Source organism: Kitasatospora sp. NPDC001660, assembly GCF_053596725.1.
Window position 1 is genome coordinate 115,344 of the sequence record NZ_JBSFGU010000006.1, and the last position, 112,779, is coordinate 228,122.

A 112,779-nucleotide genomic window follows, 5' to 3' on the forward strand; every position below is an offset into this window, starting at 1 on the left:
GCGTGGAGGGGCTGGTAGTCGATGAAGAACTCGCCGCGGTCGAGGGCGGCGGGCATCCGCACCGAGACCGCGTAGCGGCTGACCGCGCGGGCGTTCTCCTTGGGGTCGAACAGCGTCCAGCGGCCGCGGCCGGCCTCCTTGGCCCGGTACAGCGTCAGGTCGGCGGCCCGGACGGCGGCGCCCGGGGTCGTCGTCGACACGCGCCGCTCCAGCACGCCGACGCTGGCGCCGACGGCGAGCTTGTGGTCGCCGATGAGCACGGGCCCGGCGAGCGCCTTGAGGACGGTCTTCGCGGCGGCGACCGCCTCCTGCTCGCCCCGGCACTTCTCCAGCAGCACGACGAACTCGTCGCCGCCGAGCCGGGCGACCAGATGGCCGAGCGGGGAGAGCGCGGCCTTCAGGCGGGCGCCGACGGCGGAGAGCAACTGGTCGCCGGTGTCGTGGCCGAGGCTGTCGTTGACGACCTTGAAGCCGTCGAGGTCGACGTAGCACAGGCCGAACCGGGCGCCCGGCTCCGGCTCCTCGAACAGCTTCTCCAGCCGCTCGAAGAAGGCCGCCCGGTTGGGCAGCCCGGTGAGCGGGTCGTGGGTGGCCTGGTGGCGCAGCCGCTCCTGGAGCCGGTAGCGGTCGGTGACGTCCTCCAGCATCGCCACCTGGTACTGCGGGACGCCGTCGTCGTCGCGGATCAGCGAGACGGTGAGGTGGGTCCAGATGATCTCGCCGTCCTGCCGGTAGTACGGCTTGTCGAACTGGAAGTACTCCCGCTTGCCGCTGATCAGCTCCTCGTACGCCTCCCACACGCCCGGGGTGTCCTCGGGGTGGACGAGGTCACCGACGCGGCGGCCGATCATGTCCTCCGGCCGGGCGCCGAACAGGTCCTGGAGGGCCTTGTTGACGGCCAGGATGTTGCCGTCGGTGTCGCCGATGCCGATGCCGATCGCGGCGCTCTCGAACAGGGCGCGGAAGCGGGCCTCGGAGGCGCGCAGCGCCCGTTCGGCCTCCTTGCGGGCGAGGTCCGCGGCGGCCCGGATCGACTCCTGCTCACGCAGGGTGCGCTCGCGCAGGGCGGCGGCCCAGCCGGCCGCGAAGGCGCCGGTGAGGGCGGGACCGCGGTCGTCGCCGACCGGCTGGGCCTGCAGGAGCTCGACCGCCCGGGCGAGGACGACCGGGTCGGTGAAGTGCGCCTCCACCAGCTCGGCGCCGGCCCGCTCGGCGAGGTGCGGCTGGAACGGCTCGTTCAGCTGGGCGCGGTGGAGCAGCGCGGCGGTGCGGGCCACGAGGCGACCGAGCAGGCCGGGGTGGACGGCGGTGCCGTGGTCACCGGAGAGCAGGCGGGCCCAGTCCTCGTGGAACCGCTCCGCGCTGCCGGACACCGGGGCGGTGCTCATGCGACCGCCGCCCGGTGCGCGGCCAGGCCCGTCGGTCCCGGACGGCTCGGACGGCTCGGACGGCTCGGACGGCTCGCGGCGATCCGACCCGGGGCGATCCGGCCGCTCCGTGCGTTCAAGGGCGGAACCCCACGCCGGCCACCCCGCTCATCCGCTCGGGGTGCTCACCGACCGACTCCGGCTGGTCCGGCCGCCACTGCGGCAGGTAGACGACGCCGGGCTCGACGAGCTCGAAGCCCGCGAGCATCGCGGTGACCTGCTCGCGGGTCCGCATGGTCAGGGGCGTCGGCGTCATCCGGTACAGCTTCTGGTGGTCCTCGGCCTGGTCGGGGCGGCCCTCCGAGGAGGCGTGGGAGAGGGCCAGCGCGCTGCCGGCGGGGAGCGCGTCGCGGACCGTCGCGATCAGCTTCCACGGGTCCTCGTCGTCGCTGACGAAGTGGGCGACGGCCACCAGCAGGACGCCGACCGGCTCGCGGGCCGCGAGCAGCCCGGCCACCTCGGGGCGGGCGAGCAGGTCGTCGACGTCGCGCAGGTCGGCCTGGACGACCTCGCTCAGCGGGTCGTCCTGGAGCATCAGGCGGCTGTGCGCGGCGGCGACCGGGTCGCGGTCCACATACACGACCTGCGCCCCGGGGTGGATCGTGCGGGCGATCTCGTGCACGGCGCCGAAGGTCGGGATGCCGGACCCGATGTCCAGGAAGCGGGTGATGCCCCGCTCGGCGAGGAAGGTCACGGCGCGGCGCAGGAAGGCCCGGTTGGAACGCATGATCTGGGGCAGCTCCGGCCACAGGGCGATCGCCTTGCGGGCCATCTCCCGGTCCGCCTCGAAATTGTGCGATCCCCCGAGGTAGTAGTCGTAGACCCGCGCGGCGTTCGGTTTGTCCAGGTCCGTGCCCTCCGGTACCCAGCTCGCTCGCCGCATGCCTGTGACTCCTTCACTCCGATCGCGGGAGGCAGTGCCCGCAGGCCACTGCTGTGACAGATGAGACTACAAGCACACAAGATCCTGCCCCGCACCCCGAACGGGTGCAAGCGGAGTGTCGACTTCCAGGCCGTGCGCGCCGCGTGCGCGGCCGGTCGGGGGCGGGCGCGTGCCGCCCGGCCTCGCCCAACCGCACCACCGTCACCAACTCCGCTACGGCTCACGGGCGTTCAGCACTCGATGCCGATCGGGCCGAGCTAGGGTGGGGGCGTGGACCCCAACCACTACCGATTCCGAGGCGTGTGGCGGCTCGCCGCGCCGGCCCCGGAGGTGTACGCGGCGCTGGAAGACGTGCGGAGCTACCCGCTGTGGTGGCCGGAGGTTCGCGAAGTGCACCAGACCGACGAGGAGTCGGGCGAGGTCGTCGTGCGCGCACTGCTCCCGTACCGGCTGGTGATCAAGCTGGAGTCCCGACACCGCGACCCGGCGGCAGGCGTGCTGGAGGCGGCCATGCGGGGCGATCTGGTCGGGTGGTCCCGCTTCACCGTCACGCCGGACGGAAGTGGCAGCCGTGTCCTCTTCGAGGAGGACACGCGCCCCGGCAAGCTCCTCCTGCGACGGCTCGCCCTCCCCCTGCACCCCGTCTTCCGGGCGAACCACGCGGTGATGATGCGGCGAGGACGGCGGGGGCTGGCGGGGTACTTGGAGCACACAGGCAGCCAATGACAGATGACAGATTTCAGCGAACAGATTTCAAAATCTGTTCGCTGAAATCTGTCATCTGTTAGTCGTCACCCGCCGCCGGGTACGTCTCCGAGCGTGACACCTACCGCCTCCACCTCCGCCTCCTCGTCCACCCCCTCCTCCACCTCCGCCTCCTCGTCCACCCCCTCCTCCGCCTCCGACTTCGCACGGCCCTTCGACCGGACCGATACCGGGAGCAGCAAGTGGGCGAGAGCCGCCGGGCCGGGGATCATCGCCATGGGGCTCGCGGACATGGACCTCCCGGGGCCGCCGGCCGTCGCCGAGGCGCTGGCCAGGCGGGCGCGGCACCGGGCGTACGGGTACACGATGTGCGACCCGGCCGGGCGGGAGCTGGTGGCGCACTGGTACCGGTCGCGGCACGGTGCCGCGATCGACCCGGACTGGGTCCTGCTCCTGCCGTTCGGGCCGCGCACGGCGGTCCGGCTGCTGCTGGAGGCGGTGCGCCCGGAGGCGCCGGTCGTCTTCCCGGCGCCGGAGTGGGGCGGCTTCGCCCAGGTCTGCCGTGCGGCCGGCCTGCCGCACCGGGAGGTGCCACTCACCCTCCACCCCGACGACGGCTACCGCCTCCCCTCCGGCGCGCTCCCCCGCCCCACCGCCGTCGTGCTGCTCAGCAGCCCGCACAACCCGTCCGGCCGCGTGTGGCCCGCCGCCGCGATCCGCGCCCTCGCCGAGGAGGCGGCCGAGGCGGGCGCACTGCTGGTCTCCGACGAGGTGCACGGCGACCTCACCCACCCCGGCCACACGCACCCCGTCGCCGTCACCACCGTGGACGAGCGGCTCCGCCCCCGCACCGTCACCCTCAACTCCGTCGGCAAGACCTTCAACGCCTCCGGCCTGCCGAGCAGTTTCGCACTCGTCCCCGACCCCGCCCTGCGTGCCCGGTTCCTCGACACCATGGCCGGTTTCGGTTTCTGGGAGGGCGGCCTCGTCGAACAGGCCGTCCAGCGCGCCGCGCTGGGCGAGGGCGCTCCCTGGCTGGACGCCCTGCTCGCCCATCTCGCCGCCGCCCGCACCCGCCTGACCGCCCGCCTCGGCCCCGCCGTCCGCTCCGCGCCGCAGGCCTCCTACCTGCTCTGGCTCGACGCCGCCGCCCTCGGCCTCGCGCCCGCCACCGCCCGCCAGGCCCTCCTCGACCGCTGCGGTCTGGAGGCCTCCGACGGCACCGAGTTCGGCCCCCGAGGCTACGGCTCGCTGCGCCTGAACTACGCCCTGCCGCAACCCGCGCTGGAGACCGTCCTCACACGTCTCGCACACGTCTCGCACGCATGTGGAGTCACCTGTGAAGCCGTCTCCGGCAACGCGTGAAAGCGCCTCCAACGCCACGTGAAGAGCACGCGAAGGGCGTTCACGGACGGCCCCGTTCACCCGATTGCGCCACCCCTGACCTGCAAAGACGGACATTCACGCGAATTTTGCGGAGCGCCCCCGCATGCTCCGTAGCAGACTGGGCAGGGTAGACCGGGCCGCAATCGTGATCCCGAGGATGGTGAGTCCGGTGATACCCATATCCCCGACCACTCCGCCCGACCGGCAGAGCCCCCCGCCGCCGCCCCCGACGGGGGTCACCCCGCTGACGGAGTCGGTGGCGCGGAGCCACGTGTCGGGCGTCTGTTTCAAGATCGGTCCGCCCCGGCTGGTGGGTGTCGAGGTCGAGTGGTTCGTCCACGACGACCGATGTCCCGCCCGGCCCGTCCCCCCGGAACGGACCCACGCCGCCCTCGAATCGCTGCCGCTCGGCGGCGAGGACGGCACCTCGCTCCCCTCCGGTTCGCGCCTCACGCTCGAACCCGGCGGACAGGTCGAGCTCAGCTCCCCGCCCGCCACCGGCCTCCTGGCCTGCGTCGACGACACCCGGCGCGATCTCACCGCCCTGCGGGCCGCGTTCGCGGCGCAGGGCCTGCGCCTCACCGGCGCCGGCACCGACCCCTTGGCCCGCCCCCGCCGGATGGTCCTCGACCACCCCCGATACCTCGCGATGGAGCGGCACTTCGACTCCGCCGGCCCCTGGGGCCGCATCATGATGACGGGCACCGCATCCCTCCAGGTGTGCCTGGACGCCGGCGACGCGGACGGTCCGCACGCGGTGGACAGGCGCTGGCTGCTGGCCCACCGGCTCGGGCCGGTACTGGTCGCGGCCTTCGCCAACTCACCGCTGCTGGACGGGAAACCGACCGGCCACCGCTCCACCCGGCAGATCGTGTGGTCCCGGATGGACCCGACCCGCACGCTCGCCCCCGCCCCCGACCACGGCGACCCGCGCGAGGCGTGGGCGCAGTACGTGCTGGACGCCGAACTGCTGTGCGTGCGCCGCCCGGACGGCCTGCCGTGGACGGCTCCGCGCGGCCTCACCTTCCGCGACTGGTTACGCGGCGCCGGCGAACGCCCGCCCACGCTCGCCGACTTGGACTACCACCGCACCACGCTGTTCCCGCCGGTGCGCCCGCGCGGCCACCTGGAGCTGCGGATGATCGACGCCCAGCCCGGGGACGGCTGGGTGGTGCCCGCCGCCCTGGTCACCGCACTGCTGGACGACCCCGCGGCCGCCGACGCCGCCCTCGCCGCGCTGGACCCGCTGGAGCCGCCGCAGGGCGCGGACGGTCCGCGCCCGCCGCGCAGCGACGTCTGGTGCCGGGCCGCCACCCTGGCCGTCGCCGACCCCGAGCTGCGCCGCGCCGCCCTCGCCTGCTTCGCCGCCGCCGACGCCGCGCTGGGCCGCCTGCCCGGTGCCGGGCGGCTGCGCGCCGCCGTCGCCGAGTTCGCCGAGCGCTACCCCGCGCGCGGCCGCTGCCCGGCCGACGACCAGCTGGACGCCCTGCGCGCCGGCACCCGACGCACTCTCCCGGAGGAAGCCGCACCATGACCGACGTCCGACCCCCTGCCGAGACGCCGGCGAACGCCCGGAACCCCGCGAACGCCGAGTCGCTGCGCGACACCATCGCCGCCGAGCTGCTCGCCGCCCGCGCCCGGACCGCCGCGCTCACCGACTGCGTCGAGGACCGCGACCTCACCGTCCAGCACTCGCCGCTGATGTCACCGCTGGTCTGGGACCTGGCTCACATCGGCAACCAGGAGGAGCTCTGGCTGCTGCGCAACGTCGGCGGCCACGACCCGATGCACCCGGAGATCGACCCGCTCTACGACGCGTTCGAGCACCCGCGCGCCGAGCGCCCCAGCCTGCCGCTGCTGCCGCCCGGCGAGGCCCGCGCGTACGCGCACGAGGTACGCGGCCGGGTGCTCGACCTGCTCTCCGCGAGCCCCCTGGAGGGGGCGCCGCTGCTGGACGCCGGATTCGCGTTCGGCATGATCGCCCAGCACGAACAGCAGCACGACGAGACGATGCTGATCACTCATCAGCTCCGCAGGGGCGAACCGGCGCTCGCCGCCCCCGCGCCACCGCCCGCGCCCGCGGACGCCGCCGCGCTGCCCGCCGAAGTCCTGGTCCCCGCCGGGCCGTTCACGATGGGCACGGACATCGAGCCGTGGGCGCTGGACAACGAACGCCCGGCGCACGTCGTCGACCTCCCGGCGTTCCGGCTCGACACCACGCCCGTCACCAACGGCGCCTACCTGCGCTTCATCGCCGACGGCGGCTACGACACGCCGCACTGGTGGACCCCCGAGGGCTGGGCGCACCGGCAACAGGCCGGCCTGACCGCCCCGCTGTTCTGGCGGCACGAGGACGGCCAGTGGCTGCGCCGCCGCTTCGGCACACTGGAGCCCGTCCCGCTGGACGAGCCGGTGCTGCACGTCAGTTGGTACGAGGCGGACGCGTACGCGCGCTGGGCCGGTCGGCGGCTGCCGACCGAGGCGGAGTGGGAGAAGGCCGCCCGGCACGACCCGGCGACCGGCCGTTCGCGCCGCTATCCCTGGGGCGACGAATCCCCGGCACCCGACCACGCCAACCTCGGCCAGCGGCACCTGCGCCCGGCCCCTGCCGGCAGCTACCCGGCGGGCCAGTCCCCCTACGGCGCACGGCAGTTGATGGGCGACGTGTGGGAGTGGACGGCCAGCGACTTCCGCCCCTACCCCGGGTTCCGGGCCTGGCCGTACAAGGAGTACTCGGAGGTGTTCTTCGGGCCCGAGTACAAGGTGCTGCGCGGCGGTTCCTTCGCGGTCGCGCCGGTGGCCTGCCGAGGCACCTTCCGCAACTGGGACTACCCGATCCGGCGGCAGATCTTCTCCGGCTTCCGAACGGCCGCCGACGTCCCCGACGACCGCGGAGTCGCATGATGTGCCGTCACATCGCCTACCTGGGAGAGCCATTGGCGCCGCGCGACCTGCTGGTCGAGCCGCCGAACGCGCTGCACCGGCAGGCCTGGGCGCCCCGGACGCAGCGGCACGGCACGATGAACGTCGACGGCTTCGGCCTCGGCTGGTACGCGGACGGGGACGACACCCCCGCCCGCTACCGCCGGGCCGGGCCGCTCTGGGCGGACGCCGCCTTCGCCGACCTCGCCCGCGTGATCCGCACCCGGGCGCTGCTGGCGGCCGTCCGCTCCGCCACCGAGGGCTGCGCGGCGGGCGAGCACGCGGCCGCGCCGTTCTCCGCCGGGCGCTGGCTGTTCAGCCACAACGGCGCGGTGGCCGGCTGGCCGGACAAGCTGGACGCGCTCGCCGGGCTGCTCCCCCCGGCCGAACTCCTGAGCCTGGAGGCGCGCACCGACTCGGCCCTCGTGTGGGCGCTCGCCCTGCACCGGCTGCGCGCCGGGGCCGGGCTCGGCGAGGCGCTCGCGGGCACCGTCGCGGACGTCACCGAGCACACCACCGCGCGGCTCAATCTCCTGCTGACCGACGGCCGGTCGATCGCGGCGACCACGTGGGGCGACACACTGCACCACCGCACCCTGCCGGGGCGCGGCCTGGTGGTGGCCTCCGAGCCGTACGACGACGAGCCGGGCTGGACGGCCGTCCCCGAAGGCTCGCTGCTCCTGGCCGAACCGGGCGCCACACCCCGAGCGTTCGACATCACCGTCAATCCCCTCCCGGGCCGCGGCTGAACCCGGCGGCGGCTGAACCATCCCCTTCCCTTCATCTTCTGAACAGAGGGCTCACCCTGTCATGAACAGCTTCGATCTCACCCGACTCCTTCCCGCCGACCACTTCAGCACCGCATTGCGCCATGACGTGCAGCACGGCCTGACGTCCGAACCCAAGCGGCTGCCGCCGAAGTGGTTCTACGACGCGCGCGGCAGCGACCTGTTCGAGGAGATCACCCGGCTGCCCGAGTACTACCCGACCCGCGCCGAGCGGGCCATCCTCACCGCCCGGGCCGGCGAGATCGCCGCCGCCACGAAGGCCCGCACCCTGGTCGAGCTCGGGTCCGGCTCCTCCGAGAAGACCAGGCTCCTGCTGGACGCCCTGAGCGACCTCGGCACGCTGCGCACCTACGTCCCGGTGGACGTGAGCGAGAGCGCACTCACCTCGGCCGGCGAGGCGCTCGCGGGCGAGTACCCCGGGCTCGCGGTGCACGGCGTGCTGGCCGACTTCACCGCCCGCCTCGGCCTGCCCCCGGACGGCGCCCCGCGCCTGGTCGCCTTCCTCGGCGGCACCCTCGGCAACCTGCTGCCCGACGAGCGCGCGGGCTTCCTGCGGGGCCTTCGCGCGACCCTCGACCAGGGCGACCACCTGCTGCTCGGCACCGATCTGGTCAAGGACCCGGCGGTGCTGGTCGCCGCCTACGACGACGCCGCCGGGGTGACCGCCGAGTTCAACCGGAACGTGCTGAACGTGCTCAACCGCGAGCTGGCGGCCGACTTCGACCCGGCCGCGTTCGAGCACGTCGCGCTCTGGGACGCCGAGCACGAGTGGATCGAGATGCGGCTGCGCTCACTGCGCTCGCAGACCGTGAAGATCCCGGCCCTGGACCTGCCGGTGCACTTCGACCGCGGCGAGGAGCTGCGCACCGAGGTGTCGGCCAAGTTCCGCCGCGAGCGGGTGGCCGAGGAGCTGGCGGCGGCGGGGATGCGGCTGACCCACTGGTGGACGGACGAGGAGGGGCGCTTCGGGCTGTCACTGTCCGCCCCGGCGTGAGGCCCGGGACAGCACGAGGGCGGCGCAGGACGCCACCGGGACAACGTCAGGACGCGCCAGCAACAACGCCAATTTGCTTGTTCACCTTACGAATTCTCGGAGCAAAACCTGAGGCACCGGCGTACAAGAGTTAAACGAAAAAGGGTTACGATCTCGACTACCGAGCTCAGCGTTGAGTACCAGGAGTCAAGATCGTGAGCGTCACCCAGAAGCCCTCCGGGGCGGTCGAGGCCCCCGTGCCCGGCCGCCTCGGCTTCGTCGTCTTCATCACCGCCGCCGCGGCCCTCGGCGGGTTCCTGTTCGGCTACGACAGCTCCGTGATCAACGGCGCCGTCTCGGGCATCCAGGAGAAGTTCGGCGTCGGCGACGGCGTGACCGGTCTGATCGTCTCCTCGGCCCTGCTCGGGTCGGCGATCGGTGCCGCGGTCGCCGGCCGGTTCGCCGACCGCTACGGCCGGATCAAGGTCATGAAGGCGGGCGCGCTGATGTTCGCCGTCAGCGCCGTCGGTTCGATGCTCCCGTTCTCCGCCTGGGACCTCGCCTTCTGGCGCGTCCTCGGCGGCGCCGCCATCGGCATCGCGTCGGTGATCGCGCCGACCTACATCGCCGAGGTCGCGCCGACCAAGTACCGCGGCCGCCTGGCCTCCTTCCAGCAGGCCGCGATCGTGCTCGGCATCGCGATATCCCAGCTGGTCAACTGGGTGCTGGCGAACGCCGCCGGCGGCGACACCCGCGGCCACCTGCTCGGCCTGGAGGCCTGGCAGTGGATGCTCGGCATCTGCGTGATCCCGGCCGCCGTCTACTTCGTGCTCTCCTCGGTCATCCCCGAGTCCCCGCGCTACCTGATCCAGGCCGGCCGCCTCGACGACGCCCGCACCGTGCTCGCCGAGGTCGAGGGCGAGGGCATCGACACCGATGCCCGGATCGCCGAGGTCCAGGCCCTGATCGCCTCCGACCACCGCCCGCGCTTTCGCGACCTGCTCGGCGGCCGCTTCGGCCTACTGCCGATCGTCTGGGTCGGCATCGGCCTGTCGGTCTTCCAGCAGCTGGTCGGCATCAACGTGATCTTCTACTACTCGTCGATCCTGTGGCAGTCGGTCGGCATCGACCAGAGCAACTCGCTGCTGATCAGCTTCATCGGCTCGGTCATCAACATCCTCGGCACCGTGATCGCGATCCTGCTGGTGGACCGGATCGGCCGCAAGCCGCTCGCCCTGATCGGCTCGGCCGGCATGGCGATCGCCCTCGGCACCGCCGGCTGGGCGTTCTCCTCGGCCACCGGCAGCGGGAACAACGTCTCCCTGCCCGACCTCCAGGGCACCGTCGCACTGATCGCCGCCAACGCCTTCGTGCTGTTCTTCGCGATGTCCTGGGGCGTGGTCGTCTGGGTGATGCTCGGCGAGATGTTCCCGAACCGCGTCCGCGCCGCCGCGCTGTCCGTCGCCGCCTCCGCGCAGTGGATCGCCAACTGGGCGATCACCGTCTCGTTCCCGTCGATGTCGCGCTGGAACCTGTCGGCGACCTACCTGATCTACGCCGCCTTCGCGGCCCTCTCGGTCGTCTTCGTGGCCAGGTACATGAAGGAGACCAAGGGCGTTCGCCTGGAGGACATGGGCTGATCCGGCGTTTCCCGGAGCTCCGGCCCCCGCACCCTAGCGCGATCAGCGCGGGTGCGGGGGCCGAATCGTTCACTCCCTGCGGTGGGCCGACCACCTCCGGTACTCCTGTTCGACAGGAGGGATGTCTTGATCTTCAACCGGCTTCGCACCCGCAGACCCGCCGCCGCACCCGCCGGCGGCTGCCCGTACGCCCACACCCACCCCGGCCCCCACACCACCGGACTCCAGGCCGCCGGACTCCAGCCGGCACAGCCCCGCACCGCCGACCCCGGCAACGCGCTGCTCCCCGCGGACCCGCCGTTCACCGACCCCGCCCAGGCCGCCGAATTCGTCCGGCAGTTCCACCGCGAGCAGCCCGCGGCCGGTGGCGACCCGGCCGACCGGATACGCGCCGTGCTCGACGAGATCGACCGCACCGGCACCTACGAGCACACCTCCGCCGAGCTCGCGTACGGCGCCCGGCTCGCCTGGCGCAACGCCGCCCGCTGCATCGGCCGGCTGTACTGGCGCAGCCTCGTGGTGCGCGACCTGCGGCACCTGTCCTCGGCCGACGACATCGCTGCCGAGTGCTTCGAGCACCTGCGGCTGGCCGGCAACGGCGGCCGGATCCGCCCGGTGATCTCGGTGTTCGCCCCCGACCGGCCCGGCCGGCCCGCCGCGCGCATCCTCAACCAGCAACTCGTCCGCTACGCCGGCCATCCGGCCGCGGGCGGCGACGAGGCCACCGACGGTGACGGTGCCGCCGACGGCGGCGCGAACAGGATCGAGAACGGGATCGAGAACGGCGCCAACGGCATCGTCGGCGACCCGGCCGGCGTCCAACTCGCCGCCCGCGCACGGGACCTGGGCTGGAAGTGCGCCGAGGACCGGTTCGAGGTGCTGCCGCTGCTGATCCGGGAGCGGCCCGGCGAGCGGCCCGAGTGGTACCAGCTGCCGGACGACGCCACGCTCGAAGTCCCGCTCTCCCACCCCGAGTTCGCCTGGTTCGCCGAGCTCGGCCTGCGCTGGTACGCGGTACCGGCGATCAGTGACATGACGCTGGAGATCGGCGGCGTGCGCTACCCCGCGGCTCCGTTCAACGGCTGGTACATGGGCACCGAGATCGGCGCCCGCAACCTCGCCGACGCCGACCGCTACGACATGCTCGCCACCGTCGCCGGGCGGCTCGGCCTGGACACCTCCAGCGACCGCACGCTCTGGCGGGACCGCGCGCTGGTCGAGCTCAACATCGCCGTGCTGCACTCCTTCCAGGAGGCGGGGGTGACGATCGCCGACCACCACACCGAGTCGCAGCGCTTCCTCAGGCACGTCGCCCAGGAGAAGCGCCTCGGCCGGCCCACCCCGGCGGACTGGAGCTGGATCGTGCCCCCGGTCTCGGGCGGGCTCACCCCCGTCTACCACCGCTACTACGACCCGGTGGACCCGTCGCTGCGGCCGGCCTTCGTCGCGCGCGAGCCCTGGTGACGCCGGGCACCGCCGGCTACGCGCGCCCTATGCGCGCCCGGTGAGGCGCTCGAAGCGCAGCGCGAGCCCGTCGAGGAGCGCCTCCAGACCGGTCTCGAACGCGGCCTCGTCGACGGTGCCCCGGTGGCCGGCCAGCCGGTGCGCCTCGCCGAGGTGCGGGTAGTCGGCTGCGTCGTACAGCTCGGCGTCCGCCGGGAACCCTGCCGCGAAGGAGGCCAGCGCCGAGCCGGTGACGAAGTAGCGCATCAGCGCGCCGATCCGGGTGGCCTGGCCGCGCGGCCACCCGGCGTCCACCAGGTGCCCGAACACGGCGTCCGCGAGGCGCAGCGCGTGCGGCCGGCGGCCGGGGCCCTGGGCGAGCACCGGAACGATGTTGGGGTGGGCGGCCAGCGCGGCGCGGTAGGAGCGGGCCCAGTCGCGCAGCGCGTCCGGCCAGGGGGTCGGCGCTCCTGTCGGCGCTCCGGTCGGCACTCCACCGGTCGCCCTTTCCAACGGGCGGCCGAACATCGACAAGTCGACTTCCCCCATGACGGTGTCCACGACCGCGTCCAGCAGCTCGTCCTTGGTGGCGAAGTGGTTGTAGAGCGACGGTCCGCTGACCGACAGCTCGGTGGCGAGTCGGCGGGTGGAGAGGGCGTCGAGGCCCTCGGCGTCGATCAGCCGCAGAGCGGCGGCGACGATGCGCTCGCGACTGAGCAGCGGGGTGCGCGGGCGGGCCATCGAGCTGCTTCCTCCGGTCGGGTGGGGTGGGGACCGATTCTGGCAGGTGCCTCTTCCCAGCACGGGCCGGTCGGGGCTACAGTCCCCCGTAAAACTTGCAGCGCTAGTTTAATGGGCCATGGGCACGGAAGGCCGGCGGGCACAAGAGCCCCTTGCACCGGGCCCGGAACCGGGAGCCGCCGTGAATCTGGAGCTGTCCGAGGAGCAGACCGCCGTCCGGGAGCTCGCCGCCGAGTTCACCGACCGCGAGATCGCGCCGCACGCCGCCGCGTGGGACCGCGCCGAGTCCGTCGACCGCGCGATCATCGGCAGACTCGCCGAGCCGGGCTTCCTCGGCCTCACCATCCCCGAGGAGTACGGCGGCAGCGGCGGCGACCACCTCGCCTACTGCCTCGTCCTGGAGGAGCTCGGGCGAGGCGACTCGGCCGTGCGCGGCATCGTCTCGGTCTCGCTCGGCCTGGTCGCCAAGTCGATCAACAGCCACGGCACCGAGGCGCAGAAGCGCCACTGGCTCCCCCGGCTCACCTCCGGCGAGGCGCTCGGCTGCTTCGCGCTCACCGAGCCCGGCACCGGCTCGGACGCGGCCGGCCTCACCACCCGGGCCGTGCGGGACGGCGATCACTGGCTGATCAGCGGCGCCAAGACCTTCATCACCAACGGCACCTGGGCGGACGTCGCCCTCGTCTTCGCCCGCACCGGCGGCGACGACCCGCAGCAGCGCGGCCACAAGGGCATCACCGCCTTCCTCGTCCCCACCGACCTGCCCGGCTTCACCCGCACCGAGATCCACGGCAAGCTCGGCCTGCGCGGCCAGGCCACCGCCGAACTCGCCTTCGACGCCGTCCGGGTGCCCGACAGCGCCCGGCTCGGCGCCGTCGGCAAGGGCTTCGGCGTGGCGATGGGCGCCCTCGCCAAGGGCCGGATGTCGGTCGCCGCCGGGTGTGTCGGCATCGCCCGCGCCTGCCTGGACGCCGCCGTGCGCTACGCCGGGGAGCGCGAGCAGTTCGGCAAGCCGATCGCCTCCCACCAGCTCGTCCAGGAACTGCTGGCCGGCATCGCCGTCGACGTCGAGGCGGCCCGGCTGCTCACCTGGAAGGTCGCCGACCACATCGAGCGCGGCCTGCCGTTCGCCACCGAGTCCTCCGTCGCCAAGCTCTACGCGAGCGAGGCCGCCGTCCGGGCCGCCAACAACGCGCTCCAGGTGTTCGGCGGCTACGGATTCATCGACGAGTACCCGGTCGGCAAGTACCTGCGCGACGCGCGGGTCATGACCCTCTACGAGGGCACCAGCCAGATCCACCAGCTGCTCATCGGCCGCGCGCTCACCGGCGTCAACGCCTTCTGACCCACCCCTCTCCACCGGATCCCACCCACTGGACAAGGAGCCCGACGACGTGCGTCCCGTCTACTTCGCCGCCGCCCGCCGCACACCCATCGGTCGGCTGCGCGGAGCGCTCGCCACGGTCCGCCCGGACGACCTCTCGGCCACCGTGCTGCGCGCCCTGCTCGCCGACGTGCCCGCCCTCGACCCCGCCCGCATCGACGACGTCTACTGGGGCGCCGCCAACCAGGCCGGCGAGGACAACCGCAACGCCGCCCGGATGGCCGTCCTGCTGGCCGGCCTGCCGGACACCGTCCCCGGAGCCACCGTCAACCGGCTCTGCGCCTCCGGTCTGGAGGCCGTCACGCTCGCCGCGCGGGCGATCGGCTCCGGCGAGGCCGACATCGTGCTCGCCGGCGGCTGCGAGTCGATGACCCGCGCCCCCTTCGTCCTGCCCCGCCCCGACGAGGCGCTGCCGCACCGGATCGAGACCTACGACACCCGGCTCGGCTGGCGGCTCACCAACCCCCGGATGGCCGAACTGCACGGGGTGCTCGGCATGGGCGAGACCGCCGAGGAGGTCGCGGGCCGGTACGGCATCGGCCGCGAGCGCCAGGACGCCTTCGCGCTGCGCAGCCACCAGCGGGCCGCCGCCGCGCGCAAGGACGGGCACTTCGATGCCGAGCTGATCCCGGTCGAGCGGCCGGACGGGGTGACGGTGAGCCTGGACGAGGGCATCCGCGAGGACACCAGCCTGGAGAAGCTCGCCCGGCTCAAGCCCGCGTTCCGGCCGGACGGCACCGTCACCGCCGGGAACGCCTCGCCGATGAACGACGGCGCGGCCGGGCTGGTCCTGGTCGGCGAGGAGGCGCTGCGCGACCTGGGGCTCGAGCCGCTCGGCCGGTACGTCGCCGGGGCCTCCGCCGGGGTGCACCCGGACGTCATGGGCATCGGCCCGGTGCCGGCGACGCAGAAGGCGCTCGGGCGCAGCGGCTGGTCGATCGACGACATCGACACGGCGGAGCTGAACGAGGCGTTCGCGGCGCAGGCGCTGGCCTCCATGGACGGACTGGGGATCGACCCGGAGCTCGTCAACCCGAGCGGCGGCGCGATCGCCCTCGGCCACCCGCTGGGCGGCTCCGGCGCCCGCATCCTGACCACCTTGCTGCACCGGATGCGCCGCACCGGCGCCCGGCGCGGCCTCGCCACCATGTGCGTGGGCGTCGGCCAGGGCACCGCCGTGCTGGTCGAGAACGCCTGACGTCCCCTTGTCTACTCATCCCCTCTCCGGATCCACCCTCCAAGGAGTTGCAGTGAAGCGTTTCGCAGGAAAGGTCGCCGTCGTCACCGGCGCGGCGCAGGGCATCGGCGCGGCGACGGCCCGCCGGCTGGCCGAGGAGGGCGCGGCGGTCGCCGTCGTCGACCTCACGGCCGAGCGCGCGGCCGGGACGGTCGCCGAGATCACCGCCAAGGGCGGCACGGCACGGGCGTACGGCTGCGACGTGGCCGACTACGACGCCGTCGAGGCGGTGTTCGCCCAGGTCGCCGCCGACCTCGGCGGCGTGCACGTCCTGGTCAACAACGCCGGGATCACCCGGGACAACCTGTTCTTCAAGATGTCCAGGTCCGACTGGGACGCGGTGCTGACGGTCAACCTGACCAGCGCCTACAACTGCAGCCACGTGGCGCAGAAGTACATGGTCGCGCAGAAGTACGGCAAGATCGTCTCGCTCAGCTCGCGCTCGGCGCTCGGCAACCGGGGCCAGGCCAACTACGCCGCCGCCAAGGCCGGCATCCAGGGGCTGACCGCGACCCTGGCCATCGAGCTGGGCCCGTTCAACATCAACGTCAACGCCGTCGCCCCCGGCTACATCGCCACCGCGATGACCGCCGCCACCGCCGAGCGGGTCGGCAGCACGGCCGAGGACCACCAGGCGGAGGTCTCCGCCCGGACCCCGCTGCGGCGGGTCGGGCAGCCGGAGGAGATCGCCTCGGTGGTCGCGTTCCTGGCGAGCGAGGACGCCTCGTACGTCAGCGGGCAGACGCTGTACGTCAACGGCGGGGCGCGGTGACCTGACGAAGGCTTACCCCGCGCCGATAAACTTGGTAAAGTTGGCCAACACGGTGAAAACTGTGAAACCGGCGGGTCTTCCTGACGTGTAGTCAGCAAGCCGTCCCAGCTGCGGAGTTACTTTCCCCTGGGACGGCCTTTACCTTTTTGCGTGGCCCAACACGGCCATGCCGCCCACAAGACCACCACACCAAATGACTATGGCATGATCATGTGGCAATCGATGGGATGGCCGGACCGACCCGACCGGACCAAGGTCGGGCCCTGCGTCCCCCAAGGAGTCCCATGGGCAGCCCCGCTACCCTCCGCCGCGCCCTGGCTCTGCTCGCCGTAGGGGCGACCGCCCTCACGGCCGGCACCGTCTCCGTACCGGCGGTCGGCGCCGCTGCCGCCGAGCCCTCGCACAACCTGGCCGGCGTCCACGTCCAGCCCGCCTCCGCCGGGCACCACCTCGCCACGACGCGCCCCGCGCCGCTGAGCACCAGCCAGTGCGTCAGCCAGATCGGCATCCACTGCTACTCGCCGCTGCAGTACCGGAACGCCTACAACCTGAACCCGCTGTACCAGGAGGGCATCACCGGCAAGGGCCGCACGATCGTCATCGTCGACTCCTTCGGCTCGCCGACCATCCAGCACGACCTGGAGGTCTTCGACAAGCAGTGGGGCATCAAGGACACCAACGTCGAGGTGGTCAAGTGGGGTAACGTCCCCGTCTTCGACCCCAAGAACCCCGACCACACCGGCTGGGCCGGCGAGACCACCCTGGACGTCGAGTACGCCCACGCGATCGCCCCCGACGCGCACATCGTCCTGGTCGAGACCGGCGTCGCCGAGACCGAGGGTGTCACCGGCCTGCCCGAGATGATGGACGCCGAGAAGGACCTCATCAAGAAGGGCGTCGGCGACGTCATCTCGCAGAGCTTCGGCGCCACCGAGAACACCTTCCCGGGGTACGACAAGGGCGACTTCAAGTCTCTGACCGACCTGCGCTACGCCTTCAAGGCCGCCGCCCAGCGCAACGTCACCGTGCTCGCCGCCTCCGGCGACAACGGCGCCACCGACGCGCAGCTCAACGGCACCGACCTGTACACGTACAAGGTCAACTCGTGGCCGTCCTCCGACCCGCTGGTCACCTCGGTCGGCGGCACCCAGCTCACCCTGGACGACAACGGCAACCGCACCGCGGCCGACAAGGTGTGGCACGACAAGTCCGGCGCCGGCGGCGGTGGCGTCTCCGGCATCTTCGAGCGCCCGTGGTACCAGGCCGGCGTCGCCAACGTGACCGGCAACCACCGCGGCACCCCGGACATCAGCATGAGCGCGGCCGTCGACGGCGCCGCCTGGACGTACGAGTCGTACGACCCGACCGCGGTCGGCTGGCACCTCACCGGCGGCACCAGCGAGGCCACCCCGCTGTTCTCCGGCGTCGTCGCCCTCGCCGACCAGGCCGCCGGCTACCGCCTCGGCCAGATCAACTGGCGCATGTACGGCCTGAGCCTGCTCCCGAGCGACTGGAGCGGCATCACGGACGTCAAGGAGGGTGACAACGGCTGGAACGGCGTCACCGGCTACAACGCCACCGAGGGCTACGACCTCGCCAGCGGCCTCGGCACCATCGACGGCACGAAGTTCGTCCACGCCCTCGCGGGCCGGTGACGATCACCAGGGAGCTGAGGTAGCGACAGCTCATGCACCGGGCGGGGAGTCGGCGGCGGCCGACTCCCCGCCCGGTGGCGTTCGGAGTGCCGTGACAGGTGACGGCGAACGGCGAACGGCGAACAGATAACAGCGAACAGGTGACAGATTTCGAAATCTGTCACCTGTTCGCTGTTATCTGTCACCCGTCGGCTGTCGCCCGTTCCCTGCCGTCCGTCAGTTGCCGCCCGCCGCCAGCTGGGCGAGGTAGCGTTCGGCGGCGCGGAGCTTGCGGCCCTCGGGGCCCGGGAGGTAGGCGCGGAGTTCGATGATCTCCGGGGCGATGCGGATGGCCTCCGTGCGGTCCGGGATCGCGCGCCAGCAGGCCTCGGCGTTGGTGGCCGCCTGCTGGGTGTCCGGGTGGTCCGCACCCTGCGAGCGGAGCAGGGTCAGGGCCACCTCGCGGTAGATGTCCGCGGCCTCGGCCGGCTTGCCCGCGAGGCGGCACACGTGGGCCCGGACCTGCCGGACCTGGAGGACCGGCTCGGAGACCGCGCCGTGCTCGGCGATCGCCTCCAGTTCGAGGGCGAACGCGAGGTCCGCGGCGGAGGCGTGGTCGCCCGCGTCCGCGCTGCGGACGATCCGGCCGAGCGTCTCGCGGTAGTCGGCGCGCGGCTCGGGGGCGGCGGGCCCAGTGGGCGCGGGGGCGTCCGCAGGAGCCGCTGCCTCGCGCCGGGTCAGGACCTCGGGCTCAGCCGTCTCTTCGAGTGGGCCGGCCTCCTCGGCCGAAGTGGCGTCCTCGGCCGGGGCGGTGTCCTCAGTCGGGGCGGCCTCCTCGAACTGCGGCCCGTCCGCCGGGACTTCGGCCTCGGGCCGGGGCTCCTCGACAAGGAACGGGGGCGGAGCCGCCACCGTCCCGGGCTGCGGCTCGCTCGCCGGCGAAGGCTCCTCCGCCGTCTCCAGGACGACGTCAGGGTGGGGCTCGGCCTTCGCCAGCTTCACACCGGACGACAGCGTCGGGATGACGTCCTCGGGAGTGACGTCCTCGGGCGCGGCGTCCTCGGGGTCTGCGCCGGTCAGGGTGAGCCTGCGGAGCGTCACGGTCAACGGGACCTCGGGCAGTTGCTTCTGCAGGGTGACCGGGCGCGCGGGCGGCGGCGGGGTGGGCGGCACACCGGGCTTGGTGAGGCTCACCAGGCCGGCGGCGGAGTCCTCGGGAGCAGGCTCCGCCTCCACGACCTCCGCGGCTGCCACCTCGGGCACGAAGGAATCAGGCGCGGACGAATCAGGCTCGGTGGTCTCGGGCGCGGGGTCCTCGGCCGAGGCCCGGGGCGGGGCCGAGACCGGCTCCGGCAGGACGGGAGCCGGGTCGACGGATTCCGTCGACAGCACCTCCGCAGACACGGCCTCCACAGGCACGGCCGGCGCAGGCACGGCATCCACCGGCACGGCATCCACCGGCGCGACGTCCGCCGGCAGGCCGTCGGCGCGGCGGGCGGTGTTGCGGAAGACCGGGCGGTCCGGGGCGTGCGTGGCCACGATCACCACGTCCGGGTGCAGCACCGAGTACACCTGCTGGCGCAGCTGTTCGGGCGCGAGGACCTCGCCCGCGCCGGGGCGGCCGCCGTGCAGGGCCTCGATGAGCGCGCGGGTGAAGGTACCGATCTGCTCCGGGTCCGGGCTGACGACGGCCCACAGCGGGATCCCGTCGCTGAGCGGCGCGGCGGCGCCCTGGAGGAGGGGCCAGGCGCTCTGGTCTGCGCTCAGGTCGGCGATGACGAGGGTCTGCCAGTCGGCCGGACGGTGGCTCAGCTCGGCGGCGATCGCCTGCCAGGGCAGGCCGTCCTGGCGGATGCCGGCGGCCTTGGAGTCGCGCAGGGTCAGGTGGAGCTGCCCGCCGCGCTTGTCCGCGAGCAGGTGGCCGCCCAGGTGGACGAGGAGCGGCCCGGGGTGACGGGCGGCGGCGCGCAGGTGGGCGAGCACTGTGTGCGGGTCGCAGGCGCCGGGCAGGTGGACGGCGTCGACCGCGTCCGCGGCGAGCAGCACCTGCGGCGAGACGGCGGCGAGCATCGCCGACAGCACGGTCGCCTGGGCGGGGGCGCCGCGGCCCCAGGTGCGGCGGCCGGCGCTGCCGTAGCCGCCCTCGACGACCAGGATCCGCCCGCGCGGTGCCGTCCCCAGTCCGCCGCCGGCGCCGGGCACCGCGAACGGCGGCGGCGTCGCGGAAGCGGGCATCGGTGCCGGTGCCGATGCCGGTGCCGGGTTCGACGCGGGCACGGGCGCGGGGCCCGGGGTGCCCACGGCAGGCATGCCGGTGAGGGTCCATCCGGTCGGCGCGACCGGCGGCAGCACCGGTGCCGACGCGGGCGCGGCCGGAGCGGCCGGAGCGGCCGGAGCGGCCGGAGCGGCCGGAGCGGCCGGAGCGGCCGGAGCGGCCGGAGGCTCGTACAGCGCGGCCGGGCCGGGCGGGTGCTCGTCGCCCGGGGTGCGCGGGGACGGCGGTACGGCGTCCCGGGGGCCCGCGTCCGCTGCCGGATCGGGGCCGTCGGGGACAGCTCTCGTCTCCGCCATCTTCTGGTCACCGCCCCGCCCCGCCGCTCGTGCGGCGTCTGATGCCCCTGCGCGTGGTGCCCGGCACCACTCCCGTTTCGGCCACCCTACGAGATCCCCGCGCACCCGATCCAGGCCGGGTCGCCGATCCGCGCACCGGGCGGCTCCGGGCCCGCCCGGCGATCGTCAACTCCACCTCCGAGCAGCCATGTTGGCGGGGACGCGCGAAGGACCACCACGGCACTCCCCCGTCGTGTGCGGATTCCGGCGGCGCGGTGATCGAACTGTGCCCGGACGGACACGGCGTGACACCCCCTCCGACGGCGGGCGAGCCCGCCGTCGGAGGGCCGGGATCAGGACCCGGCCAGGAGGTCGCGCAGGAGGGCGACCGTGTCGGCGTCCAGCTCGCGCCCGGTACGGCGGCTCAGGGCGTCGAGGCGGTTGACGGCGCGCAGGAGCTGGTCCCGGGCGCCGGCGGAGGCGTAGGCGTAGAAGAGGTCGCGGTGCAGGAGCTCGACGTCCGGGGCGACGGCGAGGCCGCGGAAGACGGCGGCCTCGGCGCTGCGGTGGTCGCCGTACTGGAGGCGGCGGGCGGCCAGCTCGTGGGCGGTGTCGACGATGGCGGCGATCATGTCCTGGCGCTCGGCCTCGGCCCACCCGTAGGAGGCGGGCGGTGCCTCGGCGAACGGGGCGCCGCGGACCAGCGCGAGGGCGTGCGCGAGGGCGGCGTCCGCCGAGGCGCTGGTGCTGCGCATGCCGCGCCGGTAGAGGCTGCGGAACTCGTCCCAGTCGCACGTGACGGCCGGGGCGAAGGAGTAGCCGTCGGGGGTGTCGGCGGGCAGGAAGGCGCGGCCCTCGGGGGTGGCGCCGAGCCACGCGGCGAGGTCGGCGATCTTGCCGGGGAGCGGGCTCTTCGCATCGGCGGCGGTGGGGTGCGGGTCGAGGTGGGCCGCACCGGGGTGGAGGTCGTGGTCGAGGGCGTTGTGGTCGGCGCCGGGGCGCAGTGCGAGGTAGGCGGCGAGCTCGGTGAGGCGGGACAGGGCGCCGGGTTCGACGGTGCCGAGGGCGCCGGCCACGTCGACCGGGCCGAGCAGGCGGATCCGGGGCGCGTTGCGGGCTGTGTGGGCCTCCGGGGAGCGGAGGATCGCGAGGAGGTCGTCACTGTCGGTACGGCCGGTGGCGGGGGTGGCCGTGACCGGGGCGGTGGCGGCCGGGCCCGGCTCCGGACGGGCCGGCACGCGCGGGGCCGCGCCGGGGGGCGCCGGCGCCGGGTCGTGGGTCGGCACGGGCTCGGCGGCGGGCTGCGGGACCGCAGGTGCGGGTGGAACCACGGGCTGCGGCGCGGCCGGCGCAGGGGCGACCGGCTGGACCGGTAGCACGACGGCGGCCGGTCCCGGCACGCGCAGGCCCCGGGTCGTCTCATCGCCGGAGCCCTGCCCGGCCTGCTCGACGGCACCGGCCTGCCCGGCCTGCTCCACGGCACCGGCCTGCCCGGCCTGCTCCACGGCACCGGCCTGCCCGGCCTGCTCCACCGGAACGACCTGGGCAGCGGGCCCGACCGGAGCAACCGGTCCGACCGGAGGTGCCTGCCCCGTCACCGCCTTGCGCCCGAGCCCGTTGACGGCGTGCCGCCCGGTACCGGCCGTCGGTGCCGTCGGGTCGGTGCTCGCGAACGGGCTCGCGCCCGTACCGATGACCCGGGTGAGCGCCCGCGCCCCGGCCCCCGCGCCGGCACCGTCCGGGCCGTCCGGGCCGTCCGGGCTGTCCTCGGCCGGAGCGCCGACCGTGGCCAGCACGGGTACGGCGGACGGCAGTTCGGCCGTGTCGGAGTCGTCCGGGCTGTCGGGGTCGTCGGGGTCGTCAGTCCCGGGGCCGTCCAGCGTCCAGGCGGGCGCCGGGTGCTGGGTGGTGTCGTCGGCGGCCCGGAGCAGTTCGGTGATCTGGTCGTACTGCGCGCCGGTGAGCCGCTGGAGCTCGACGGTGAGGTGCAGGCCGGGGATGGCGGCCTGGCCGGAGGTCGGGAGGGTCCAGCGGGCGACCGGGCCGGTGCCGCGCTCGGGGGCGCGGGTGACGACGGCGACGCAGGTGCGCGGGCGGGCGTCGAGCAGGCGGCCGAGTTCGGCGGGGATGCCGCCGCCGGGCTGCTGGGCGCAGAGCACGATCTCCGGGATCCAGGACTCGTCAGCCTGGCCGCGGCCGCGGGCGTCGCGCGGGCTGGTGGCCTCGGCGGCGACGAGGGTGGCGCGGGCCTTGGCGGTGCGCGGGCCGAGGGCGGCGAGCGCGGCCTCCAGGGTGGGGTGGCGGTGGACGCGTTCGGCGGCCGGGCCGCTGATCGGCACCTCCTCGGCGAGGTCGACCAGGTGGAGGTGGAGGCGGTCGGCGAGCGGGCTGTGGGCGAGCTCGATGGCGAGGGTGCGCAGGACGTCGCGGGTGTCGTCGGGGTGCCCGGAGAGGTGGAGGAGGCGGACGGTCTCCAGGTCCACGAGGACGACCGAGCCGTCGGGCGCGGTGCCGAGGGTGACCAGGGCCGGGTAGGGGGCGGCGGTCTTGCGGGCCTGGGTGGCGTTGAGCAGGTCGCCGGCGTCCGGGCTGCACCACCACACGTTGGGGGCGTGCGCGGCGCGGAAGGGCGCGATGGGCGCGGCCGGACCGGAGAGGTGGAGTTCGACGGTGTGGCCGGGGGTGATCCGGGCCGCGATGATCGCGGGCAGACGCTTGCCGCCGCGGACGGTGTTGCGGGCCATGGTGCGCAGGGCGCGGTCGAGCATGTCGAGGCCGGCGTCGTCCTGACGGGCCTTGAGCTCGTTCTCGAAGGAGGCGGCCTCGGCCTCGGGCATGGTGATGCGGTGCCGGGGGCGGCGGGCGCGCAACTGGGTGCCGCGCTTGTGGGCGACGGTGCCGATCATGATGGCGGCGAGCAGCACGCCGACGGTGGAGGCGGCGAGGGCGACGGTGTAGTCGTCGCCGGCCGCTTGGTCGGCGTGGGCGGCGGAGGCGGGCGTGCTGCCCGGGGCGTGCGCGGGCGCCGGCGTGGCCGGGGCCTGCGTGGGCGTGGGCGCGGGCGTCGGCGCGGGGGCCTGGGTGGCGGGCGGCTGGGTCGCCGGGGCGGACGGCGCGGGCGGCTGCTGCGCGGGGGCCGGCGCCGGATCGGGCGCCGGGACGGGGGTCTGGGCGGGCGCGGGCGCCGGTGCGGTGGAAGGCGCGGCCCCGGGCACCGTGAGCACCATGCCCGGCACCAGCTGGTCCGGGTCCGTCAGGCGTTCGCCGTCCGGGGCCTGGGCGCCCTTGTTCGCGTCGAAGAGCTTCGGCCACGCGTCGCCGTCCCCCAACTCGCGCTGGGCGATGGCGGAGAGGGTGTCGCCCTCCTTGACGGTCACCGTCCCGTGCCCGCCGGCAGCAGGGGTACCCGAGCCGTCCGTCCCCGCCTGCGGCGTCTGCGCGGGTGCGGGAGAGGACGCGGGAGCCGGAGAGGAAGAGGACGGGGGAGAGGAAGGGGACGAAGCGGGCGTCGGAGCCGGCGACTTGGCCTCGTCCGGCTTCGCGTCGGCCGGCATCAGGAGCTCCCAGCCCGGCTGGATCGGCCGTTCGGCATCGAAGCGGACGCCCGAACCCTCCATCACCCGCCCGTCGTTGAGCCTGGCGATCTCCACCCACCGCTCCCCCGAGCCCAGTTGCCGCTCGGCGATGGACCACAGGCTGTCAGCGGGCCGGCTGTCGCGCACGGTGTAGGTGGGGTGCTGCTCGGCGGCGGGCGCGAGGGCGGGTGCGGCCTGCGCCGCGGGCAGGGCGGCACGCTGCAGGCTGGCCGTCAACTGGGCCGGGACCGTGGCGGCCTGGGGCCGCTCGGGGACGGCGGCGAAGGACGAGCCGGCCACCGGCAGCAGCGCGAGCACCGAGCCGACGAGTCCGGCCGCGAGGCGCTGGCTCCAGCCGAACGCCGGAATGCGGCGGGCGATCCGCCCGCGCAGCTGGGCCGGGATCTCCAGCAGGACGGAGAACGCGAAGCAGGCCCACGCGAGCCAGCCGACGACGACCAGCAGCCACAGGAACAGCCGCCCGTCGTCCGCACTGGTGAGCGCCTGCCCGATGCCGTCCGGTGCGACGTCGCCCATCGCGGCGACCGCCCGGGTCCCGTAGAGCAGGAGGGCGGGCAGGCCCAGCAGCAGGGCGGCCAGGGTGACCAGCGCGGCGAGCGCGGTGATCACGGCCCCGGCGCGGCCGCGCCCGCCGGGCGCCCGCCGGGCGGCGACCTGCGGGACCCGCTTGTGGCTCCGGGCGGTTCGAGCCTGGTCCGGGGCGGGGCGGTCCGGGGCGGGTCGGGCCTGGTCCTTGGCACGTGGCGCGGCCATCAGTCGGTCTCCGCTTTCTCGACTCCGTGGACGAGGGTGGCACTCCCCTTGCCCAATACCTTCCGCTCGCCGAACTCGCCCAGCAGGACGGGCCGGAAGTCGCTCTCCACCGTGACGGTGACGACCTTGCCGTCCGCGGAGAAGTCGACCCGGGCGGCCTTGAGGCCGTACAGCCCGAGGTAGGCGTTGGCGGCCTGTTCGGCGTACTCCCGTTTGACCTGGATGCCCTTGCCCTGGAGGACGGCGGCCTGGTCGAGCTGCTGTCCGCCGACCCGGGCGGCCTCCTGGGCGTAGGCGTCGGTGCGTTCGGCGACCCGCAGCCGGCCGCCGACGTCGACGACGATGGCGATCACGAACACCAGGTAGACGGCGCAGATCGCCACGAAGAGCGAGACCGCGCCGCGATCGGAGCGCCAGGGCCGAAGCCGGACGGGCCCGGGCCGCAGTCGGCCGGACCGTCTTCCACCGGGCCGCGCCCCCCGGGCCCCCACACGTGCACGCACCTTCACACCCCCTCGGGCTTTCGCACCGCTGTTCGCCCCTCGGCTGTTCGTCCCGGCTGTTCGTCTCCCGGCCCCCCGCCGGGCGCCGCTCGGCCCCGTTCCGTCATCGCCCGAGCGCTCTCCGCTTGCGTCTCCCCCGCGCGGGCCGTCCCCAATCCCCGGATCCGGACCACCTGTTGTCATGCGCTGTCATGCGCCCCGGTAACGGTCCACCACGGAGGTGAACTCGCCGACGAGGGTCTTCGTCACGGGCACCCCGGACAGCCCGCCGAGCAGGTCGCCCAGCCCGACGTCGCACACCACCCGGACCTTGACGGTCGCGACCGCGCCGCCCGGCAGGTCGAGCTCCCCCGGGGTGACGGCCACCGAGAGGTTCCGGCAGGACACGCCCTGCTGCTTCAGCTGCCGGCGGGCCGTGTCCTTCGCCGGCTCCTCCATCCCGTCGAAGCTGCGCGCGAGCGAGGCCGTGCGGGCGGCCGAGCGGGCGGCCGCCTCGACCGTGCCGGAGGTGGTCTGCAGCCGCCCCGCCGCGATCGCGATCAGGACCAGCCCGACCACGTACGGCGCGACGATCGCCGCCTCCACGGCCACCCCGCCGCCGTCCGGCCGCCGCCGGAAGCCGAACGTCCGGCCCCGTGAGCGCGGGAAACGCCCGCTCACGGCGCGCCCGCCGGCGGGACGAAGCGCTCGCGCGGCGCCTCGGCGAACTGGGTGATGTGCGGCGCCGACAGGCCGGGGATCAGCAGCGTCGGAGTCAATTGCACGGTGACCCTGACCAGTTGCTGCGTGCTTCCGTCGGTACTCACCCGGTACGAGCCGCTGCCCTGCCGGTGCAGGAAGTCCTCGGCCTGCGCGCGCGCCGCCGCGTCCTTCGCCGCGTCGTCCGCGACGCCCTGCGTCCGGCCGGCCTCGACGCCCTCGCGGGCGGCGGTCAGCGCGACCTGCCGCGCGTACCACCACAGCGAGGCCTGGACGACCAGCAGCAGGAGCAGCAGGACGACCGGGAAGACGATGGCCAGGCTCAGGCTCATCGCTCCCCGGTCGCCGCGGCGACGGGCGGGATGCCTCACGGGGTCGCCGCACCGCCGCCCGGGTACTTCGGGTCCTCCTCGACCTTCTTCGTCACCTTCTGCTGCAGGAACACCAGCGCCGCCGCGACCGCGCCCGCGACGACCACCAACGCGATGACGGCGAGGGCGAGTTCGATGCTGATGGCACCCCGGTCGCCGCGGGCCCGGGCGGCGCGCAGCCGGCCGAGCCGGAAGGTGAACAGCAGCACCGCGAACTGGACGGGCAGGAGCACGGGCCGCAGGAACAGCCCGGCCAGGTGTTTGAGCCGGACGGCCAGGTGATTCATCGGGTTCTCCCGGGGGTGTGGTGAGGTGTGTGTCGGGGCGGGCGGCGGGCCGGCCCGTCCGACGGGCGTCGGGCGGGCATCAGGCGAGCATCTGGTGGAGCGCGGGAAAGACGATCAGGACGGTCATCAGCAGGGTCAGCGCGGACCCCGGGGCGACCATCCGCTCGCTGTCGGCGTTGGCGCGGGCCAGGTCCTCGGCGAGCAGTTCGCCCCGCAGGCCCTTGGCGCGGGCCCGCAGGGTGTCGTACACGGCGGCGCCGTCGACGCCCGACAGCCGCATGATGTCGGCGACGTCCTGGAGCGGGGTGAGGCCGAGTTCGGCGGCCAGCGCGTCCAGCCCGGCCCACGGCGGCAGGCGGTCGGTGGCGGCGCGGTCGAGGGCGTCGCGGATGCGCAGGAACACCGTGCCGCGCCCGACCGAGGCGGCCCGGCGCAGCGCCTCGGCCGGCCCGCAGTCGGCGGCCCGTTCGAGCGCGACGAGTTCGAGGTAGGCGGCGATGCCGTGCAGGTACTCGGTGCGCGCCTCCTTGGCCTCGCCGCTGACGATGGCGTCGGGGACGAACCAGAGCAGCGCGGCCAGCAGCGGTCCGGCCACCAGTGGCATCGCGAAGGGCAGTTGGACGTCCACGACGGCGAGGACCGCGGCGAGGTAGGCGGGCAGCATCAGGCCGATCACGGCGAACAGCAGCTTGTGCACCATGAAGCGGGCCGGGGTGCGGCCGATCAGGGCGAGTTCGCGGTGCGGGACGCGCACCCCGCGCAGGGCGACGGAGCGTTCGCCGATCCGGTCGTACCAGCGCGGGCGCTCGTCCGGGTCCTCGGGGCGATCGGCGGGGGCGCGGTGCAGCCGGTCCAGGGCCTGGCGCAAATCCGGTGGCGCCGGGCGCAGTTCGGCGATCAGCAGGGCGACGCCGCCGGCCGCGACGGCGCCGGCCAGGACGGACCACGGGGACATCATCGGGCCTCCCCGAGCAACTCCGTGCCCTCGTCGGCGCCTTGGGCGGGCGCGGCCCGGCGGCGGCCGGTGCGGCTGCGCCGGTCGGCCACCAGCAGCCTGGGCACCGGCGGGTGGGCGGCGAGCGCGCGCATCCAGGCGATGATCGCGACGAACAGCGCGGCGACGACGGCGAGCACGGCCTGGCCGACCAGTGTGCTGTAGGGGCGGGTGTAGTCGGTGTTGAACGCGCCGACCACTGTCACCAGCGTGATGATGCCGACCAGCCAGCGGATGGTGGTGCGGTGCTTGGCGCGGTCGGCCTCGATGGCGCGGCGCTGGCGGACCTCCTCGCGCACCGAGTCGGCCATGTCGCAGAGCGCGCGCGCGAGGCCCGGGCCGCTGTCGCCGGCTCGTAGGACGAGCGCGGCGAGCACCTTGTCGGCGGTGGCGTCGGCGAGGCTGTCGGCGAAGGCGCGCAGCGCCTCCTCGGGCCGCCAGCGGGCCTGGAGGCGGGCGGCGAGCTCGCCGATCTCCTCCTCCAGGGCGGCGGGGGCGGTACGGCGGCTGGTGACGATGGCCTGGTTGAGGCCGACGCCGAGCAGCAGCACGTCGGCGATGCGCTGGGTCCACTCGGAGAGTGCTTCGAGGCGTTCGATCCGGTGGGTGTCGGAGCGGGTGGTGTCGAACAGCCAGGGCAGGCCGAACACGGCGAGCGGCACCAGCAGGCCGGTCAGCGGGATGCCGGTGAACAGCCAGCCGAGCGGCGCGCCGATGAGCGCGAGCGGCAGCTGGATCCGGCGCAGGCGGACCATCCGGGCGGGGGCGGTGCCGGGGGCGCCGTACCAGAGCACGTGGGCCCGGGTGGCGAGCGGGTTCTCCTGTTCGCCGCCGTCCTCCTCCGGCGCCGGTTCGCTGCCGCGGGCCCAGAGCACCAGGGCGACGACGCCACCCGCGACCAGCAGCCCGCACAGCACGAAGAGCAGCATCATCGGGCGCCACCGCCGATCCGCAGCTGGAGCGGGGCGCTCCAGCTCCCGTACCGGGATCCGAGGAGCGAGGCGTCGAAGCCGGCCCGGCGCAGGTCGTCCAGGCACTGCGGCGGGGTGTGCGGGACGGCGCGCGGCTCGCCGAGCTCCGGGCGCGGGCCGAACACGGTGTTCAGCGCGGGCCGGCCGCTCTCGCCGAGGCCGGTGACCTCCAGGACGTGCGAGACGAAGCGGTGCCGGCGCCCGCCGACGGCCGTCTCGTCGACCATGGCGACGTGCACGATCAGGTCCAGGGCGTTGGCGGTGAGGCGGTAGGCGAGGGCGTCGGTCATGTGCGAGCCGTACTCCAGGCAGAGTTCGGCGATGCGGTCGACGACCATGTGCGGGCCGCGGGCGTGCAGCGTGCACATCGAGCCGCCCTCGCCGTTGGTCATGACGCGCAGCATCGGGACGACCTCGCCGGAGCGGACCTCGCCGACGATGATGCGCGAGAGCGTCATCCGCAGCGCGGCCGGGATGAGGTCGCCGATCGTCAACTCCCCGGCCAGGCGGCCCTCGACGCGCTCGCCGTTGCCCTCGCGGGCCTCCATCGGGACGACCTGGCGCAGGTGGCCGAGGGTGTGCAGCCAGAGCTCGAACTCCGACTCCAGGGTGCCGATCCGCTCGTCCGGCGGGATCTCGGCGGCCATGGCGCGCAGCAGGCTGGTCTTGCCGACGCCCTGGGTGCCGGTGATCATCACGTTCTTCCTGGCCCGGATGGCGGCCGCCAGGAAAGCTGCCAAGGTGGCGTCCAGGGTGCCGAGTTGGACCATCTCGGGCAACGTCGCGGAGGCCACCCGGTGGCGCCGGATCGCGACGTACGGGCGAGGCGTGACCTCGGTGAGCGCCTGGAGGCGCATGCCGCCCTCCAGGCGCAGGGCGAGGGTCGGGCTGGCGGTGGAGAGGCTGCGCTCGCCGCCGCCGTGCTGGCGGGCCAGGTCCTGGAGCAGCTCGACGAGTTCGGCGTCGCTGTCGGCCACCGGCGGTACCTGGCGCAGGGGTTGGTGCACGCGCGAGACCCAGACGTCGTCGCAGCCGTTGATCAGGATGTTCTCGATCTCCGGGTCGTCCAGGTAGGGCTGGAGCCGCCCGGCGCGGAACAGCAGGTCGAAGACGGCCTCGGCGAGCGCGCGGTCCTGCTCCCGGGTGGGCGGGATGCCGTGGGTCTGCGCGTAGGCGTCGGACCAGCGGGCGACGGCCTCCTCGATCAGCGCGCGGCCGCGCTGGCGGCGGGTGGCGCGGTCCGGCTCGGTGCCGGTGCCGGAGGTCAACCGGGTGATCTGCTGGTGCAGTTCGGCCGCGACCTGGCGCTTGAGCTCGCGCGCGACCCGCGGGTCGACGGCCGGCCGGGTAGCAGCGCCGCGCACGTCGAGCGAGGGCAGCTGGGTCGGGACGGCGGTGGGCGTGGCGGGCGGCGCCGCGTACGGGTGCGCGGGCGCCGGCTGCTGAACGGGCTGTGGCGCCGGCTGGGGCACGGGCTGCGGGCGGACCGGGCCGGTCGTGGGCAGCGGGCCCGACCACGGAAGGGCGGCCGGGTCGGCGGACGGTCGCTGGTGCAGGGGGCTACCGCGCACGGAGCACCTCCCCGGGGCCGTGGGGCCGGCCGTTCACCGGGGGCTGCTGCTCCTGGTGCGGGGACGGCTCCTGGACGTGCTGTTCTGGGACCTGCTGCCCGTACGCCTGCGGGACGTGCGCCGGGAACGGTGCGGGCGCGGCCGGCTGCGGCGCGAGCCCGGCGAGCGGCGCGACCGGGCCGGTGACGATCACCGGCGCGACCGGCTGCGGCTGCCTGGGCGGCTGCGGCGGAGGCTGGAACTGCGCCTGGGCGTACGGCAGCTGTTCCCCCTCGAACCCCGACGGCGCCGTCATGGCCGCCGCCGCGGGCACGCCGGCCGCCGCGGCCGCGGCGGGCGCCACCGCGGGCGCCACGGCCGACGCCCCCGGCGGCGTGATCTGCGCAGGTGTGGCGGCGGGCCCCGCCACCGGTGCCACCGACGCCTGCGGCGCCTGTGGCCCCGTCCGCCCGGGCGCCAGCCGCTGGCGACGGCGGCTCACCGCGAGCTGCACCTCGTCCGCAGCCGACCGCGCCGTCCGCATCAGCTCCGAACGGATGAACCGCCGGTCGGTGATGTCCCCGCCGTCGGAGAGCACGCGCGCGGTGCGCACCGCGTGCGGCAGCAGCCCGAGCACCGGCAGGCCGAACTCGCGCGCCACCTCCGTCCCCGAGTACGGCCCCTCCGCGACGAGCAGCAGCCCGAGCGCGTCCGCCCCGGTGCCGGCCGTCGCCAGGTCCTCGGCGAGCGCGGCCAGCCGGGGCCTGGCCGCGCTCAGCCCGCGCAGCGTCGTCCGCACGGTCGCCACGACGACGTCCGCCCGGCGGGCCAGCACGGCGCTCGGGCCGGTGGCGCCGGAGCGGCCGAGGTCCACGATGACGTCGTAGCCCTGCGGTTCGAGCCCGTGCAGCACCTCGGCGAGCGGCTCCCACGTGTAGGCGAGGCCGGGCGCCTGGGCCGGGTCGGTCAGGCCGGGCAGCAGCAGCCGCTCGGCGGTGCCGTCCGGCGAGAGGTCGATCAGCTGCTCCCAGAGCGTCTGGGCGAGCAGGCCGCGCCGGTCGGCGACGGCCAGGTTGCGCAGCCCGTACACCGCCTCGACGCGTCCCTCCAGGGCGCCCGCGAGGACCGCGCCGCCGTCCGGGTCGGCCTCGACGAGCACGATCCGGCGCCCGGGCACGAGCGGCCAGGCGAGCAGCAGGGCCAGTGCAGCCGTCGTCGCACCGGGCGCGCCGGGGCCGCCGGCCACCGCGATCACCGCCATCAGGCCCCACCCGCCCCTGCCCCGCGGCTCGCGCCGGCCGACGGGGTGCCGGCGGCCGGAGCCCCGGTCGCGGAGGTCCCGGGCGCCGGCGTCCCCGCGGCAGGGGCACCTGCCGCCGGAGACGTGGGAACCGCGGGAGCGGCAGGAACCATGGGAGCGGCGGGAACCGTGGGAGCGGCGGGAGCCGCGGTGGACGCCCCGCCGGCCGCAGGCGTCTCCCCCGCGGCGGCGCGCGGCGCGAGCAGCACCTGGATCCGCCCACTCGCGACCCATTGCGCCAGCCTGGTGCCGTCCGCCGCACCGACGGCCACGTCGGTGACGAGGCTGCCGTCGGTGTCCGGGCGGCCGACCGTGATGACCGTCGCGGTCAGCGAGTCCGGCCGCCCGTTGTCGGGGGTGTACACGAGGACGACCTGCATGCCCGGCTGGAGCCGGGTGGCGGGCAGCTGGCTGCGGTGGGCCGACACTCCGACCACGATCTGCCCGGGCTGCACGGCCAGCGACTGGGCGAGGTCGCCCTTGGTCAGCATCGCGCCGCGCTTGAGGTCGGTGGCGGCCCGCAGGCCGACCGCGCCGGAGCGGTCCTGCGCGGACACCGGGCGCAGCGCCGGGTCGGAGGCGATCCGGGCCACCACGAGGTCGTCGTCGGTGATCACCTGCCCGTACGGGACGTCCCGGGCGAGCGCCAGCACGGCGACCCGCTGGCCGGTGCTGTTGTAGAGGACCGCGCCGCCGAGCCCGCCGGCGGCGATCAGCGCGATGGACACGGCGAGCACCGCCGGGCGGCGGCGCCGGGCCCGCAGGGTGCGGGCGGGGGCGTGCGGCGCGGTGCGGCCCTTGCCACCCTTCCCCTTCCCCTTGCCCGTGCCCTGGCCGTGGCCCTGAGCCTGCTCGGGGACGGCCACGGACACCGCGGCGCCTGCGGGTGTGCCGGGTCCCGGCGTCGCGTACGTACGGTTCTCCACCGGGTTCCGGCCTTTCGCGTGTCGTCGTGCTCGTCGTCGGTCGTTGCTGTCAGTGGCCGTGCTGCCGCGCGGGGGCGGTCAGTTGAGGACCTGCACCTCGGCGACCTTGAGCTCGAAGGTGGCGGTCTGCGGCATGGGGATCTCGAACTTCTTGGTGTTCAGGCCCGTGACGGTGACCTCGCCGACCCAGTTCGCCGTGGCATTCACGGTGAACGCGCCGCCGGGCTCGCCGGCCGAGCCGGTCGGGAACTCGAAGCCGCAGTCGGGCGACTTGGCGCCGCCGTAGCCCGGGTCGTACGGCGTCCCGGGTTTGTCGCAGGTCAGGGAGTACCTCGCGCTGAAGTTCCAGACCACATCGGTCAGCCTGGGCGTGACGGTGACGGTGACGCCCCGGAGCGTCAGGGACATCGGCTGCGGCGGTTGGTGGCCGGTCACCCAGAGCCACACCGGGGACTTCACCACGGCCGTGCCGAGCGGGGCGGCGGACGGCCCGAGGGCCGGGAAGGCCATGTGGTCCTTGATCTCCAGGGCCATCGCCTTCGGGTCCGGCGGCGGCGGGGCCGGGTTGTCGGCGTGGAACTCGATTTCCGCCGGGGCCCACCCCCCGCCCGCCTGCGGGCAGGAGGGCAGGTACAGCGAGCCTTCCGACGGCTTGTGGCCCTTCCACGCCGGGTCGTCGGCCGGCTTGTCGACGGTGCGGTAGTAGCAGCCGTCGCCGTTGTTGAACCAGCCCATCTCCGGGTCGTGGCAAGGCCATTCGTGGTTGTTCCAGCTGCACAGCAGCGGGCCGCCGCTGTTGCCGCCACCCCCACCGCCGCTTGCGCCGCCGGTGGACGTGCCTCCCCCGCCGTGGACATCGCCGCAGATCACATTCGGGGCGCATTGTTCGGCGCCGCCGCCCGGTGTTTCGTCCGCGATCGCCGAAGCGGCCGCCGAGGTCAGCAGCAGCCCCGCCGACAATGGCGCGAGGATCGCGAATCGCCGAGCCGGTTTTGCGGAGTTCAGCATGTCCGGTCCGCCTCCCGCTTGAAGTCGTAGATCAACCAGCGTGCTTGGAACCAGCGCAGGGACGCCGTCGCCACGTACCGGCCGACCCGCCCCACCGGTTCCCGGGCGGCCTTCGTGGCGGCGTCGACCCGGTGCCAGTCGGACACGTCGAGGCAGTCCTCGATCACGGCGGTGTGCGGATCGGCATTCAGGTCGACCGCCGTCACGACGGCGGAATTGCGCGGCGCTCCGGTCATCACCAGTTTGGCGTCGTGGAGTTGGCGCAGTCCGACCAGCGTGTCGGCGAGCGCCTTGCCGGAGGAGTACGCCTCCAGAGCGATTCCGTCCGAATCCGTTCGGCCGAATGCCTCGGCCTGGGCCCGCCACCAGTCCTGATACGTGCTCAGGGCCAGTCGTCCCGCGGCTCCTTGCGGACCGGTGGTCGGCGCGATCGTGGCGTTTACGGAACCACCGGAAGGAGTGAGCGGGTTCACTCCCGCGACGCTCGGCCCACCCGTCCCGAGACGATCGACGGAACCGCCTGTACCGCCGCCCGCGCAGGCGCTCAGCAGCATCGCCAGAACCACCCCACCGACCCCAACCGCCCCAGGGCGCAACACATTTCCGCGCTGGCGCATCGCCCCACCTCATCGCGACCGAACCGACCGAGCTCCGTGGCCGCCAGAAGAATTCCGCCGTCCCACCGATGTTTCCGCGGGGCATCGATTCTTCGCCAACCCACCCCATCACGGCAACACCTCGGGCCCCCTGACCTTACGCGGAAGGCGGATCCGTCGGGGCACTTTCGCGCCACAGAACGGCCAACAGTTCTTCGGAAAGCGACAATCCGGCCAATGCGCCCCGCACGGCCGCGCGATTGCGCATCAACAGGCGCCCGCCCTGCGGCGGAACGAGCAGGCGCGCGCCCGGCGCACCCGAACTTCCGGCCGGCACCGCGCCGTCCAGGATCGCGGCGACGGCCGGCTGGAGGTCCAGCGGTCCGACGGCGGCGGGCGCACCCGGCAGGCCCTGGCGCAGCACGGTGGTGAGGGCCCGGCTGAACGATCCCTCACCACCCGGCAGTACGGCGTCCCGGCCGCGTCTACCCGGGGCGTAGCGGCCGATCCGGCCCCACAGCGGGACGCGCGAGTAGCTCAGCAGTTCGCCCGCGCCCTCCTGCCCGGAGCGGGCGTCGGCACCGCGTTCGAGCGCCGCCCAGGTGTCGCGGTCGGCGACGGCGTCGACGAGCAGCAGCGCCTCCTCCTGGTCGCCGTGCACCATGGCGCTGACCACCCAGTCCCAGGCGAGGCCGCGGCGGTAGGCGTTGTCGGCGGTGCTGCCGGCGGTGACGAGGGCGAGCCGGCGCCCGCGCGGGTCGGCGACCAGCTGGCCGACCAGGCAGACCACCAGCCAGCGGCCGGGGTGCTGGGCGGCCGAACGGACCGCGGTGAGCATCGCGTTGGCGTCCGCGTCCGGCGCGACGGCGGTGACCCGGCAGCCGCCCGCACCCGCGTCGAAGCACATCCCGGGCAGCACCCCGGCCATCAGCCGGGCGCCGTCCGGCGCGTGCGCCGACCCGCCGAAGCCCTTGTCGGGGCCTCCGTCCGCCCCGATCACCACCAGATCGACCCCGCCCACCATCGCACGCCCCCTCCTCGCCGGCCCCGGCGCACCCGGGGCCGCCCGCCGGGCAGGCTACCGCCCCCGGTCTCCGCCGATGGGGCTCCCGGCCCTCCGCTCCGGGACCATGGGCCCTATCGGCCGACCCGGCGGCCGGAGGACGATCGGACGCATGGAGCCCGACGACCGTGTGGAGACCCTGAGCGAGGCCGAGTGCCTGCGGCTGCTCAGCACCGTGCCCGTCGGGCGCGTGGTGTACACCGAGCACGCGCTGCCCGCCGTCCTGCCGGTCTCCTTCGAGGTCGTGGACGGGCGGTTGCTGCTCGCCGTGCGCCGGGGAAGTGCGACCGCGCGCGGGCTTGACGGCACAGTGGTGGCGTTCCAGGCGGACCTGCTGGACCCGGTCACCCGCACCGGGTGGAGCGTGCTGGTGCACGGCCGGGCGGACGCGGTCGGCGATCCCGAACAGGTTCGGCGGGCGCTGCGCTCCGGGCTGCGGCCGTGGGTGGGGGACCCGGAGCCGATCTACTTCGCGCTGGTGCCGGAGCTGGTGAGCGGGCGCCGGCTGCTCCCGGCCGGACACGGCATGCTGTGGGCCTGACCTGGGCGTTTCGCCCCGCGTCCGAGGAAGGGCGGTGCCCGCTCCTGACAGGTACCGGGGAGTAGGCATACCCTGCCGACGTCCTGATCACCGGGCCCCGGCCCGTCCCCTTCCAGGAGCACACCGTGACGAGCTTCGCCTCCCTCGCCGACCTCGCCGCCGCCGTCGGCACCGAACTGGGCACCAGCGAGTGGCACACGATCGAACAGCGGCAGATCGACCTGTTCGCCGAGGCGACCGGCGACCACCAGTGGATCCACGTGGACCCGCAGCGGGCGAAGGAGAGCCAGTTCGGCTCGACCATCGCGCACGGGTACCTGACGCAGTCGATGATCCCGGTGCTCGCGAAGGAGTGCTACAGCGTCGAGGGGGTGCGGATGGCGCTCAACTACGGGTCGGAGAAGGTGCGCTTCCCGGCGCCCGTGCCGGTGGGCACCGCGATCCGGGCCACCGCCGAGCTCGTCTCGGCGACCGAGGTGCCGGGCGGGGTCCAGGCGGTCGTGCGGTTCACGATCACCAGTGCGCAGAGCACCAAGCCGCACTGCGTCGCGGAGACGATCACCCGCTTCTACGTCTGACCCGGGCCCCGGGGGCGGGCCGCCGCCCGTACTCCGATCGGCCCGCACGGCCCTCCCCACCAGGTCCGGACGGCTCACGGGGAGTAATCTCCGACGAGATGGTTGTCGCACCGCGTGGGGGCCGCACCCGGCCCGCCCCGCGGTGCGGCCCCCGGCATGCCCGGTAGCCGTGACCGTCCCTGGAGGAGCCGTGCCCCGCTCTGCCCCGTGGTTCTCCCGCCTCGCCGGTCTGACCTCCCAGCTCGCTCCTGCGTCCACGCGTCCGGCCCCCGACCCGGGGCCCGGTCTGGCCGGACTGCCGCGCGCGGCCTGGCACCGGCTCCGGGCCGAGGCCTTCGGGGCCGATCCGCGCGGCGAACGGCTGGCCCGCATCCGCCGCTCCCCGCAGTTCGCCGACGGCGCCTTCCGCAACCCGCTGCCCACCCGCCGCCTGGTGTACGAGCGCAGCCCGCTCGAAATCACCCGCGCCCACCTGGCGGACGACAAGACCCGCCGAGCCCCGGCCGCCGCCGTACCGGTGCACCGGCTGCTGCCGTCGGACCTGGCCGCGCCACCGGAATCCGGGCTGCGGCTCACCTGGCTCGGCCACGCGACCGTCCTCGCCGAGATCGACGGGCGCCGGGTGCTGCTCGACCCGGTGTGGGGGGAGCGCTGCTCACCGTTCGCCTGGACGGGCCCCAAGCGGCTGCACCCGGTGCCGCTGCCGCTCTCCGAACTCGGGCCGGTGGACGTGGTGGTGGTCTCTCACGACCACTACGACCACCTCGACATGGGAACGATCCGCGCGCTCAACGCGACGGGCGCGGTGTTCGCCGTGCCACTCGGGGTCGGCGCGCACCTGGAGCACTGGGGGGTGCCGGCCGCGCGGATCATCGAGCTGGACTGGTGGGAGTCGGCCGAGGTCGCCGGACTCACGCTGACCGCCACGCCGGCCCGGCACTACTGCAGCCGCGGGCCACGCACGAGCGCGCTGTTCCTGTGGGCGTCCTGGGTGGTGGCCGGCGACGGTCACCGGATCTTCCACAGCGGGGACACCGGCTACTTCCCCGGCTTCGCCGAGATCGGGCGCCGGCTCGGGCCGTTCGACGCGACGATGATGCAGGTCGGTGCGTACAGCGACTTCTGGCCCGAGGTCCACATGACGCCCGAGGAGGGCGTGTGGGCGCACCTGGACCTGGGCGGCGGACTGCTGCTGCCGATCCACTGGTGCACCTTCAACCTGGCGCTGCACCCGTGGGACGAGCCCGCCGAGCGGGTGGTCACGGCCGCCCACGCGCTCGGCGCCCACCTCGCGGTGCCCCGCCCGGGCAAGCCGTTCGAACCCGTCAACCCTCCGGCCCTGCGGCTGTGGTGGCGGGCGGTCGCCGCGGCGGCGCGCGGGAGCGTCGACGCGGTGGTCGTGCGGGAGACGGGTTTCAGCGAACAGATTTCAAAATCTGTTCGCTGAAATCTGTTATCTGTCTTCTGTCTTCTGTTACTTGGTACCCGCCACCTGCCACCCGCCCCGCTACGCCTCCAGGACGTCCCGCAGCACCCGGGCCTCCTTCACCAGGCGGCTCGAACCGCCCTTCGCCGCCACGCCCGCCACCTCGGCGATCGGGCCGCGCGCTCCCGTCCGGCGGGCGCAGTCGGCGGCCAGCGCCACCAGGTCCCCGAGGCCGCGGGCGCTCTGGTCGCCCGCCAGCAGGACGGGCAGCGCGGCGCCGAGCACCGACCACACCGTCGCGTACGCCCCCGTCCCGGCCGCCAGGCCGAACGCCGCGGCGAGCCGGACGGGCTTCACCGCACCGCACTCGGCCAGCGCGCCCAGCTCGCGCCCGAGGAGCGCGCCGTCGAGGTCGCCGCGGGCGGCGAGCACGAGCAGCGCGTCGACGGCGGCCGTCCGGTCCCCGGCGTGACGGGCGCCCAGCCCGTACCCGAGGGCCAGGTGGAGCGCGAGCCCGGCCGGGCCGCCGGCCTCGGCGAGGGCGGGCAGCACCCGCCCCGCGCCGCGCTCGTCGCGGTCCGCGGCGGAGGCGAAGGAGTCGAGCCAGCGGGCAGCCAGCTCCTCGCGGTGCCACGGGAGCATCGCCGCCCAGTGCACGCTCGGCTCCCACAGCCAGTGCGCCTGCGCACGGGCCCGCGCCACGCTCGGCCCGGTGCCGTCCAGCAGCGCCAGGAACTCGCGCCCGAGCCGTTCACCGCCCGGCCCCTGTGGCCCGGCACCGATGCCCGGCTGCGCGACGGCGATCCGCCGCAGGTCCTCCCACCAGCGCTCGCCGTAGAAGTGGCCGCTCCGCGAGCCCCGGCCGGGCGCGAAGACCACCCGCTCGGTCGGCTGGGCGGGCAGGCCTCCGTCGCGCAGCCACTGGGCCACCCACCGCCCGGCGGGCGTGGTCACCGCCTCGGCCGCACGGATCACCTCGCCGTCCGCCGGCCCCACCCGCAGCAGCGCCGCGCAAAGGTCCGCCTCGCCCGGTGTCACGCCCGCCGCCGCGTAGCCGGCCAGCCGCTCGACCAGCACCGCCGCGTCCAGCGCGCCGGTGGCGTCGGTGGGTGTGGCCAGCAGGTACGGCGGCCGGTTGGCCGTCACCTGCCATGCCGCCTCCTCCACCCGGGCGGCGAACACCTGGCCGTAGAGCGTGGCGCTGTCGCCGCGCAGCGGCGAGCGGCCTTTGCCACCGAGGAAGTCCCAGAGCCGGTGCGGCGGCGTCCGGCCGGCCACCGCCAGCGCGACGTGGAGGACGTCCCGGGGGCCGCAGTCCTGCCAGCGCCCGACGCCGTTCCACTCGTGCACCCGCAGGACCGGCGCCAGTGCCTCGACCAGCGCCGCCCGGTCCTCGCACGCGTGCCGTACGAGCCCGTCCAGCACGCGCTCGAACGCCGCGACCTCCGGCTCCGCGGCCGCGAGCAGCGCGGACAGTTCCTCCGCGACCTCCGCCGCCGAGGCGATCGGCGCCCCCAGCGGGACCGGCGCCGGGACGGGCGGCAGAAGCTCGTTCCACCCGGTGTCCGGGTCGTCCCCGCCGACCGGCGCGCCGAACAGCTCGCCCGCGCGCGGATGATGGACGGGGTTCAAGCCCTCGGCGGCATGGAGGAGTTCCGGCACCACCGCACTCCCGGCCGCCTTGAGGTGGCGGGCCACCACGTTCAACGCCCGCTCCTGGACGCCCGCGTCCGGGTGCCCGAACGCCCCGGACGTGGCGAGCACCACCGCACCCGCCCGCTCCGGCGAGCGCCGGGCCGCCTTCTCCAGCCACCCCAACTGCGCGCGCACCAGCTTCTTCTCCGCCCGGAACAGCACCACCGCCGAGGCCTCGTCCAGCAGTTCGGGCTCGACCAGCCCGGCCTCGTCCAGCCCGGCCAAGACCTCCTGCGCGTACCCGGCGACGGCGGAAAGGCCGTCCAGCAGCGCCACCAAGTCCCGCGCGCGGGCCGCGAACTCGTCGGACGTGGGCGCGAGGGCGCGCAGCACGTCGACGAAGAGCCGCTGGTCGGCGGGCTTCCCGCCACGCAGCAGCCGGGCCAGGCACCGGTCGAGCACCTCGCCCCGCTCCAGCACCCCGGAAGAGGCCGACTCCCCGGAGGAGGCCAGTTCCGCGACGGCCTCGGCGAAGACGTCCCCGGGCCGGGGGCTGAGCCGCCAGGACAACAGCGGGCCGACCTCGGCGAGTTCGAAGACTCTCGGCAGCAGCACGGGCGTGAAGGCGTCGGCGCGCAGCTCTTCCGCGAGCGTCGGACGCGGGCCCGTCCCGGCGCTGTGCTTCTGCTCCACCCACTCCCGGACGAACGGCTCGGTCTGCGGCACCGCGCAGCCGGTGCGCCGCACCACGGCCTCGATCACCGGGTAGAGCCGCCAGCCCCAGCGCGGCGCCGTCCGGTCGGCCAGCCGTGCGGCCACCTCGATCTGCCACGGCACCGGCTGCGCCTCGACGACCACGGCCAGCTCGCGGGGCAGCGAGCCGCTGCGCCCGCCGAAGTCCCGCCCGCCGATCCAGGTGGCGGCCCCGGCCGGGCCCGCGTGACAGCCGGCCCCGGCGACCAACAGGGCGGCGGCCCGCGCGTTCGCGAGGTTCGACCACTCGCCGCGGATCTCCCGGCGCTGCTCCTTCAGTCCGGGCAGGCAGGCCCGCCGCTGCGCCGGGTCCAGCGCGGCGAGCAGCCCGGGTACCGCCTTCACCGACCCGCTCCGGACGGCCTCCAGCAGTTCGCCCACCCGGTCCGCCGACGCCGACGCCACCGGCGTCGTCACCGACGCTGTCGCCAGCCTTGTCATCGCGTTCACGCCCCGGCCCCGCCCTTCTCCCGTACGATCCCCACCGCGAGCGCGTGCTTGCACGGCCCGCGCCCGCCGCGGTACTTGGCCCACCACAGGCAGGTGCAGCTCACCCGGCCCGCCTCGTCCGTGCGCACCCGCTGGACGTGCTCGTCCACCGTGACGACGGCCGTCGCGCCGCCCTCCTCCAGCCGCACCGCGCCCGCTGCCACGAGCGCCCGCGCGGCCCGCAGCCGCGGGTTCGCCGCCTCGGCCCGCCCCGCGTCGTACGGGAGCTGCCGGTGGAAGTAGGCGGCCTCGGCGGTGTCGTAGCCGATCTGCCCGGCCGTGCCGAGCCGGGTGAGAGCGGCCCGCACCCGCTCGGGGGTGAGCCCGGACTGCGCGGCCAGGTCGGCGATCTCGATCCGCGGCTCCCAGGCGAGCAGCGCGGCGACGAGTTCGGCGTCCTGCCCGGCGGTGCGGGTGGCGAGGGCGCCGAGCACCCCGCCCTCGCCGGAGAAGCCGCGCGAGGCGTCCGGCGAGAGCGTCAGCGTGAGCCGCATGCCGGGCAGCACCACCTCCCACGCGGAGGCCGCCGGACCCGCCGCACCCGAACCGGCCGCCGGCCCGTACACGCGCAGCGCGAGCGCGTGCCGCAGCACCCGCTGGAGCGCCACCAGCCGCTCGGGGCCGGGCAGGCAGACGGCCCCGGGCACCGGACGGGTGGTCGGCCGCAGGGTGCGCCCGGCCGGGACGACCCAGCCGACGCCGCTGCGCCCGCCGCGCGGCAGCGAGCGCAGGAAGCGGACCGCCTCGGCGGCCGGCAGCTCGGCCCGCAGGTCGAAGCCGGCGGTGGTGACCTGGGTCTCGGCGAAGCCGCGCAGCCAGCGCTCGGGCAGCGGCACCTTCTTCTCCACCAGCGGCCCGTCGAAGGTGGTGACCTCCAGCTCGTCCGGCCCCACCGCGAGGTGGAGCGGCTCGGCCGGGCCGATGCGGGTGAGGGCCTCGCGCAGCGGGTTGTTGACGTCCACGTTGGTGGTGCCGTGGCCGATGTCGTCGCCGTCCAGCGAGGCCCGGAGCACGTCGAGCCGGGCGTAGACGCCGCAGCAGCCGGAGAAGGACTCGAAGCGCAGCCGGTCCCCGCTGGCGGTGACCACCGGGTCGAGCGAGGCACGCAGCTGCGGCTGGTGGTAGCGGGCGGCGGCGACGTCCGCGACGGCGAGCAGCGCGGCGGCGGCCGGCGCCGGGTCGGCCAGGAAGCCCGCGAAGAACCGCGGGTTGGCCGCCGCCCCGAGCGGGGTGGCACCGCCCGAGGTGGCCAGGTCGAGCCGCCGGCCGGCACCCGCGGTGCCCGAGCCGAGCACGGCGGACGGTCGCAGATAGGCGTACGCGTGTGCGGATTGCGTCATGCCGAGCACGCTAGGTGAGGGCACTGACAATTCCCCCGCCCCTTTCGGGACTGAAACACGTTCTAGGGACGTCTGAACCCGAAAGGGTTACCCACGTCACACCGCCGCACGGTTGGCTTCTGCCACTATGGGCCTGTGACCGACCTGACCGAACAGGCGAGACGGGCCGCCGCTCCGGCCGGCCCCTTCGCCGCACTGCTGAAGATCGAGCGGCTGGACGAGAACACGTTCCGGGGCCGCTGCCACGCCGGGGCGCCGATGCGCGCGTTCGGCGGACAGGTCGCCGCGCAGGCGCTGACCGCCGCCGGGCGCACCTGCGACGGCGAGCGCGCCGTCCACTCCCTGCACAGCTACTTCCTGCTGGCCGGCGACCCGACCGAGCCGATCCGCTACGAGGTCGACCGGGTCCGCGACGGCATGTCCTACACCACCCGCCGCGTCACGGCGGTGCAGAACGGGAACGCGATCTTCACCCTCTCCGCGTCCTTCAAGCGCCCCGAGCCGGCCGCCGACCGCCACCGCGCGATGCCCCCGGTTCCCGGCCCCGACGGCCTGCCGGACGCGTTCTCGCTCTGGGAGCCGGCCGCCCGCGAAGCCCTCGCCCGCACCGAGGGCTTCCGCGAGCTCGAACTGCGCTTCGTCCCGGACGACGCGCCCGGCGTGCCGCAGGCCGTCCCGGGGATGCCGCAGCAGTTCGTCTGGCTGCGCACCGGCACCCCGCTGCCGGATGGGGACCCGCTCCTGCACACGTGCGCGCTCACCTACCTGTCCGACCTCACGCTCGCGTCCACCGCCGGGCTGCAGGTGCAGCCGAACTTCTTCCGGCGCGTCGAGCCGCCCCGGCTGGTGATGGCCTCGCTGGACCACGCGATGTGGTTCCACCGCCCGTTCCGGGCCGACGAGTGGCTGCTGTTCGCCCAGCGCAGCCCGTCCTCCTCGGACGGCCGGGGGCTGTCGCTCGGCGAGTTCTACGACCGGGACGGGCGGCTCGTCGCCTCCGCCGTCCAGGAGGCGCTGATCCGCGAACGGCGCTGAACGCGCCCCGCCCGGCGCCGCGACGACCGCCCGGCGAACGGAAGGGGGCCGGTCGGCGTCATACTCCTGAGCGGCCCCGGCCCGTATCATGGTGCGGGTGACCAAGGTTGACCTGTCACCACGGCCGGTGGAGGCGATGTCTCCGCGTCAACTCGAACGCCGCGAAGGCCTGATCGCGGCGGCGCTCGCCCTGGTGAACGAGATCGGCGTCGAGCGGCTGCAGATGAAGCAGGTCTGCGAGCGGTCCGGAGTCGCCCTGGGGACGGCGTACCGCTACTTCTCCTCCAAGGACCACCTCCTGGCGGCGGCGATCGCCGAGTGGCACCGCCTGCTGCTGGCCGACCTGGTGGCCGAGCTGCGCGGGCCCCGGGCCGGGCCGGGGGCCACCGACCGGGCGGTGCGGTTCGTGCGCGGCGGGATGCGGGCCTACCAGCGGCAGCCCGAACTGGCCCGGCTGCGGGTGGCCGTCGCCGCGTCCACCGACCCGTTCGCCAGCGAGGCCCTGCAGGGCATGGCCCGGGCCGACAACGCCGCGCTCCAGGCGCTGATGGGCGAGGTGCCGGCCGCCGCGAGCGATCTCGTGCGGCACATCGTGGGCCACGCCTGGCAGGGCGAGCTGACCGCGTGGGTGACCGGCCGCACGACCCTCGGGGACGCCCGGCGGCGCCTGGAGGACGTGGTGCGGCTGGTCCTGACCCCGTACGAGACGCCCTACCCGGCTCCCTACGACGTCCAGGCCGCGGTCCAGGCCACAGCGGTCCAGACCACGGCCTAGCCCCCGGCGGGCCCCGCCGGGGGCTCGACCACCGTCACCGGGTGGGCCACCACCGCGCCGAACAGGTAGCCCTCCCGGTTGAACACCGCCGTCCGCGGCTGCGTGCCGCCCCGGCGGTCCGTCGCGCGGGCGCGCAGCTCGTAGCGGCCGGGCCGCCCGGGGCGCCAGGCGATGCTCCAGCGCGTCCAGTCGTGGGCGCGCGGCTCGTCGTGCAGCTCGGCGCGCCGCCACGTCCGGCCGCCGTCGTCGCTCACCTCGACCCGGCGCACCGCGGCCTCGCCGGACCACGAGCGGCCGTGCAGCCGGTGGGTGCGGCCGGCCTCCAGCACGGCGCCCTCGGCGAGTTCGAAGGCGCACTTCACCACCTGCCCGGTCAGCGGGGCGCCGCCGCCGGGCGGGTGGTCGGGACCGAACATCCGGTAGAAGTCGGTGTTCCAGGGCGAGGACAGCGGCCGGTCGGCCACCTCGATCGAGCCGAGCCACTTGATCGAGGCGATGCCCACCCAGCCCGGCACCACCAGGCGGGCCGGCGCGCCGTGGTCGGGCGTCAGCGGCTCGCCGTTCATCCCGTACGCGAGCAGCACGTCGTCCAGCGCCTTGGCGAGCGGCAGCGGGCGGCGCACCGGGCCGTAGTCGGTGCCGCCGACGACGTAGTGCGGGTCGAGGCCGGCCGGCAGCAGGTCCACCGCGCCGGCGCTCAGCCCGGCCTCGCGCAGCACGTCCGCGAGCCGGACGCCGTACCAGCTCGCCGAGCCGACGCCGCCGAGCGCCCACGGCGTGCCCGGGACGCGCTGGTGCTGGCGGCTCGCGTAGAAGCTGCGGCCGTTGCCCGCGCACTCGATCAGCGCGCTGATCCGGGTGCGGGGCAGGGCGCGGAGGTCGTCGAGGGAGAACTCGACCGGCCGGTCGGCGGACGGGGCGCCGCGCAGGCCGGTGCCGAACAGCCGCAGCCGCCACGTGCCGGGGTCGATCAGCGGGGTGCGGGTGTGATTGCGGACGAAGAACCGTTCCACCGGCACGTGCCGGCCGATCGCGGCGCGGCCGTCCGCCTCGCGCAGCGCGTCCCAACGCATCTCGGCGTTGGTGTCGTGCGGCACGAACCACGCCTCGGGCAACGGCTTCACGATCCCGGGCACATGGACGTCGTCGGCCATGAGCGGACTCCTTCCTTCCGGACGGAGGCACCGTGCGCCACCATCCCGTCACGCTCCGGATGGTACGTCCGCCCACCGCCGCCCGTAAGACGCTCAGCGGCTTGACCTTCTCACCGATGTGAACACCTACCGTGCGAGAAACCAAAGCCGAACGGCCGAAGCCGAAACCGCCCGGGGCCGCGCCGACGGCCGGGGCCGGAGCCGAAACCGCCGAAACAGAAACCGCCGGGGCCGCGCCGAGGCCGGAGCCCGCACCAACGGACAGGAGCAGCCACGATGGCGCCCATCCCCTTCCCTCCGCTCGCCCGGATCGTCCGCGGCACCGGCCCCGGCCTGCTGCTCGCCCACGGCGCCGGCGGCAGCGCCCGGGACAACTGGGGCCCGCTGCTGGCCGACCTCGCCGCCCACCGCACCGTCGTCGCCCCCGACTACCCCGGCTCCGGCGACACCCCGTACGAAGCCGGCGAGCCCACCCTCGACGACCTCGCCGACCGGCTCGTCTCGACCGCCGTCGAGGAGGGCCTCGACACCTTCGACCTGGCCGGCTACTCGCTCGGCGCCGCCGTCGCCGTCCGGGCCGCCACCCGCCACCCCGAGCGGGTCCGCTCGCTGCTGCTCATCGCGGGCGTGGCCGGCGGCTCGGCGCGGCTGCGGCTGCTCGCCGACCTCGCCATCGACCTCGCCGACCGACCGGCCGACCTCACCCGCCTCATGCTCACCGTCGTGCTCGGCGAGACGTGGATCGACGCGCTTCGCGCCGACGACCTCGCGCTCCTCCGGAACTCGCTCGACTCCCCCGTCCCGCAAGGCTTCCGGCAGCAGTTCCGGCTGGCGGGCCGGGCCGACGTGCGCGCCGAGCTCGCCGCGACAGCGGTGCCCGCCCTGGTCGTCAGCACCCGCGAGGACCAGCTCGTGCCGCCCAGCCAGCACCGCGCCCTGGCCTACGGCATCCCCGGCGCCCGCCTCGCCGAACTCCCCTGCGGCCACCTCCCCGTGGTCGAGCGGCTGCCCGAACTGCGGGCCGTCGTGCTCGACTTCCTCAAGGAGCTGGACACCACGGCCACGTAGGGCCCGTCGTCGAACTCCCGTCCGCGAGGCGGGGAACACAGGCCGCGAACAGGACGTTCGCCCGGTCATGCGCATCGGAGAAGTCTCCCGCCTGACCGGGGTGTCCACCCGCCTGCTCCGCTACTACGAGGAGCAGGGCCTGCTCGAACCGGCCCGCTCGGCCGGCGGCTACCGCGAGTACGCCGAGGCCGACACCGTCCGGGTCCGGCAGATCCGCAGCCTGCTCGCGGCCGGCCTCTCCACCCGCGTCATCGCCGAGCTCCTCCCCTGCGCCACCGGCCCGATCCCGGCCCTGGAGGCCTGCCCGAACCTGCTCGCCACGCTGCGCGGCGAACTCGCCGACATGGACTCGCGCATCGACGAGCTGACCCGCAGCCGCCAGGCCCTGGCCCGCTACCTCGCCACCACGCACGCCGCGGCGTCCGGCCACCCGGCACCCGAGTACGCGGCCTGATCCGGGCATCCCGGCGAGGCGACGGTGACGGGGCGTACGTCCCCTCCCGCCGCCCCCGGCGCACCCTCCCCGCCCGAACGGCCCGGACGAACGCACGGACGAACCCGCCGCGCCCTCCCCTCGACCGGGCGGAAGCGGACCGGCCCGGCAGCCGGGTCCTCCCGTGGCACCGTCGGCGAGGCCCTCGCCGGCGCCGGTCGGTGCGACCGCGCACCACCCGCCTGACCAGCCACGACGCCCCACTCGAGGCAGGGTGGGGCGCATCCGCCCCAACCGACGCCCAACCCCCGTCCGGACTTCACCCGTGCGTACCGACCGTTCATTCCGCCCTGCCACCCTCCGTGGCATGAACGCCCTCCCTCCGGCGACCCACCAGGAACCGCGCTTCCCGCTCCCCCAGCGCCACCGCCGCCTACTCGCCTGCGCCGCCGTCCTCGCCTCCATCGCCCTCGGCACCTTCGGCGTCGGCGCGACCGTGGAAACCGTCCGGTACGACACCGTGACGACGACCGCCACCGCCGGCAAGTGACCCACGGCACGTAGCGCAAGCAGCGCGAGCATCCCACCCGCCCCACCGGACCCGCCAACACCGCCGCCCCCCTCCGGATGCGGTGCTTTCGCATGTCCGGGCCCGGCACGCGCCGGACGGGCCCAGGACGGCCTACTCCCCCTCCGCCCGACGGGAGTGGCGGCCCGTGCCCGGGGTGGGGTGGAGGTCCAGGGCGGGGGCGTAACGGGCGGCCGGGGGACGCAACAGCCACGCCGGGGGCCGGCTGGCGCGCGGGGCGGGGGTGACCAGGCCCAGGCGGTGCAGGACGTCGAGGGCGTCGCGGCGCAGCGCGGTGCGGTCGGCGAGGTAGTCGCGGCGCCAGCCGGCCGGGAGGCCGTACTCGTCGGCGATGTCGCCGAGGACCCCGTCTATCAGCGCGTCGGGGATCGGCACGTCGCCGTCGGCCGGGTCGCCGGGCAGCGGGCGGACCTCCTCGACGAGACGCTCGACGAGGAGCAGGGCGGCCTGCGACAGGGTGCCGGCGCCGGACAGGGCGAGGTCGGTCAGTTCGTCGGCCGGGTCCAGCAGGGCGACCCCTTCCGACCTCGACTCGGCTTCCAGGCCGAGGAATTCGCCGAGCGCGGCGGGCCCGCTGAGCCGGTGGTCGCGCAGCCAGGCGCGCTGCTCCCCGGGGAGGTCGGCGGCGAGGACGGCGGGGGTCTCGACGAGCAGGCGGCGGACGGCGGTGGCGGGTGCGGCGTCGGCGGCGCGGCGGATGAGGTCGGCGGCGCCGTCGGCGAGGGCGGGCGGTCCGGCCGGGACGGCGCGGGCGAGTTCGCGGTCGACGGTGAGCACGCAGGAGCGGTCGGCGGCCGGGTCGTCCGGGAGGTCGCCGAGCACCTGCCAGTCGGCGAGCGCGGCGAGGGCCATGGCGCGGTCGGCGGGCGCGGCGGGCAGTTCGGGCGCGGCGGCGCGCATGGCGTCGAGCAGCCGCCGGTACGGGAGTTGCTCGGGGGCGTCGACGAGCAGGGCGAGCGCGAGGGCGAGCTGGGCGTAACCGGCGGGGGTGAACGGCTCGCCGGTGCCGGGGTGCTGGAGGCGGCGGGCGGCGCCGGGGCCGAGGCCGGCCTTGTAGAGGCGGGCGTGCCAGGGCCCGACGACGAGCCGGTAGCCGAGCAGGGTGTCGAAGCGCTCGGTGAGCCAGTCGCGGTGACGGCGGATCAGCGGGAAGCCGTCGGCGTGCGGGCCGGAGGCGGTGACGAGGGGGTGGGCGAGCAACAGCCGGGCGGCGATGCGGCGTTCGGCTGCCTCGCCGGCGCGCGGCTGGTCCTGGGCGTCACGAAGCCGGGCGTCACGAAGCCGGGCATCGCGAAGCCGGGCGTCACAGTCCTGGACATCGCTGTCCTGGGCATCGCTGTCCTGGGCGGAACGATCCTGCGCTCCGGGCAGCGGCCGGGTCCGCTCGGGCTTGCGGTGCTTGCCCGGCTTGGCGCCTGAGCGCACGACCGGCAGCGTGGCGGCGTCCCGGCGGGCGCGCCGCAGACCGCGCACCGGGCGGGCCTCGCGGACGCGGCGGAGGGTGGCGGCATGCGCGGTCGGGCCGTGCCACCAGCTGACGTCGGCGTCGGCGGCCGCGTCGGCGGGGGCACCGAAGTGGCGGGCGGGATAGAGGCCGAAGGACGCGGTGCAGAGGTCGTCGGCGGTGCCGGGGCTGGCGGCGGCGAACCAGTGCGCGAGCCGCAGCAGCCCCGGGTCGGGCGACAGGGACCGCTCCTTCGGATCGTCAGACCTGTTGCCGGGAGCCGGGACGGACGGCGCGACGGGAGCGGGGACGGGCGGCGCGGCGGGTACGGCGGGGACGGCGTCGGTGGCCCCCCGCCCCGTTCCGCCCGTGCGCCCGTCCGGCCTGCCGTCCGCCACCCGGGTGGCGGAGGCCGCGTACTCCTGCTGCTCCATGTCGGGGACCAGACTAGACGGTGGCCGGGTCCCCCGTCGGCAGCAGCCAGGCCCCGGGCGGGCATCCCGGCCACGTGGCCGCCCGCCCTCCGCCCACCTTCCGCCTGCCTTCCCCCCTGGCTGCTGGCGACCAGGCGGCGACGCGCCGGGTCCCCCGCCGCAGCCCCACCGCGACCCCATCTGGACGTCATCCACCGCTCCCCATCGGGGTTACGCACCGGTAACCTGGTCTATCGCCGCGCCCACCGGTCACCTAGGGTTCGAGCGCGAGGCCCGTTCCGCCGTCCCGCACCACCCCTCATCCCCCGGAGGTCAGCAGCCGTATGAGCATCAGTACGACCACCCGAGCCGTCCTCGGCGGGCGCCTGCGCTCGACCACCGGTCTGCTGGGCGGCTTCGCGGCCACCTCGGCGGCGCACCTGGGCGCGATCCTCTCCGGTGCCGCAGTGCTCCGCAACGCCACCAAACCCGCCCTGATGCCCCTGCTGGCCGCGCACAGCGTCTCGGCGGCGACGGCGGCGGAGCGTGAGGCACCGAAGCTGCTGGCGCCGGCGCTGCTGCTGAGCGCGGGCGGGGACGTGCTGCTCCAACTGAAGGACGACACGGCGTTCCTGGCCGGAATGGGCTCCTTCGCGGCCGCACACGTCTGCTACGTCACGATGTTCGTGCGGCAGGGGGCGCTCACCGACCGCAAGCGCGCCCTCCTCGTCGCGGCCGCGTACGCGACGGCGTGGGCCGGCATGATCGCGCAGCTCTGGCCGGACCTCGGAGACCTCCAGGTGCCGGTGGCGGGCTACAGCCTGCTGCTCGCCTCGACCGCCGTCACCTCGGCGGGGCTGGGCTGGCGGACCGGCCTCGGCGGGGCGCTGTTCCTGCTCTCGGACACGCTGATCGCCACCCAGCTGGCGAAGTGGCGGGAGCTGCCGGGGCATCAGTTCTGGATCATGGCGACGTACATCCTCGCCCAGTATCTGCTGGCCGACGGCGCCCTGAAGGCCGAGCACTGGCAGGCCTGAGCGTTCGCGGACGCGTCCGCGCCGCCGGCCCAGGGGCGGTCCGGCGGCGCGGCGGGTGCGAGCGGAAGGCGCGCGGAGGGGCCGTCAGGCACCTCGTCTCCGCAGCAGCCAGAAGCCGCCGACACCGCCGGCGACGAGCGCGAGGCCGCCGGCCAGCTCCGCCGGGTTGCCCGCGACCGAGCCGCCGAGGCCGGTGTGGACGGAGCCGTGCGGGGCGACCTGCTGGTTCCCGGCGCCGGACTGGCCGAGCGAGCCGGCCCACTCCCCGGCCGCCTTGCCCCAGTCGCCCAGGCCCTTGTCGGGCCCCTTGTCCGACCCCTTGCCGGAACCCCTGTCAGAACCCCCGTCGGGACCCTTGCCGGGACCGCTGTCAGGGCCCGTCACGTTATGGCCCGGTGCGGCCTGGGACGGACCGCCCGAGGCCGCGCCGTCCCTGGCGATCGCGAGGGGGGCCGTCAGACCGGTCAGCGCCATCGCACCGATCAGGGCGGCGGCGGCCGTACGCATGGGGCGCATGCCGGAACCTCCGGGATTCTCGGGCGCAGCCGGGGACTCCCATGTCCACGTGGTCGAGCAACTGCACCCGGTCACTCACCGACGGTAGGCAGGCTTCCGGCGCCCGGCCACCGCTGGCGTCCGATCGAGCGACAGTCCGTCGCGCAGGGCGACTTCCGTGACTCAGAGGTCGAGGTCGACGACCACCGGGGCGTGGTCCGACGTGCCCTTTCCCTTGCGGGCCTCGCGGTCGACGTAGCTGTCGGTGACGGCGTCGGCGAAGGGCTTGTTGGCGTAGGTGAGGTCGATGCGCATGCCCCGGTTCTTCGGGAAGGCCAGCTGGCGGTAGTCCCAGTAGGTGTAGGGGCGGTCGTACTTGAGCGGGCGGGGCACGACGTCGTGCAGGCCGACCTCGCCGAGGGAATCCAGCGCGGCCCGCTCGGCCGGGGTGACGTGGGTGAGGCCCTCGAAGGCGGCGGCGTCGAAGACGTCCTCGTCGGTGGGGGCGATGTTGAAGTCCCCGAGGACGGCGAAGGGGCGCGGACCGGCGGCGTCCTCCGCGGAGGCCTTGCGCAGGGCCTCCAGCCACTCCAGCTTGTAGCGGTAGTGGGCGTGGCCGACCTCGCGCCCGTTGGGCACGTAGACGGACCAGACCCGGACGGGGCCGCAGGTGGCGGCGATGGCGCGGGGTTCGACGTCGGGCAGCAGGGCGTCGTCGGCGAGGTAGCCGGGCTGGCCGGGCAGGCCGCGCACGACGTCGTCGAGGCCGAGCCGGGAGACGATCGCGACGCCGTTCCACCGGCCGGTGCCGTGGGCCGCCGTCTCGTAGCCGAGTGCGCGGACGTCCTCGTACGGGAAGGCGTCGGCCGCGCACTTGAGCTCCTGGAGGCAGAGCACGTCGGGCTTGGCGCTCTCCAGCCACTCCAGGAGCTTGGGCAGCCGCGCGGTGACGGAGTTGATGTTCCAGGTGGCGATGCGGACGGTCACGGCGGGCGGCCTTCCCGGGTCGTACGGACGGTCGGACGGAGTGGACGCCCCCGGAGGCGAGCCCCGGGGACACCCACCCCGAACATACCGCCCGCCGCCGACAGGCCCGGCCGACGGCGGCCGACAGATGACAGGCAACAGGCAACAGGCAACAGGCAACAGATGACAGATTTCGAAATCTGTCATCTGTCAATGGTCGCCCGTCGGCCGCCGCCCGTCAGCCCGCCGGCCGAACCACCGCGGCCGCGCCGCCGCCGCGCCGCACGGGTTCGGCGGCGGCCACCCAGCGCCCGTCCGGCAGCCGCTCGACACCGGTGGCAGCGCCGATCTCGTCGACCGGGCTGAAGCTGTGCCCGAGCGCCTCCAGCGCCGACCGCTCGGACAGCGCGAGGAAGCCCGGCTCCGCCTGGGTGGCGGCGGCGTTGCGCTGGCTGGCGCGCGGCGCGGCGATGGCCTGCTCCAGGCTCAGGCCGCGGTCGAGGCGGCCGAGGAGCACCTGCAGGGTGGTGGTGATGATGGTCGCCCCGCCGGGGCTGCCGGTGGCGAGCAACGGCGCGCCGTCGCGCAGCACGATGGTGGGCGACATCGAGGAGCGCGGGCGCTTGCCGGGCCCGGGCAGGTTGGGGTCGGGCACCCCGGCCGCGAGCGGGGCGAAGTCGAAGTCGGTCAGCTCGTTGTTGAGCAGGAAGCCGCGCCCGGGGACGGTGATGCCGCTGCCGCCGGTCTGCTCGATGGACAGGGTGTACGCGACGACGTCGCCCCAGCGGTCGGCCACGGTGAGGTGCGTGGTGTTCTGGCCCTCGTACGGCTCGGGGACGGCCTGGCCGCCGTCGGCGCAGGCGGCCGGGTCGTACGGGTCACCGGGGGCCAGCGGGCTGGTCAGGGCGTGGTCGGGGCTGATCAGGCAGGCCCGGGAGGCGGCGTAGTCGGGCGAGAGCAGTTCCTTCGTCGGGACGTCCGAGAAGCGCGCGTCGCCGACCCAGCGGTTGCGGTCGGCGAAGGCCACCCGGGAGGCCTCCAGGAAGTGGTGGTAGTACTGCGTGCTGCTGTAGCCGGAGACGTCGCCGTTCTCGAGGATGCCGAGGGCCTCGCCGACGGTGGTGCCGCCGGAGCTGGACGGGGCGATCGAGTAGACGTCGTAGTCCCGGTAGGCGACGTGGGTGGGGGCCTGGCGGCGGACCCGGTAGGAGGCGAGGTCGACGGTGTCGACCTCGCCGGGGCGGGCGTTGCGGCCGGAGGCGGGGTCGACCGGCGGGTGCTGGAGCGTGTTGACGACGTCCCGGCCGATGTCGCCCTGGTAGAACGCCTTGGTGCCCTCCTTGCCGAGCTGGCGGTAGGTGGCGGCGAGGTCGGGGTTGCGCAGGACGGAGCCGACCTCGGGGAGCTTGCCGCCGGGCAGGAAGAGCTTGGCGGTGGCCGGGAAGTCCTTGAAGCGGCCGTAGTTGTCCCCGGTCATGCCGCGGAAGGTGGCATTGACGACGAAACCGTCGTCGGCGATCCGCTCGGCCGGCTCCAGGTTCTCGGCGAGCGAGCGGGTGCCCCACTGCTTCAGCGCGTCGTCCCAGGTGGCCGCGGTGCCGGGGACGCCGACCGACAGGCCGCTGGTGACGGCGTCGGGGAAGGCGAGCGGCTTGCCGTCCTCCAGGAAGAGCCCGGCACCGGCGGTGCGGCCGGCGATCTCGCGGCCGTCGATGGTGTGCACGCGGCCGGTGGCGTGGTCGTAGTAGACGAAGTACCCGCCCCCGCCGATCCCTGACGAGTAGGGCTCGGTGACGCCGAGGGCCGCGGCGGCGGCGACGGCCGCGTCCACCGCGTTCCCACCCTTGCGCAGCACCTCGATCCCGGCGGCGGTGGCCTCCGCGGACACCGTGGACACGGCCCCGCCCCACCCGACGGCCTCCGGCACCTTCGACGGCGGAGCAGCCGCCCCGGCCGGACCGGCGGCGGACCACACCAGCGCACTCGCGAGCAACAACGGTGGCGCGAGACGGGTCAGAGCCCTCATCCCATTCCTCCTGAGTCGACGTCAACTCCGTTGTTTCACAGGAGGTGTGATCCCGACAACCATGCCGCATCACTACCAGTGGACAGTCTGCATGGCCGACCGGGGCAAGGGGGAGCGACTGACAGCCGACAACTTTCAGATGACAGAAGACGTTATCTGTCATCTGAAACCTGTCGGCTGGAAGTTGTCAGCCGTCCCCCGCCTCCTGCCCCCTACAGCGCACTGCGCTCGACCCGGCGGCGCTTGATCGTGCGGAAGCGGCGGGCGACCTGGCGGGCGAGGTCGGCGGCGCCGACCAGGCCGGCCTCGTTGCCGAGGGCCGCGTGGACGATGGTGGCCTCGGGGCGGAAGCCGCGGCCGGTGAGGGTGCGGCGGAAGGTGTCCCGGGCGGGACCGAGCAGGAGGTCGCCGGCCTCGGAGACGCCACCGCCGATGACGAAGCGCCCCGGGTCGAGGGCGGCGGCCAGGTTGGCGATACCGACGCCCAGCCAGGTGCCGACCTCGTAGAGCAGCTCGGTCGCCGTCGGGTCGCCGGCCTGCGCGGCCTCGGTGACCAGCGGGCCCGTGATGCCCTCGACGGCGCCGCCGGCCCGGGCGAGCAGCGGCTGCACCACCGGCGACTCCTCGGCGACGAGCTCGCGCGCGTCGCGCACCAGCGCGTTGCCGGAGGAGTACTGCTCCCAGCAGCCGCGGTTGCCGCACGGGCAGCGGTGCCCGCCGGGCACCACCTGCATGTGCCCGAACTCGCCCGCGAGCCCGTACTTGCCGCGGTCGACGTAGCCGTCGCGCACGACGGCCCCGCCGATGCCGGTGCCGAGGGTGAGCATCACCATGTGGTCCTCGCCGCGCCCGGCGCCGAAGCGCCACTCGGCCCAGGCCGCCGCGTTGGCATCGTTCTCGACGATCACCGGGAACCGCAGCCGCTCGCTGAGTACCTGCTGGAGGGGCTCGTTGCGCCAGTTGAGGTGGGGCGCGAAGAGCACCCTGGAGCGGTCGGCGTCCACCCAGCCGGCCGCGCCGATGCCGACGGCGTGGACGTCGTGCCGGTCGGCGAGCTCCAGCACCAGCTCGACGATGACGTCCTCGACGACCTTGGGGCTCTTGCTCTTGTGCGGGGTGTCGGTGCGCAGCTTCTCCAGCACCTTGCCCTCGCCGTCCACGACGCCCGCGACGACCTTGGTGCCGCCGATGTCGACGCCGATGGTGGGCAGCCGCAGTATCCCCGCGGGCAGGGCGCGGCGGCGGCGCTCGGCGCGCGGGCCGAGGCCGAGCAGGGTGGGCAGGACGGCCGGCCGGGTGCTGCCTTGGGGGCTGTTCACGGCTGCGGACGCTCCTCACGAGGTGTGGTGGTGTCAGGACGGGCCAGCTCGTGCGAGAGCTCGGCGAGCTCGGAGCCGCCGGCCATCTCGGTGGTGAGCTGTTCGAGGCCGATCTCGTCGCGCGGGTGGCTGCCGGCCGTCCGGCCGCGCTTGAGCAGGGTGAAGTGGTCCCCGACCAGGTGGGCGTGGTGCGGGTTGTGCGTGATCAGGACGACCCCGAGCCCGGCGTCGCGGGCCGCGGTGACGTACTTGAGCACGACGCCCGACTGCTTGACGCCGAGGGCGGCGGTGGGCTCGTCCAGGACGAGCACCTTGGCGCCGAAGTGGACGGCGCGGGCGATGGCCACGCACTGGCGCTGCCCGCCGGACAGGGTTCCGATGGGCCGGTCGACGTCGTGCAGGTCGATGCCCATCCGGGCGAGCGCCCCGCGGGTGGTGGCGCGCATGCCGTCGGCGTCCAGGCGCAGCCCACCCCAGCGGCGCAGCCCGCGCTCGGAGCCGAGGAAGAAGTTGCGCCAGACGGGCATCAGGGGGACGACGGCGAGGTCCTGGTAGACGGTGGCGATGCCGCGGTCGAGGGCCTGGCGCGGGGAGTCGAACCGGACCTCCTCGCCGCCGACGGTGTAGACGCCCTCGTCGTGCCGGTGCAGCCCCGCGATGATCTTGATCAGGGTGGACTTGCCGGCGCCGTTGTCGCCGAGCACGCAGCTGATCTCGCCGGCCCGCAGGGTCAGTGAGACGTCCTGCAGGGCGCGGACGGTGCCGTAGCTCTTGCCGACGGACTCAAGGGAGAGGAGCTCGCCCCTGGAAGGAAGGTCGGTGCTCATCGCGGCCCCCGCTCGGCCCGGCGCTTGACGAAGGCGTTCAGCAGGGCGGCGAGCAGCAGCATCGCGCCGAGGAAGAACTTGAACCAGTCCGGGTTCCACTGGGCGTACACGATGCCCTTGCTGGCCATGCCGAAGATCAGCGCGCCGAGCGCGGAGCCGGCCACCGAGCCGTAGCCGCCGGTGATCAGGCAGCCGCCGATGACGGCCGCGACGATGTAGATCAGCTCGTTGCCGACGCCCTCGCCGGACTGGACGGTGTCGAAGGAGAACAGCAGGTGCTGGCCGAGCACCCAGGCGCCGAAGCCGACGCCGAGGTAGAGCACGGTCTTGGTCCGGGCGACGGGCACGCCGACCGCGCGGGCCGCGGCGGCGTCGCCGCCGACGGCGAAGATCCAGTTGCCGAAGCGGGTGCGCAGCAGCACCCAGGTGCCGACGGCGAGCATGCCGAGCCACCACCACACGGTGGCCTTGACGGTCAGCCCGCCGACGGTGACCTCGGAGGCGAACAGCCAGCGGCAGGAGGCGAAGCCCTGCATGTCGGAGATCGGCTTGGTCGACACCGTGCCGGAGACGAGCTTGGTGACGCCGAGGTCGGCGCCGGTCAGCATCAGGAACGTGCCCAGCGTGACGATGAAGCTGGGCAGTTTGGTGCGGCCGAGCATCCAGCCGTTGAACCAGCCGATCGCGAGCGCGACGGCGAGCGAGACGACGACGCCGACCCAGGTGACGGCGGTGAACTGGTAGGAGACCATCGACGAGGTCAGCGCGGCGGTGGTGACCAGCACCCCGGCCGAGAGGTCGAACTCGCCGCCGATCATCAGCAGCGAGACCGGCACCGCCATGATCCCGATGGTGGACGCGGCGTAGAGCACGGTGCCCAGCGAGGAGACCCGTAGGAAGGGTTCGGCGACGGCCGCGAAGACCAGGAAGACGGCGGCGGCGGCGATCAGCGCGCCGAGCTCGGGGCGGGCGAGGAGGCGTCGCAGGGCCGCCGGACGGTCCTGGAGGAGCAGGTCCGGGGTGCTCGACGGGATGCTCAACGGGTCCCCCTCGCGACGTACTCGGCGAGGGCGTCCGCGTTGTCCTTGGTGAGGATCTGCGGGCCGGTCGCCACGGGCTTGCCGCCGCCGAGCATGTCGAGGTTGGAGCGGTGGAGCCAGAGCAGGTCGACGCCCTCGTAGCCCTGGAGGTAGGGCTGCTGGTCGACGGCGAAGCCGACGCTGCCGGACTTCAGCCCGGCGACGACCTGCGTGCCCAGGTCGAAGGTGTCGAGCTCGACCTGGCGGTGGGCGTCCTGGACGGCCTGCAGGCCGGTGGCGGCCATCGGGCCGGAGAGGGTGAGCACGGTGTCGATGGCCGGGTCCGCCTGGAGCTTGGCCGAGATCGCGGCCCGGGCGTCGGGCATGTTGACGCCGTCCACGTAGAGCACCTGGAAGGAGGCGCCGGCCGGTCCGGAGCCGGACTGGGCGCCGGAGCAGCGCTGCTCCTGGCCGACGTTGCCCTGCTCGTGGATGACGCACAGGACGGATCGGCGGCCGCGGGAGGCCAGCTCGGCGCCGGCGGCCTGGCCGGCGGTGGTCTCGTCCTGGCCGACGTGGGTGAGCGCGCCGAACTTCGCGGAGTACTCCTGGCCGGAGTTGACGGTGATCACGGGGATGCCGGCGGCCTTGGCCTTGGCGAGGACGCCGGCCATGGCGTCGCCCTTGGCGAGGGTGACGAGCAGGCCGTCGACCTTCTGGTCGATGGCGGCCTGGACGAGCTGGACCTGGTTCTGGGTCTGCGCGTCGTTGGAGTACAGGAAGGTGATGTTGTCCTTGGCGGCGGCCTGCTCGGCGCCCTTGCGCACGCTGTCCCAGAAGGCGTCGCCGGCTCCGGCGTGGGTCACCATGGCGACCTTCCAGCGCGGGGTGGTGACGGCGCTGGTGCCGGCGGCCGCGGCGTTGGCGCGGGCCTCCTCGGCGCGTCTGCCTCCGGTACTGCTGCAGCCGGCCACGGCGACCGCGACCGCGAGGGCGGCGAGGGCGGCGAGGGCGGGCCGGTACCGGCCGGACGGGCGAAAGCGGGTTGTGCTCATCCCATGATTCTCTCCGCACCCGTCGCGCGGGCTCGCACCGCCTCGCCCGACGGCGCGGGCCGCGCGGACGGTAAGGTGCCCCGGGGGACCTTCCTGAGCGTTGGCTGGACACCTCGTCCGGGGGACGGCCGTCCGGGTGGCACACTAGGCGCCGACCCGAAAGAGGAGCATCACAGGAACGTGATGTTCCTCTCAGGTTCCGCACAGATTCGGACGGCAACCGATCCACGGTTCACCGCCGTCCAAGGCCATGGAGTGCGTTCGGGCGAGTGGGGCCCGGGCGGCTTGCGATCCGGATAACGAGAACTGATGCAACTGACAGGTACGCCCTTCTTCATCCTCACGGTCGTCCTCGTGCCGGTGTCGATCGTGGTCGCACTGTTCTTCTGGGGCAAGGTGCGCGGGCCCGAACCGGTCAGGATCCTGTCGCGGCTGGTCATGATCGTTTTCTGTCAGATCACGGCCGTCCTGATGGTCTTCGTGATGGTGAACAACGCGAACCTGATCTACGGCAGCTGGGACGACCTGCTCGGCACCGGCGACCACGTCCGCGCGGTGCCCACCGTGGCCAAGGAGGACCCGGCGGGCGCGGCCAGGCCGGGCAGCGCGGACGGCAAGGCCCCGGCCAAGGTCCTCCAGCAGTTCGGCGGCGTGAACGACCCGGCGGTGCCCGGCGACGTCCAGAAGACCGAGCTCAAGGGCCAGGTGTCCGGTGTCGACGGCGAGGTGCTGGTCTGGACGCCGCCGCAGTACAACGACCCGGCGTACAAGGACAAGAAGTTCCCGGTCGTCGAGCTGATCCCGGGCTACCCGGGCTCGTCCTCCACCTGGTACGGCACCCTCAAGGTCTCCGAGCAGCTGAAGCCGCTCATGCAGCAGGGCAAGGTCGCCCCGTTCATCCTGGTCTCGCCGCGCACCCTGCTGCTCGGCAACCACCAGGACGCCGGCTGCACCGACATCCCCGGCAAGGTCAACGCCGACGCGTGGGTCACCCGGGACGTGCCGCAGATGGTCCTGGACAACTTCCGCGCCGACCCCTCCCCCGAGCGCTGGGCGATCGCCGGCTACTCGGCCGGCGCGCACTGCGCCGCCAAGCTCTCGCTGGCCCACCCGAACCGCTACCGCGTCGGCATCAGCCTCTCCGGCTACAACGACCCGGCCCAGGAGTCGGACTCCCTGGTCGGCAAGGACGCGAAGCTGCGCGATGCCAACAACCCGGTCAGCATCCTGAAGACCGCCCAGAACCCGCCGAAGGTCTCGCTGTTCATCAGCGGTGCCAAGGGCGACGGCTACGAGGACGCCCAGGCGCTGGCCGCCGCGGCCAAGGCCCCGACCACCGTCCAGGTGCAGGAGACCACCGGCCCGCACACCACCGACCTGTGGAAGCGGATGGTGCCGAACGTCTTCGAGTGGCTGACCGGGATCATCCCGGCGCAGTAGCCGCCCGTACGCCGACCGCCCGTACACCGCAGGGGCCCGCCGCGAGCATGCGCGGCGGGCCCTTTCGCACGTCGACCGGACGTGCCGTCAGGCCAGTTCGAGGGCCAGGTAGAAGTCCACCCGGTCCTCCAGGCGCGAGAGGTCCCGGCCCGTCAGCTCCTCGATGCGGCCGATCCGGTAGCGCAGCGTGTTGACGTGGACGTGCAGCTGCGCGGCGCAGCGCGTCCACGAGCCGTCGGAGCGCAGGAACGCCTCCAGGGTGCGCACCAGGTCCGCCTGGTGCTCGATGTCGTAGCCGATCACCTTGTCCAGCAGGCGGCTGCGGAACGCGCGGCGCACCTCGTCGGGGACGGCGGCCAGCAGGAGCACGTGCGAGGCGAGCTCCTCGGGGCCGGCCACGCAGACCCGGCCGACCCGGGCGGCGGCGATCCGGCGGGCGTGCCGGGCCTCCTCCAGGGCGCCGCGCAGGCCGCCGGCCTCGGAGGCGGGGGCGGAGACGCCGAGGGTGATGCGGCCCTCCGAGCCGAGGCCGGCCTCCAGCGGGGCGAGCAGCCCGCGCAGGGTGTCGGCGGGCACGGCGGTCTCCAGCGCGGGCATCACGACGACCGCGCCGGTGCCGGCCCCGGCGACCAGCGCGCGGTCGGTGGTGCCGCCGAGCGCCTCCTCCAGGACGGCCCGCACCGCGCCCTCGGGCAGGCCGGTGCCGTCGGCGCTGAGCACCAGCCAGGAGCCCTCCGGGGCCTGCTGCTTGGGCTCGGCGCTCTCGTAGCGGGCGGCCATCGCCGAGGAGGCGTAGAGGGTGCGGCTGATCTCGGCCGGGTCGGCGTCGCGGCGCAGCCGGTCCAGCAGTTCGTCGGCGAGGCGCCGGCGCAGCCGGCGGCCCTCGTCGCGGCGCTGGCGCTCGGCGGCGACGAGGCGGGCGAGGTTCTCGGCGAGTTGCTGGCGCTTGGTGGTCCACTCGGTGACGTCGCCGGCCACGACGAGCACCCAGTCGGCGAGCGGCGCCTCGTGCTCGGCATCCGCGCCGGCCGGGGCGGGCAGCAGCGAGTAGGAGCCGGAGGCGAGGCGGGCCCGGTGCGGGGGGCGGCGGCGCTGGCGCTGGGCGGCGAGGTGGGCGCGCACCAGCTGGTCGCGGTCCTCGGCGGGCAGGCGCTCGGCGGGCCCGGCGATCACGGCGCCGGTCGGGGTGAGCACCCAGCAGTCGAGGTCGAGGTCCCCGCCGAGCAGGTCCAGGACGGCGTCGAGACCGCCGCCGCCGGCCGCCGAGACGAGCAGCCGGTGCCGGTCGACCAGGGCGGCGAGGTCGGCTGCGCGGTCGGCGGAGACCTGGCGGCCGACGAACTCGGTGACCGTCCCGAAGGCGATGTCGTCGGGGACGGCCAGCAGCGGCATCCGGTGCCGGCGGCACGCCTCGACGAGGTCCTCGGGCACCGGGCCGACCTCGGCCTCGCCGGCCGCGAGGGCGACGGCGCCGCCGGCCGCGATGGTGCGCACGAAGCGCTCGGAGTCGGCCGGGCCGGTGCGCCACAGCATGCCGGTGAGCACCAGCTCACCGCCGTGCAGGTAGCGGCCGGGGTCGTGCAGGTCCGTGGTCATGACACCGCTGACCTGCCGGTCCAGCTCCTCCTCGGCCGCGAGCAGGCGCAGTCGCGGGGCGCCGGGGGCGAGCAGGTCACGGACACGCATCCGCGGACTCCTAACGGGCTGGTCTGGTGGGGGTGGGGGGCTCGGGCGAGCTGTCGGGGGTGACAGTGTGCCCGAACATCCGTGCTTGGCGTTACGTCCGTCCGGGCGAGCGGGTCACGGGCCCGTAGCTCCCGAATCACGGCCGGATTACGGTCATAGGTAACGCCTGGTGAACAGCTGGACTGCGGCGTTGTCCTCCTTAGAGGAACGTACAGGATGCCGGCCGGGACCACAGCCGGGGCTTCATGCCATCGGTGACTGCCAGTGGGCCCGGTCACAGCGGTTCACTGGCCCCACGCCGCCGGACACAGCCCGGTGACCGGGATCCGACGCCGAGGCGACGACACGGTGGGCAAGGTCCCGGACACCGGGTTCCGGGCACCCAGCCCCACCCGTCCGGCCGGCGACGACTTGAGGAGACACCCGCATGGAGTTCCTTCGGCCCGCTACCTGGGACGAGGCACTCGCGGCGAAGGCCGAGTACCCGACCGCGCTGCCCATCTCGGGCGGCACGGACGTCATGGTCGAGATGAACTTCGACGTGCACCGGCCATCCGCGATTCTCGACCTGAACCGCATCACCGAGCTCACCGACTGGTCCAACGACGGCAGCGTCGTGCGGCTCGGCGCCTCGGTCCCCTACGCCCGGATCATCGACGAGCTGTCCGGACCGCTGCCGGGCCTCGCGCTCGCCGCGCACACCGTCGGCTCGCCGCAGATCCGCAACCGCGGCGGCGTCGGCGGCAACCTCGGCGGCGCCTCCCCGGCCGGCGACGCGCACCCGGCGCTGCTCGCGGCCGGCCGGGACGTGTTCGTCGAGGCGGCCTCGGTGCGCGGGACCCGGATGATCCCGATCGACGAGTTCTACGTCGGCGTGAAGCGCAACAGCCTGGCGGCCGACGAGCTCATCCGGGCCGTGCACATCCCGGTCGCGGACGGCCCCCAGCAGTTCTCGAAGATCGGCACCCGCAACGCGATGGTGATCGCGGTGTGCGCCTTCGGCTTCGCCCTCCACCCCAGGAACGGCACCGTCGGCACCGGCATCGGCTCGGCCGCCCCCACCCCGCGCCGCGCCGTCGAGGCCGAGGAGTACCTGCGGGGCGTGCTCGCCGAGCGCGGGCTCTGGGAGTCCGGCGACCTGCTGGGCGCCGAGGTGATCCAGCAGTTCGGCGAGCTGGTGAAGGCCGCGGCCTCGCCGATCGACGACGTGCGCGGCACCGCCGACTACCGGCGCCACTCGCTGGCCGTCATGGCCCGCCGCACCCTCACGTGGTGCTGGAACGACTACGGCAAGCAGATCAGGAGCGCGGCATGAGGGTCACTTTCACCGCCAACGGCAAGCCGGTCGAGGCCGACGACGTGTGGGAGGGCGAGAGCCTCCTGTACGTGCTGCGCGAGCGGGTCGGCCTCCCGGGTTCCAAGAACGCCTGCGAGCAGGGCGAGTGCGGCTCCTGCACGGTCTACCTGGACGGCGTGCCGGTCTGCTCCTGTCTGGTCGCCGCCGGCCAGGTGCAGGACCGCGAGGTGCGCACGGTCGAGGGCCTCGCCGAGGAGGACGGCGAACTCGGCCTCGTCCAGCAGGCGTTCATCGACGCCGGCGCCGTCCAGTGCGGCTTCTGCACCCCCGGGCTGCTGGTGCAGACCGACGCCCTGCTGGAGCGCGACGCGCAGCCCAGCGACAACGACATCCGCGAGGCGCTGTCGGGTAACCTGTGCCGCTGCACCGGCTACGAGAAGATCATGGACGCGGTGCGGCTGGCGTCCGCCCGCAAGTGCGCCGGGAAGGCCGGGTCGTCGAAATGAGCGAGCGAAGCGAGCGAATCACGCAAGGGCGCGCATCGTGCGAAGCGCCCGCCGAGCGCAGCGAGGTGGACGCATGAGCACTCGTACCATCCGGGGGCAGAAGAACCTCCAGAACATCAACCAGGCGTCCAAGGACGGCATCGGCGGCTCGCCGCTGCGCCCGGACGGCAACCTGAAGGTCAAGGGCGAGTTCGCGTACTCCTCCGACCTGTGGCACGAGGACATGCTCTGGGGTATGGCGCTGCGCTCGCCGCACCCCCGCGCGAACATCCTCGAGCTGGACATCTCCGAGGCGCTCAAGGTGCCCGGCGTCTACGCGGTGCTGACCCACGAGGACATCCCCGGCTCCAAGTACTACGGCCTGGAGATCCAGGACCAGCCGGTCCTCGCGATCGACAAGATCCGCTACCACGGCGAGGCGATCGCGCTGGTCGCGGCCGACCACCCGGAGACGGCCCGCCGCGCGGTGAAGAAGATCAAGGTCGAGTACGAGGTGCTCACCCCGATCGTCACCGAGGAGCAGTGCCTGGACCCGCAGACGTACGGGTACGTGCACGAGCCGCACGAGTACAAGTCGCACGCGTACGGCAACATCTGCCACGAGCAGAGGCTGGTCTCCGGCCTCGGCGTGACCGACGAGGTGCGGGCGATGGCGGACGTCATCGTCAGCGGCGACTACGAGGTCGGCATGCAGGACCAGGCCTTCCTCGGCCCCGAGTCCGGCCTCGCGGTGCCCGCCGAGGACGGCGGCATCGACCTCTACATCGCCACCCAGTGGCTGCACGTGGACCGCGAGCAGATGGCCCCGGTGCTCGACCTGCCCGAGGAGAAGGTCCGGCTCACCCTGGCCGGTGTCGGCGGCGCCTTCGGCGGCCGCGAGGACATCTCGATGCAGATCCACGCGTGCCTGCTGGCCCAGCACACCGGAAAGCCCGTCAAGATCGTCTACTCCCGCGACGAGTCCTTCTTCGGCCACGTGCACCGCCACCCGGCGAAGATGCACTACGAGCACGGCGCCACCCGCGACGGCAAGCTCGTCTTCGCGGACTGCCGGATCGTGCTGGACGGCGGCGCCTACGCCTCCGCCTCCCCGGCCGTCGTCGGCAACGCGGCCTCGCTCGGCCACGGCCCGTACGTGATCCCGAACGTCGGGATGCACGCCATCGCGCTCTACAGCAACAACCCGTCCTGCGGCGCGATGCGCGGCTTCGGCGCCGTGCAGGCCGCGTTCGGCTACGAGACGCAGATGGACAAGCTCGCCGCCGCGCTCGGCATGGACCCGGTCGAGCTGCGCCGGCTCAACGCGATGTCCGAGGGCGACTTCATGCCCACCGGCCAGCAGATCGACTCCCCGGCCCCGGTCGCCGAACTGCTGAAGCGCGTCAAGGACATGCCGCTGCCGCCGCCGCTGGACACCGAGCACCTGGACGTGCGCCAGCTGCCCGGCGCGCTGTCCAACACCTCGCACGGCGAGGGCATCGTGCGCGGCGTCGGCTACTCGGTCGGCATCAAGAACGTCGGCTTCTCCGAAGGCTTCGACGACTACTCCACCGCCCGGGTGCGCCTGGAGGTGATCGGCGGCGAGCCGGTCGCCATGGTGCACACCGCGATGGCGGAGGTCGGCCAGGGCGGCGTCACCGTGCACGCCCAGATCGCCCGCACCGAGCTCGGCGTCGAGCAGGTCACCATCCACCCGGCCAACACCGAGGTGGGGTCGGCCGGTTCGACCTCCGCGTCGCGCCAGACCTACATGACCGGCGGCGCCGTCAAGCTCGCCGCCGAGGCCGTCAAGCGGGCGCTGATCGACAAGGGCCGCCGCCGCTACGGCTGGACCCACGGCGACCTCACGCTCGTCGGCGGCAAGGTCGTCTCCGAGAGCGCCGGCCCCCTGGTCCCCATGGTCGACCTGCTCGGCGACGAGGCCATCGACCTCACCCGCGAGCACCACCACCGCCCGACCCAGCCGTTCGACAAGGAGACCGGACAGGGCTTCGGCCACGTCCAGTACACCTTCTGCGCCAACCGCGCGGTCGTCGACGTCGACGTCGAGCTCGGTCTGGTCAAGGTGGTCGAACTGACCGCCGTCCAGGACGTCGGCAAGGCGCTCAACCCGCTCTCCGTCGTCGGCCAGATCCAGGGCGGCTGCACCCAGGCGCTCGGCCTCGCCGTGATGGAGGAGATCATCGTCCGGGACGGGAAGGTTCGCAACGCCTCCTTCACGGACTACCTCATCCCCACCATCCTCGACACCCCGCCGATCCCGGTCGAGATCCTCGAACTGCCCGACCCGCACGCCCCGTACGGGCTGCGCGGCGTCGGCGAGGCCCCGACCGTCTCGGCGACGCCGTCGATCGTGGCCGCCATCCGCAACGCCACCGGTCTGGCGCTCAACCGGATCCCCGTCCGGCCCGAGCACCTGACGACCGAACAGCCCGGCTGATCGCGGGAATCCACCGGACCTCTCCGGGGCGGCGACCGTCTTCCCCGCCGCCCCGGGGCAGCACCACCCCCCACCTCGCAGTCGAGGCACCCGCCATGCACCAGCCGCCGATACGCGAACGCACCATCCCGCTGCCTCTCCCACGCCGGGGTTCTGCAGCGGTGCGCACCACCTACGCACCGCCGGCACAGCCACAGAGTGCGCCCAGTGAGTCGATCAGTCCCCCTGCGCCGGATTCGTTGCCTGGCAGCCAGGTCGGCTCGCCCACCCCAACCCCCTTTGACACTTGGGAGTGGACATGACCCGGATCCCCACGGAGCCCGGCACCACCGAAGACAGACCCACCGAGGACAGACCCACCGAGCACAGACCCACCGAGCACAGACCCACCGAGGACGACGCCCCCACGACGGCCTCGGCAGCACGGCCGAACAGTGCCCTCGACGCGTACTTCAAGATCTCGGCCCGGGGATCGACGCTCGCCAACGAACTACGCGGTGGCCTCACCACCTTCATGGCGATGGCGTACATCATCCTGCTCAACCCGCTCATCCTCAGCGGCGCGGACGTCACCGGCGTGAAGCTCGACCACGCCGCGCTGACCACCGCCACCGCCCTCGCGGCCGCCGTCACCACGATCCTCATGGGCGTGGTCGGCAACGTGCCGCTCGCCCTCGCCGCCGGCCTCTCGGTCTCCGGCGCGGTGTCCGCCCTGGTCGTCCCGCACACCACGTGGCCGCAGGCCATGGGCCTGTGCGTGATCTACGGCCTGCTGATCGTCCTGCTGGTCGTCTCCGGGCTGCGCGAGAAGATCATGAACGGCATCCCGCTGCCGCTCAAGCACGCGATCACCATCGGCATCGGCCTGTTCGTCACCGTCATCGGCTTCCACAAGGCCGGCTTCGTCCACACCGGCGGCCCCACCCCGCTGTCGCTCGGCCCCTTCGGCGAACTCTCCGGCTGGCCCGTCCTGGTCTTCTGCCTCACCCTGCTCACGATCTTCGTGCTGATGGCGCGCGGCGTGCGCGGCGCGATCCTGATCGGCATCGCCGGCGGCACCGTGGTCGCGGTGGTCGTCAACCGGCTCGCCCACGTACCGGCCAAGGCCTGGCAGAACTCCGTCCCGGTCTGGCCCGGCAGCCCGGTCGCCGCACCCGACTTCGGCCTCTTCGGCCACGTCGACCTGTTCGGCGCCTTCGGCGGCAGGGGCATGGGCGCGATCAGCGCCTCCGTCGCGGTGTTCACCCTCGTCCTCGCCGGCTTCTTCGACGCGATGGCCACCATCATCGGCGTCGGCACCGAGGCGGGCCTGGCCGACGGGCAGGGCCGGATGCCGGGCCTGTCCAAGGCGCTGTTCATCGACGGCGCGGGCGGCGCGGTCGGCGGCCTGGCCGGCGCCTCCGGCCAGACGGTCTTCGTCGAGTCCGCCACCGGCGTCGGCGACGGCGCCCGCACCGGCCTCGCCTCCGCCGTCACCGGCGGCATGTTCGCCCTGATGCTGTTCTTCTCCCCGCTCGCCGGCATCGTCCCGGTCGAGGTCGCCTCCGCCGCCCTCGTCGTCATCGGCTCGATGATGCTGAGCCAGGCCCGGCACATCGACTGGTCCGACCGCGAGGTCGCCGTCCCGGCCTTCCTCACCTGCGTGCTGATGCCGTTCACCTACAGCATCACCGCGGGCGTCGCCGCCGGCGTCATCTCGTACACGGTCATCAAGGCCGGGCAGGGCAAGTGGCGCGAGCCCGGTGTGCTGATGTGGATCCTGACCGCCGTGTTCGTGGCCTATTTCGCGCTCTCGCCGATCAAGTCCTGGCTGGGCGTGCACTAGCCCGGTCCTGCCGCACCAGCGCCGCCGTACGGGACCGCCTCCCGTACGGCGGCGTCCCCCGCTACTGTCGAAACCGTGTAAGGAGCCACCCGACATGCAGGACATCGCCGAGCAGCTGCACGCCTGGCACGCGTCCGGGCGCTCCTTCGCCGTGGCCACCGTCGTCGGCGTCAGCGGCAGCGCGCCCCGCGACCCCGGGGCGGCCCTCGCCGTCGACGCGGCCGGCGAGGCGGTCGGCAGCGTCTCCGGCGGCTGCGTCGAGGGCGCGGTGTACGAGCTGTGCCAGGCCGCCATCGAAAGCGGCGAGCCCGTCCTGGAGCGCTTCGGCTACAGCGACGAGGACGCCTTCGCGGTCGGCCTGACCTGCGGCGGGGTCCTCGACGTCCTCGTCCAGCCGGTCGTGCCCGGGGCGGACGCCGGACTCGACGCGGGCATCGCGCACATCGCCGCCGGCACGCCCGTGGCGCTCGCCCGGGTCATCGCCGGGCCGGGCGGGCTGGTCGGGGCGACGATGGCCGTCACGGCGGACGGGCACACCGGGGCGCTGTCGCCCGCGCCTTCCACCGTGGGCGGACTGCAGCGGGCCGTCGTCGCCGAGGCGCGCGCCATGCTCGACGCCGGGCGCACCGGGCGGATCGTCCTCGGCCTCGACGGGCGCCCCTGCGACGAACACGACCAGGGCACCGTCACCTGCTTCGTCGAGTCCTACGTGCCCGCGCCGCGGATGATCGTCTTCGGCGCCATCGACTTCGCCGCCGCCGTCGTGCGGATCGGCAGGTTCCTCGGCTACCACGTCACCGTCTGCGACGCCCGGCCCGTCTTCGCCACCGCCCGCCGCTTCCCCGACGCCGACGAGGTCGTCGTCGACTGGCCGCACCGCTACCTCGACTCCCAGCTCGGCCGGATCGACGGGCGCACCGTGCTGTGCGTCCTCACCCACGACGCCAAGTTCGACATCCCGCTGCTGGAGCGCGCCCTGCGCCTGCCCGTCGGCTACGTCGGCGCCATGGGCTCCCGCCGCACCCACCACGACCGCAACGCCCGGCTGCGCGAGGCCGGCCTCACCGACGCCGAGATCGCCCGGCTGCGCTCCCCCATCGGCCTCGACCTCGGCGCCCGCACCCCCGAGGAGACGGCCGTCTCGGTCGCCGCCGAGATCATCGCCCACCGGCGCGGCGGCAGCTGCCTGCCGCTCAGCGCCGTCGACGGACCGATCCACCACGACGTGGCGGCGGTGGAGCCGGACGGTGGCAAGGCACCGCACACGCACGCGGCGTGATCGGCTACGGTCCGTACGTGCGCGCTGCGACCGCGCCGTGCAGACGTCCATCCGCGACCTCACCGATGCCGTCAGCGTTGCGCCGGCCGCCGAGTACCGCACCGATGCGGTCCTCACGCTCGACCAGCGCGACTTCCGTGCCATCCGGCCACTGCCCGGTGCACAAGTCTTTCCGGGTCCTTCCGTTCGACCTGTGACGCCGCCTCTCAGGTCACGTTGAGGCGGGCCGCCAGGCGCAGGAGGGCGGGGCTGATGCGGCCGAGGAGGCGGGCGGCCTTGGCTTCGGGGGTGACGGGGACGACGGGCCTCCCGGTGCGGACGGCGTGGAGGATGGCGGTGGCCACCTTCTCCGGCGGGAAGCCGCGGCGGGCGTAGAGCCTGGCGGCGCGGGCCTGCTTGGCGGCCTGCTCGGCGGGGGTGGTGGCGGAGAACGTCGAGGCGCGGGTGATGTTGGTGTTCACGATGCCGGGGCAGATCGTGGAGACACCGATGCCGTGCGACGCGAGCTCGGCGCGCAGGCAGTCGGAGAGCATGAACACCGCGGCCTTGCTGGTCGCGTACGCGGTGAGTGCCTTGGACGGCAGGTAGGCGGCGGCCGAGGAGACGTTGACGATGTGGCCGCCCTCGCCGCGGTCGGCCATCAGCGCGGCGAAGGCGCGGCAACCGTGGATGACGCCCCACAGGTTGACGTCCAGGACGCGCTGCCACTCCTTCTCGGTGGTCTGCAGGAACGTGCCGCAGTGGCCGATGCCCGCGTTGTTGACCACGACGTCGGGCACGCCGTGCTCGGCGGCGACGGCCTGCGCGAAGGCGTCCACCGCGGCGCCGTCCGCGACGTCGACCCGGTAGGCGTGGGCCTGCGGGCCGATCAGGGAGGCGAGTTCGGCGGTGCGCCCGGCCGCGGCGAGGTCGAGGTCGCACACGACCACCCGGGCGCCGTCCTCGGCGAAGGCGAGCGCGGTGGCCCGGCCGATGCCGCTGCCGCCGCCGGTGACGACGACCAGGCGGCCGTCGCCCTTCCTCTCTCCGGCGGCCCCCTCTTCGATCCTGGTGGTGAACTCGCGGACCATGCCGGCCACGTGTGCTCCCTTCTCCAGCAGCGCCGACCAGTGGCCCGCCCGCAGGGTCCGTCGGGTGAGGTTCGGGGCCCAGCGCTCCAGGCCCTCGGAGAGGTAGGTGCCGACGTACCGGTCCCGGGTGAGGGTCACCAGCTGGACCGGAACCTCGGTCGGCCGCTCGCGCGGACGGCCCAGCGCGGGGCGGAAGTTGGCCCGGTACAGCTCGATGCCGTGGACCGCGTCCCGGCGCAGGCCCGGCTGCGGGTGACCGGGCCGCGGGGTGACCTGCTCCAGGTCGCGCAGCACCCGCGGCCACGCGCGGGCGAGGCCGAGACGCCACACACCCGGGGCGACGAACGGCAGGTGGAACGCGGTGATGTACCAGGAGTGCAGGCCCTGGTGGAGCAGCTGCCCGAGGTGGCGCGGGGTCGGGCGGCGCAGCCGGTGGCGCAGCCAGTACCCCATGTGGTCGAGGCAGGGCCCGGAGATGGTCGTGTAGGAGGCGATCCGGCGCTCGGCTCCGGGCGAGGTGACGGCCTCCCAGGACTGGATCGAGCCCCAGTCGTGCGCGACGACGTGCACCGGGCGTTCGGGACTGACGGCGCCGGCGACCGCGAACAGGTCGTCGGCGAGCTGCTCCAGGCGGTAGCCGTCCCGGGTGGCGGGGACACCGGAGCGGCCGGCGCCGCGGACGTCGTAGCGGACCACGTGGTGGTCGCCGGCGAGGTCCTCGGCGACGTCGTCCCAGACGGCGTGGGTGTCGGGGTAGCCGTGCACGAGGAGGACGGTGGGGGCGTCCGGGTCGCCCTGCTCGTAGACGGCGAGCGGCAGGCCGCCGGAGTGGACGGTCCGGCGGCGGATCGGGGGCGTCGTCGGGCTCGCGGTCATCGGGTGGCCTCCAGGGTGGTGGGCTCGGACGCCCAGCGGCGGACGTGCGGCAGGTCGTCGTCGAGCCAGTAGGCTTCGTCCTCGGTGACGACCAGCAGCTCCTCGAACTTGATCCCCACCCCGCGGAAGGCGATGTGCGGCTCCACCGCCCACAGCCCCGGGGTCGGCGCGTGCCGGGACGCGCGTCCGTCCGCCCACAGCGGCGAACGGCCGTGCAGGCGCTCGGAGACGAGCTCGCGGCCGAGGGTCTGCAGGGTGCGCACGCCGAAGCCGAAGAGGGTGACCCCGGCCGGGCCGCGGACGGTGGTCCGGGTGACCTGGTGGCCGATCACCCGGCCCGGGTAGACGCGGTGGCGGTTGTCGTAGCCGTGCTCGGCGAGCTGCGCGTCCACGGCCGCGTACACCTCGCTCAGCGGGCGGCGGGCGCGCACCTGCGCCAGGATCAGCTCCCGGTAGACCCGCAGATCGGCGGCGAGGCGGTCCCAGACCGGGTTCTCCCCGACCTTGCCGCCGTAGCCGATGTCCGCGGTGTAGCCGTCGACGACCGGCGCGCAGTCGAGGACGTACGGCATGCCCTCCTCCAGGCGGCGGCTGCCCGCGAAGAACTGGAGCGGGGTGCGGAAGTGCCGGAACGCCGTCCGGTCGCCGAACCACGCGAACGGGACGTGGAAGAAGTCCTGCACCCCGGCCGCCACCAGGCGCCGGCGCAGCTCGGCGGTGGCCTGCCGCTCGGTGACGCCCGGCTCGATCCAGGCGGCGACCTCCTCGGCGCAGTCGTAGGCGAGCTGCTGCGTCTCGCGGAAGCGGGCGAGGTCGCGCTCGTCGTACGGGAAGGGCGGGGTCGTTCGCGCCGGCGGGGGCATCGGGGGCTCCTTCTGCAGGTCGGGTTGGGGCGTGTCTTGCGGCTCAGGCCGGGGTCCGCGGCGTCGGGGGGCGTGCGTCGCAAGGCGGAGGATGGGGGCACCTCCCGGCCGTGAGGCTGGGGGATGCCGACGGCCGACGCAGCGAGGTGCGTGCCCCGGCGTCGCGGACCCGGCCTGAGCCGAAGGACACGCCCTACAGGTCCAGGACCAGGGTCTCGCCGTCGGCGGCCCGGGAGACGCAGGGCAGCAGGGCGCCCGCGGCGCGCTGCTCGGCGGTGAGTCGGCGGTCCCGGTGATCGGGGCCCCCGGCCAGCACGCGGACCTCGCAGGTGCCGCAGAAACCCTGGTGGCAGGAGTACGGGAGGTCCGGGCGGGCCTCGCGCAGCACGTCCAGGGCGGACCGGTCGGCGGGCACGTCGAGGGTCGGGCCGTCCGCGCCGAGACGCACCGCGAAGGGCTCGCCGTCGGTGATCGGGGCGGCGCCGAACCGCTCGAAGTGCAGGGCCCCGGCCGGGGATCCGTCCAGCGCCCGCTGGACGGCGGCGAGCATCGGAGCCGGGCCGCAGCAGTAGACGGCGGTGCCGCGCGGGGCGTGCGCGAGCAGCTCGGCGCCGGTCGGCACGCCGCCGTGCCCGTCGTCGGTGCGCAGCACGACCCGGCGGGGGTCGAGGGCGCGCAGCTCGTCCGTGTACGGGAGGGTGGCGGCGCTGCGGCCGACGTGGACGAGACGCCAGTCGAGGCCGTGGCGCTGCGCCTCGCGGGCCATGGGGAGGAGGGGGGTGATGCCGATGCCGCCGGCGAGGAGGAGGACGGTGGGCTCGGCGCAGAACGCGAAGCCGTTGCGTGGGTGGCGGGCGGTGAGGCGGGTGCCGCGGTGGAGGGTGTCGTGGACCTCCACGGACCCGCCGCCGCCCCCGGGGAGCCGGCGGACGGCGATCCGGTAGGCGGCGCGGTCGGCGGGGTCGCCGCTGAGCGAGTAGTGGCGCTCACGGCCGGAGGGCAGGGCGAGCCGCAGGTGGGCGCCGGGCTGCCAGCTCGGCAGCAGGCCGCCGGAGGGGTCGGCCAGTGTCAACTCAACGACGTCGGTGGCGAGTTCGCGGCGGGCGGTGACGACCAGCTGCAGTGGCGGGGTGGGCCTGCTGAGCGGGCGGCGGGGGCTGCGGCGCAGCAGCGGGCCGCCGAGGGCCGGGGAGTAGCGGTCGCCGAAGGTGGTGAGCCGCCGGATGAAGCCGTCGGCGCGGGGGCGGCCGTAGAGGTCGGGGGGCGGGGTGAGCAGGTCCATCCGGCGGGTCCTTGGCGTCGGTGCGGGCGGGGTGGGGCGCAGGACGGGCGGCGGGTGACAGATGACAACTTTCAGATTTCAGATGACAGATGACGTTTTCTGTTATCCGTCATCTGAAATCCGTCGGCTGTCGCCCGTCACCCGCTCGCGGCCGTCGCCGCGGCGCGGGCGGCCGGGGAGGTGGCGAGGTAGCCGAGGGCCTGGCTGGAGGAGCCCTCCTGGGTCGGGTGGTAGCCGGGCTTGAGGTAGCGCAGGCCCGAGCGGATCGACTTCACCGGGTCGGGCAGCAGGCCGCGCCTGGCGATCCGACCGGCCTCGCGCCAGGTCGGCTTGAGCCGCCCCCCCAGAGTCGGGTCGGCGGCGAGCAGGAAGCGGGCGCCGCGCACCCACAGGTGCACGAGCAGCGGTCCGGAGACGGCCATCCCGCGGATCCGGCGCAGGTAGCCCGGGTCGAGGTGGACCATCAGGTCGTAGGCGACGCTGCGGTGCTCGACCTCCTCGGCACCGTGCCAGCGCAGTAGGTCGAGCATCGTCGGGTCGGCCTTGGCGCGGTCCAGGCCGGGCGAGTTGAGCGCCCAGTTGCCGAGGAAGGCGGTGAAGTGCTCGATGGCCGCGATGAAGGCGACCCGCTCGATGATGTTCTCGCGCCGCCGGGCGGGCGTCAGGCCGGGCTTGTCGCCGAGGACGCGCCGGAACAGCCAGGCGATCTGCCGCACGTACGGGCGCGGGTCGAGCCCCTGCCCGAGCAGGTGGTCGAGGACCTCCTGATGGGCCTCGGCGTGGATGGCCTCCTGGCCGATGAACCCGAGCACCTCGTCCCGCAGTTGCTCGTCCCGGATCAGCGGCAGCGCCTCCTTGAACACCTTGACGAACCAGCGCTCCCCCTCGGGCAGCAGCAGGTGCAGCACGTTGATGACATGGGTGGCCATCGGCTCGTCAGGGATCCAGTGCAGCGGCAGTTCGGCCCAGTCGAAGCGGACGTCCCGGGGCTCCAGGACGAGGCTCTCGTGCACGCGGACCGCCGGGGCGGCGAGGGCGGGGACGGGGGTGGAACGGGGCATGGCAGGCCCTCCTGACCTGGGGGCGGCGGCTCGGCTCCGGGAAACGTACTCGCGGGTAGCGGCCGGGACAAGGGTTTCGGCGCCCTTATCGACATTGAGTCTAATAAGTGATGCGCACCGCCCGACACCCGTCCGACACCTTCGAAAACGCGTGCGGAATCACGTCGGCCCCGCCGGATCGGGGCGGATCCGGCGGGGCCCGCACCAGGCGGACGGCCAGGCGCTCAGACCGCCATCGCCAGCATCACCGGCGCCGCCCGGGCCGCGAGCAGCTCGGCCGCCGCCCTGAGCCGGTGCACGTTGTCCACCGGCATCGACATCGCCAGGCAGCCGACCGTGCTGCCCGCCGTCACCGGGACGGCCGCGCACACCGTGCCGAGCGCGTACTCCTGGATGTCCAGCACCGGGACGGTGGCCGGCTGCCGCTCCAGGCGGTGCATCAGCTGGTCGGCGTCGGTGACCGTACGGGAGGTGAGCCGCGCGACCGGGTGACGGGAGAGGTGGTCGCGCCGCCCGTCCGAGTCGAGCTGGCTGAGCAGGCACTTGCCGATCGCGCTCGCGTGCGCGGTGGCCCGGAAGTCCACCCACTCGTGCACCGGCGGGGCGTACTCGGACGAGGAGACGGCCTCGACCGTCAACTCCCCGTCGTGGTAGCGGCCGAAGTACACGGCAGCGCCCAACTCGTCGCGGATCTCGGCGAGTTTTCGGTTCAGCCGGGCGCGGACGAGCTGCTCCCGGTTGTGCTGGCCGAGCAGCGCGAAGGTGCCGCCGAGCACCCAACCGCCGTCCTGGCACTGGAGGTAGCCCTCGATCTCCAGGATCTCCGCGAGCCGGCGCACGGTGGGCAGGCCGAGCGAGGTCTCCCGCGCGAGGGCGACCAGGGTCGCGCCGTCGGGGTGCCGGTCGACGGCTTCCAGCAGTCTGAGGGCGTGCTGCAGGGAGGTGAACGGACCGGGCAAACCCTGGTCCAGCTCGGCGTGACGACCCGGGGCTGGTGTCGACATGTCGTCCCCTTCCGATGTCCCCCACGGAGCGACCGCGGGCACCCTCCAGCCTATCGAGCCGGGGGCGCCGGCAACTGCCGTCCGTGAATATTCGGTGCAGCTCCGTATTCACGGAATGCCCCCGATCAACGGCCCGGAAAGCGGCCGCACGACGGGCCCCTCCCCCACTGCCCGGGAGGAGGGGCCCGTCGTGCGGCCGCCGGAGTGCGGACCCCGGCGGCCGGCGAGGGTGGAGAAGGGGCTCCGGCGACGCCGGACCGTCAGCCCTCGTCGCCCGCCCGGAGCTTGGCGACGGCGGCCTCCAGGCGGGCGCCGTACTCCTCGTCGGCGGCGTGGAAGTGGGCCAGGTTCTTCTCGACGATGTCGTCGCGCGTCACCTGGGCCAGGAAGCCCGCGATGTTGTTGATCAGTCGGGTCCTCTCGCCCTGCGACATGAGCCGGTACAGCTCGCCGGCCTGGAAGAAGTCGTCGTCCTTGGCGTGGGCCGGCGTGGTGTAGGTGCCGGTGCGGCCGTCCAGCCTGACCGGCGCGGCGAGCGCGTTGTCGGTCTGCGCCGGGCCGTCGTACGAGTTGGGCTCGTAGTTCTTGCCACGGCCGGCCTTGTTGACGGCGTGGAGGCCGTCGCGGCCGTAGTTGTTCGCCTCCGTGGCACGCGGCGCGTTGACCGGCAGCTGGGTGTGGTTGACGCCGAGGCGGTAGCGCTGGGCGTCGGCGTAGGCGAACAGGCGCCCCTGGAGCATCTTGTCCGGGGACGGTCCGATGCCGGGCACGAAGTTGTTCGGCGAGAACGCGGACTGCTCGACGTCCGCGAAGACGTTCTCCGGGTTCTTGTTGAGCACCAGACGGCCGACCTTGACCAGCGGGTAGTCGGCGTGCGGCCACACCTTGGTGAGGTCGAAGGGGTTGAATCGGTAGTCCGCGGCCTCGGCGACCGGCATCAGCTGGACGTAGAGGGTCCAGGACGGGAACACGCCCCGCTCGATGGCCTGGTGCAGGTCGCGCTGGTGCGAGTCGGCGTCGGCGCCGAGCACCTCGGCGGACTGGTCGCCGTCCAGGGAACGGACGCCCTGGTTGGTCTTGAAGTGGTACTTCACCCAGTACGCGTCGCCGCCCGCGTTGACCCACTGGTAGGTGTGCGAGCCGTAGCCGTTCATGTGCCGGTAGGAGGCCGGGATGCCGCGGTCGCCGAACAGCCAGGTGATCTGGTGGGTCGAGGCCGGCGAGTGGGCCCAGAAGTCCCAGACGTTGTCCGCCTCCTGCACGCCCGTGTACGGGTCGCGCTTCTGCGAGTGGATGAAGTCGGGGAACTTGACCGGGTCCTTGATGAAGAACACCGGGGTGTTGTTGCCGACGAGGTCGTAGTTGCCCTCCTCGGTGTAGAACTTCAGCGCGAAGCCGCGCGGGTCGCGCACCGCGTCGCCGGAACCCAGGTTGCCGGCCACGGTGGAGAAGCGCAGGAAGACCTCGGTGCGCTTGCCGACCGCGGAGAGGAAGTCCGCCCGGGTGTACTGCGAGACCTCGTCGGTGACCTCGAAGTAGCCGTAGGCGCCGGAGCCGCGGGCGTGCACGACGCGCTCCGGGATGCGCTCGCGGTTGAAGCGGGCGAGCTTCTCCAGCAGCTGCTGGTCCTGGATCAGCAGCGGTCCGTACTCGCCGGCCGAGGCCGAGTTCTGGTTGTCGGCGACCGGGGCGCCGGACTCCGTGGTCAGGATCTTGGACATGGAGGGTCCTTCAGGTGTCGATGCAGGCGGTGCGTGAAGAGGGGGGAGACGGGGGCCGTGGGAGCCTCGGACGCCGAGCGGGCCTCAGACGCCGAGCAGGCGCCAGAGCGCCGATCGGCGCCGGGAGGAGTGCTCGCCGTCGGGGCCGTCGGCCGGCTGGAGCGCGGCGACGGCGGCGGTGACCGCGGCCGGGTCGGCGAGCGGACGGGCGGCGCTCAGCGCGGCGGCCTCGTCGGCGCTCAGGCCGGCCTCGGTGAGCGCGGCGGCGGCCTCGGCGGCCGGGACGGCGTTGAACCAGCGCAGCGCGAGGGCCGCGCGGCCCGCCTCGGTGAGCCGGCCGGTGAGCCGCAGGCGGGCGAGGCCGCCGTCCGGGTAGACGTTGATGCGCACGTGGGTGACCGGGCGGCCGACGTCGAGCCGCAGGCGGTGCCGGGTGTCGGGCTGCAGGCGGGTGCGGGGCAGGATCTCGAACCACTCGCCGTCCGCCGGGTCCTGCCCGGTGGAGGCGTCGAAGCCGACGAGGTCGGCCCAGCCGGGGGCGTTGGCGACGAAGTGGGTGGTGTCCACCTCGGCGGCCAGGACCTCACCACCCCCGGCCAGGGCGATCTGCACCCAGTCGTTGGCCTTGTCACGCCGACGCCGGGTCTCCCAGCCCTCGCCCATGACGGAGGCTCGGCCGGGAGCGTTCAGATTGTGCGGGGAGGAGAAGTAGCGGTCGGACGCCGCCTCGGCCACGCCGCCGTACTCCTGGGCCGCGAGGTCGAAGGTCAGGCCGTCCAGTTCGCGCGGGTCGGGCAGCACCTCGCCGTGCACGCGCAGCCGCGCGACGCCGCCGTCCGGGAAGATGTTGAGCCGCACGTGGGTGTAGCGGGTGTCGTCCTCGACGGCGAACTCGTGGACGGTGTCGCCCTTGAGCCCGGTGCGCGGCACCAGCGTCGTCCACTCGGCGGCCTGCACCTCCTCGGGCGAGGGGTGGCCGGGGACGGACGCGGCCTCGACGGAGGCGCTCTCCGGGTAGTTGCCGGTGAAGTGGGCGGTGTCGACGATCACGCCGCGGATCACGCCGCCCGCGCCGAGCCGGACGATCGTCCAGTCGTGGTCCTGGTCGGTGGGGTGCGGCTGGTCGGCGCAGACGCCGCGGCGGCGCTTGGACTCCCAGCCGTCCATGATCTGGCCCTTGTGGCCGAAGGTGTGCGGGCGGAACTCGGCGGGCTTGGCGACCAGCAGGTTCTCGGCGTCGGCGAAGGTGTCCTCGTTGGTGGCGACGACGCCCGCGCCCAGCAGCCGGGAGGCCAGGTTGACCAGCTCGGTGAAGGGAGCGCTCGGGGTGTCGGCGGTGGTCACGTCGTCTCCTCAGTTCGAGTCGGACGGAGCGGAGTCGGCAGAGGTGGCGGCGCACGGGGCGGCGGCCGACGCGGCCGGGCGGGTGAGCTGCCGGCCGAAGGGCTCGGCGGCGGTGTCCACCGCCCGGCCCCGCAGCCAGGTGGTGCGCACGGCTCCGGTCAACGTCCGTCCGGCGTACGGGGTCACGGGGTTGCGGTGGTGCAACTCGTTGGCATGGACGGCGAATTCGCCGTCCGGGTCGAAGGCGACCAGGTCCGCGTCGCGGCCCACCGCGATGGCGCCCTTGGTGCCGGTGAGGCCGGCCAGTTCGGCCGGTCCGGCGGCCATCCAGCGGACGACGTCGGCGAGCGTGTGGCCGCGGCGGCGGGCCTCGGTCCAGACGGCGGGCAGGCCGAGCTGGAGGGAGGCGATGCCGCCCCAGGCCGCGGCGAAGTCGCCGCTGCCACCGTGCGCGGGCAGCAGTTTGAGGTCGGGGGTGGACGGCGAGTGGTCGGAGACGACGGCGATGAACTCGCCCGCCGCCAGGGCCTCCCAGAGCGCGTCGCGGTTGGACTCGTCGCGGATCGGCGGGCAGCACTTGAACGCGGTGTCGCCGTCCGGCACCTGCTCGGCCGCGAGGGTCAGGTAGTGCGGGCAGGTCTCCGCGGTCACCCGCACGCCGTCCTCGCGGGCCTGGCGCAGCAGCGGCAGGACGGCGGCGGAGGAGACGTGCAGGATGTGGACGCGGGCGCCGGTGCGCTGGGCGCCGGTCCTGTACAGCGCCGCGAGCAGCCGGGCGACGGCCGCGGTCTCCGCGTCGGCGGGGCGGGAGGCGAGGAAGTCCCGGTAGTGGACGCCGGGTTGCTGCGGGGCGGCGGCGAGGACGGCCGGGTCCTCGGCATGGATGATCGCGAGGGCGCCGATCCGGGCCTGCTCGGCCAGGGCGGCCTCCAGGTCGGCCGGTTCGACGTGCGGGAACTCGTCGACGCCGGAGGGGGCGAGGAAGCTCTTGAAGCCGAACACGCCCTCGCGGTGCAGGGGTTCGAGGTCGGCGACGTTGCCGGGGATCGCGCCGCCCCAGAAGCCGAGGTCGACCCAGGCCTGGCCGTCGGCGGCCTTCCGCTTGACGGCGAGGCCCTCCACCGTGGTGGTGGGCGGGACGGAGTTGAGCGGCATGTCGATGATCGTGGTGACGCCGCCGGCCGCGGCGGCCCGGGTGGCGGTGGCGAAGCCCTCCCACTCGGTGCGGCCGGGCTCGTTGACGTGCACGTGGGTGTCGACCAGGCCGGGGAGCAGCGCGGTGTCGCCGAGGTCGACGAGCTGCTGGTCTCCGACGAGCAGCGAGCCGTGCGCGGCGATCTGCGCGATCTTCCCGTCCCGGATCAGCACGTCCGCGGGGCGCTCTCCGTCGGGCAGGACCACCCGCCGGGAGCGGATCACCGTGGGCTGGCTGACAGGCATGGGGGACCTCCGAAACCTGGGAGTCGGGGATGCGGGAACGCCGCAGTGGGCAGTCGGAGAAGGAAGGAACCGAAGGAATTGCCGGGAGCCTAGGCCCGCCTTCAACAAAACGTCAATGGAGGAACGCACGAGCGTTCGCGCGTCCGGGCGTTCACGCGTACGGGTGTGCACGTGTTCAGCCGGTGAGCAGCGCCCCGGCCAGCCGCTCCCCCGCGACCTCGGCCAGCTCGGCGGCCCTGGCCATGCTGTCCCCCGGTTGTTCGGCCAGGTCGGTGAGCGCGACCGCGGCCGCGAAGCCGGCGGAGCGCCACTCGTTCTCGGACAGCTCCAGCCGCCCCGCCACGGCGGCCACCCGAACCCCCGCCCGAGTGGCCGCCGCGGCGACGCCGGCGGGGGCCTTGCCGTGGAGCGTCTGAGCGTCCAGGCAGCCCTCGCCGGTGACGACGAGGCGCGCCCCACGCACGGCCTCGTCGAAACCCAGCAGTTCGAGCAGCAGCTCGATACCGGGTCGCATGGTGGCGCCGAGCAGGGCGAGGGCGGCGAAGCCCACCCCGCCCGCGGCCCCGGCGCCGGGGGCCTCGCGCACGTCCCGTCCGGTGGCCTCGGCCACCTTGTCCGCGAAGCGGGTCAGGCCCTCCTCGAGGACCACCAGGTCGTCACCGTCCGCACCCTTCTGCGGGCCGTAGACGGCGGTGGCGCCGCGCGGGCCGAGCAGCGGGTTGTCCACGTCACAGGCGACGACGACCTCGACGCCGGCCAGCGCGTCGGCCAGCGGGCCGAGCTCGATCCGCGCCAACTTGCGCAGTGCCGCGCCGCCGGGGGCGAGTTCGGTGCCGTCGCGGTCGCACAGGCTGACGCCGAGTGCCTGGACCATGCCCGCGCCGCCGTCGGTGCAGGCGCTGCCGCCGAGGCCGAGCACGATCCGCCTGGCGCCGAGCGCGACCGCCCGGCCGATCAGCTGGCCGACCCCGTAGGAGCCGGCCTCGAGCGGGGCGGTGCGGCCACCGGGGAGCCGGGCGAGCCCGGAGGCCTGCGCCAGCTCGACCACGGCGGTGTCGTCCCGCACGGCGAGCGCGGCGTCCACCGGCAGGCCGGTCGGGCCGGCCACCTTGGCCGGGACGCGGGTGAAGCCGGCCGCGAGCGCGGCAGCCAGGGTGCCCTCGCCTCCGTCCGCGACGGGCAGTTCGCGCACCTCCGTGCCGGGCGCGGCGCGGCGGATGCCGGCGGCGATGCGGGCGGCGACCTCGGCCCCCTCCAGGGTGCCCTTGAACTTGTCGGGAGCTACGACCACATGGCCCTGGTGGGGGGTGGCGGGCATGGCGCGGTCCTCACTTCCGTACGGGTGCGGCTGGTTCTTCAAGCTTGTGCCCGGGTGGCTCCGGGGTGCCATCCCCTTCCCGGACAATGCCGGGTGGCCGGGGTGCGGCCCCCTTGGGCTGCGCGCCGGGCGGCCGGGGAGCGGCCCCCTCCCGCCGTTCCCCTCGTCCCGCTTCCGACGTACGAGGGGCTCCCCTCGGCAGGGAGGGGGCCGGGCGACGCGCCACAGGCACGACCGAAGTGCCCCCGACAGGGAGGGCGCGTCACCGGCTGGGTCGACCGGCAGGCGGGCGGATGAGCCCCGGCCCGGCTGCCGGTCGGGCCTGGCCTCCTGGTGGCGCGGGCACGACCGGATAGGTACACGCCACCAGGAGGAGTCTGTCCGGGCCCCCTTCGGGGAGCCCGGCGGGTTACTCGACCTCGCGGCCCGAGAGCCGCTCGACGCCGCGCAGCAGCGCCGAGTGGTCGAGCGAGCCGTCGCCGTTGGCGCGGGCGGAGGCGACCAGCTGGGCCACCACGGCGCCGACCGGCAGCGCGGCGCCCACGGCGCGGGCGGCGTCGGTGACGATGCCCATGTCCTTGTGGTGCAGGTCGATCCGGAAGCCGGGGGCGAACTCGCGGCGCAGCATGTTCGCCTTCTTGCGGTTGAGCACGGTCGAGCCGGCCAGGCCGCCGCCGAGCACGTCGAGCGCGGCGGCGAGGTCGACGCCCGCGTTCTCCAGGAAGACCACGGCCTCGGCCAGGACCTGGATGTTGACGGCCACGATCAGCTGGTTGGCGGCCTTGACGGTCTGGCCGGCGCCGGACGGGCCGACGTGGACGACCGTGGTGCCGAGCGCGTCGAACAGCGGCTTCGCCTCGGCGAAGTCCGCGGCCTCGCCGCCGACCATGATCGACAGGACGGCCTCGATCGCGCCGGCCTCGCCGCCGGACACCGGGGCGTCCAGGGCGCGCACGCCCTTCTCCACGGCGGCCTTGCCGACCTTGATGGAGGTCTGCGGGGTGATCGAGGACATGTCGATCACGAGGGTGCCGGCCTTCACGTTCTCCAGCACGCCGCCCTCGCCGAGGATGACCGCCTCGACGTGCGGGTCGGCCGGGACCATGGTGATGACCACCTCGGCGTCCCTCACCGCGTCGGCGATGCTGGCGCCGCCCCGGCCCCCGGCCGCCACGACGGCGTCGATCGAGGCCTGGGAGAGGTCGAAACCGGTGACGTCGTGCCCGGCCTTGACCAGGTTGACGGCCATGGGCTTGCCCATGATGCCGAGGCCGACGAAGGCGATCTTGCGGCTCATCGCGTCGTTCCTTTGTACGTAGGTGGGGAGGGCAGGGTGGCCGGGTGGCGGGCCCGGACCGCGCTTGCTTCGCGCGACTTCGCGGCGCAGTGGCTACTTCGTGGCCCGGTGACTACTTCGCGGCGCAGTTGCTGGTTCACGGAGCGGTGGTTGGTTCACCGCGCAGTGGTTGGTTCACCGCGCAGTGGTTACTTCACGGGTGGTGGCTACTTCGCGGCGCGGTGCTCGCGCGGCAGCCACGCGAAGCTGTCGGCACTGACGCCGGTGGAGGGGCGGTACTCCAGGCCGATCGAGCCGGTGTAGCCGACGGCGGTGAGCCGGGCGAAGAGGTCCTCGAAGTCCAGCCCGCCGGTGCCGGGCTCGCCCCGGCCCGGGTTGTCGGCGATCTGCACGTGGCCGATACGGTCGGCGCAGGTGTCGATGACGGCCGCCAGGTCCTCGCCGTTCCTGGCCAGGTGGTAGAGGTCGCACAGGAACTTGGCGTTGCCGAGGCCGGTGGCCGCGTTGACCTTGTCGACGACCTCGATCGCGGCGGGCGCGGAGACCAGCGGGTAGTCCGGGGACTCGACCACGTTCAGGGCCTCGACCAGCAGGATCGCGCCGACCCCGTGCGCGGCCTTCGCGGCCAGCACCAGGTTCTCCAGGGCGAGTTCGTCCTGCTCGGCCGGGTCGACGCCCTCGACCCGGTTGCCGTACAGCGCGTTGAGCGCGGTGGCGCCGAGCGAGGCGGCGAGCTCGGCGGCGACCGGGACGTTGGCCCGGAACCGTTCCTTGTCGGCCGGCACCGAGACCGTACCGCGGACGCCCCTGCTCAGGTCGTCCAGGAAGTTGAGGCCGGTGAGCCGTACGCCCGCGTCGGTGAAGGCCTTGCGGAGCGCGTCCAGCTCGGCCTGCGACGGGTCGTGCTCCTCGCCGAAGGGCCACCACAGCTCGGCGGCCGTGAAGCCGGCGGCGGCGGCCGCGGCCGGGCGCTCCAGCAGCGGGAGTTCGCCGAACAGGATCGACAGGTTGACCGTGAAGCTGTGCCGGGAAGCGGCCGTCACGTCACTCACCTCTCACTCTCTTCCGACATCCTCAACTTCCACGATCCGGAAGAAGGATTCTGCGTGGTGGAAGCATCTCCGGCCCGCCGATCGACTGTCAAGGCCGTCGCAACAATTTGTTGAAGTGGCCCGGAAACGCCCGCCCCCGGGGCCCGCCGCCGTCCGATCACCCAGGGCCTGCCTCGCCCCACCCCGCTCGCTACAGTGAGCAGGTGCGATTGATGGTGGAGTTCACGACAGAACCGTTCGAACTGGACACGTTCCCGGAGCACGCCGCGGCGGCCCGCAAGGTGGTCGACGAGGCCGGCCTGGCCGTCTCGGTCGGACCCTTCGGGACCGGCGCCGAGGGCGAGGCCGACCAGGTCCTCACCGCGGTGACCAGACTGCTCCGGGAGACCCTGGACGCCGGCGCGACCCGGATCTCGGTCCAGGTCAGCGTGCTGGGCGACAGCGGGGGCGGCCACGCGGGCGAGGAGGGCGGTGCGCCGTGACCGGGCACGCGGAACACCCGCTCGCCGCGGCGATAAAGCCGCTGCTGGACGCGGTCGGCGCGACGCCCGTCCCGCTGGACGAGGCGAAGGCCGAGGACGTCGTCCTGGAGTGGGAGGGCGCCCCGGCGCTCGCCGTCCGGCTGCCGCACCTGAGCAGCGCACTGGACCGGCTGCTGGCCGAGATGACCCGCCAGTTCGACGGCCGACCGCTGGCCGAGCTCGACCGCGGGGAAAAGCAGCGGGTCGTCGCCCTCCTGGAGGAGCGCGGCGCCTTCACCGTCCGCCACGGGGTCGAGACCGTCGCCTCGGCGCTCGGCGTCAGCCGCTTCACCGTGTACAACTACCTCAACCGCCAGGACGGCTCGAAGTCGTCCTGAGCCCCCGGCGCGGCCTCGCGAAAACGGGCAGCCCCGCCGGTGCGGTCCAGTGCGGGTCGCCCTCCGGCGGGGCACACTCGGCGAATCGCACACGAAACGGCCCGGTAACGCGGGCCGGCCCAAAACGTAACCACCAACCGTTCAACAAAGTGTTGACGGCCGGGTGGGGCCGATCTAGCTTGTGCGGGTGGCACCACTCTTCAGGAGGTCCACCCGTGACCAACCACCCCCACGCCCTCGACACCCTCGCGGCGGCCGACGCCGCCGAGCTTGAGGCGATCCTGCTGGAGATCTGCTCCAGCCCCCGCTGGGCCGCCGCGGTCGCGCAGGCCAAGCCCTGGTCGGACCGCAGCGCCCTGCTCGCCGCCAACGCGGCGGCGATGGAGTCGCTGACGGTCGCGGACCTGCACGACGCGATGGCCGGCCACGCCCGGATCGGCAGGCCCGAGGCGGGCGACGCCACCTCCGAACGGGAGCAGGCCGGCATCCAGGGCGCGGACCGAGCGCTCCTCGATGAACTGCACGAGGCCAACGCCGCCTACGAGGCGAAGTTCGGCCACGTGTTCCTGATCTGCGCGACCGGCCGTACCGCGGCCGCCATGCTCGCCGCCCTGCGCGAGCGCCACCCCAACGACCCCGCCGCCGAGGCGGAGATCGTCCGGGGCGAACTACGCAAGATCAACGACATCCGCATCAACCGGCTGCTCGACGAGTCCTGAGCACATTCTGACGTATCGTCAGCATCGTTCCGGATCGACCGACATCCGATCGGAAGCCGCACTTCTGACGTACCGTCATTTCCGTTCACAGGGCTCCCCGCCTTCGTCGACGCATCCCCGCATCTGCCATCAGTAAGGTCACTTCACCCATGACTGGCATCTCCACCCACGTGCTCGACACCAGCCTCGGCCGCCCGGCCGAGGGTGTCCCGGTCGAGCTCGCACTGCACACCGAGGGTGGCTGGACGGTGCTCGGCACCTCCGCCACGGACTCCGACGGCCGGGCCAAGGACCTGCCGGCCGTGGAGGCGGGCTCGGTCGTCCGGCTGCTCTTCGACACGAGCGCCTACTACGCGCCGAAGTCCGAGGAGACGCCGTTCTTCCCCGAGGTCTCGATCGTCTTCACGGTCGCGCCCGCGCAGCACCACTACCACGTGCCGCTGCTGCTGAACCCGTTCGGATACTCGGTCTACCGCGGAAGCCAGTAGACCGACCTGGAAGCTCTAGGAGCCAAGTCATGGCCCACGTGCTCGGTCAGAACCAGTACGGCAAGGCGGAGAACCGCATCGTACGCGTCTACCGCGACTCCACCCGGCACGAGATCAAGGACCTGAACGTCTCGGTCTCCCTCCAGGGCGAGTTCGAGGACGTCCACCTCACCGGTTCCAACGCCAACTGCCTCCCCACCGACACCACCAAGAACACCGTGTACGCCTTCGCCAAGGAGTACGGGATCGAGTCGGCCGAGGCCTTCGGCATCATCCTGGCGCGCCACTTCGTCGACAACACCGAGCGCGGCGTCGTCCACAGCGCCCGCATCCGGATCGAGGAGTACGCCTGGAACCGGATCAAGACCCCGGACAACTCGGCCCGCTTCATCGGCTCCGAGGAGGTCGGCCACTCCTTCGTCCGCAACGGCCAGGAGACCCGCACCACCGAGGTCGTCTACGACGGCGAGTCCGTCCAGGTCATCTCCGGCCTCAAGGACCTCATCGTCATGAACTCCACCAACTCGGAGTTCTGGGGCTACATCAAGGACAAGTACACCACCCTCCAGGAGGCGTACGACCGCATCCTCGCCACCCAGGTGACGGCCCGCTGGAAGTACGGCTACAGCGGCCGTGACGGCGAGGCCCAGCCCAACTGGAACCGCTCCTACACCCACGTGAAGCGGCACCTGCTGGAGGCCTTCGCCGAGACCTACTCCTACTCGCTGCAGCAGACCCTGCACTCGATGGGCACCCGGGTCCTCAACAACCGCGCCGAGGTGGACGAGGTCCGCCTGGAGCTGCCCAACAAGCACCACTTCCTCGTCGACCTGGAGCCGTTCGGCCTCAAGAACGACAACGAGGTCTACTACGCCGCGGACCGCATGTACGGCCTCATCGAGGGCACCGTGCACCGCGAGGGCGTCGTCCCGGTCATCCCGGTCGTCTGACCCGCCCCCACGGACGGACCCCCCATGAACACCGCCCGGATTCGCCGCACCCGCCGGCCCCCAGTGACCGGCCGAGTCCGGGCGGGAAGCAGCACCCCTTGCAACACCCCTGCCACCACCTGTTCCACGTGTTTCTCCACCCCCACCAACCGGAGTTCGTGCCTGCCTCACGGCGGCCGGCCCGGGGCACTGGAGAGGCCGACCGAGGGACTCCCGCACCGCCGTCCCGCCCTCGGCCAGGGAAGTATCCGGCAGCCTCCAGCGCCACGGGCGCGCCGGGAGCCACGGGCACAAGAGGGGCTCGACATGGCACCCAGCAACACCAGCACCACCGACGGCGGTTCCACCGCCGGCACGACGGTGCCGACGGTGACACCGTCCTGAACGGCGGGGTGGGGGCGTGCCCGCTCGACACGCCCCCGCCTGCCGCCCGCCGCCGCCCCGCCAAGGGCGCCTGCGCGCGGCACCGCTCCCGCCCTCCCCCATAGGAGTAACACCATGGCAGTCCAGCCCCCACCCGCCGACCAGCGGATCGTCATCGAGAACGCCGCCATCGCGACCGTCGACGCCAACGACACCGAGTACGCCCGCGGCCACGTGGTCATCCTCGGCAACACCATCGAGTCGGTCGGCAACGGCCCCGCCCCCGCCTGGCTGGACAACGTCGTGCGCCGGATCAACGCCGAGGGCCACCTCGTCACCCCCGGCCTGGTCAACACCCACCACCACTTCTACCAGTGGATCACCCGCGGCCTCGCCCAGGACGACATCCTGTTCGACTGGCTCGTCGCCCTCTACCCCACCTGGGCCCGCATCGACGAGAAGCTCGTCCACGCCGCCAGCCAGGGATCCGCCGCCGCGCTCCTCAAGTCCGGCTGCACCACGGCCTCCGACCACCACTACGTGTTCCCGAAGGACGGCGGCGACGTCCTCGGCGCCTCCGTCGAGGCCGTCCAGGAGCTCGGCCTGCGCTTCACCGCGCTGCGCGGCTCCATGGACCGCGGCAAGAAGGACGGCGGCCTGCCCCCGGACCACGCCGTCGAGGAACTCGACGACATCCTCGCCGCCTCCGAGGCCGCCGTCGACAAGTACCACGACGCCTCCTTCGGCTCGATGCTGCACGTCGCCATCGCGCCCTGCTCGCCGTTCTCCGTCTCCACCGACCTGCTCCGGCAGTCCGCCGAACTCGCCCGCCGCAAGGGCGTCCGGCTGCACACCCACGGCTCGGAGACCGCCGAGGAGGAGCAGTTCTGCAAGGAGTTGTTCGGCATGGGCCCGACCGACTACTTCGAGTCGGTCGGCTGGCTCGGCGAGGACGTGTGGATGGCGCACTGCGTCCACATGAACGACTCCGACATCGCCAAGTTCGCCGAGACCGGGACCGGCGTCGCCCACTGCCCGTCCTCCAACGCCCGCCTGGCGGCCGGCATCGCGCGCGTGCCCGACATGATCAAGGCCGGCGTGCCGGTCGGCCTCGGCGTCGACGGCACCGCGTCCAACGAGTCCGGCGAGCTCGGCACCGAGCTGCGCAACGCCCTGCTCATCAACCGCCTGCACGGCTACCCGACCGCCCTGACCGGGCGCCAGGCGCTGCGCCTCGGCACCATGGGCGGCGCACGGGTGCTCGGCCGGCAGAACGAGATCGGCTCCATCGAGCCGGGCAAGCTCGCCGACCTCGCGCTGTGGAAGATCGACGGCATCATGCACTCGTCGATCGCCGACCCGGTGGCCGCCCTCACCTTCGGCGCGCTGCCGCCGCTGTCCGTCCTGTTCGTCAACGGCAACGCCGTCGTCGAGAAGGGCCAGCTGACCACCGTCAACGAGGACCGCATCGCCCGCGACTGCGCCCGCGCCGCGAAGGAGCTGGCGGCCCGGCCGGTCTGACGGGCCGGTACCGCTCCTCTCCCGCTCCCTGTACTCCGGGCCGCCCAGGGACGGTGCGTGACCCGGACTCCGCAGGCCCGGCATGGCCTGCGGACCGCGGCCCCGAACCCACGGCGAGGGTTCGGGGCCGCGGCGTGTCGTCAAGAGGGAGACAGATGACAGCGAACAGATAACAACTTTCGTAATCTGTCACCTGTTATCTGTTCGCTGTCATTCGTTCACTGTCATTCGTCCACCGTTACTCGCTTCACCTTCAGGCCGTACGCCCCAGCGTCGCCAGATAGGCCCGCCAGCCGCCGTGATGGGTGATCTCGCGGTGCACGCCGCGCTCCAGCTCGCCCCGGGCGAGCAGCATCGACAGGCACGCCGAGCCGTCCTCCAGCTCGATCACGCCGAGCTCCAGTTCGCGCGGCTCGCCGGGCAGGATGACGTCCCGCAGGCGCTCCAGGCTGATGTCGTACAGCTCGCCGTCGATCGCGGTGTCCACGCCCGGGTCGGCCAGCAGCCCCGGGCAGACGTCCGTCCCGCCACTGTGGTCGATGGAGAAGAAGCGGTAGCCGGGGGCGGTCCGGGCCGGGCCGATCAGGGCGTCGGCGACCTTGGCGTGGAACGGTCCGCCGACCATCGCCTGACCGTTGAAGAAGATGCGCGCCATGGATGAACTCCTCACGAGGACGTAGACCGTGACAAAGAGACTGCGCAAAGAGGCCGTGACAAAAGACCGTTCCGTACGACGACGAGAGGACAGGTGGATTCGTCGCCGTACGGAACGGAGTAGTGGGCCACCGGGATGCACCACCGCGGCAGGCGTGCGGCGGTGGCGCCGGTGGATAGGTTGGGCTCAGCCCAGCAGGGGAAGCGCGGGGAGGGTCAGGAAGTCCGCGAACTCCTCGGCCAGGGCGACCTGTTCGAAGAGCTGGGCGGCCTCGCGCCAGCGCCCGCCGGCGTAGACCGCCTCGCCCAGCTCGGCGCGGAGCTCGGCCAGCTCCGTGGCGACCAGGCCGCGCACCAGCTCGGCGGTGGCCTTCTCCCCGGTGTCGGAGAGCACGACGCCGTTGTGGATCCACTGCCAGATCTGCGAACGGGAGATCTCGGCGGTGGCGGCGTCCTCCATCATGTTGAAGATGCCGACGGCGCCGAGGCCGCGCAGCCACGCCTCGATGTAGCGGATGCCGACCTGGACGGCGTTGTGCAGTCCGGCGTGGGTGCAGGTGCCGCCGGCGCCGGCGATGTCGAGCAGCTGCGCGGCGGTGACCGGCTCGGACGGCCCGGGGTTGTCCTTCTGGTTGGGCCGATCGCCGAGCACGGCGTCGAAGCAGGCGCGGGCGACCGCGACGAGGTCCGGGTGGGCGACCCAGGAGCCGTCGAAGCCGTTGCCGGCCTCGCGGTCCTTGTCGGCCCTGACCTTCTCCAGGGCGGCCGCGTTGACCTCGGGGTCCTTGCGGCTGGGGATGAACGCGGCCATGCCGCCGATCGCGTGGGCGCCGCGCCGGTGGCAGGTCTGCACCAGCAGGCGGGTGTAGGCGGCCATGAACGGCGAGGCCATGGTGACGCTGTTGCGGTCCGGCAGGATGTAGTGCTCGCCGGCGTCGCGGAAGTTCTTGACGATGGAGAACAGGTAGTCCCAGCGCCCGGCGTTGAGGCCGGCGGCGTGGTCGCGGAGCTCGTGGAGGATCTCGTCCATCTCGAACGCGGCGGTGATGGTCTCGATCAGGACGGTCGCGCGGATGGTGCCGTGCGGGATGCCGAGCCGGGCCTGGGCGTGCGTGAACACGTCGTTCCAGAGCCGGGCTTCGAGGTGGCTCTCGGTCTTCGGGAGGTAGAAGTACGGGCCGGAGTTGGGGTCCTCGGCGCCCCTGGCGAGCAGCCGGGCGGCGTTGTGGAAGAAGTAGAGGCCGAAGTCGAAGAACGCGCCGGCCACCGGGACGCCGTCGACGAGCAGGTGGTTCTCGTCCAGGTGCCAGCCGCGCGGGCGGACCACGACGGTGGCGAGTTCGGCGGCGGGCTTGAGGGTGTAGGCCTTGCCGGCGTCACTGGTGAAGTCGATCCGGCCCTCGTAGGCGTCGATCAGGTTGATCTGGCCACTGACGACGTTCTCCCAGGTCGGGGAGGTGGCGTCCTCGAAGTCGGCGAGCCAGATCCTCGCGCCGGAGTTGAGGGCGTTGATCACCATCTTCCGGTCGGTGGGCCCGGTGATCTCGACCCGGCGGTCCTGGAGGGCCCGGGGCGCCTCGGCGACCTTCCAGTCGCCGGCGCGGACGTCGGCGGTCTCCGGGAGGAAGTCCAGCGTGCCCGCCTTCGCGATCTCGGCGCGCCGGGCCTTGCGCCGGGCGAGGAGCTCCTGCCGGCGGCCCTCGAACGCGCGGTGGAGGCCGACGACGAAGGCGACCGCCTCCGGAGTGAGCACCTCCTCCGCCCGGTGGACGCGCGGACCGGCGACAGTGACGACCGGAGCGGCGGGGGAGACGCCGGGTCCCTGATCTGTGGCCATGAGCAGGACACTCCTAAGACGGTTGAGCCTGGCGACGGGAGCTCCGGTGGGAGCCTCTTTGGGGAACTTCGCTGATCGGAACCCACCTGTCGGCGAGTTCGATTCTGTAAGGTGGAGACTAGTTTCCGCGATACAGAATTTCAACGGTTTGTTGAGCTGATCGCGGGGACTCTACTCCTCCCCGACAGCGAAGGGAACGCCGGTGGTTGCGACCCCCGACACAGCATCGACGACGGGTGCCGACCGCGCGAGCGGCGGCGTGCAGTCCGTCGAACGCGCCTTCCAGCTCCTGGAGGCGCTGGCCGACTCCGGCGGCGTGGCCACGCTCAGCGAGCTCTCCACCGCCTCCGGCCTGCCGATGCCGACCATCCACCGCCTGGTCCGCACGCTCGTACAGCAGGGCTACGTCCGCCAGGACACCGCCCGCCGCTACACCCTCGGCCCCCGGCTGATCCGCCTCGGCGAGACGGCCGGCCGCCTCCTCGGCAGCTGGGCCCGCCCGTACCTGGCCGAGCTGATGGAGGCCACCGGCGAGACCGCCAACCTGGCGGTCCTGGAGGGCGGCGAGGTGGTCTACGTCGGGCAGGTGCAGTCGCGCCGCTCGATGCGGATGTTCACCGAGGTCGGCCGGCGGGTGCAGCCGCACTGCACCGGCGTCGGCAAGGCGCTGCTCGCCCAGCTGCCCGAGGACGAGGCACGCGCCGTCCTCGGCCCCAACCCGCTGCCCGCGCACACCGAGTACACCGTCACCGACCCGCACGAACTGATGCGCCAGCTGGCCGAGGCGCGCGAGCGCGGGTACGTCGTCGACGACCAGGAACAGGAGATCGGGGTGCGCTGCATCGCGCTCGCCGTCCCGGGCGCGCCGACGCCCACCGCCCTCTCGGTCTCCGGCCCGGAGGCCCGCATCCGGGCGCTGGAGGAGCAGGACGGCGCGTCGTCGCTCGTGCCGGTGATGCACAAGATCGCGGCCCGCCTGGGGCAGGTCCTCGCCCCCTGACGGACAGCCAGTTGACGTGTCGTGCACGGGAAGTCGGCTCGGTCGACTTCCTGTGCGCGCGCTCCTCCGTTCGGGCGGACGGAGGGCGGGTTGCGGTGAAGGCCACCCGCCGCTCGGCCACCCTGGTGCGGACGCGGCTCGCGACGGCGCGGGCGGCCGGAGTTCGAGGGCACGGTGAACGGCGATGGGGCGCAGCACGCGCACGGGCCTGCGGGACGGGTACGTCAGGGACGAGCACCGCAGGGACGGGTACGTCAGGGACGAGTACCGCAGGGACCGGTACGTCAGGGACGAGCACCGCAGGGACGGGTCCGGCGCGGCCGTGATGACGGCGGCCGTCGCGGCCGGGTGCGCGGTGGCGGTGCTGGCGGCCGGGCCGTCCTGGGCGCTGCGGCGGCCCGACCCCCGTCCGGCCGTGCAGCTCGTGCCGCTCGCCCCCTCGCACTCACACCTGGAGGTGGTCCATATCGACCCGGACGCCGCCCCGCCCGGCGGCACGACCACCGTGCACGCCTTCGTCGCCAACCAGGGCCCGAACACGGCCCCGGCGTTCACCGTCCTGGTCACCCTGCCGGACGGGGTGACGCCGCAGGGCCCGTTCTTCCCCGACGACTGCGCGGTGGTCGAGCGGGGCCACCAGGTGCGCTGCGTCTTCGGTCCGGGCCTGCGGGAGGGACGCAGCGCGACCGCGCTCATCCCGGTACGGCTCTCCCCCGACGTGCCGGTGGGCCTCCTCGGCGGCGGGTCGGTCGCGGTGCGCAGCGCGGACGACCCGGGCGGGAGCGGTCACCGGCAGCCGTTCGAGATCAAGGTGGTCGAGACGGCTGCCGGTTGATCCGCAGGTGCCGGCTGCCGCCGACCGTCCCGATGCCTGTGGTGTCGAGCGCGCTGGCGGTGAACACGATGCCGTCGCCCGGTCCCCGGTTCTCGTCGAGCACTCCGGGGAGGTCGGCCGCGCTGCCCGCGAGGACGTAGGCGGGCACGGAGGACGTGATCCCGGCCCGCTGCAGCGGCGCGATCAGCGAACCTGTGTCGATGGCCGCCTGGACGCCCAGGCCCGAGGTGTAGAAGCCCTGGCCACCGCAGTAGGTCGTCCACCGGTCCTGACCGGCTGCGGCCGTGCCGGCTCGCCCGATCGGATAAATTGGAGGTTCGGCCTCCACCGCGGTGCACAAGAGCGCCGCGACCATCCCGCACGGACGTCCCGTACGGACATCCCGCAGAAGCATCCCGCAGAGACGAGGAACCGCCACACCATGACCGCGCCCCTGCCCGCCTTCGCCGGCCGCACCTACCTCTTCCGGGCCGACAACGGCGCAGCCTTCCGCAACGCCTACTCGGTCGACGGCAAGCGGCTGCGGTGGGAGGGCCTCGGCGAGTCGGCGGGCCAGTGGGAGGACGTGGAGCTGCACGTCGCCGAGGTCGCACCCGAGGTGTACTTCGTCAGCTGGACCGAGCAGAGCGGCATCACCGTCAGCCACGTGATGGACCTGGGCCGGCTGACGGTGTGTGCGTTCTGGACGTTCGAGGGCGAGGGCGGCCGGGTCGGCGAGCTCCACACGGGGACCCTGGAGCGGGTGGCCTGAGCCGGGCCGGCGCGGCTCGCGCCGACCCTGTGACCGCTTCCGGTGAGCGCCTCTCGTGACCGTCAGGCCGTCGGGACGGGCTGGTCCGGCTGAGCCGGCCGGCCCGGCTGGTCCGGGACCCTGAGGTGCTGGGACAGCCACTCCAGCGAGGACGGCAGCAGCCTGGTCCACGTCTCGAAGTTGTGGCCGCCGGTCTCCAGCATGCTGTACGAGACCTTCATCGGGCCCGGGCTCCGCACCGACTCGATGAAGGCCTCGGTTTCGCGCTTGTAGTCGCCGTCGCCCTGCTTGGTGCCCGCCAGCAGGACGGACGCCTTCGGCTGCGGCAGGTTCTTGAGCCGCCACGTCAGGTCGGCCTCGTTGCGGCGCTGCTGGCTGGCGCCGAAGAGGTCGCCGGTGGTCGGGTCCTCGGCGGCGCGGTAGTAACCGGACAGGGAGACGGCGGTCGGGAAGACGTCCGGGTGGCGCATGGCGAGCTTGACCGCGCAGTAGCCGCCGGTGGAGTTGCCCATGAAGGCCCAGGCCTGCGGGTCGGCGGAGACCCGGAAGCTCGCCTGGATCGCCGCGGGGACGTCCTTCGTGAAGTAGGTGTCGGACTGCGCGCCGCCGGGGATGTCCTCGCACTCGGTGTCCTGCGGGAGGGCGGGCGAGGGGCGCATGAGGACCATGACGGTCGGCTGCATCTTCCCCTCCTGGAGCAGCTTGAGCGCGGCGCCCGGGTAGTTGAACCGCGTGATCAGGTTCTCGGCCTGCCCGGGGAAGCCGGTGCTGACGATCACGGCCGGGAACTGGTGCTGCGCGTACTCGGGCTGGAAGTACTGCGGCGGGAGGTAGACGTAGCCCTCGGTGGACAGCCGGGTGAGCTTGCCGTCGATCCGCACCTTGCGGATCTCGCCGGACTTGGCGGGCTCGCGGCCCATCGCGCCGCCGCCCTGGACGGAGGCGTGGCCGATCGTCTCCACGAGCAGCCGGCCGGAGGCGTCCGCCTTGTTGTGGATCACCACCGGGCGGTTGTCGCCGGTGCCGACGAGGTCGTCCCAACTGCTGTAGAAGGAGAAGTAGTTGTTGGCCACGAGGCCGAGCGCGGCGAGCACGGCGAGCTGGGTGGCGAGCAGCGCGCCGATCCGGCCGAGCACCGCCTGCCAGGTCTTCCTGGCGAGTCTGGGCCACAGCCAGACCGTGCCGGCCATCATCACGACGGCGATCAATACGGTCAGCGCCAGCACCTTGTGGCTCGTCAGACCCATGTCCTACTTGCTCCCACGCCTCGAACTCACGCCCCCGCCGCTAAGACATCCGGGGCACCTTCCCCGGTTCCCCGTCGGGGCGCGATCTTCCACCCTAGCGGGCCGGAGTTCCTGGTGACAGATAACAGATTTCAGATAACAAACTCTGAAATCTGTTATCTGAAATCTGCCATCTGTTCGCTGCCGGCCACCGCCGCGGTCCCAGTCCGCGAGGCGGGCCTTGAAAGCGGACGGCGCATCGGCGAGCGCCGCGAGGCGCAGATCGCGCCAGAGCGGCCAGTCGTCGGTCGTGAGCACCCGCAAAGTCACCATGACCGCCACGGTAGGGGGTGTGCCGACCGGCCGGCGTGGCCTTTACTGGAGGTGAGGGACTCTCCGGCAGGAGGTCGTGCCATGGGCCCGGCTCCACAGCAACAGACCTTGCCGCGTCTCGTCGTCGACAGCCCGGAGCGGCTGCGCGGTGAGGTGTACGTCGTCGCCGACCGCCCGATGCTGGTCGGCCGGGGCACGGGGTGCCAGATCCACGTGAGCGAACCCGGGGTCAGTCGGCGCCACGCGATGGTGTGGCGGTCGGACGGGCACACTTCGGTCGAGGACCTGGACTCCACCAACGGCACCCTGCTGAACGGTCACCCGCTGCACGGGCAGGAGGTGCTGCACACCGGAGACGTGATCGACTTCGGGCCGTTCGAGGTGCACTACGAGGAGCCGCGCGCCCCGGACGACACCGTTCCCGGCCAGGGGGCGGAGGCGGGGGCGGCGCACAGCGGCACGGCGGCGCTCACGCAGATGTCGGGGCCGGCGCCGGAGCCGGCGCGGGACGTGCCCGAGGCGGTGCCGCCGATGCCGTCCGAGCGGCCGCCGATGCCGTCGCCGATGCCGTCGGTGCCGGAGCGGGGCGCGTCGTCGGCTGTGCCGGGCGCCGGACCCCGCTACGACGTCGAGCGGCAGAAGGCCGAAGGGAACCTCAGCAACGTCGGCGGGAACCAGTACAACAGCCAGTACTACTACGTCATGCAGGCCCGGCGGGAGAGCTTCTTCCGCGAGGTCGCGGCCACCCGCACCCGGGCCCGTCACCTGGTGCTCGCCGGGTTCCTGCTGTTCTTCGCCGGTGGCGGGGTCTACGGGTGGGCACTGTTCAGCTTCATCTCGAAGACGAGCGACGCGGTGCAGTCCGGCGAGCCGGACTACTCGGTGCCCAACCTGCTCGGGCCGAAGGTCGGAGGCGTCCCTGTCGGTGCGATCGGCTTCGCGGCGGCGGCGATCGGTCTCCTGCTCCTGCTCGTCGGGATCGTCCTGCACGTCGTGACCACCTCGCGGCGGCGGCGCTTCGAGGACGAGGAGAACCGGCGGTTGCGGTACCCGCCGCCATCGTCGTGAACAGTGAGTCCGGCGAGACGAGTCCGGCCAGACGAGTCCGGCCGGATGAGTCCGCAGAGCTCAGTCCGGAGAGCTTTGACGGGAGGCGCGTCCATGGTCTTCAACGTCGGCAACCAGCAGGCTGGGACGATCAACAACGTCGGCCGGGACCAGACCATCCACGACGGACAGTCAGGCCGGTTGACGGTCGGTGCCCAGGAGTTGCGCGGATTGGTCGGGCAACTGCGCACAGCCGTCGAGGCGCAGCCGCCCCCGCCGTCGGTGGCGCCGCAGGTCGAGGCGGAACTGGACGCGCTGGACCGCGAGGCCGCCGCACCCGAGCCGGACCGGGCGGCCGTCGCGGACCGGCTCTCCCGGATCACCCGGCTGCTCGGCGCCACTGGGGCCGCGCTGAGGGCCGGCACCGGCCTGTTCGGGGCCGTCGCAGCGCTGGCCGGCTGGCTGGGCGCGGCCGGGCAGCCGGTTCTGCACGCGATCGGCCTGTGAGGCGGAGAGGCCGGCTGCTGTCCTTGCAGTGGTGCTTCTCCTGCGGCGGTGCAGTGTCCTGCGGCGGCGCTGCCCCGATGGTGCGGCCGACCGGTCCTCCTCAGCCGGTAGGGGCGTGGGCGCGGCGGCCTCGCGGCGCGGTGTCGCGGCGGGCGGCGAGGGCGTTGCCGACCGCCCGGATCGCCGCCCCGACGAGGACGAACGCCCCCGTCGTCAGGAAGCACGCACCGGCCACCCGCCCGTAGCCGCCGTGCACACCCGGGTCGAGGAACGGGTACGGGTACCAGTCGACGGCCCAGCCGCGGAGCAGCGTGTAGACGAGGTAGACCAGCGGGAACCCCAGCCACCACAGCGCCGCCCTCGCGCGCAGGCGTTGCGCCGGCGGGTCGATCAGCCAGTCGGCGAGCACGAGGAGCGGCATCGCGCGGTGGAGCACGTCGTTCACCCACGGGATCGTCAGCTGCGCCGGGTACTCGGCGAGCACGGTGCCGTAGACCAGACCGGTGATCGCCAGGTAGAGCACGACCGCCCCGCGCACCAGGTCGGGCACGGGACGGCGGCCGGTCAGGCCCGCCAGTCCGCCGAGCGCCAGGACGACGATCGCGGCCATGTTGCCGAGATTGGTGAAGTAGCTGAAGTAGTTCACCAACCCGGTGGCGCCGGTCGCGGCGCGGTAGCCGGAGAAGCCGAGGGCGACGGCCGCGAACGCGGCGACGGCGAGCCGGGCGGGAGCTAGCCACGAGTGCATCGTCGGGGCCGCCTCTCTGGGGGTGGCGTGGTCCGTCGGGGTCACTCGGATTGAAACCCGGGTGGGCGGAGTCGGCCACAGGAGGGGCGGGGCTGTGAGCGGTGGGCTCAGGGGGTGCGCCAGTCAGCGGCGAAGGCGGCCGCCGGGTTGGTGGTAAGGAGCAGTTCGGGGAGTTCGGGGCCGAACGTACGGCCGAGGCGCGGGGCGAGGTCGGTGAGCAGCCGGGTGGGGCCGTCGGCGCGGCGGGCGGTGCGGGTGGTGGTGTCGGCGCCGAGGAGCAGCCGGTCGGCGTGGCCCGCGTCGACGAGGTCGGCGATGAGGTCGAAGGCCTGGTGGTCCTCCGGGTGGCCGGCCCGCGAGGGGCTGTCCAGGGCCAAGTAGACCCCTTCGGCGGCGAGTTCGCGGTGCAGACGCGCGTCGGGCAGGCGGGTGAGGTGACCGAGGACGATCCGGTCGAGCGGGACCCCGTGCCGGGCGTGGAGCCAGAGCAGCACGAAGTGCGGGTCGCCGCCGGGTTCGAGGTGGACGGTGATCGGGGAGCCGGTGGCGTGGTGGGCCTCGGCGGCGGCCGTCATGACCAGGCGGGTGTGCGCGGTGCTGACGCCGACGTCGCAGGCGACCTTGATCAGCCCGGCGCGGACACCCTCGGGCGCGCCCGGGAGTCCAGTGGTCAGCTCGGCGGTGAAGCGCTCGGCGAGTCCGTCGTACAGGGCGGGAAGGGCGCCCGAGCGGTAGTGGGCCGCCTGGTGCACGCCGGTGGCGGCGACCACGTGGACGCCGGTCGCGCGCGAGAGCGCGGCGAGCGCGTCGGCGCCGCGGCCCATGCCGTGCGGGGTCCACTGGACGAACGTCCGACCGCCGGCTTCGGCGAAGGAGCGCAGGACGTCCTCGGCGGCGGCCGGGTCGTCGAGCTCCTGACCGGGGAGCAGCGGGCTGCGGATGAAGAGGTGGTCGTGGGAGTCGGTGACGCCGAGCTCGGCGGGGTCGAGGTCGCCCAGGACCGTACGAGCGGTGCGGACGGCGCGGACGGCGGTGGTCATGCGTCGGCCTCCTGTCGTGGTATGTCCCGGTCCCGCGCGTGCCGCGCCTGCCGCGCCTGCTGCGGCTGCCGTGACTGCTGCGACTCCCGTGACTCGGCGAAGGTCTCGGTGGCCACCCGGAGGCCGGCCAGAGCCTTGGGGACCCCGACGTAGGGGGCCAGGTGGACGATCACCTCGGTGATCTCCTCGCGCGTCATCCCGATCCGCAGGCTGTTGCGGACGTGGTCGGCGAGCTGCGGCTCGACGCCGCCGAGGGCGGTGAGGGCGGCCAGGTTCGCCACCTGGCGGTCGCGCAGGGCGAGGCCGGGGCGCTGGTAGGTGCCGCCGAACAGGGCCGTGACGATCCAGTCGGGGAAGCCCGGGGCCAGGCCGTCGAGGCCGCCGAGGGTGGCCGCGGCGACCGGACCGGCGAGATCGGCGAGCAGGGCGTAGCCGGCCTCGCGGTCGAGCGGGGCGGGGGTGAGGTCGGCGGGCACGAGCGACTCGGGCGCGGGCGTCCCGGGCGTGAGCGGTTCGGGTGCGGGCGTTTCGCGTGCGGGCGTCTCGGGCGCGGTGGTGGTGGACGGCGCGGCCGCGAAGGGGCCGGCGGGGGTGGCGGGGGTGGTCATCATGGGGGCGGCGAATCCTTTCACCAGTGACGGCCGGCGGGGAGCAGGTCGAGTTCGGGCCGGGAGAGGTGCAGCACCCGGTAGCGGGTGCCGGGCGCGTCGTCGGGGGCCTCGCCGCACCAGAGGGCGACGTGGAGCAGCTCCCATCGACTCGGGTCGACCGCGACGGCGGCGGTGTGCAGGGTGGGATGGACGGGCAGGTCGGCGAGGGCCTGCTCGACGGCCTCGGCCGGGTCGGCGGTCTCGGGGAGCCGGACGGTCCGGCGGGTGGCGGTGGTCGGTCCGTCGACAGCGGCTGCGGCTTCGTGCGCGAGCCCGGCGCCGAGCCAGTGCCGAACGACGGGGCGGCCGAAGTCGGCGCTGAGGCCGCGGAAGCCGGGACCCCAGAGGAAGCCGTTCATGCCCTCGGCCGTGCGCCACAGGTAGAACGGCGCGTACTGGTTGACCGGCGAGCCGTCGCGCCCGCGCTCCCGGACCAGGTACGCCTTGAGGCCGAGGCCGGGGTGGGCGTCGAGGAGGTGACCCCGCTCGGCGACGCGCTTGTGGATGATCCCCATGTCGTAGTCGGCGGGGAGGGTGATCTCGTACTGCATGGCGTGCACGGGTGGCTCTCCTCCATCGGAGTCGGGCTGAAAGGGGGCTGGTTCGGGCGGCCTCAGCCGGTCCGGTGCGCCGCGAGCAGGGCGAGGGCGCCGCGGACGGCCTGTTCGAAGGGCTCGGCGTGGCCGGCCGCGCGAGCCAGCACGTACCCGCCCTGGACGACGGCGACCAGGGCGGCGGCCGTGTCCGCCGGGTCGACGCCCGGGACGAGCTCGCCCGCGGCCTGACCCTCGGCGACCAGTTCGGCGATCCGGCCGCGCAGCCAGTCGAACGTCTCCTCGACCGGCGCCCGCAACTGCGGGTCGGCGACGACGTCGGGGTCCTGCGCCATTCGGCCGATCCGGCAGCCGCGCATCACGTCGCGGTCGCGGTGGAGGTAGGCGGCGATGCGGTCGTAGGTGCCGCCCCCGGAGGTGAGGTCGGCCTCCGCGAGGGCGCGCATCTCCTCGGCGCTGCGGCGCAGGGCGGTCGCGGCGAGGTCGGGCTTGCCGGTGAAGTGGTGGTACATGCTGCCCTGGCCGACTCCGGCGCGCTGCTGGATGGCCTTGGGGCTGGTGCCGACGTAGCCGCGCTCCCAGAGGAGGTCCTGGGTGCTCTCGATGAGACGGTCCTGGGTTGCCATGCCGATCACTGTACATACCAGTAGGTACAGAGTGCCAGTGGCTTCCTCCGGACGCTCCGGACGGTGCCCGGCCCCGGGGCGGACGCGCCCACCCACGGGGATGGCCGAGGGCCGTGCGCCGCCCCCCGGCGGCCACGGCCCCTCGCCCGTTCGTCATCCCCCGCACCGCCGGACGGCATACCGCCCATGCCGGTGGCACACGTCACGTCGCCCCGTGTCGCTGCGCCCGCGCACCCTGGTTCGTCCTGCGCTTCGTCGCGCCTCGTGTCGCCGTGTCCCGCACACACACGCACGATCCACCGCGAGCGCACAGGCAGCGACCGGAGCGCGGACAGGGCCTCGATCCGCACGCCCCGGCTGGCAGGATGTCCGGCATGAGCTACCTCGCCTCGGATGACCGCTATGCCTCGATGACCTACCGCAAGGCCGGGCGCAGCGGCATACAACTGCCCGCCGTCTCGCTCGGACTCTGGCACAACTTCGGCGACGCCCAGCCACTGGACGTGCAGCGGGCGGTGCTGCGCCGGGCCTTCGACCGCGGGATCACCCACTTCGACCTGGCGAACAACTACGGCCCGCCGTACGGCAGTGCGGAGCGCAACTTCGGGTATCTCTTCGCGCAGGACTTCCGCCCCTACCGGGACGAGCTGTTCATCGCCACCAAGGCCGGCTGGGACATGTGGCCCGGGCCGTACGGCAACGGCGGCAGCCGCAAATACCTGCTGGCCAGCCTGGACCAGTCGCTCGGACGAATGGGACTGGACTACGTCGACGTCTTCTACTCGCACCGATACGACCCGCAGACCCCGATCGAGGAGACGATGGGCGCGCTGGACAGCGCGGTCCGCTCGGGGAAGGCGCTGTACGCGGGCATCTCCAACTACCCGGCGGAGCAGCACCGGGAGGCGGTGGCGATCCTGCGCGAGCTGGGGACGCCGGTGCTGATGAACCAGTCGGCGTACTCGATCCTCAACCGGCACGTGGAGGAGGGCGTGCTGGAGGCTGTCGGCGACACCCAGACCAGCCTGATCGCCTACTCTCCTCTCGCACAGGGTCTCCTGACGGAGCGCTATCTCTCGGGCGAAGTGCCGGCCGGGTCGCGGATGTCGGTCGGGAAGTTCCTGAGCGAGGAGGCCCTCGGGGGGTCGCGACTGGAGCAGCTGCGGGCGCTCGCGAAGGTCGCCGAGGGGCGCGGGCAGACACTCGCCCAGCTGGCCCTCTGCTGGGTGCTGCGCGACCCGCGGGTCGTGTCGGTGATCATCGGGGCGAGCAGCGTCGCGCAGCTGGACCAGAACATCGACGCGTTGAACGGCGGGCCGCTGACGGAGGAGGAGCTCGCGGAGATCGACCGGCTGAGCCGGTAAGCGGCGGGCGGTGAGGGGTGAGGGGTGAGGGCCCGGGGGTTGCAGGGTCGGGCGACAGGCGACAGATAACAGATTTCAGAATCTGTCATCTGTCGCCTGTTATCTGTTTTCTGTCACCTGTTCACCGCCGGAGGCCGCCCGCCACCCCGGCGGCGGCTCACGCCACCGGGGTGTACTTGTAGCCGACGCGGCGGACCGTCACGATCGTGTCGCGGTAGGCCGATCCGAGCTTGCGGCGCAGCCGGGCCACGTGCACGTCCACCGTCCGCCCGTCGCCGACGTGGCCGTAGCCCCACACGGCGGAGACGAGGTGGTCACGGGTGTGCACCCGCTGCGGGTGCTCGGTGAGGTGCGCGAGCAGCTCGAACTCCAGGTACGTGAGGTCGAGCAGCCGCCCGTCCACGTACGCGTTGCGCCGCTCGGTGTCGACGGTGATGCCGCGGCCGGACGGACGGACCGGGCGGACGGCCGGCGAACCGGCCGGGACGACGGACGGCCCCGCGGCCGGCACGCCGGCACCGGCCGGGCTCTCCGCCGGCACGAGCACCAGGTACCCGACCATCGGCTGCCCGACCATCGGTTGCCCGGCCACGTCGCCGAACTGCGCGCCGTACTGGGCAAGGAGGGCCTGCGGCAGTGCACCCTGCGGCAGAGCCGCAACGACGGTCGCACCTTCCGGTAGCGCCGCCAGCAGCGACTGCGGCGGCACGGGCCGGTGCGGCAACACGTCCGGTGGCACCGAACGCGCCGGCCGACTCGGGGAGTTGACGGTGCCGGACGGGACAGACGGAACGGGCTGGACGGACTGAACAGGCTGGACGGACGGAACGGGCTGGACGGAGCGGACCGCGCGCAGGTGCGGGGTCGCGGAGGGCAGGGGCAGGGTGGCCGTGGAAGGAGAAGACATGGTGTGCCGCTCATTTCGCGCGTGACGGACGGGGTGGAGTCGTCTGCGCGTCGACCGGGCGTACTACCGGGGCTGATCCGGGATCAGCGGGCGGAGGGCCGGGACGCGCTGGGCGAGCCCGGACACGTCTGATCGAACAAGTGCGGCTGCCTGGACGGCCAGAACGGCTCCAGGTCGGCACGGCCGGAGCGGCCGCGCTCGACTGCGCAACCGGCCGCGCGCAAGCGCCCGTTCGGCTGCTGTCCGCTCGTCCGTCCGCTCGACCGCCCGGACGGTGCGCCGCAGTGCGCGGCGGGGGACGTCCCGGCGGTGCATGGGCGCCCGGCGGCTCCGGGGGCGGGGTTGGGGAAGGCGAGGTTCACAGGTGGTCCCTCCGCGGGGCGGGGCCGGATCGCCGGTGGCGGGCACGCCGGGTTCGGTGTGCCGCTCCGGCCTGGTCGACGGGTTGACGGTGCGCCGGACGCAAGCGGCCAGACAGGCTGCAAGCGGGGTCGGGCGTACCGGGAAGGGCCTGCCGGTCAGCGACAACACGCGCTGCAGGTCAGCGCGTGGTCGATGTAGCGACGGACCGTGAGCACCGGCGCGACCAGGATTCGGACGGAGGCGGGCGTGGCCGTGGCGATGCGCCGACCGACGGTCATCCTGCCGCCCTCCCCTGGATCCGTGCTCGGCCACGCGGGGTGCGCGCCGAAGATGCGTGATCGAAGGACCTTTCGCCGGACATGCGTCAGTACCGACCCACGTCCGGGCTCCCCGACGGCATGGCCGGGCGGCCCTCGCCCCCAGAGCCTTCCACGCCGAACCGGTCCAGGCAACCTTCATCGCGCAGAACGTCCGGGATGCGGACGTCCGGATGAGACGGCGACCTGACGAGACGCCGGCCGGGTGGGTGGGGCGCTCCGGTCGGACGGGGCACCGGCCGAGGTGGGCGGGTGATCAGGTCCGAACCGCCCGGCCGCGCCGGGCCGCCGCGTGCTCGACGAGGGCGACCAGCAGTTCCTTCCCGTCCTCGCGCAGCCGCGCGTCGCAGAGCAGCACCGGGATGTCCGGGTCGAGGTCGAGCGCGTCCCGCACCTCGCCGGGCGCGAACCGCTCCGTCCCGTCGAAGCAGTTCACGGCGACGACGAACGGGATGCCGCGCTGCTCGAAGAAGTCCACCGAGGGGAAGCAGTCGGCGAGACGCCGGGTGTCCGCGAGCACCACCGCGCCGAGCGCTCCGCGCGCCAGCTCGTCCCACACGAACCAGAACCGGTCCTGCCCCGGCGTGCCGAACAGGTAGAGCGCGAGCCCGGCCCGCAGGTCGATCCGGCCGAAGTCCATCGCCACCGTGGTGGTGCGCTTGGCCTCCACGCCCGAGGTGTCGTCCACCGGGCGCCCGAGCTCGCTCAGTCCCTCCTCGGTGCGCAGCGGCCGGATCTCGCTGACCGCGCCGACCAGCGTCGTCTTGCCCGCGCCGAAGCCGCCCGCGACGAGGATCTTCACCGCGACGGCCGGACCACCGCGCCAGCGCGGGTCGTTGGCGTCGGGCCGACGCGGGCCGACGCGGTGCTCGGCGCGGTGCTCGGCGCGGTGCTCGCCGTGGTGCTCAGAGCGCACGGAGTCCATTGATCACGTCTCGCAGCAGGCGCTCGTCCGGCAGCTCGGCGAGCGGAACGGGTCGGGTGACGCTGATCAGCTCGGCGTCGTAGAGGTCGCCGAGCAGCACCCGGACGACGCTGACCGGCAGGTCGGTGTAGGAGCCGAGTTCGGCGACGGACAGCGGCTCGCGGCGGCACCAGGCCAGGATGGTCTGGTGCTCCGGGTCGAGCACGTGCGCGGGCACGGCCCCCGCGTCCGGCCCGGGCTCGGCGGCGGTGATCAGCGAGATGAGGTCGAACAGGCCGTCCTCGACCGGCCGGGTGCGGCCGCGGGTCATCGAGTACAGCCGCACCACCGGGCCGGCGTCGTCGTCGAACCAGCGGTCGTCGACCGGGGTGCGCGGCCGGAACAGGTCGACCTCGGGCCCGTCGGGGGCAGTGTCGTCCACCCCGGCGCCATCCGCACCGGTGCCGTCCCCGGCTGCGCCGTCCGCACCGGTGCCGTCCCCGGCTGCGCCATCCGCACCGGTGCCGTCCCCGGCCGCGCCGTCCGCGCCCGCGTCATCCCGGCCCGTCGGCTCGGTGCCCGGCTCGTCCCGTTCCGCCGTCGCCTGCACGTTCGGATCCGCCATCGAACCGCTCATCTCCCCGGCGGCGCGGTTTCGGTGCGCGGCTCGGCGGCCATGTGCTCGCCGACCCGCTTGACCAGCAGGGCCATCTCGTAGGCGATCTGGCCGATGTCCGCCTCGGCCTCACTCAGCACAGCCAGGCAGCTGCCGTCGCCGGCCGCCGTGATGAACAGGAACGCCTCGTCGAGCTCGACCATGGTCTGGCGGACCCCGCCGACCTTGAAGTGCCCGCCGGCGCCCTTGGCGAGGCTGTGGAAGCCGGCCGCGACGGCGGCGAGGTGCTCGGCGTCCTCGCGCTCGAGGTCGCGGGAGGCGCCGGTGGCCAGGCCGTCGCTGGAGAGGATCACCGCGTGCCGAAGGGCCGCGACGCGTCCCACCAGGTCGTCCAGGAGCCAGTTGAGGTCCCCGGACGGCTGCGTCGAGATGGTCATGAATCAGTTCCTTCCGCTGGAGCGGGTGGTACGGGTCGTGCCTGTCGTGCTGGTCCTGCTTGTCGTGCGTCTGATACCTGCGAGTCCGCTCCAGGTGCTCCGGAGTCCAGGCCGGAGCCGGAGCCGGTGCCAGTGCCGGTGTCGGCCGACGGCACCAGGCGGACCGGCGGCCCTGGCGGAACGCGCCGGACGAGCGGCGCCCTGGTGCCGTCGGGCGGCGCGGGCAGTGCCGCCGGGGCCGGTGCCGGGCAGATCGCCCGCCGGGACGTGTCCGGCGGCTGCCAGACCGGGACGGACCCGGCGGCGGGCCGGACACCGGACGGGGGAGCCGACGGCGACGCCGTGGTCGGCGAGGACGCCGCACCCTTGGCGCCGCGGCCCCGGGTGAACCCGCGCTGGAACGACGCGAAGGTGGCCCGCGCCTCCTCCGGCGATCGCTCCCGTGCGCGCTCGGCCTCTCTGACGGCCCGTTCGGCGTCCTGCGCCGCCCGTACGACCGGGTCCTGGGACGGCCGCACGTCCTCGGTACGGTCGCCCCGGAGCCGCTCCTTCATCTGCTCCCTCAGCTGCGGCGCGAGGTTCGCCTGCCGGACTCGCCGGGGCAGTCCTCCCGGCGTCCGCGAACCGACACCCGGCCGCTCCTGCGCCACCACCGGCACCACCACCGGCGCCGCGACCGGCACGTCGACAACCGGCACTCCGGCGCTCGGCACGCCGGTGCTCGGCACGCCGACGCTCGGAGCATCAGCGGTCTGCACGTCAGCAGCCGTCCCGTCGGCGGCCGGCGCACCCTCCGCCCGGCGGTGGCGTCCGGTGCCCTCCGCGGCGGCATCGCCGCCCGAGCCCCCGCCCTGCGCGCCCGGCGCGGGAACCAGCACCGGCCCGCCCTTCGTCCGCGACGCCCGCCGCGGCAGTCCGCCCGGCGTCCGGGCCGGCTCGGGCACGGACGGCCGCGGCCCGCCGGTGACACGGTGCCGCCCGGCCGAGGAGGCACCCGAGGAAGCGTTCCCGGAAGCACCTGCGGCCCCTCCCCCGGACGGTCCCGAAGTGGCCGGGGCCACCGAAGCACCGCTTCCCGGGACCGCCACGAGGTCCCGCTGCCCGCGCCGGGCCACCGTCACCGGCCGCCGCCCCGTCCGCGCCGGCTCGGCCGGCCCGTCCGGCGCCTCGGCGAGCAGCTCGCGCGGTATCAGCACCACCGCCGTCGTCCCGCCGTACGGCGAGGGCCGCAGGTGCACCCGGATGCCGTGCCGCCGGGCCAGCCGGCTGACCACGAACAGGCCCAGCCGGTCGGTGTCGGCGAGGTCGAACTCCTGCTCCACGGCGAGGCGTTCGTTGATCTCGGCGAGCGCCTGCCCGCTCAGCCCGAGTCCGCGGTCGTCGATCTCGAGCGCGAAACCGTGCGCCACGACCTCGCCCTGGACGGTGACCTGGGTGTTCGGCGGGGAGAACACCGCGGCGTTCTCGACGAGTTCGGCGATCAGGTGGGTCACGTCGGCGACGGCGCTGCCGAGCAGTCCGGTGCCGGGGAACGGCCGGACGGTCACGCGGGCGTAGTCCTCGACCTCGCCGACCGCCGCCCGCACGACGTCCACCATCCGCACCGGCTTGCGCCAGGCGCGCCCCGGCGAGCCGCCGGCCAGGATGATCAGGCCCTCGGCGTGGCGGCGCATGCGGGTGGTGAGGTGGTCGACCCGGAACAGGTCCTCCAGCTCCGCCGGGTCCTCGGTGCGGCGCTCCATGGTGTCCAGCAGGGTCAGCTGGCGGTGCAGCAGCACCTGGCTGCGCCGGGCGAGGTTGACGAAGACGGCCGAGACGCCGCGGCGCAGTTCGGCCTGCTCGACGGCGGCCCCGACGGCGGCCCGCTGCACGGCGTTGAACGCCTGGCCGACCTGGCCGATCTCGGCCTGCCCGAACCTCAGTTCCGGCGCCTCGGCGGCGACGTCCACCGCCTCGCCGCGGCGCAGCCGCAGCATGACGGCGGGCAGGCGGGTGGTGGCGAGCTCGTTGGCGGCGTTGCGCAGGCCGATCAGCTCGCGGGCGAGGCCGCGGCCGATCCGGAACGAGATGAGCACCGTCAGCACGACCGCGACGAGGCCGACCGCGCCCGCGATCCCGCCGCGCCACAACAAGCCGGTCGCATACGACCGTTCGCGCCCGGCGATGCCGTCGGCGATGCGGGAGTTGACGGCGGCGAGGTCGCCGAGGGCCTGGTTGGCGGTCTCCCGCCAGGAGTCGCCGTTGATCGCCTGCGCGACGTTGGCAGGGCCCCCGGCGCCGACGAAGTCGGCCTCGGCGCGGACGAGCGCGGCCCAGGCGTCACTGCCGCGCAGCGCGATGTAGTCGGCCTGGTCGGCGGGTTCGAGCTCGGCGATGTAGACGGTGAACAGCGCCTGCTGGTTGTGCAGGGCGTCGAGCGCGGTCTGGTACTGCTCGGAGGTGGGCCGGGCGGCGCCGGTACGCAGGCCCTCCATCGCCGCGTCCTCCTGGGACAGGTACTCGCGGGCGCGCACGAGCTCGATCAGGATCGTGCCCTGGCGCGGGAGTTGGCCGCTCTGGCCGGCGACGAAGGCGGAACGGAGGCCGAACACGGGCTTGATCAGGTCGCTGTACTGGTCGAGCGCGAACTCCCAGTTGAGCGCGGAACGGCCGACCTGGGCGCGCAGCGGGCCCATCTGGTCGGCGGCGGCGAGGATCTGCAGGAGGCGCCCGCGCTGGGCGACGGAGAGCCTGCCGCCGATGGTGTCCTTCTTGTCGCGCAGGATGCCGAGGTCGCGGTCGGTGTCGGCCTTGGCACGGTCATAGGCGTCCCTGGCGGCGCGCGAGTTCGGGTCGGCGAGGCGCTGGACGGCGGCGCGGCGCTCGTTCTGCAGGTCGGTGGCGTACTGGTCGGCGGGGGTGCCGAACTCCTTGTACGTACGGCTGAGCTCCAGCTGCCTCCAAACGTCTCCGGTGGTGGCGATGGTCGCGTACACCCACAGGGCGGTGAGCGCGACGATGGGCACCAGAAGCAGCGCGATGATCTTCGCGCGGATCGAGCTGCTACGCAGACGCATGGAGTCCTCGGTCGGGAAGTGCCAGGCGCGGAAGGGGGGAGGGTTGGTGGAGCGGGGAGCACGCGCGGATGCGCAGGGTGCGGGAGCGCGGGCGGTCTTGCGTCGTGGGAAGCGTCGTCGGAAGCCGGGCGGGAGCCCGGGTCGGGTCGGGGTCGGGTACGGATCGGGCCTGGCCGGGGGCCCGGCCGCGGGTCTGCGAGAGCCTACTACGCCCTGACCACTCGTTCGAGGGCCGAATCCCTCTAGCACCGACTTGCCCCGCACACGTCAGGAGCACAGCGGGACCCGCCGCCCGTCCGCCGCCCGCGTACGACGCTTTCCGTACGGACGTACGGCACTTTCCGTACGTCCAGGTGCCGATCTCGTCGCGTCACCGTCACAACCCTGGGCAGTGGCAGGACGATCCGATAGTTTCGGCTCCACGGCGGACGCGACCAGACGAAAGCGGGCGCGGGCAGACGCGGGCAGACGAGAGCGGACGCGGGCACCGGCCGCCGGACGCGAACCGGGGAGGAACGTGCGCGAGTTCACCACCCCGGCCCTGGCCGCGCCCGAGGCCGCCGGAGGACTCGCCGACTCGCTCTACGACACCGCCGAACGGACCCCCGCCCTGGCCCAGTTGGCACTGCGCACCGCCGACGGGACGTGGCGGGACGTCACCGCCCGCGAGTTCCGCGACGAGGTCCTCGCCCTCGCCAAGGGCCTGCTCACCCGGGGCGTGCGCTACGGCGACCGGGTCGCCCTGATGTCCCGCACCCGCTACGAGTGGACGCTCTTCGACTACGCGCTCTGGTCGATCGGCGCGATCACCGTCCCCGTCTACCCCACCGCCGCGCCCGAGCAGGTGCGCTGGATCCTCGCCGAGACCCAGGCGGTCGCCTGCCTGGTCGAGGACGAGGACGCCGCGATGACCGTCGGCGCGGTGTGCGACGCCCTGCCCGACCTCACCGGCATCTGGCAGCTCGACCGTGACTGCGTCGCCGCGATCACCGAGGACGGGCTCGGCGTGCCCGACGCCCTCGTACACCGCCAGCGACTCGGCGTCGCCGCCTCGAACATCGCCACCGTCGTCTACACCTCGGGCACCACCGGACGTCCCAAGGGCTGCCTGATCACCCACGCCAACCTGGCCGCCGAGGCCGACGCCCTGCTCGGCGGCTGGAGCGACGTCTTCCGCGACCCCTCCGGCGGCCAGCCCGCCACCCTGCTCTTCCTGCCGCTCGCGCACGTCTACGGGCGGGCCGTGCAGGTCGCGGCGATGCGCGGCGGCTTCCGGATCGGACACGTCCCCGAGGTCTCCACCGACGCACTGCTGCCCGCCCTGGACTCCTTCCGGCCGACCTTCCTGCACGCCGTCCCGTACGTCTTCGAGAAGATCTTCCAGCAGGCCCGGCGGGCCGCCGAGGACGCCGGGCGCGGCGAACTCTTCGAGCAGGCGCGGCAGGTGGCCGTCGACTGGGCGGCGGCGCGGGAGCAGAAGCTGTTCGGCCGCGGCCCCGGGCCGAGCCCCGGACTGCGACTGCGCCACCTCGCGTACGAACGGACGGTCTACCCGCGGCTGCGCGGCGTCCTCGGCGGCAGGGTGCGCAGCATCGTGTGCGGCGGCTCGTCGCTGCGCCGCGAGCTCGCGCTGTTCTTCGCCGGCGCCGGCTTCCAGCTGTACGAGGGCTACGGGCTGACCGAGACCTCCGCCGCGATCACCGCCAACCCGACCGGGCGGCAGAGATTCGGCACGGTCGGGCGGCCGATCCCGGGCGCCTCGGTGGCGATCGCGGACGACGGCGAGGTGTGGGTGCGCGGCGGGTCCGTTTTCGGCGGGTACCTCAACCACCCGCGCTGCACGGCGGAGTCGCTGCGCGACGGCTGGTTCGCCACCGGGGACCTCGGCCGGCTCGACGAGGACGGGTACCTCACCATCACCGGCCGCAAGAAGGACCTGATCGTCACCAGCAGTGGCAAGAACCTCTCCCCGGCCGCGCTGGAGGAGCGGGTGGCGGCGCATCCGCTGGTCTCGCAGTGCCTGGTGGTCGGCGACGACCGCCCCTACATCGCCGCGCTGATCACGCTCGACCCGGCGGCGCTGGCACACTGGCTGCGCACGAGCGGACGGGAGCAGCTGGACCCGTGGGCGGTGCTCGCGGACGAGCACCTGCACGCCGAGATCCAGCGTGCGGTGGCGGCGGCGAACACGGCGGTGTCGCGGGCCGAGTCGATCCGCGCGTTCCGGCTGCTGCCACGGGAGTTCAGCATGGACCAGGGGCTGCTAACGCCGTCGCTGAAGCTTCGGCGGGCGGCGATCGCGGAGTACTACGCGGCAGACATCGAGGAACTGTACGTTCCATGACGCACAGTCTTGTCCGTTTATTGGCCGAGTGGTGCGGGCTTGACCAGCGATCTTTTGACGGGCCGATCGGTCCAGTCCATTGTTTCCCCTCGGTCCGAGTGCGGCGCACCGAAGGACGCCGCACCGCCGCCCCTCCCGACGCGGAGAGACAGCGGCGCGGCACCCTTCAGCCGAGCAGGTGTGCGACCCGGCCGCCGAGGCGCTCATCGAAGTCCGCGGCGGCGCCGGCACCTTCCGGCGGCGATCTTGTTCGTTGACAGGGTGCCCGCGGCGCGGCTCTAATGGGGGCGTGCAGCGCGGTGTCGGCCACAGAGCAGTGGGCCGGCCGGCGACCGAGCCGGCACCTTTCTGCAAGGGACGATGCGCGATGAGCACTTTCTCCGCTGCCCTGATCTGACGTACGCGGCCACCCGTGGTGTCCGCGTGCGCGTGTGCTTCGCGGCGCTCGCGTGTGGCCTTGGCTCCCTCATGCATTCGGAGACTTCACCACACACGTATGCCCATGTCTTTCAACCAGAGTGTCATTGACGAGTTCCGCGCCGACGGCGGGAAGGTCGGCGGGCCGTTCGAGGGCGGCGATCTGCTGCTCCTCACCACCACCGGGGCCCGGTCGGGGCGGGAGCACACCGTTCCGCTGGGGTACGTCCGGGCAGAGGGCGAGCTCGTCGTCGTCGCGTCAGCGGGCGGGGCGCCGGACCACCCGCAGTGGTACCGCAACCTGCTCACCCGCCCCGTGGTCCGGGTCGAGCTCGGCACGGAGACGTTCGACGCGATCGCCGTGCCGGCCGAAGGGGCGCGGCGGGAGCGGCTGTTCGCTGCCGTCGTGCGGGCGGCGCCGGGGTACGGCGACTACCAGACCCGCGCCGGGCGGGAGTTGCCGGTCGTCGTCCTGGAACGGCCCGAGACACCTACGCGGGAGGTGCGCAGTCTCGCCGACAAGCTGCTGGAGGCGCACACCTGGCTGCGCGCGCAGCTGCGGTACGTCCGCGAGGAGGCGCACGCCCACGCCGCGGGGCAGCGGGCGAGCCTCGGGCTCCAACTACGGCAGCACTGCCTGGCGTTCTGCGAGGGGCTGGCGCACCACCACCGTGGCGAGGACGCGGCGATCTTCCCGGCCCTGGCGCGCAGCCACCCTGAACTGGCCGGGGCGCTGGACGCCTTGGGAGGGCAGCACCGGGCGATCGGGCGGATCAAGGAGGAACTGGTAGCACTGCTGGCCGGGATCGAGGTCGAGGAGCCGGAGCGGCTGCGGGCCGAGGTGGACCGGATGGCGGCCGAGCTGGAGGCGCACCTCGCGTACGAGGAGGCCGAGCTGCTGCCGGTGCTCGCAGGGATTCCGTTCCCGCCGATGCACTGAGGCTGCGGGGGCCTGGCGGGGCGCCCGGCGGAGGTGGACGAACAGATGACAGATGACAGATTTCGAAATCTGTCATCTGTCATCTGCCACCCGTTATCTGTCAGGCGTCACCCGTCACGACTGCGAGAACACCGGCAGGTACCCGTAGGCCTGACCGGAGGAATTCGGGTGGTAGCTCTCGTCGATGGGCCACGTGGTGCTGTGGATCCAGGTGTCCAGCGAGCCGCAGATCTCGTGCTCGGCGAAGGTGTCGCGCACGTCGGCGAAGGTGAAGCCGGCGTTCGCGGCTCGCTTGGCGATGACGCCGTCGAGCACGTCGGCGGCCTCGTTGATGGCGGAGCGCTTGGTGTCGCCGATGCCGAAGAGGCAGTCGCCACCGATCCTGTACAGGTGCGGGTAGCCGAGGACCACGACGTGCGCGTCGGGGGCCTTGGCGTGGATCGCCGCGTAGACCTGGTCGAGTTGGCCGGGCAGGGTGTTCTGGGCGTAGTCCTCGCCGGCCGAGACCGAGTCGAGGCAGGCGCTCTCGGAGCCGAGCACGCAGGTCTGCATGGTGCTGGCGAAGCCGGCGTCGTTGCCGCCGATGGTGATGCTGACCAGCGTGGTCGAGGAGTTCAGAGCGGAGACCTGGCCGTTGAGGACATCCCCGGTTCTCGCACCCGAGCAGGCGACGAACTTGAAGGAGGACGGCGAGTTCGCGCTCCGCCACAGGTACGGGTATGCGTTGGTGCTCCGCTTGCAGCTGCCACTGTCACCGAGATAGCTCCCGGCGCCGACACCTGCGGAGTACGAGTCCCCGAGGGCAACGTAGTTGACGGCGGCCGCACTCGCGGACGTGGCCGCGAAGAACGTGGTGAGGGCGAGGACGGCCGCTATCGCGGTGGCGGCCATGGCACGGGTGGGGCGCAGCATGAAACCTCCTGGCGTGATGTGGGTCACAGATGTGATACCAGGTGGTAGCAAGCTCGGGAAGCGCTCATGCCAAGGATATTGACGGCCAGTCTGACAACAGTGGAGTGAACACCTCTTCACGCCAGAGGCGTTGGCGCTGCTCAGCGCCGGTGTGCGCGTGTACGCACCAGGCGGATGCCGACGAACGCGCTTCGGCCGCCCTTAAGCGCAGGCTTAAGCGCAGGCTTGAGCGACACCTTGAGCGGGCGCGTTGAGCGATAGCTTCAGCGACGCCCTTCCGCGGGGGCCTTCACAGGGGCTTTCACAGGCACCAGATGCCGCCTCCGGCGCGCGCACTCTGACCGTCTGATCACTGATCAGAGAGGCCGTCCACCGGCGGACGATGCGCTTCAGTGCTCCGAGTAGACGGTGCCCGGGAAGATCTCGCAGCCCGCCACCGGCAGTTCCTCGATCGTCTCGTTCGCGGCCGCGGGCACGCCGAGCCACCGGACGGCGCACGCAACGGCCGCCCGCGCCTGGCGCAGTCCGGGCCCGCCCCAGCCCAGCAGCTCGATCGCGAGCCCGGGCGCGACCAGCAGCCGCCGGTAGTGCCGCCCGGACGCAGGGTCGGCCGCGCTCGGGCCGACCGCCCGCAGCGCCGCGGCCATCCGCACGCGGGCGCACTCGTTCCCGCCGTTCGCGGAGCCGACCCGGTCGTAGAGGTAGCCGAGGTAGTACGGCCGGCCGATCACGGCCTGGGCCTCCTCGGCGGCCTCCCGGGCCAGGGCGGAGGCGGGGTCGCCGGCGTCCTCCGGTTCGAGCGAGCCGCCGGGCAGCGAGCAGATGCCGTCCCTGGGGTTGACCAGGGTCAGCACCCGGCCGTCGGGGGCGAACAGCCACCCCCACGACTGCTTCACCGGCAGCCCCTCGGGCACCTGCTCGCCCGGCCGCCACGGCCACCCCGCGGCGGGACGCCGGCGCACCCTGCCGAGCAGCTCGGCGATCTCCGCGCCGTACTCGATCCGGCTCATGCGTCCCCCCTTTCGGTGTCGGGCTCGGCCGGGACCGACGGGGCGCGGGGCGGACCTGCGGAGCGCGGTACGGGGCGGAGCGGCGGGAGCGGCGGCGTGGGGTACCGCACGCTCCTGCTGTTGATCTTTCCGGGAATCTTCCCCGAACAGGCAGTCGATGAACA

The 112,779-nt window shown here is 73.7% G+C and carries 98 protein-coding genes and 2 pseudogenes (1 of these 100 cut by a window edge); 41 read left to right on the top strand and 59 right to left on the bottom strand.

The genetic code is table 11. The features are described 5' to 3' along the window. Both ACWCXH_RS09065 and ACWCXH_RS09070 read right to left on the bottom strand, forming a co-directional pair. Window positions 1-1,388, bottom strand: partial view of a putative bifunctional diguanylate cyclase/phosphodiesterase gene (locus ACWCXH_RS09065; protein ID WP_449800698.1) — the 5' portion only. Its footprint begins 730 nt before the window's first position; 1,388 of the gene's 2,118 nt are visible here — the first part of the coding sequence; the start codon lies at window positions 1,386-1,388; the stop codon falls past the left edge of the window. Between the two features lie 115 nt (window positions 1,389-1,503). Further along, a complete protein-coding gene (locus ACWCXH_RS09070; protein WP_449800699.1) occupies window positions 1,504-2,310 on the bottom strand; it encodes an SAM-dependent methyltransferase in 807 nt (268 codons plus the stop codon). 270 nt (window positions 2,311-2,580) lie between these two features. On the opposite strand from ACWCXH_RS09070, the gene ACWCXH_RS09075 reads away from it, so the two are divergent. Next, a complete protein-coding gene (locus tag ACWCXH_RS09075) occupies window positions 2,581-3,036 on the top strand; it encodes an SRPBCC family protein (protein WP_449800700.1) in 456 nt (151 codons plus the stop codon). 65 nt (window positions 3,037-3,101) lie between these two features. On the opposite strand, the gene ACWCXH_RS09080 is transcribed toward ACWCXH_RS09075, so the two are convergent. After that, the gene (locus ACWCXH_RS09080) at window positions 3,102-3,308 is read right to left on the bottom strand and encodes a hypothetical protein (protein ID WP_449800701.1); all 207 of its coding nucleotides are present in this window, start codon (window positions 3,306-3,308) and stop codon (window positions 3,102-3,104) included. Here ACWCXH_RS09080 and ACWCXH_RS09085 point away from each other — a divergent pair. From ACWCXH_RS09085 to ACWCXH_RS09115, 7 genes are all read left to right on the top strand, one after another. After that, window positions 3,292-4,380 (top strand): aminotransferase class I/II-fold pyridoxal phosphate-dependent enzyme, encoded by a 1,089-nt coding sequence (locus ACWCXH_RS09085; protein ID WP_449800702.1) that lies wholly within the window; start codon window positions 3,292-3,294, stop codon window positions 4,378-4,380. The genes ACWCXH_RS09080 and ACWCXH_RS09085 overlap by 17 nt on opposite strands. 277 nt (window positions 4,381-4,657) lie before the next feature. Further along, window positions 4,658-5,935 carry an ergothioneine biosynthesis glutamate--cysteine ligase EgtA gene (egtA, locus tag ACWCXH_RS09090; protein WP_449800703.1) on the top strand — a complete coding sequence of 426 codons (1,278 nt, stop codon included), beginning with the start codon at window positions 4,658-4,660 and terminating at the stop codon, window positions 5,933-5,935. Further along, complete coding sequence (gene egtB / locus ACWCXH_RS09095; protein ID WP_449800704.1) at window positions 5,932-7,305, top strand: ergothioneine biosynthesis protein EgtB; 1,374 nt, start codon at window positions 5,932-5,934, stop codon at window positions 7,303-7,305. The genes egtA and egtB overlap by 4 nt, the downstream gene beginning before the upstream one ends. Beyond that, entirely contained in the window at window positions 7,305-8,072 is a 768-nt protein-coding gene (egtC, locus tag ACWCXH_RS09100; protein WP_449800886.1) for an ergothioneine biosynthesis protein EgtC, read from the top strand. Before egtB ends, egtC begins: the two co-directional genes overlap by 1 nt. A 61-nt stretch (window positions 8,073-8,133) precedes the next feature. Beyond that, window positions 8,134-9,105, top strand: a complete 972-nt coding sequence (gene egtD, locus ACWCXH_RS09105; RefSeq protein WP_449800705.1) for an L-histidine N(alpha)-methyltransferase — start codon at window positions 8,134-8,136, stop codon at window positions 9,103-9,105. A 191-nt stretch (window positions 9,106-9,296) separates the two neighbouring features. After that, entirely contained in the window at window positions 9,297-10,724 is a 1,428-nt protein-coding gene (locus ACWCXH_RS09110) for a sugar porter family MFS transporter (protein ID WP_449800887.1), read from the top strand. Between the two features lie 279 nt (window positions 10,725-11,003). After that, window positions 11,004-12,188 (top strand): nitric oxide synthase oxygenase, encoded by a 1,185-nt coding sequence (locus ACWCXH_RS09115; protein WP_449800888.1) that lies wholly within the window; start codon window positions 11,004-11,006, stop codon window positions 12,186-12,188. Window positions 12,189-12,215: 27 nt separating this feature from the next. Here the strand turns inward: ACWCXH_RS09115 and ACWCXH_RS09120 are convergent, their stop codons facing one another. Then, window positions 12,216-12,908 carry a TetR/AcrR family transcriptional regulator gene (locus tag ACWCXH_RS09120; RefSeq protein ID WP_449800706.1) on the bottom strand — a complete coding sequence of 231 codons (693 nt, stop codon included), beginning with the start codon at window positions 12,906-12,908 and terminating at the stop codon, window positions 12,216-12,218. Window positions 12,909-13,089: 181 nt separating this feature from the next. On the opposite strand from ACWCXH_RS09120, the gene ACWCXH_RS09125 reads away from it, so the two are divergent. The 4 genes from ACWCXH_RS09125 to ACWCXH_RS09140 all read left to right on the top strand — a co-directional run bounded on the left by ACWCXH_RS09125 (window position 13,090) and on the right by ACWCXH_RS09140 (window position 17,956). After that, window positions 13,090-14,253 (top strand): acyl-CoA dehydrogenase family protein, encoded by a 1,164-nt coding sequence (locus tag ACWCXH_RS09125; protein WP_449800707.1) that lies wholly within the window; start codon window positions 13,090-13,092, stop codon window positions 14,251-14,253. A gap of 49 nt (window positions 14,254-14,302) precedes the next feature. Beyond that, window positions 14,303-15,490, top strand: coding sequence for a thiolase family protein (locus ACWCXH_RS09130; protein WP_449800708.1), 1,188 nt, complete (start codon window positions 14,303-14,305; stop codon window positions 15,488-15,490). Between the two features lie 52 nt (window positions 15,491-15,542). Then, window positions 15,543-16,301: a 3-oxoacyl-ACP reductase FabG gene (gene fabG, locus ACWCXH_RS09135; protein ID WP_449800709.1), complete on the top strand. Its 759-nt coding sequence runs from the start codon at window positions 15,543-15,545 to the stop codon at window positions 16,299-16,301. 284 nt (window positions 16,302-16,585) lie between these two features. Continuing rightward, the gene (locus tag ACWCXH_RS09140; RefSeq protein WP_449800710.1) at window positions 16,586-17,956 is read left to right on the top strand and encodes a S53 family peptidase; all 1,371 of its coding nucleotides are present in this window, start codon (window positions 16,586-16,588) and stop codon (window positions 17,954-17,956) included. A gap of 216 nt (window positions 17,957-18,172) precedes the next feature. Here ACWCXH_RS09140 and ACWCXH_RS09145 read toward each other — a convergent pair whose 3' ends face one another. The 14 genes from ACWCXH_RS09145 to ACWCXH_RS09210 all read right to left on the bottom strand — a co-directional run bounded on the left by ACWCXH_RS09145 (window position 18,173) and on the right by ACWCXH_RS09210 (window position 35,063). Continuing rightward, window positions 18,173-20,506, bottom strand: a complete 2,334-nt coding sequence (locus ACWCXH_RS09145; protein WP_449800711.1) for a hypothetical protein — start codon at window positions 20,504-20,506, stop codon at window positions 18,173-18,175. Window positions 20,507-20,838: 332 nt separating this feature from the next. Continuing rightward, a complete protein-coding gene (locus ACWCXH_RS09150) occupies window positions 20,839-24,834 on the bottom strand; it encodes a LysM peptidoglycan-binding domain-containing protein (RefSeq protein WP_449800712.1) in 3,996 nt (1,331 codons plus the stop codon). Next, window positions 24,834-25,217 carry a hypothetical protein gene (locus ACWCXH_RS09155; protein ID WP_449800713.1) on the bottom strand — a complete coding sequence of 128 codons (384 nt, stop codon included), beginning with the start codon at window positions 25,215-25,217 and terminating at the stop codon, window positions 24,834-24,836. Before ACWCXH_RS09155 ends, ACWCXH_RS09150 begins: the two co-directional genes overlap by 1 nt. 309 nt (window positions 25,218-25,526) lie before the next feature. Beyond that, the gene (locus ACWCXH_RS09160) at window positions 25,527-25,997 is read right to left on the bottom strand and encodes a TadE/TadG family type IV pilus assembly protein (RefSeq protein WP_449800714.1); all 471 of its coding nucleotides are present in this window, start codon (window positions 25,995-25,997) and stop codon (window positions 25,527-25,529) included. Continuing rightward, complete coding sequence (locus ACWCXH_RS09165) at window positions 25,994-26,368, bottom strand: TadE/TadG family type IV pilus assembly protein (RefSeq protein ID WP_449800715.1); 375 nt, start codon at window positions 26,366-26,368, stop codon at window positions 25,994-25,996. The genes ACWCXH_RS09160 and ACWCXH_RS09165 overlap by 4 nt, the downstream gene beginning before the upstream one ends. A gap of 35 nt (window positions 26,369-26,403) precedes the next feature. After that, on the bottom strand, window positions 26,404-26,694 hold the full coding sequence (locus ACWCXH_RS09170) for a hypothetical protein (RefSeq protein ID WP_449800716.1): 291 nt from the start codon (window positions 26,692-26,694) through the stop codon (window positions 26,404-26,406). Window positions 26,695-26,773: 79 nt separating this feature from the next. Then, on the bottom strand, window positions 26,774-27,652 hold the full coding sequence (locus ACWCXH_RS09175; protein ID WP_449800717.1) for a hypothetical protein: 879 nt from the start codon (window positions 27,650-27,652) through the stop codon (window positions 26,774-26,776). Beyond that, window positions 27,649-28,620, bottom strand: a complete 972-nt coding sequence (locus ACWCXH_RS09180; RefSeq protein ID WP_449800718.1) for a type II secretion system F family protein — start codon at window positions 28,618-28,620, stop codon at window positions 27,649-27,651. Before ACWCXH_RS09180 ends, ACWCXH_RS09175 begins: the two co-directional genes overlap by 4 nt. Next, window positions 28,617-30,230, bottom strand: a complete 1,614-nt coding sequence (locus ACWCXH_RS09185; RefSeq protein ID WP_449800719.1) for a CpaF family protein — start codon at window positions 30,228-30,230, stop codon at window positions 28,617-28,619. The genes ACWCXH_RS09180 and ACWCXH_RS09185 overlap by 4 nt, the downstream gene beginning before the upstream one ends. Then, entirely contained in the window at window positions 30,220-31,470 is a 1,251-nt protein-coding gene (locus ACWCXH_RS09190) for a hypothetical protein (protein ID WP_449800720.1), read from the bottom strand. Before ACWCXH_RS09190 ends, ACWCXH_RS09185 begins: the two co-directional genes overlap by 11 nt. Further along, a complete protein-coding gene (locus tag ACWCXH_RS09195) occupies window positions 31,470-32,435 on the bottom strand; it encodes an SAF domain-containing protein (protein ID WP_449800721.1) in 966 nt (321 codons plus the stop codon). Before ACWCXH_RS09195 ends, ACWCXH_RS09190 begins: the two co-directional genes overlap by 1 nt. Window positions 32,436-32,513: 78 nt before the next feature. Beyond that, window positions 32,514-33,443 (bottom strand): hypothetical protein, encoded by a 930-nt coding sequence (locus ACWCXH_RS09200; protein ID WP_449800722.1) that lies wholly within the window; start codon window positions 33,441-33,443, stop codon window positions 32,514-32,516. Then, window positions 33,437-33,997, bottom strand: a complete 561-nt coding sequence (locus ACWCXH_RS09205; protein WP_449800723.1) for a hypothetical protein — start codon at window positions 33,995-33,997, stop codon at window positions 33,437-33,439. Before ACWCXH_RS09205 ends, ACWCXH_RS09200 begins: the two co-directional genes overlap by 7 nt. A gap of 199 nt (window positions 33,998-34,196) precedes the next feature. Next, complete coding sequence (locus tag ACWCXH_RS09210) at window positions 34,197-35,063, bottom strand: hypothetical protein (protein WP_449800724.1); 867 nt, start codon at window positions 35,061-35,063, stop codon at window positions 34,197-34,199. 151 nt (window positions 35,064-35,214) lie between these two features. On the opposite strand from ACWCXH_RS09210, the gene ACWCXH_RS09215 reads away from it, so the two are divergent. The 3 genes from ACWCXH_RS09215 to ACWCXH_RS09225 all read left to right on the top strand — a co-directional run bounded on the left by ACWCXH_RS09215 (window position 35,215) and on the right by ACWCXH_RS09225 (window position 37,668). Then, entirely contained in the window at window positions 35,215-35,643 is a 429-nt protein-coding gene (locus ACWCXH_RS09215) for a pyridoxamine 5'-phosphate oxidase family protein (protein WP_449800725.1), read from the top strand. A gap of 125 nt (window positions 35,644-35,768) precedes the next feature. Then, the gene (locus ACWCXH_RS09220; protein WP_449800726.1) at window positions 35,769-36,221 is read left to right on the top strand and encodes a MaoC family dehydratase; all 453 of its coding nucleotides are present in this window, start codon (window positions 35,769-35,771) and stop codon (window positions 36,219-36,221) included. 286 nt (window positions 36,222-36,507) lie between these two features. Further along, window positions 36,508-37,668, top strand: a complete 1,161-nt coding sequence (locus ACWCXH_RS09225; RefSeq protein WP_449800889.1) for an MBL fold metallo-hydrolase — start codon at window positions 36,508-36,510, stop codon at window positions 37,666-37,668. A gap of 60 nt (window positions 37,669-37,728) precedes the next feature. Here the strand turns inward: ACWCXH_RS09225 and ACWCXH_RS09230 are convergent, their stop codons facing one another. After that, window positions 37,729-40,485, bottom strand: coding sequence for a DUF7824 domain-containing protein (locus ACWCXH_RS09230; RefSeq protein ID WP_449800727.1), 2,757 nt, complete (start codon window positions 40,483-40,485; stop codon window positions 37,729-37,731). Further along, entirely contained in the window at window positions 40,482-41,864 is a 1,383-nt protein-coding gene (locus ACWCXH_RS09235) for an SWIM zinc finger family protein (protein ID WP_449800728.1), read from the bottom strand. Before ACWCXH_RS09235 ends, ACWCXH_RS09230 begins: the two co-directional genes overlap by 4 nt. A 135-nt stretch (window positions 41,865-41,999) precedes the next feature. Between ACWCXH_RS09235 and ACWCXH_RS09240 the strand changes: the two genes are divergently transcribed. Both ACWCXH_RS09240 and ACWCXH_RS09245 read left to right on the top strand, forming a co-directional pair. Further along, window positions 42,000-42,899, top strand: a complete 900-nt coding sequence (locus ACWCXH_RS09240) for an acyl-CoA thioesterase (RefSeq protein ID WP_449800729.1) — start codon at window positions 42,000-42,002, stop codon at window positions 42,897-42,899. Between the two features lie 97 nt (window positions 42,900-42,996). Beyond that, window positions 42,997-43,674 (top strand): TetR/AcrR family transcriptional regulator, encoded by a 678-nt coding sequence (locus ACWCXH_RS09245; RefSeq protein WP_449800730.1) that lies wholly within the window; start codon window positions 42,997-42,999, stop codon window positions 43,672-43,674. Here ACWCXH_RS09245 and ACWCXH_RS09250 read toward each other — a convergent pair. After that, window positions 43,671-44,828 (bottom strand): sulfite oxidase, encoded by a 1,158-nt coding sequence (locus tag ACWCXH_RS09250; RefSeq protein ID WP_449800731.1) that lies wholly within the window; start codon window positions 44,826-44,828, stop codon window positions 43,671-43,673. The two genes, ACWCXH_RS09245 and ACWCXH_RS09250, sit on opposite strands and share 4 nt — an antisense overlap. A 276-nt stretch (window positions 44,829-45,104) precedes the next feature. Here ACWCXH_RS09250 and ACWCXH_RS09255 point away from each other — a divergent pair, with 276 nt between their 5' ends. The 3 genes from ACWCXH_RS09255 (at window position 45,105) to ACWCXH_RS09265 (ending at window position 46,879) form a co-directional block, all read left to right on the top strand. Next, the gene (locus tag ACWCXH_RS09255) at window positions 45,105-45,896 is read left to right on the top strand and encodes an alpha/beta fold hydrolase (RefSeq protein WP_449800732.1); all 792 of its coding nucleotides are present in this window, start codon (window positions 45,105-45,107) and stop codon (window positions 45,894-45,896) included. 67 nt (window positions 45,897-45,963) lie between these two features. After that, window positions 45,964-46,350 carry a MerR family transcriptional regulator gene (locus ACWCXH_RS09260; protein ID WP_449800733.1) on the top strand — a complete coding sequence of 129 codons (387 nt, stop codon included), beginning with the start codon at window positions 45,964-45,966 and terminating at the stop codon, window positions 46,348-46,350. A 346-nt stretch (window positions 46,351-46,696) separates the two neighbouring features. Next, window positions 46,697-46,879 carry a hypothetical protein gene (locus tag ACWCXH_RS09265; protein WP_449800734.1) on the top strand — a complete coding sequence of 61 codons (183 nt, stop codon included), beginning with the start codon at window positions 46,697-46,699 and terminating at the stop codon, window positions 46,877-46,879. Window positions 46,880-47,011: 132 nt separating this feature from the next. Here the strand turns inward: ACWCXH_RS09265 and ACWCXH_RS09270 are convergent, their stop codons facing one another. Next, window positions 47,012-48,796, bottom strand: a complete 1,785-nt coding sequence (locus ACWCXH_RS09270; protein ID WP_449800735.1) for a DUF2398 family protein — start codon at window positions 48,794-48,796, stop codon at window positions 47,012-47,014. Window positions 48,797-49,119: 323 nt separating this feature from the next. Between ACWCXH_RS09270 and ACWCXH_RS09275 the strand changes: the two genes are divergently transcribed. Further along, complete coding sequence (locus ACWCXH_RS09275; protein ID WP_449800736.1) at window positions 49,120-49,812, top strand: lysoplasmalogenase; 693 nt, start codon at window positions 49,120-49,122, stop codon at window positions 49,810-49,812. An 84-nt stretch (window positions 49,813-49,896) separates the two neighbouring features. Here ACWCXH_RS09275 and ACWCXH_RS09280 read toward each other — a convergent pair whose 3' ends face one another. The 7 genes from ACWCXH_RS09280 to ACWCXH_RS09310 all read right to left on the bottom strand — a co-directional run bounded on the left by ACWCXH_RS09280 (window position 49,897) and on the right by ACWCXH_RS09310 (window position 57,519). After that, a complete protein-coding gene (locus ACWCXH_RS09280; RefSeq protein WP_449800737.1) occupies window positions 49,897-50,328 on the bottom strand; it encodes a hypothetical protein in 432 nt (143 codons plus the stop codon). Window positions 50,329-50,490: 162 nt separating this feature from the next. Next, the gene (locus tag ACWCXH_RS09285; RefSeq protein ID WP_449800738.1) at window positions 50,491-51,294 is read right to left on the bottom strand and encodes an exodeoxyribonuclease III; all 804 of its coding nucleotides are present in this window, start codon (window positions 51,292-51,294) and stop codon (window positions 50,491-50,493) included. A gap of 217 nt (window positions 51,295-51,511) precedes the next feature. Then, entirely contained in the window at window positions 51,512-53,299 is a 1,788-nt protein-coding gene (gene ggt / locus ACWCXH_RS09290; protein WP_449800739.1) for a gamma-glutamyltransferase, read from the bottom strand. 212 nt (window positions 53,300-53,511) lie between these two features. Further along, window positions 53,512-54,618 (bottom strand): ROK family glucokinase, encoded by a 1,107-nt coding sequence (locus ACWCXH_RS09295; protein ID WP_449800740.1) that lies wholly within the window; start codon window positions 54,616-54,618, stop codon window positions 53,512-53,514. Beyond that, the gene (locus ACWCXH_RS09300) at window positions 54,615-55,445 is read right to left on the bottom strand and encodes an ATP-binding cassette domain-containing protein (RefSeq protein WP_449800741.1); all 831 of its coding nucleotides are present in this window, start codon (window positions 55,443-55,445) and stop codon (window positions 54,615-54,617) included. Before ACWCXH_RS09300 ends, ACWCXH_RS09295 begins: the two co-directional genes overlap by 4 nt. Continuing rightward, window positions 55,442-56,485, bottom strand: coding sequence for an ABC transporter permease (locus ACWCXH_RS09305; protein ID WP_449800742.1), 1,044 nt, complete (start codon window positions 56,483-56,485; stop codon window positions 55,442-55,444). Before ACWCXH_RS09305 ends, ACWCXH_RS09300 begins: the two co-directional genes overlap by 4 nt. After that, window positions 56,482-57,519, bottom strand: a complete 1,038-nt coding sequence (locus ACWCXH_RS09310) for a substrate-binding domain-containing protein (RefSeq protein ID WP_449800743.1) — start codon at window positions 57,517-57,519, stop codon at window positions 56,482-56,484. The genes ACWCXH_RS09305 and ACWCXH_RS09310 overlap by 4 nt, the downstream gene beginning before the upstream one ends. Window positions 57,520-57,828: 309 nt before the next feature. Between ACWCXH_RS09310 and ACWCXH_RS09315 the strand changes: the two genes are divergently transcribed. Beyond that, window positions 57,829-58,959, top strand: coding sequence for an alpha/beta hydrolase (locus ACWCXH_RS09315; protein WP_449800744.1), 1,131 nt, complete (start codon window positions 57,829-57,831; stop codon window positions 58,957-58,959). A gap of 87 nt (window positions 58,960-59,046) precedes the next feature. Here the strand turns inward: ACWCXH_RS09315 and ACWCXH_RS09320 are convergent, their stop codons facing one another. Then, window positions 59,047-60,645 carry a PucR family transcriptional regulator gene (locus tag ACWCXH_RS09320; protein ID WP_449800745.1) on the bottom strand — a complete coding sequence of 533 codons (1,599 nt, stop codon included), beginning with the start codon at window positions 60,643-60,645 and terminating at the stop codon, window positions 59,047-59,049. 427 nt (window positions 60,646-61,072) lie between these two features. Here ACWCXH_RS09320 and ACWCXH_RS09325 point away from each other — a divergent pair, with 427 nt between their 5' ends. The 5 genes from ACWCXH_RS09325 (at window position 61,073) to ACWCXH_RS09345 (ending at window position 67,992) form a co-directional block, all read left to right on the top strand. Next, window positions 61,073-61,960, top strand: coding sequence for an FAD binding domain-containing protein (locus ACWCXH_RS09325; RefSeq protein ID WP_449800746.1), 888 nt, complete (start codon window positions 61,073-61,075; stop codon window positions 61,958-61,960). Then, window positions 61,957-62,448, top strand: coding sequence for a (2Fe-2S)-binding protein (locus ACWCXH_RS09330; RefSeq protein ID WP_449800747.1), 492 nt, complete (start codon window positions 61,957-61,959; stop codon window positions 62,446-62,448). The genes ACWCXH_RS09325 and ACWCXH_RS09330 overlap by 4 nt, the downstream gene beginning before the upstream one ends. A gap of 73 nt (window positions 62,449-62,521) precedes the next feature. Then, on the top strand, window positions 62,522-64,888 hold the full coding sequence (gene pucD, locus ACWCXH_RS09335; RefSeq protein WP_449800748.1) for a xanthine dehydrogenase subunit D: 2,367 nt from the start codon (window positions 62,522-62,524) through the stop codon (window positions 64,886-64,888). A gap of 298 nt (window positions 64,889-65,186) precedes the next feature. Next, entirely contained in the window at window positions 65,187-66,713 is a 1,527-nt protein-coding gene (locus ACWCXH_RS09340; RefSeq protein ID WP_449800749.1) for an NCS2 family permease, read from the top strand. 94 nt (window positions 66,714-66,807) lie between these two features. Next, window positions 66,808-67,992: an XdhC family protein gene (locus tag ACWCXH_RS09345; RefSeq protein WP_449800750.1), complete on the top strand. Its 1,185-nt coding sequence runs from the start codon at window positions 66,808-66,810 to the stop codon at window positions 67,990-67,992. A 206-nt stretch (window positions 67,993-68,198) separates the two neighbouring features. Here the strand turns inward: ACWCXH_RS09345 and ACWCXH_RS09350 are convergent, their stop codons facing one another. The 11 genes and pseudogenes from ACWCXH_RS09350 to ACWCXH_RS09400 form a co-directional block, all read right to left on the bottom strand. Further along, window positions 68,199-69,938: an SDR family oxidoreductase gene (locus tag ACWCXH_RS09350; protein ID WP_449800751.1), complete on the bottom strand. Its 1,740-nt coding sequence runs from the start codon at window positions 69,936-69,938 to the stop codon at window positions 68,199-68,201. Then, window positions 69,935-70,801: a M24 family metallopeptidase gene (locus ACWCXH_RS09355; protein WP_449800752.1), complete on the bottom strand. Its 867-nt coding sequence runs from the start codon at window positions 70,799-70,801 to the stop codon at window positions 69,935-69,937. Before ACWCXH_RS09355 ends, ACWCXH_RS09350 begins: the two co-directional genes overlap by 4 nt. A 193-nt stretch (window positions 70,802-70,994) precedes the next feature. Next, window positions 70,995-72,083, bottom strand: a complete 1,089-nt coding sequence (locus tag ACWCXH_RS09360) for a PDR/VanB family oxidoreductase (RefSeq protein WP_449800753.1) — start codon at window positions 72,081-72,083, stop codon at window positions 70,995-70,997. 137 nt (window positions 72,084-72,220) lie between these two features. Beyond that, window positions 72,221-73,144 carry a metal-dependent hydrolase gene (locus ACWCXH_RS09365; protein ID WP_449800754.1) on the bottom strand — a complete coding sequence of 308 codons (924 nt, stop codon included), beginning with the start codon at window positions 73,142-73,144 and terminating at the stop codon, window positions 72,221-72,223. Between the two features lie 224 nt (window positions 73,145-73,368). Next, window positions 73,369-74,148: an IclR family transcriptional regulator gene (locus ACWCXH_RS09370; RefSeq protein WP_449800755.1), complete on the bottom strand. Its 780-nt coding sequence runs from the start codon at window positions 74,146-74,148 to the stop codon at window positions 73,369-73,371. Window positions 74,149-74,408: 260 nt separating this feature from the next. Continuing rightward, window positions 74,409-75,869 (bottom strand): catalase, encoded by a 1,461-nt coding sequence (locus tag ACWCXH_RS09375; protein WP_449800756.1) that lies wholly within the window; start codon window positions 75,867-75,869, stop codon window positions 74,409-74,411. A 297-nt stretch (window positions 75,870-76,166) separates the two neighbouring features. After that, window positions 76,167-77,213 (bottom strand): annotated as a pseudogene (gene alc / locus ACWCXH_RS09380) (allantoicase); the annotation flags it as partial. A gap of 9 nt (window positions 77,214-77,222) precedes the next feature. Further along, window positions 77,223-78,653 (bottom strand): allantoinase AllB, encoded by a 1,431-nt coding sequence (allB, locus tag ACWCXH_RS09385; protein WP_449800757.1) that lies wholly within the window; start codon window positions 78,651-78,653, stop codon window positions 77,223-77,225. 175 nt (window positions 78,654-78,828) lie between these two features. Continuing rightward, window positions 78,829-79,971, bottom strand: a complete 1,143-nt coding sequence (locus ACWCXH_RS09390; protein WP_449800758.1) for a glycerate kinase — start codon at window positions 79,969-79,971, stop codon at window positions 78,829-78,831. Window positions 79,972-80,380: 409 nt separating this feature from the next. Beyond that, on the bottom strand, window positions 80,381-81,268 hold the full coding sequence (locus tag ACWCXH_RS09395) for a 2-hydroxy-3-oxopropionate reductase (RefSeq protein WP_449800759.1): 888 nt from the start codon (window positions 81,266-81,268) through the stop codon (window positions 80,381-80,383). A 206-nt stretch (window positions 81,269-81,474) separates the two neighbouring features. Beyond that, window positions 81,475-82,320, bottom strand: coding sequence for a TIM barrel protein (locus ACWCXH_RS09400; RefSeq protein ID WP_449800760.1), 846 nt, complete (start codon window positions 82,318-82,320; stop codon window positions 81,475-81,477). 212 nt (window positions 82,321-82,532) lie between these two features. On the opposite strand from ACWCXH_RS09400, the gene ACWCXH_RS09405 reads away from it, so the two are divergent. The 6 genes from ACWCXH_RS09405 (at window position 82,533) to ACWCXH_RS09430 (ending at window position 87,220) form a co-directional block, all read left to right on the top strand. After that, window positions 82,533-82,802, top strand: a complete 270-nt coding sequence (locus ACWCXH_RS09405; protein WP_449800890.1) for a thiamine-binding protein — start codon at window positions 82,533-82,535, stop codon at window positions 82,800-82,802. Then, complete coding sequence (locus tag ACWCXH_RS09410; RefSeq protein ID WP_449800761.1) at window positions 82,799-83,179, top strand: helix-turn-helix domain-containing protein; 381 nt, start codon at window positions 82,799-82,801, stop codon at window positions 83,177-83,179. Before ACWCXH_RS09405 ends, ACWCXH_RS09410 begins: the two co-directional genes overlap by 4 nt. Before the next feature lie 215 nt (window positions 83,180-83,394). After that, window positions 83,395-83,898: a 2-oxo-4-hydroxy-4-carboxy-5-ureidoimidazoline decarboxylase gene (gene uraD / locus ACWCXH_RS09415; RefSeq protein WP_449800762.1), complete on the top strand. Its 504-nt coding sequence runs from the start codon at window positions 83,395-83,397 to the stop codon at window positions 83,896-83,898. A 149-nt stretch (window positions 83,899-84,047) separates the two neighbouring features. Further along, complete coding sequence (gene uraH, locus ACWCXH_RS09420; RefSeq protein WP_449800763.1) at window positions 84,048-84,386, top strand: hydroxyisourate hydrolase; 339 nt, start codon at window positions 84,048-84,050, stop codon at window positions 84,384-84,386. 29 nt (window positions 84,387-84,415) lie between these two features. Then, window positions 84,416-85,336, top strand: a complete 921-nt coding sequence (pucL, locus tag ACWCXH_RS09425; protein ID WP_449800764.1) for a factor-independent urate hydroxylase — start codon at window positions 84,416-84,418, stop codon at window positions 85,334-85,336. A gap of 498 nt (window positions 85,337-85,834) precedes the next feature. Then, on the top strand, window positions 85,835-87,220 hold the full coding sequence (locus tag ACWCXH_RS09430) for an 8-oxoguanine deaminase (RefSeq protein ID WP_449800765.1): 1,386 nt from the start codon (window positions 85,835-85,837) through the stop codon (window positions 87,218-87,220). A 253-nt stretch (window positions 87,221-87,473) separates the two neighbouring features. Here the strand turns inward: ACWCXH_RS09430 and ACWCXH_RS09435 are convergent, their stop codons facing one another. Then, window positions 87,474-87,875 carry an allophanate hydrolase-related protein gene (locus tag ACWCXH_RS09435; protein ID WP_449800766.1) on the bottom strand — a complete coding sequence of 134 codons (402 nt, stop codon included), beginning with the start codon at window positions 87,873-87,875 and terminating at the stop codon, window positions 87,474-87,476. Between the two features lie 186 nt (window positions 87,876-88,061). After that, complete coding sequence (gene aceB, locus ACWCXH_RS09440; RefSeq protein WP_449800767.1) at window positions 88,062-89,711, bottom strand: malate synthase A; 1,650 nt, start codon at window positions 89,709-89,711, stop codon at window positions 88,062-88,064. Between the two features lie 202 nt (window positions 89,712-89,913). On the opposite strand from aceB, the gene ACWCXH_RS09445 reads away from it, so the two are divergent. Beyond that, window positions 89,914-90,711, top strand: a complete 798-nt coding sequence (locus tag ACWCXH_RS09445) for an IclR family transcriptional regulator (RefSeq protein ID WP_449800768.1) — start codon at window positions 89,914-89,916, stop codon at window positions 90,709-90,711. Between the two features lie 184 nt (window positions 90,712-90,895). After that, window positions 90,896-91,546 carry a hypothetical protein gene (locus ACWCXH_RS09450; protein WP_449800769.1) on the top strand — a complete coding sequence of 217 codons (651 nt, stop codon included), beginning with the start codon at window positions 90,896-90,898 and terminating at the stop codon, window positions 91,544-91,546. Here the strand turns inward: ACWCXH_RS09450 and ACWCXH_RS09455 are convergent. Next, window positions 91,518-91,886 carry a hypothetical protein gene (locus ACWCXH_RS09455; protein ID WP_449800770.1) on the bottom strand — a complete coding sequence of 123 codons (369 nt, stop codon included), beginning with the start codon at window positions 91,884-91,886 and terminating at the stop codon, window positions 91,518-91,520. The genes ACWCXH_RS09450 and ACWCXH_RS09455 overlap by 29 nt on opposite strands. 81 nt (window positions 91,887-91,967) lie before the next feature. Here ACWCXH_RS09455 and ACWCXH_RS09460 point away from each other — a divergent pair, with 81 nt between their 5' ends. Continuing rightward, a complete protein-coding gene (locus ACWCXH_RS09460; RefSeq protein ID WP_449800771.1) occupies window positions 91,968-92,297 on the top strand; it encodes a MoaF-related domain-containing protein in 330 nt (109 codons plus the stop codon). A 62-nt stretch (window positions 92,298-92,359) separates the two neighbouring features. Here the strand turns inward: ACWCXH_RS09460 and ACWCXH_RS09465 are convergent, their stop codons facing one another. Both ACWCXH_RS09465 and ACWCXH_RS09470 read right to left on the bottom strand, forming a co-directional pair. After that, on the bottom strand, window positions 92,360-93,544 hold the full coding sequence (locus tag ACWCXH_RS09465; protein WP_449800772.1) for an alpha/beta hydrolase: 1,185 nt from the start codon (window positions 93,542-93,544) through the stop codon (window positions 92,360-92,362). Between the two features lie 189 nt (window positions 93,545-93,733). Then, window positions 93,734-93,856: pseudogene (locus ACWCXH_RS09470) on the bottom strand (GNAT family N-acetyltransferase); the annotation flags it as partial. 81 nt (window positions 93,857-93,937) lie between these two features. Here ACWCXH_RS09470 and ACWCXH_RS09475 point away from each other — a divergent pair. Beyond that, window positions 93,938-94,924, top strand: coding sequence for an FHA domain-containing protein (locus tag ACWCXH_RS09475; protein WP_449800773.1), 987 nt, complete (start codon window positions 93,938-93,940; stop codon window positions 94,922-94,924). A gap of 93 nt (window positions 94,925-95,017) precedes the next feature. Beyond that, window positions 95,018-95,410, top strand: a complete 393-nt coding sequence (locus ACWCXH_RS09480) for a hypothetical protein (protein WP_449800774.1) — start codon at window positions 95,018-95,020, stop codon at window positions 95,408-95,410. Window positions 95,411-95,510: 100 nt separating this feature from the next. On the opposite strand, the gene ACWCXH_RS09485 is transcribed toward ACWCXH_RS09480, so the two are convergent. From ACWCXH_RS09485 to ACWCXH_RS09505, 5 genes are all read right to left on the bottom strand, one after another. Next, complete coding sequence (locus ACWCXH_RS09485) at window positions 95,511-96,158, bottom strand: Pr6Pr family membrane protein (protein ID WP_449800775.1); 648 nt, start codon at window positions 96,156-96,158, stop codon at window positions 95,511-95,513. 107 nt (window positions 96,159-96,265) lie between these two features. Further along, the gene (locus ACWCXH_RS09490; protein WP_449800776.1) at window positions 96,266-97,198 is read right to left on the bottom strand and encodes a phosphotriesterase family protein; all 933 of its coding nucleotides are present in this window, start codon (window positions 97,196-97,198) and stop codon (window positions 96,266-96,268) included. Then, on the bottom strand, window positions 97,195-97,809 hold the full coding sequence (locus ACWCXH_RS09495) for a carboxymuconolactone decarboxylase family protein (protein WP_449800777.1): 615 nt from the start codon (window positions 97,807-97,809) through the stop codon (window positions 97,195-97,197). The genes ACWCXH_RS09490 and ACWCXH_RS09495 overlap by 4 nt, the downstream gene beginning before the upstream one ends. Before the next feature lie 17 nt (window positions 97,810-97,826). Further along, window positions 97,827-98,408, bottom strand: a complete 582-nt coding sequence (locus ACWCXH_RS09500) for a DUF4865 family protein (RefSeq protein WP_449800778.1) — start codon at window positions 98,406-98,408, stop codon at window positions 97,827-97,829. Window positions 98,409-98,461: 53 nt separating this feature from the next. Further along, window positions 98,462-99,028 (bottom strand): TetR/AcrR family transcriptional regulator, encoded by a 567-nt coding sequence (locus tag ACWCXH_RS09505; RefSeq protein ID WP_449800779.1) that lies wholly within the window; start codon window positions 99,026-99,028, stop codon window positions 98,462-98,464. 374 nt (window positions 99,029-99,402) lie between these two features. Here ACWCXH_RS09505 and ACWCXH_RS09510 point away from each other — a divergent pair, with 374 nt between their 5' ends. Next, window positions 99,403-100,392 carry an aldo/keto reductase gene (locus ACWCXH_RS09510; protein ID WP_449800780.1) on the top strand — a complete coding sequence of 330 codons (990 nt, stop codon included), beginning with the start codon at window positions 99,403-99,405 and terminating at the stop codon, window positions 100,390-100,392. A 157-nt stretch (window positions 100,393-100,549) separates the two neighbouring features. Here the strand turns inward: ACWCXH_RS09510 and ACWCXH_RS09515 are convergent, their stop codons facing one another. From ACWCXH_RS09515 to ACWCXH_RS09540, 6 genes are all read right to left on the bottom strand, one after another. Beyond that, window positions 100,550-101,299: a winged helix-turn-helix domain-containing protein gene (locus tag ACWCXH_RS09515; protein ID WP_449800781.1), complete on the bottom strand. Its 750-nt coding sequence runs from the start codon at window positions 101,297-101,299 to the stop codon at window positions 100,550-100,552. A gap of 518 nt (window positions 101,300-101,817) precedes the next feature. Beyond that, entirely contained in the window at window positions 101,818-101,940 is a 123-nt protein-coding gene (locus ACWCXH_RS09520) for a hypothetical protein (RefSeq protein ID WP_449800782.1), read from the bottom strand. A 295-nt stretch (window positions 101,941-102,235) separates the two neighbouring features. Further along, complete coding sequence (locus ACWCXH_RS09525) at window positions 102,236-102,904, bottom strand: GTP-binding protein (RefSeq protein ID WP_449800783.1); 669 nt, start codon at window positions 102,902-102,904, stop codon at window positions 102,236-102,238. Then, window positions 102,885-103,214 (bottom strand): DUF742 domain-containing protein, encoded by a 330-nt coding sequence (locus ACWCXH_RS09530; RefSeq protein ID WP_238862662.1) that lies wholly within the window; start codon window positions 103,212-103,214, stop codon window positions 102,885-102,887. Before ACWCXH_RS09530 ends, ACWCXH_RS09525 begins: the two co-directional genes overlap by 20 nt. Before the next feature lie 302 nt (window positions 103,215-103,516). Further along, on the bottom strand, window positions 103,517-103,936 hold the full coding sequence (locus tag ACWCXH_RS09535; RefSeq protein WP_449800784.1) for a roadblock/LC7 domain-containing protein: 420 nt from the start codon (window positions 103,934-103,936) through the stop codon (window positions 103,517-103,519). After that, window positions 103,933-106,992 carry a sensor histidine kinase gene (locus ACWCXH_RS09540; RefSeq protein WP_449800785.1) on the bottom strand — a complete coding sequence of 1,020 codons (3,060 nt, stop codon included), beginning with the start codon at window positions 106,990-106,992 and terminating at the stop codon, window positions 103,933-103,935. Before ACWCXH_RS09540 ends, ACWCXH_RS09535 begins: the two co-directional genes overlap by 4 nt. Window positions 106,993-107,509: 517 nt before the next feature. Here ACWCXH_RS09540 and ACWCXH_RS09545 point away from each other — a divergent pair. After that, the gene (locus tag ACWCXH_RS09545) at window positions 107,510-109,336 is read left to right on the top strand and encodes an AMP-dependent synthetase/ligase (protein ID WP_449800786.1); all 1,827 of its coding nucleotides are present in this window, start codon (window positions 107,510-107,512) and stop codon (window positions 109,334-109,336) included. Window positions 109,337-109,832: 496 nt separating this feature from the next. Next, window positions 109,833-110,693: a nitroreductase/quinone reductase family protein gene (locus tag ACWCXH_RS09550; protein WP_449800787.1), complete on the top strand. Its 861-nt coding sequence runs from the start codon at window positions 109,833-109,835 to the stop codon at window positions 110,691-110,693. 114 nt (window positions 110,694-110,807) lie between these two features. Here ACWCXH_RS09550 and ACWCXH_RS09555 read toward each other — a convergent pair whose 3' ends face one another. Both ACWCXH_RS09555 and ACWCXH_RS09560 read right to left on the bottom strand, forming a co-directional pair. Further along, window positions 110,808-111,605: an SGNH/GDSL hydrolase family protein gene (locus tag ACWCXH_RS09555; protein WP_449800788.1), complete on the bottom strand. Its 798-nt coding sequence runs from the start codon at window positions 111,603-111,605 to the stop codon at window positions 110,808-110,810. Window positions 111,606-111,994: 389 nt separating this feature from the next. Then, the gene (locus ACWCXH_RS09560; protein WP_449800789.1) at window positions 111,995-112,615 is read right to left on the bottom strand and encodes a hypothetical protein; all 621 of its coding nucleotides are present in this window, start codon (window positions 112,613-112,615) and stop codon (window positions 111,995-111,997) included. Window positions 112,616-112,779: the final 164 nt, after the last annotated feature.

Coding starts and splice junctions, on each gene's coding strand:
- ACWCXH_RS09070 (WP_449800699.1), bottom strand. CDS start 2,310: ATGCGGCGAGCGAGCTGGGTACCGGAGGGCACGGACCTGGACAAACCG.
- ACWCXH_RS09085 (WP_449800702.1), top strand. CDS start 3,292: ATGGGGCTCGCGGACATGGACCTCCCGGGGCCGCCGGCCGTCGCCGAG.
- ACWCXH_RS09080 (WP_449800701.1), bottom strand. CDS start 3,308: ATGTCCGCGAGCCCCATGGCGATGATCCCCGGCCCGGCGGCTCTCGCC.
- egtB (WP_449800704.1), top strand. CDS start 5,932: ATGACCGACGTCCGACCCCCTGCCGAGACGCCGGCGAACGCCCGGAAC.
- egtC (WP_449800886.1), top strand. CDS start 7,305: ATGTGCCGTCACATCGCCTACCTGGGAGAGCCATTGGCGCCGCGCGAC.
- egtD (WP_449800705.1), top strand. CDS start 8,134: ATGAACAGCTTCGATCTCACCCGACTCCTTCCCGCCGACCACTTCAGC.
- ACWCXH_RS09120 (WP_449800706.1), bottom strand. CDS start 12,908: ATGGCCCGCCCGCGCACCCCGCTGCTCAGTCGCGAGCGCATCGTCGCC.
- ACWCXH_RS09140 (WP_449800710.1), top strand. CDS start 16,586: ATGGGCAGCCCCGCTACCCTCCGCCGCGCCCTGGCTCTGCTCGCCGTA.
- ACWCXH_RS09145 (WP_449800711.1), bottom strand. CDS start 20,506: ATGGCGGAGACGAGAGCTGTCCCCGACGGCCCCGATCCGGCAGCGGAC.
- ACWCXH_RS09150 (WP_449800712.1), bottom strand. CDS start 24,834: ATGGCCGCGCCACGTGCCAAGGACCAGGCCCGACCCGCCCCGGACCGC.
- ACWCXH_RS09165 (WP_449800715.1), bottom strand. CDS start 26,368: ATGAGCCTGAGCCTGGCCATCGTCTTCCCGGTCGTCCTGCTGCTCCTG.
- ACWCXH_RS09170 (WP_449800716.1), bottom strand. CDS start 26,694: ATGAATCACCTGGCCGTCCGGCTCAAACACCTGGCCGGGCTGTTCCTG.
- ACWCXH_RS09175 (WP_449800717.1), bottom strand. CDS start 27,652: ATGATGTCCCCGTGGTCCGTCCTGGCCGGCGCCGTCGCGGCCGGCGGC.
- ACWCXH_RS09180 (WP_449800718.1), bottom strand. CDS start 28,620: ATGATGCTGCTCTTCGTGCTGTGCGGGCTGCTGGTCGCGGGTGGCGTC.
- ACWCXH_RS09190 (WP_449800720.1), bottom strand. CDS start 31,470: ATGGCGGTGATCGCGGTGGCCGGCGGCCCCGGCGCGCCCGGTGCGACG.
- ACWCXH_RS09200 (WP_449800722.1), bottom strand. CDS start 33,443: ATGCTGAACTCCGCAAAACCGGCTCGGCGATTCGCGATCCTCGCGCCA.
- ACWCXH_RS09205 (WP_449800723.1), bottom strand. CDS start 33,997: ATGCTGCTGAGCGCCTGCGCGGGCGGCGGTACAGGCGGTTCCGTCGAT.
- ACWCXH_RS09210 (WP_449800724.1), bottom strand. CDS start 35,063: ATGGTGGGCGGGGTCGATCTGGTGGTGATCGGGGCGGACGGAGGCCCC.
- ACWCXH_RS09215 (WP_449800725.1), top strand. CDS start 35,215: ATGGAGCCCGACGACCGTGTGGAGACCCTGAGCGAGGCCGAGTGCCTG.
- ACWCXH_RS09235 (WP_449800728.1), bottom strand. CDS start 41,864: ATGACGCAATCCGCACACGCGTACGCCTATCTGCGACCGTCCGCCGTG.
- ACWCXH_RS09250 (WP_449800731.1), bottom strand. CDS start 44,828: ATGGCCGACGACGTCCATGTGCCCGGGATCGTGAAGCCGTTGCCCGAG.
- ACWCXH_RS09255 (WP_449800732.1), top strand. CDS start 45,105: ATGGCGCCCATCCCCTTCCCTCCGCTCGCCCGGATCGTCCGCGGCACC.
- ACWCXH_RS09260 (WP_449800733.1), top strand. CDS start 45,964: ATGCGCATCGGAGAAGTCTCCCGCCTGACCGGGGTGTCCACCCGCCTG.
- ACWCXH_RS09265 (WP_449800734.1), top strand. CDS start 46,697: ATGAACGCCCTCCCTCCGGCGACCCACCAGGAACCGCGCTTCCCGCTC.
- ACWCXH_RS09270 (WP_449800735.1), bottom strand. CDS start 48,796: ATGGAGCAGCAGGAGTACGCGGCCTCCGCCACCCGGGTGGCGGACGGC.
- ACWCXH_RS09275 (WP_449800736.1), top strand. CDS start 49,120: ATGAGCATCAGTACGACCACCCGAGCCGTCCTCGGCGGGCGCCTGCGC.
- ACWCXH_RS09280 (WP_449800737.1), bottom strand. CDS start 50,328: ATGCGCCCCATGCGTACGGCCGCCGCCGCCCTGATCGGTGCGATGGCG.
- ggt (WP_449800739.1), bottom strand. CDS start 53,299: ATGAGGGCTCTGACCCGTCTCGCGCCACCGTTGTTGCTCGCGAGTGCG.
- ACWCXH_RS09300 (WP_449800741.1), bottom strand. CDS start 55,445: ATGAGCACCGACCTTCCTTCCAGGGGCGAGCTCCTCTCCCTTGAGTCC.
- ACWCXH_RS09310 (WP_449800743.1), bottom strand. CDS start 57,519: ATGAGCACAACCCGCTTTCGCCCGTCCGGCCGGTACCGGCCCGCCCTC.
- ACWCXH_RS09315 (WP_449800744.1), top strand. CDS start 57,829: ATGCAACTGACAGGTACGCCCTTCTTCATCCTCACGGTCGTCCTCGTG.
- ACWCXH_RS09320 (WP_449800745.1), bottom strand. CDS start 60,645: ATGCGTGTCCGTGACCTGCTCGCCCCCGGCGCCCCGCGACTGCGCCTG.
- ACWCXH_RS09325 (WP_449800746.1), top strand. CDS start 61,073: ATGGAGTTCCTTCGGCCCGCTACCTGGGACGAGGCACTCGCGGCGAAG.
- ACWCXH_RS09330 (WP_449800747.1), top strand. CDS start 61,957: ATGAGGGTCACTTTCACCGCCAACGGCAAGCCGGTCGAGGCCGACGAC.
- pucD (WP_449800748.1), top strand. CDS start 62,522: ATGAGCACTCGTACCATCCGGGGGCAGAAGAACCTCCAGAACATCAAC.
- ACWCXH_RS09340 (WP_449800749.1), top strand. CDS start 65,187: ATGACCCGGATCCCCACGGAGCCCGGCACCACCGAAGACAGACCCACC.
- ACWCXH_RS09345 (WP_449800750.1), top strand. CDS start 66,808: ATGCAGGACATCGCCGAGCAGCTGCACGCCTGGCACGCGTCCGGGCGC.
- ACWCXH_RS09350 (WP_449800751.1), bottom strand. CDS start 69,938: ATGACCGCGAGCCCGACGACGCCCCCGATCCGCCGCCGGACCGTCCAC.
- ACWCXH_RS09355 (WP_449800752.1), bottom strand. CDS start 70,801: ATGCCCCCGCCGGCGCGAACGACCCCGCCCTTCCCGTACGACGAGCGC.
- ACWCXH_RS09360 (WP_449800753.1), bottom strand. CDS start 72,083: ATGGACCTGCTCACCCCGCCCCCCGACCTCTACGGCCGCCCCCGCGCC.
- ACWCXH_RS09365 (WP_449800754.1), bottom strand. CDS start 73,144: ATGCCCCGTTCCACCCCCGTCCCCGCCCTCGCCGCCCCGGCGGTCCGC.
- ACWCXH_RS09370 (WP_449800755.1), bottom strand. CDS start 74,148: ATGTCGACACCAGCCCCGGGTCGTCACGCCGAGCTGGACCAGGGTTTG.
- ACWCXH_RS09375 (WP_449800756.1), bottom strand. CDS start 75,869: ATGTCCAAGATCCTGACCACGGAGTCCGGCGCCCCGGTCGCCGACAAC.
- allB (WP_449800757.1), bottom strand. CDS start 78,653: ATGCCTGTCAGCCAGCCCACGGTGATCCGCTCCCGGCGGGTGGTCCTG.
- ACWCXH_RS09390 (WP_449800758.1), bottom strand. CDS start 79,971: ATGCCCGCCACCCCCCACCAGGGCCATGTGGTCGTAGCTCCCGACAAG.
- ACWCXH_RS09395 (WP_449800759.1), bottom strand. CDS start 81,268: ATGAGCCGCAAGATCGCCTTCGTCGGCCTCGGCATCATGGGCAAGCCC.
- ACWCXH_RS09405 (WP_449800890.1), top strand. CDS start 82,533: ATGGTGGAGTTCACGACAGAACCGTTCGAACTGGACACGTTCCCGGAG.
- uraH (WP_449800763.1), top strand. CDS start 84,048: ATGACTGGCATCTCCACCCACGTGCTCGACACCAGCCTCGGCCGCCCG.
- pucL (WP_449800764.1), top strand. CDS start 84,416: ATGGCCCACGTGCTCGGTCAGAACCAGTACGGCAAGGCGGAGAACCGC.
- ACWCXH_RS09430 (WP_449800765.1), top strand. CDS start 85,835: ATGGCAGTCCAGCCCCCACCCGCCGACCAGCGGATCGTCATCGAGAAC.
- ACWCXH_RS09435 (WP_449800766.1), bottom strand. CDS start 87,875: ATGGCGCGCATCTTCTTCAACGGTCAGGCGATGGTCGGCGGACCGTTC.
- aceB (WP_449800767.1), bottom strand. CDS start 89,711: ATGGCCACAGATCAGGGACCCGGCGTCTCCCCCGCCGCTCCGGTCGTC.
- ACWCXH_RS09450 (WP_449800769.1), top strand. CDS start 90,896: ATGGGGCGCAGCACGCGCACGGGCCTGCGGGACGGGTACGTCAGGGAC.
- ACWCXH_RS09460 (WP_449800771.1), top strand. CDS start 91,968: ATGACCGCGCCCCTGCCCGCCTTCGCCGGCCGCACCTACCTCTTCCGG.
- ACWCXH_RS09465 (WP_449800772.1), bottom strand. CDS start 93,544: ATGGGTCTGACGAGCCACAAGGTGCTGGCGCTGACCGTATTGATCGCC.
- ACWCXH_RS09475 (WP_449800773.1), top strand. CDS start 93,938: ATGGGCCCGGCTCCACAGCAACAGACCTTGCCGCGTCTCGTCGTCGAC.
- ACWCXH_RS09480 (WP_449800774.1), top strand. CDS start 95,018: ATGGTCTTCAACGTCGGCAACCAGCAGGCTGGGACGATCAACAACGTC.
- ACWCXH_RS09485 (WP_449800775.1), bottom strand. CDS start 96,158: ATGCACTCGTGGCTAGCTCCCGCCCGGCTCGCCGTCGCCGCGTTCGCG.
- ACWCXH_RS09490 (WP_449800776.1), bottom strand. CDS start 97,198: ATGACCACCGCCGTCCGCGCCGTCCGCACCGCTCGTACGGTCCTGGGC.
- ACWCXH_RS09495 (WP_449800777.1), bottom strand. CDS start 97,809: ATGATGACCACCCCCGCCACCCCCGCCGGCCCCTTCGCGGCCGCGCCG.
- ACWCXH_RS09505 (WP_449800779.1), bottom strand. CDS start 99,028: ATGGCAACCCAGGACCGTCTCATCGAGAGCACCCAGGACCTCCTCTGG.
- ACWCXH_RS09510 (WP_449800780.1), top strand. CDS start 99,403: ATGAGCTACCTCGCCTCGGATGACCGCTATGCCTCGATGACCTACCGC.
- ACWCXH_RS09515 (WP_449800781.1), bottom strand. CDS start 101,299: ATGTCTTCTCCTTCCACGGCCACCCTGCCCCTGCCCTCCGCGACCCCG.
- ACWCXH_RS09520 (WP_449800782.1), bottom strand. CDS start 101,940: ATGACCGTCGGTCGGCGCATCGCCACGGCCACGCCCGCCTCCGTCCGA.
- ACWCXH_RS09525 (WP_449800783.1), bottom strand. CDS start 102,904: ATGGACTCCGTGCGCTCTGAGCACCACGGCGAGCACCGCGCCGAGCAC.
- ACWCXH_RS09530 (WP_238862662.1), bottom strand. CDS start 103,214: ATGACCCGCGGCCGCACCCGGCCGGTCGAGGACGGCCTGTTCGACCTC.
- ACWCXH_RS09535 (WP_449800784.1), bottom strand. CDS start 103,936: ATGACCATCTCGACGCAGCCGTCCGGGGACCTCAACTGGCTCCTGGAC.
- ACWCXH_RS09540 (WP_449800785.1), bottom strand. CDS start 106,992: ATGCGTCTGCGTAGCAGCTCGATCCGCGCGAAGATCATCGCGCTGCTT.
- ACWCXH_RS09550 (WP_449800787.1), top strand. CDS start 109,833: ATGCCCATGTCTTTCAACCAGAGTGTCATTGACGAGTTCCGCGCCGAC.
- ACWCXH_RS09555 (WP_449800788.1), bottom strand. CDS start 111,605: ATGCTGCGCCCCACCCGTGCCATGGCCGCCACCGCGATAGCGGCCGTC.
- ACWCXH_RS09560 (WP_449800789.1), bottom strand. CDS start 112,615: ATGAGCCGGATCGAGTACGGCGCGGAGATCGCCGAGCTGCTCGGCAGG.